Annotated in this window: 71 protein-coding genes and 1 pseudogene (1 of these 72 only partly in view); 38 read left to right on the plus strand and 34 right to left on the minus strand. The window is 63.2% G+C overall.

The window, feature by feature from the left end; all coding sequences use genetic code 11:
- A protein-coding gene (locus tag CXQ90_RS09560) for an MFS transporter (RefSeq protein WP_181038503.1) crosses the window boundary here: on the plus strand, window positions 1–56 show its end. 1456 nt of this gene lie to the left of the window's left edge; the window shows 56 of its 1512 coding nt (coding positions 1457–1512); its start codon lies beyond the left edge, outside the window; its stop codon occupies window positions 54–56.
- Window positions 57–64: 8 nt separating this feature from the next.
- Here CXQ90_RS09560 and CXQ90_RS09565 read toward each other — a convergent pair whose 3' ends face one another.
- From CXQ90_RS09565 to CXQ90_RS09585, 5 genes are all read right to left on the minus strand, one after another.
- The gene (locus tag CXQ90_RS09565) at window positions 65–1306 is read right to left on the minus strand and encodes an MFS transporter (RefSeq protein WP_104138723.1); all 1242 of its coding nucleotides are present in this window, start codon (window positions 1304–1306) and stop codon (window positions 65–67) included.
- A gap of 234 nt (window positions 1307–1540) precedes the next feature.
- On the minus strand, window positions 1541–2398 hold the full coding sequence (locus CXQ90_RS09570) for a PhzF family phenazine biosynthesis protein (protein WP_104138724.1): 858 nt from the start codon (window positions 2396–2398) through the stop codon (window positions 1541–1543).
- 198 nt (window positions 2399–2596) lie between these two features.
- Window positions 2597–3037, minus strand: a complete 441-nt coding sequence (locus CXQ90_RS09575) for a VOC family protein (RefSeq protein ID WP_104138726.1) — start codon at window positions 3035–3037, stop codon at window positions 2597–2599.
- 201 nt (window positions 3038–3238) lie between these two features.
- On the minus strand, window positions 3239–4513 hold the full coding sequence (locus tag CXQ90_RS09580) for an MFS transporter (RefSeq protein WP_104138727.1): 1275 nt from the start codon (window positions 4511–4513) through the stop codon (window positions 3239–3241).
- Entirely contained in the window at window positions 4510–4887 is a 378-nt protein-coding gene (locus tag CXQ90_RS09585) for a MarR family winged helix-turn-helix transcriptional regulator (protein WP_104138921.1), read from the minus strand. The genes CXQ90_RS09580 and CXQ90_RS09585 overlap by 4 nt, the downstream gene beginning before the upstream one ends.
- Window positions 4888–5325: 438 nt before the next feature.
- Between CXQ90_RS09585 and CXQ90_RS09590 the strand changes: the two genes are divergently transcribed.
- Window positions 5326–5706 (plus strand): VOC family protein, encoded by a 381-nt coding sequence (locus tag CXQ90_RS09590; protein ID WP_104138729.1) that lies wholly within the window; start codon window positions 5326–5328, stop codon window positions 5704–5706.
- A 232-nt stretch (window positions 5707–5938) separates the two neighbouring features.
- Here the strand turns inward: CXQ90_RS09590 and CXQ90_RS09595 are convergent, their stop codons facing one another.
- The 3 genes from CXQ90_RS09595 to CXQ90_RS09610 form a co-directional block, all read right to left on the minus strand.
- A complete protein-coding gene (locus CXQ90_RS09595; protein WP_104138923.1) occupies window positions 5939–6517 on the minus strand; it encodes a dihydrofolate reductase family protein in 579 nt (192 codons plus the stop codon).
- 1182 nt (window positions 6518–7699) lie between these two features.
- Entirely contained in the window at window positions 7700–8353 is a 654-nt protein-coding gene (locus CXQ90_RS09605) for a TetR/AcrR family transcriptional regulator (protein WP_181038504.1), read from the minus strand.
- 76 nt (window positions 8354–8429) lie between these two features.
- Entirely contained in the window at window positions 8430–9551 is a 1122-nt protein-coding gene (locus CXQ90_RS09610; protein WP_104138732.1) for an alcohol dehydrogenase catalytic domain-containing protein, read from the minus strand.
- Between the two features lie 185 nt (window positions 9552–9736).
- Here CXQ90_RS09610 and CXQ90_RS09615 point away from each other — a divergent pair, with 185 nt between their 5' ends.
- The 8 genes from CXQ90_RS09615 (at window position 9737) to CXQ90_RS09650 (ending at window position 18908) form a co-directional block, all read left to right on the plus strand.
- A complete protein-coding gene (locus CXQ90_RS09615; RefSeq protein WP_181038505.1) occupies window positions 9737–10579 on the plus strand; it encodes an alpha/beta fold hydrolase in 843 nt (280 codons plus the stop codon).
- Between the two features lie 58 nt (window positions 10580–10637).
- Window positions 10638–12152, plus strand: coding sequence for an NAD(P)/FAD-dependent oxidoreductase (locus CXQ90_RS09620; RefSeq protein ID WP_104138735.1), 1515 nt, complete (start codon window positions 10638–10640; stop codon window positions 12150–12152).
- Window positions 12153–12217: 65 nt separating this feature from the next.
- Window positions 12218–12988, plus strand: coding sequence for an SDR family NAD(P)-dependent oxidoreductase (locus CXQ90_RS09625; RefSeq protein ID WP_104138736.1), 771 nt, complete (start codon window positions 12218–12220; stop codon window positions 12986–12988).
- An 83-nt stretch (window positions 12989–13071) separates the two neighbouring features.
- Window positions 13072–13872, plus strand: a complete 801-nt coding sequence (locus CXQ90_RS09630; protein ID WP_181038506.1) for an SDR family NAD(P)-dependent oxidoreductase — start codon at window positions 13072–13074, stop codon at window positions 13870–13872.
- A 104-nt stretch (window positions 13873–13976) separates the two neighbouring features.
- Window positions 13977–14945: a tripartite tricarboxylate transporter substrate binding protein gene (locus CXQ90_RS09635; protein WP_104138739.1), complete on the plus strand. Its 969-nt coding sequence runs from the start codon at window positions 13977–13979 to the stop codon at window positions 14943–14945.
- A 55-nt stretch (window positions 14946–15000) separates the two neighbouring features.
- On the plus strand, window positions 15001–15513 hold the full coding sequence (locus tag CXQ90_RS09640) for a tripartite tricarboxylate transporter TctB family protein (protein WP_104138741.1): 513 nt from the start codon (window positions 15001–15003) through the stop codon (window positions 15511–15513).
- A gap of 13 nt (window positions 15514–15526) precedes the next feature.
- Complete coding sequence (locus tag CXQ90_RS09645) at window positions 15527–17170, plus strand: tripartite tricarboxylate transporter permease (RefSeq protein ID WP_104138742.1); 1644 nt, start codon at window positions 15527–15529, stop codon at window positions 17168–17170.
- A 142-nt stretch (window positions 17171–17312) separates the two neighbouring features.
- Window positions 17313–18908, plus strand: coding sequence for an MFS transporter (locus CXQ90_RS09650; protein WP_181038507.1), 1596 nt, complete (start codon window positions 17313–17315; stop codon window positions 18906–18908).
- Window positions 18909–19475: 567 nt separating this feature from the next.
- On the opposite strand, the gene CXQ90_RS09655 is transcribed toward CXQ90_RS09650, so the two are convergent.
- Both CXQ90_RS09655 and CXQ90_RS22870 read right to left on the minus strand, forming a co-directional pair.
- A complete protein-coding gene (locus tag CXQ90_RS09655; RefSeq protein WP_258064451.1) occupies window positions 19476–19976 on the minus strand; it encodes an isoprenylcysteine carboxylmethyltransferase family protein in 501 nt (166 codons plus the stop codon).
- Window positions 19973–20413 (minus strand): alpha/beta fold hydrolase, encoded by a 441-nt coding sequence (locus tag CXQ90_RS22870; RefSeq protein ID WP_146068871.1) that lies wholly within the window; start codon window positions 20411–20413, stop codon window positions 19973–19975. Before CXQ90_RS22870 ends, CXQ90_RS09655 begins: the two co-directional genes overlap by 4 nt.
- A 481-nt stretch (window positions 20414–20894) precedes the next feature.
- Between CXQ90_RS22870 and CXQ90_RS22635 the strand changes: the two genes are divergently transcribed.
- Entirely contained in the window at window positions 20895–21269 is a 375-nt protein-coding gene (locus CXQ90_RS22635) for a helix-turn-helix transcriptional regulator (RefSeq protein ID WP_219816652.1), read from the plus strand.
- A 117-nt stretch (window positions 21270–21386) separates the two neighbouring features.
- Here the strand turns inward: CXQ90_RS22635 and CXQ90_RS09670 are convergent, their stop codons facing one another.
- The gene (locus CXQ90_RS09670; RefSeq protein ID WP_104138747.1) at window positions 21387–21740 is read right to left on the minus strand and encodes a hypothetical protein; all 354 of its coding nucleotides are present in this window, start codon (window positions 21738–21740) and stop codon (window positions 21387–21389) included.
- Between the two features lie 517 nt (window positions 21741–22257).
- Here CXQ90_RS09670 and CXQ90_RS09675 point away from each other — a divergent pair.
- The 5 genes from CXQ90_RS09675 to CXQ90_RS22110 all read left to right on the plus strand — a co-directional run bounded on the left by CXQ90_RS09675 (window position 22258) and on the right by CXQ90_RS22110 (window position 25398).
- On the plus strand, window positions 22258–22869 hold the full coding sequence (locus CXQ90_RS09675; RefSeq protein WP_104138748.1) for a hypothetical protein: 612 nt from the start codon (window positions 22258–22260) through the stop codon (window positions 22867–22869).
- Between the two features lie 26 nt (window positions 22870–22895).
- Complete coding sequence (locus tag CXQ90_RS09680; RefSeq protein WP_104138750.1) at window positions 22896–23387, plus strand: hypothetical protein; 492 nt, start codon at window positions 22896–22898, stop codon at window positions 23385–23387.
- 24 nt (window positions 23388–23411) lie between these two features.
- Complete coding sequence (locus CXQ90_RS09685; RefSeq protein ID WP_104138751.1) at window positions 23412–23597, plus strand: hypothetical protein; 186 nt, start codon at window positions 23412–23414, stop codon at window positions 23595–23597.
- Window positions 23598–23690: 93 nt separating this feature from the next.
- Window positions 23691–24131, plus strand: coding sequence for a hypothetical protein (locus CXQ90_RS09690; RefSeq protein WP_146068872.1), 441 nt, complete (start codon window positions 23691–23693; stop codon window positions 24129–24131).
- A gap of 562 nt (window positions 24132–24693) precedes the next feature.
- On the plus strand, window positions 24694–25398 hold the full coding sequence (locus CXQ90_RS22110; RefSeq protein ID WP_146068873.1) for a hypothetical protein: 705 nt from the start codon (window positions 24694–24696) through the stop codon (window positions 25396–25398).
- A 196-nt stretch (window positions 25399–25594) separates the two neighbouring features.
- On the opposite strand, the gene CXQ90_RS09700 is transcribed toward CXQ90_RS22110, so the two are convergent.
- The 3 genes from CXQ90_RS09700 to CXQ90_RS09710 all read right to left on the minus strand — a co-directional run bounded on the left by CXQ90_RS09700 (window position 25595) and on the right by CXQ90_RS09710 (window position 27246).
- Window positions 25595–26149, minus strand: coding sequence for a FadR/GntR family transcriptional regulator (locus tag CXQ90_RS09700; RefSeq protein ID WP_258064452.1), 555 nt, complete (start codon window positions 26147–26149; stop codon window positions 25595–25597).
- Window positions 26150–26321: 172 nt separating this feature from the next.
- Window positions 26322–26459 (minus strand): hypothetical protein, encoded by a 138-nt coding sequence (locus CXQ90_RS09705; protein WP_258064453.1) that lies wholly within the window; start codon window positions 26457–26459, stop codon window positions 26322–26324.
- Between the two features lie 49 nt (window positions 26460–26508).
- On the minus strand, window positions 26509–27246 hold the full coding sequence (locus CXQ90_RS09710) for an HAD hydrolase-like protein (protein ID WP_104138756.1): 738 nt from the start codon (window positions 27244–27246) through the stop codon (window positions 26509–26511).
- Between the two features lie 76 nt (window positions 27247–27322).
- On the opposite strand from CXQ90_RS09710, the gene CXQ90_RS09715 reads away from it, so the two are divergent.
- Window positions 27323–27790: an Lrp/AsnC family transcriptional regulator gene (locus CXQ90_RS09715; protein WP_104138757.1), complete on the plus strand. Its 468-nt coding sequence runs from the start codon at window positions 27323–27325 to the stop codon at window positions 27788–27790.
- Window positions 27791–27885: 95 nt separating this feature from the next.
- On the opposite strand, the gene CXQ90_RS09720 is transcribed toward CXQ90_RS09715, so the two are convergent.
- Complete coding sequence (locus CXQ90_RS09720) at window positions 27886–29301, minus strand: aldehyde dehydrogenase family protein (RefSeq protein ID WP_104138759.1); 1416 nt, start codon at window positions 29299–29301, stop codon at window positions 27886–27888.
- Complete coding sequence (locus CXQ90_RS09725) at window positions 29294–30346, minus strand: homoserine dehydrogenase (protein WP_104138760.1); 1053 nt, start codon at window positions 30344–30346, stop codon at window positions 29294–29296. The genes CXQ90_RS09720 and CXQ90_RS09725 overlap by 8 nt, the downstream gene beginning before the upstream one ends.
- Before the next feature lie 297 nt (window positions 30347–30643).
- Here CXQ90_RS09725 and CXQ90_RS09730 point away from each other — a divergent pair, with 297 nt between their 5' ends.
- A complete protein-coding gene (locus tag CXQ90_RS09730; RefSeq protein WP_104138762.1) occupies window positions 30644–32083 on the plus strand; it encodes an amino acid permease in 1440 nt (479 codons plus the stop codon).
- A gap of 125 nt (window positions 32084–32208) precedes the next feature.
- Window positions 32209–33009, plus strand: coding sequence for an IclR family transcriptional regulator (locus tag CXQ90_RS09735; protein WP_104138763.1), 801 nt, complete (start codon window positions 32209–32211; stop codon window positions 33007–33009).
- On the opposite strand, the gene CXQ90_RS09740 is transcribed toward CXQ90_RS09735, so the two are convergent.
- From CXQ90_RS09740 to CXQ90_RS09750, 3 genes are read right to left on the minus strand one after another with little or no spacing between them, the layout of a single operon-like run.
- The gene (locus CXQ90_RS09740) at window positions 33006–33782 is read right to left on the minus strand and encodes an IclR family transcriptional regulator (RefSeq protein ID WP_104138765.1); all 777 of its coding nucleotides are present in this window, start codon (window positions 33780–33782) and stop codon (window positions 33006–33008) included. The two genes, CXQ90_RS09735 and CXQ90_RS09740, sit on opposite strands and share 4 nt — an antisense overlap.
- A gap of 32 nt (window positions 33783–33814) precedes the next feature.
- The gene (locus CXQ90_RS09745; protein ID WP_104138766.1) at window positions 33815–34567 is read right to left on the minus strand and encodes a cyclase family protein; all 753 of its coding nucleotides are present in this window, start codon (window positions 34565–34567) and stop codon (window positions 33815–33817) included.
- The gene (locus CXQ90_RS09750; RefSeq protein WP_258064456.1) at window positions 34564–35013 is read right to left on the minus strand and encodes a hypothetical protein; all 450 of its coding nucleotides are present in this window, start codon (window positions 35011–35013) and stop codon (window positions 34564–34566) included. The genes CXQ90_RS09745 and CXQ90_RS09750 overlap by 4 nt, the downstream gene beginning before the upstream one ends.
- 164 nt (window positions 35014–35177) lie before the next feature.
- On the opposite strand from CXQ90_RS09750, the gene mmuM reads away from it, so the two are divergent.
- Both mmuM and CXQ90_RS09760 read left to right on the plus strand, forming a co-directional pair.
- Entirely contained in the window at window positions 35178–36146 is a 969-nt protein-coding gene (gene mmuM, locus CXQ90_RS09755; protein WP_104138770.1) for a homocysteine S-methyltransferase, read from the plus strand.
- Between the two features lie 358 nt (window positions 36147–36504).
- The gene (locus CXQ90_RS09760) at window positions 36505–36813 is read left to right on the plus strand and encodes a GYD domain-containing protein (protein WP_258064457.1); all 309 of its coding nucleotides are present in this window, start codon (window positions 36505–36507) and stop codon (window positions 36811–36813) included.
- 88 nt (window positions 36814–36901) lie between these two features.
- On the opposite strand, the gene CXQ90_RS09765 is transcribed toward CXQ90_RS09760, so the two are convergent.
- Together CXQ90_RS09765 and CXQ90_RS09770 are read right to left on the minus strand one after the other, a co-directional pair.
- On the minus strand, window positions 36902–37399 hold the full coding sequence (locus CXQ90_RS09765; RefSeq protein WP_104138771.1) for a DinB family protein: 498 nt from the start codon (window positions 37397–37399) through the stop codon (window positions 36902–36904).
- Between the two features lie 59 nt (window positions 37400–37458).
- The gene (locus tag CXQ90_RS09770; protein WP_104138773.1) at window positions 37459–38211 is read right to left on the minus strand and encodes a FadR/GntR family transcriptional regulator; all 753 of its coding nucleotides are present in this window, start codon (window positions 38209–38211) and stop codon (window positions 37459–37461) included.
- Window positions 38212–38305: 94 nt separating this feature from the next.
- Between CXQ90_RS09770 and CXQ90_RS09775 the strand changes: the two genes are divergently transcribed.
- The 3 genes from CXQ90_RS09775 to CXQ90_RS09785 are packed head-to-tail and all read left to right on the plus strand — an operon-like array spanning window position 38306 to window position 41376.
- Window positions 38306–39184 (plus strand): carbon-nitrogen hydrolase family protein, encoded by an 879-nt coding sequence (locus tag CXQ90_RS09775; protein ID WP_104138774.1) that lies wholly within the window; start codon window positions 38306–38308, stop codon window positions 39182–39184.
- Window positions 39185–39194: 10 nt separating this feature from the next.
- The gene (locus CXQ90_RS09780; protein WP_104138776.1) at window positions 39195–40550 is read left to right on the plus strand and encodes an APC family permease; all 1356 of its coding nucleotides are present in this window, start codon (window positions 39195–39197) and stop codon (window positions 40548–40550) included.
- A gap of 37 nt (window positions 40551–40587) precedes the next feature.
- Window positions 40588–41376, plus strand: coding sequence for a carbon-nitrogen hydrolase family protein (locus CXQ90_RS09785; protein WP_104138777.1), 789 nt, complete (start codon window positions 40588–40590; stop codon window positions 41374–41376).
- 98 nt (window positions 41377–41474) lie between these two features.
- Here CXQ90_RS09785 and CXQ90_RS09790 read toward each other — a convergent pair whose 3' ends face one another.
- From CXQ90_RS09790 to CXQ90_RS09800, 3 genes are all read right to left on the minus strand, one after another.
- Window positions 41475–42500: a DUF808 domain-containing protein gene (locus CXQ90_RS09790; protein WP_104138779.1), complete on the minus strand. Its 1026-nt coding sequence runs from the start codon at window positions 42498–42500 to the stop codon at window positions 41475–41477.
- A 210-nt stretch (window positions 42501–42710) separates the two neighbouring features.
- A complete protein-coding gene (locus CXQ90_RS09795) occupies window positions 42711–44384 on the minus strand; it encodes a thiamine pyrophosphate-binding protein (protein WP_104138780.1) in 1674 nt (557 codons plus the stop codon).
- 120 nt (window positions 44385–44504) lie between these two features.
- Entirely contained in the window at window positions 44505–45008 is a 504-nt protein-coding gene (locus CXQ90_RS09800; RefSeq protein WP_104138782.1) for an Lrp/AsnC family transcriptional regulator, read from the minus strand.
- 93 nt (window positions 45009–45101) lie between these two features.
- Between CXQ90_RS09800 and hisC the strand changes: the two genes are divergently transcribed.
- The 3 genes from hisC (at window position 45102) to CXQ90_RS09820 (ending at window position 48500) form a co-directional block, all read left to right on the plus strand.
- The gene (hisC, locus tag CXQ90_RS09805; RefSeq protein ID WP_104138783.1) at window positions 45102–46211 is read left to right on the plus strand and encodes a histidinol-phosphate transaminase; all 1110 of its coding nucleotides are present in this window, start codon (window positions 45102–45104) and stop codon (window positions 46209–46211) included.
- A gap of 42 nt (window positions 46212–46253) precedes the next feature.
- Window positions 46254–47666, plus strand: coding sequence for an amino acid permease (locus CXQ90_RS09810; protein WP_104138785.1), 1413 nt, complete (start codon window positions 46254–46256; stop codon window positions 47664–47666).
- 585 nt (window positions 47667–48251) lie between these two features.
- Entirely contained in the window at window positions 48252–48500 is a 249-nt protein-coding gene (locus tag CXQ90_RS09820) for a hypothetical protein (protein WP_104138788.1), read from the plus strand.
- 293 nt (window positions 48501–48793) lie between these two features.
- Here the strand turns inward: CXQ90_RS09820 and CXQ90_RS09825 are convergent, their stop codons facing one another.
- Window positions 48794–49258: an HD domain-containing protein gene (locus CXQ90_RS09825; RefSeq protein ID WP_104138790.1), complete on the minus strand. Its 465-nt coding sequence runs from the start codon at window positions 49256–49258 to the stop codon at window positions 48794–48796.
- Between the two features lie 149 nt (window positions 49259–49407).
- Here CXQ90_RS09825 and CXQ90_RS09830 point away from each other — a divergent pair, with 149 nt between their 5' ends.
- The gene (locus CXQ90_RS09830) at window positions 49408–49875 is read left to right on the plus strand and encodes a hypothetical protein (protein ID WP_104138791.1); all 468 of its coding nucleotides are present in this window, start codon (window positions 49408–49410) and stop codon (window positions 49873–49875) included.
- An 18-nt stretch (window positions 49876–49893) separates the two neighbouring features.
- On the opposite strand, the gene CXQ90_RS09835 is transcribed toward CXQ90_RS09830, so the two are convergent.
- The 7 genes from CXQ90_RS09835 to CXQ90_RS09865 all read right to left on the minus strand — a co-directional run bounded on the left by CXQ90_RS09835 (window position 49894) and on the right by CXQ90_RS09865 (window position 64652).
- Complete coding sequence (locus CXQ90_RS09835) at window positions 49894–53094, minus strand: exodeoxyribonuclease V subunit beta (protein ID WP_104138793.1); 3201 nt, start codon at window positions 53092–53094, stop codon at window positions 49894–49896.
- Window positions 53091–55724, minus strand: coding sequence for a PD-(D/E)XK nuclease family protein (locus CXQ90_RS09840; protein WP_104138795.1), 2634 nt, complete (start codon window positions 55722–55724; stop codon window positions 53091–53093). The genes CXQ90_RS09835 and CXQ90_RS09840 overlap by 4 nt, the downstream gene beginning before the upstream one ends.
- Before the next feature lie 123 nt (window positions 55725–55847).
- Window positions 55848–58478, minus strand: coding sequence for a sigma-70 family RNA polymerase sigma factor (locus CXQ90_RS09845; RefSeq protein WP_146068874.1), 2631 nt, complete (start codon window positions 58476–58478; stop codon window positions 55848–55850).
- A gap of 112 nt (window positions 58479–58590) precedes the next feature.
- Window positions 58591–60306 (minus strand): nuclease-related domain-containing DEAD/DEAH box helicase, encoded by a 1716-nt coding sequence (locus CXQ90_RS09850; protein ID WP_258064460.1) that lies wholly within the window; start codon window positions 60304–60306, stop codon window positions 58591–58593.
- Between the two features lie 291 nt (window positions 60307–60597).
- Window positions 60598–62070, minus strand: coding sequence for a hypothetical protein (locus CXQ90_RS09855; RefSeq protein WP_146068875.1), 1473 nt, complete (start codon window positions 62068–62070; stop codon window positions 60598–60600).
- Window positions 62071–62196: 126 nt separating this feature from the next.
- Entirely contained in the window at window positions 62197–63693 is a 1497-nt protein-coding gene (locus CXQ90_RS09860; RefSeq protein ID WP_104138800.1) for an ADP-ribosylglycohydrolase family protein, read from the minus strand.
- Window positions 63690–64652 (minus strand): DUF6569 family protein, encoded by a 963-nt coding sequence (locus tag CXQ90_RS09865; RefSeq protein ID WP_104138802.1) that lies wholly within the window; start codon window positions 64650–64652, stop codon window positions 63690–63692. Before CXQ90_RS09865 ends, CXQ90_RS09860 begins: the two co-directional genes overlap by 4 nt.
- 93 nt (window positions 64653–64745) lie before the next feature.
- Between CXQ90_RS09865 and CXQ90_RS09870 the strand changes: the two genes are divergently transcribed.
- Together CXQ90_RS09870 and CXQ90_RS09875 are read left to right on the plus strand one after the other, a co-directional pair.
- A complete protein-coding gene (locus CXQ90_RS09870; RefSeq protein WP_104138803.1) occupies window positions 64746–65411 on the plus strand; it encodes an NUDIX domain-containing protein in 666 nt (221 codons plus the stop codon).
- 147 nt (window positions 65412–65558) lie between these two features.
- The gene (locus tag CXQ90_RS09875; protein WP_146068876.1) at window positions 65559–66269 is read left to right on the plus strand and encodes a hypothetical protein; all 711 of its coding nucleotides are present in this window, start codon (window positions 65559–65561) and stop codon (window positions 66267–66269) included.
- Window positions 66270–66382: 113 nt separating this feature from the next.
- Here the strand turns inward: CXQ90_RS09875 and CXQ90_RS22115 are convergent, their stop codons facing one another.
- Both CXQ90_RS22115 and CXQ90_RS22120 read right to left on the minus strand, forming a co-directional pair.
- Window positions 66383–67255: a hypothetical protein gene (locus CXQ90_RS22115; RefSeq protein ID WP_146068877.1), complete on the minus strand. Its 873-nt coding sequence runs from the start codon at window positions 67253–67255 to the stop codon at window positions 66383–66385.
- Between the two features lie 47 nt (window positions 67256–67302).
- Entirely contained in the window at window positions 67303–68295 is a 993-nt protein-coding gene (locus CXQ90_RS22120) for a hypothetical protein (protein ID WP_146068878.1), read from the minus strand.
- A 178-nt stretch (window positions 68296–68473) separates the two neighbouring features.
- Between CXQ90_RS22120 and CXQ90_RS09880 the strand changes: the two genes are divergently transcribed.
- From CXQ90_RS09880 to CXQ90_RS22355, 8 genes and pseudogenes are all read left to right on the plus strand, one after another.
- On the plus strand, window positions 68474–71533 hold the full coding sequence (locus CXQ90_RS09880; protein WP_181038514.1) for a DUF3427 domain-containing protein: 3060 nt from the start codon (window positions 68474–68476) through the stop codon (window positions 71531–71533).
- Window positions 71534–72028: 495 nt separating this feature from the next.
- Window positions 72029–72220: a helix-turn-helix domain-containing protein gene (locus CXQ90_RS09885; protein WP_104138806.1), complete on the plus strand. Its 192-nt coding sequence runs from the start codon at window positions 72029–72031 to the stop codon at window positions 72218–72220.
- Window positions 72217–72837, plus strand: coding sequence for a DUF1819 family protein (locus tag CXQ90_RS09890; protein ID WP_181038508.1), 621 nt, complete (start codon window positions 72217–72219; stop codon window positions 72835–72837). The genes CXQ90_RS09885 and CXQ90_RS09890 overlap by 4 nt, the downstream gene beginning before the upstream one ends.
- Window positions 72830–73441, plus strand: a complete 612-nt coding sequence (locus tag CXQ90_RS09895; RefSeq protein ID WP_104138809.1) for a DUF1788 domain-containing protein — start codon at window positions 72830–72832, stop codon at window positions 73439–73441. Before CXQ90_RS09890 ends, CXQ90_RS09895 begins: the two co-directional genes overlap by 8 nt.
- An 8-nt stretch (window positions 73442–73449) precedes the next feature.
- Window positions 73450–76971, plus strand: coding sequence for a BREX system P-loop protein BrxC (brxC, locus tag CXQ90_RS09900; RefSeq protein ID WP_104138811.1), 3522 nt, complete (start codon window positions 73450–73452; stop codon window positions 76969–76971).
- The gene (pglX, locus tag CXQ90_RS09905) at window positions 76971–80477 is read left to right on the plus strand and encodes a BREX-1 system adenine-specific DNA-methyltransferase PglX (RefSeq protein WP_104138812.1); all 3507 of its coding nucleotides are present in this window, start codon (window positions 76971–76973) and stop codon (window positions 80475–80477) included. Before brxC ends, pglX begins: the two co-directional genes overlap by 1 nt.
- Window positions 80470–82953, plus strand: a complete 2484-nt coding sequence (gene pglZ / locus CXQ90_RS09910) for a BREX-1 system phosphatase PglZ type A (protein WP_104138814.1) — start codon at window positions 80470–80472, stop codon at window positions 82951–82953. The genes pglX and pglZ overlap by 8 nt, the downstream gene beginning before the upstream one ends.
- A 9-nt stretch (window positions 82954–82962) precedes the next feature.
- Window positions 82963–84347 (plus strand): annotated as a pseudogene (locus CXQ90_RS22355) (BREX-1 system adenine-specific DNA-methyltransferase PglX); the annotation flags it as partial.

Raw genomic sequence — 84347 nt, forward strand, 5'->3', positions numbered from 1 at the left:
ACGAAACCGCGAGGGCGGCGCACCTGGGACATCAGGGGACGGCGGGGGGCCGCTGACGGAGGAGCTAGGCAGGCACGCCCACGTCCGCCGCTTTCGGCTCCGCCTTCACGTAGCCGGGCTCCTCCGGCCCGGGCGGGTAGGCGTGCCTGCGCCCGGTTACCACAATGACGAGTGCGACGGCGACCGGCACCGCAGCGGCGACCGGCACCAGCAGCGGACCTGCTGTGGTGAGGGCGGCCGCGCCGTAGAGCGCGCCGACGGTGATGCCCAGCTGGATGGTGAGGACGGTCAGGCCGTTGGCGGCTTCCCTGTACTCCTCGCCTGCACGGAGGATGGCGGACTGGTTGTAGATGCCGATCGCGCCGAAGCCCGCTCCCCAGACCGCCATGAGCACCAGAGCGCCCGGGACGGTGGCCCCGCCCAGCGGCAGGAGGAGGAACACGGCGGCGATGACCGCCGTCGTGATCAGCAGCGAGCGGCGCGGCCGCTTGTCCACGGTGATGCCGGCGATCCAGATGCCCACCAGCCCGGAGAATCCGAGGATGGTGAGCGACAGGGTGATGCTGTAGTCGGGCAGGCCGGCCTCGCGGAGGAACGGGGCAATGAAGGTGAGCAGCGCGAAGTGCGCCATGAGCATTAGCGGCCACGCAATGGCCACCGGCTTCACGCCGGGCTGGCCGATCGCCTTGCGCAGCGACGGCCGCGGAGCGTCTTGGCGCCGCCGCACGGCGGGCAGTAGCCACAGGGCCAGTCCCGCGAGGACGACGCCGGTGCCCGCCAGCAGGAGGAAGGAGGCCCGCCAGCCGATCAGCCCGCCCAGTGCGGTTCCCAGCGGGGCGCCGATGGCCAGGCCCAGGCTGTTGCCGCTGAAGACGATGGCCATAGCCTTGCCCACTTTGTGGGCCGGAACAATGCGCGCCACGAAGGGGGCCATGGCCGTCCAGAGCAGTCCGTGGGCGATGCCGCCCACCAACCTGGCGGCGAGGGCGGCGCCGAAGTCGGACACCAGGCCCACCAGGGCGTTGCTGACGGCGAAGGTCAGGACCAGCGCCACCAGGAGGATGTGCCGGGGGATGCGGGAGAGCAGCATGGCGGCCGGGATCACCGTGGCCACGATGACGGCGGCGTACCCGGCGGTGAGGTAGCCGGCCACGGGTTCGGACACGTTGAGCCCGGCGCTCATCTGGGGGAGCAGGCCGGAGGGCAGCAGTTCGGTGGTGATGGCGGTGAAGCCGATCATCGACAGCACCAGCAGGGCGCCAAAGGGCATGCGGTCGCGGGCGGGAGCGGGGGTCGCGGAAGACACGGGTGAAGAGTCCTATTCAGGGAGCGGGGAAGGAGCGCGGCGCCGGTTGCCGGTGTCCTCCACCCAAATTACCTGACTTATTCGATGTGAGGCAGGGTCTGTCAGGGCCACCCTCACGGGAATGCCCGGCCGCTCGCTGACGGCTTCGTCACTGCCTCCAGGCCGTGACGGCAAGGGCGCGGCCTGGAGCTACGGCAAGCGCTGTCAACGGCAGCCCGTGGTCCTCAAGTTCCGTCATGGGATCTCGACCGCTTCACCGCTCACGATAATCCCGCCGGCCGGAGGAATGTCGACAGTGAGCACGCTAGCGCGGCCCACATGGCTGCCTTGGTGCACCACCACGCGGCTTGGCGGCTCCACGAGTGACATCAAGCGGAGGTATCCGCCGAAGGCAGCGGCAGCCGAACCGGTCGCGGGATCTTCAGTGATGGTGCCCACCGGGAAGAGGTTGCGCGAGTCGTACTCGCCCGGTCCCATCTCGCAGAGCGTCGTGACGGTGCCGGCCCAGTTCCGGGCATCCATCAGCGTGCGCACGGAATCAGGATCGAAAACGAAGGAGTCAAAGGTGCTTCGTTCTGCGAAGACCAGAATGGGATGCCAGTTTCCGGCAAAGGCGACCATCGGAGGGTACGTAGGGTGCAGGTCGCCCCGGTCCACGCCGAGCAATCCGAGGAGGGTGGCTAGAACACCGTCGGGGAATTCGGCCACCCGCGGCTCAACGCTTGTGAAGCGTGCCGTCACCGCTGCGGCCTGGCCCACGGTCTCGATAGTGACAGGTCCCACCGCAGTGTCGAAGATAAAGGTCCCCGTACCGTCGCGCCCCGACAGTGCGACGGCCAAAGCAATCGTGGCATGGCCGCAAAACGGCACCTCGGCAATAGGGGAGAAGTACCGGACGCGGTTTCGGCGGACGTCTCCGTCAACCCGTGCCTCGGTGACGAAGACAGTTTCCGCGTATCCGATGTCGGCCGCGATGGCCTGCATCCGGGCGTCGTCGAGCCGGGTTGCGTCCAGGACTACTCCCGCCGGATTTCCCCCGTCGGGGGTGGTGGTGAAGGCGGCATAACGCAGTACTTCCGAGCTCGGTTCCATTCCGACATCGTCGCACAGCGTCCGGCCCCTGCCCGTAGGCGATGCCGCGGCATGGCCAGCCTGGTCCGGGGGTTGTTACCCGGTGTCCGGGGGACGACGAGGCGTCCTGGCTGGCCCTGGCCCGTGAAGCCCTGGACTTCGTCCGGTCTCCGCACCATTGACCTACGGCGGGAGTGCATCGCTCGTGGCGGGCAGCGGTCAGCCGATCCGCTCGGCCAGGGCCACGATGATCCCCTCCGGGCCGCGCACGTACGCCATCCGCCACATGTGCTCGTACTGGCCGATGCCGCCGACAAGCCCGTAGCCGTCCGCGGCCAGCTGGTCGACGGCTGCTTGGAGGTCGTCGACCTCGAAGGACACGTTGCGCAGTCCAAGTTCGGTGGACATCGCGTCGGGAGACCCGGGCTGGTGGTCGGGTCGAATGAAGCTTGACAGCTCCACGCCAGCGCCTCCGTCAGGCGCCCGCAGCATGACGATCTCGCTGCGGGAGTGGGGGATGCCGATGACGGTGTCCACGAACTCGCCCTCCATGAGCATCCGGCCCTCGACCTCGAGACCCAGCCCGACGAAGAACGCCGTTGTTCTGTCGATGTCCGCCACCGTGATGCCGACATGGTCGAAACGCCGTATATGTGTCATGAGAGCCATCCTCCGGTCAGTGTCCGCCCTTGACCACGAAGTGCGGCATGCGCCCTCCCGATCAGCCGTGTTGGGACCCATGCTAACGCGCCGTCCCCGCCGTCGTCCCCGGTGGCTCGGTCGCGGTCTGGACCGTCCCGCCGTCGTCCCCGCCGCCGTCCCGGCGTCGTCCGGGCCGTCCCGGCCGAGGCGCAGTCCGGACTAGGCGTCCGGGACCGTCGTGCCGCGGGCCCGTTTTCCGGGGAACGCGGTTCGAAGCTGGGCACGGAACGTCAGCGGGCTGCGCCGGCTCACCGCGATGACGGACAGCAGGCCTGTCAGCAGCACGATGGTGCCGCCGGCGGCCACTGACCAGCGTGCGCCGAAGTCTGTGGCGATCCACCCCATCAGCGGCGCTCCCACGGCGGTGCCGCCCTGGAGGACGGCCAGGTAGAGGGCCAGGACGCGCCCCCGGAACTGCGGCTCCACGGAGAGCTGGATGGTGGTGTTGCAGCTGTTCAGGAAGGTTATTGAGGCCAGGCCCACCGGTATCAGCACCGCGGCGTAGAGCCAGAACGACGGCGACACACTGCCTACCAGCGTGAAGAACCCGAGTGCCAGGGCACCGCCCAGCATGAACCTCAGCCGCGGGCCGGACCGGCGGGCCGCGAGCAGGGCACCGGCCAGGGTCCCGACGGCCATGATGGAGCCAAGCAGCCCGAATTCTCCCGGCCCCACCCCGAACTCCGCGGTGGCCATCAGCGCGTTGGTGATGGGGAAGTTCATGCCGAAAGCGCCAAGGATCCCCACCATGACCAGGATGAGCACCAGGTCCGGCCGGCCCCGGACATATGCCAGGCCCTCAGCCACCTGGTGCTTGCCACGGACTGCCGGCGCGGCCGGGGCTAGTTCCGAGGTGCGGATCCGGAACAGCGAGATGATGACGGCGGCGAAGCTGGCTGCGTTGAGCAGGAAGACAGGTCCGGTGCCCACCCATGCAATGAGCACACCGGCGATGGCAGGACCGGTGAGCCTGGCCGTGTTGAAGGAAGCGGAGTTCAGGGCCACCGCATTGGCCACCCTGTCCTGCCCCACCAGTTCGGAGACGAAGGCCTGGCGGGTGGGCGCGTCAATGGCGCTGGCTATTCCAAGGCACAGGGCAGCCAGGTAGGCGTGCCACAGCTGGGCGGTGCCGGTCACCACCAGGAGTCCGATGGCGAGCCCGCACAGACCCATCGCCAGCTGTGTCCACAGCAGGATCACGCGTTTGCGGTACCGGTCCGCGAGGACACCGCCGTAGGGGCCAAGCAACAGCATCGGCAGGAACTGCAGGGCCGTCGTAATGCCGACGGCTGTGCCGGAATGGTTTGTGAGGACGGTGAGCACCAGCCAGTCCTGAGCCACCCGCTGCATCCACGTGCCGATATTAGAGACGAGTGCCCCTCCGGCCCAGACGCGGTAGTTGGGGTTCTCCAGTGACCGGAACATGGCGCTCATTTGGCACTCAGCTGCTGCATGATGCGGGCGGCGCGGCTGAGGATCCGGCGGTCCTCGTCGCTGAGTCCGGCAACGCGCTGGGCCAGCCAGGCAGTCCTCTGCCCGCGGGCCTCGGCAAGGACAGCCTCGCCGGCCGGCGTGATTCCCACCTGGACCTGGCGGCCATCCGTCGGATGGGCTGTGCGGGTGACAAAGCCCTGTTCCGTGAGGGCGTTGACGATCCGGGTCATGGACGGCGCCTGCACGTGCTCGCGTTCAGCCAGTTCGCGGAGGGTCTGCGGGCCGCTGCCGTTCAGTTGGGCCAGGACCGTGTACTGGCCGGGGGTGATGACGTCACCGGTTGCCTCCACCCGGAGCCTGCGGGACGTGCGCATCACCGCTGTTCGAAGGTCGATGGCCAGGATGTCCGGCTTGATGCTGTCCCTTGTCTCGCGGTCCGTTGCCGTCACTGTGTGTTGCGCCTCCAAATATGCTTAGCAATGCTAATTACCTCTGCTAACCATTATGCTCCGGTGACGCGCAGGCGGCAAGTGCGTGCCGCCGTCGTGCACTGACCGGGGGCGGTTGCCCAGACCGGAGGGTGCTCCGCGTCGGACTATTTCCGTAGCACTAAATCGGTTCCATAATGGCCCCATAAGCTTCGGGGACCCTCGCGCCGATGATGGCTGGCGGGGCGTTGCAGAGTCCCAGGTGGCCGCCCCGGCAGTTGGCGGAGGGGGTGGCCACGCGGCCACGGGACAAGGTCGTCCCGGAACCGCTACCGGGGGAGGGCATCGCCAGCAACGAGAAAACAATGCACAAAGGAAATCATCATGCTCACGGATTTAGACATCATGGCTGTCCTGCCCGCGAAGGACATCAAGAGGGCGCGGGACTTCTACCGGGACAAGCTGGGGCTGGAGCCGTCCGAGCCCGGGGCGGAGGACAACCTGGTCTACAGTGGCGGCCACGGAACGGGCTTTATGGTTTATCAGACCGACAATGCGGGGACGGCGAAGAACACCCAGATGGGCTGGATGACGGACAACCTCGAACGCGAAATGGAGGAGCTGCGGGGCCGCGGGGTCGTCTTTGAGGAGTACGACCAGCCCGGGCTGAAGACGGAGAACGGCATTGCCACGGACGACTGGGGGAAGGCCGCCTGGTTCCTGGACAGCGAAGGGAACATCCTCAACATCTCCCAGCGCGCGTAACCGCTAACACTGGAAAACTACGACGACGGCGCTCGCCGCCGCGGTCCCTCGCCGGTGTGGTCCCTGCCGGCAGGGACGGGCGCCAGCGTCGTCGTTCCCCTAAACGAGGGACCTGAGGAACGCCGCCGCGTCCTCGGCGACCCGCTCCGGGCACTCCCACTGGACCGCGTGCGCCACGTTGGTTGAAACTTCCGCGTCAGGTTCGGCTGCTTGAGGGGGTGCATGGACGGACTCAGTGATGCAGGGTAGGCCGGTAGATGAGCTCTTGGGTGTGGCCGTCGAGCGTCCGGCTCTCGATGAGCTCGAGGTCGAAGTCGGCCCCACCCTGGAAGATCGGTGCCACTCCGGTCTGACCGGTGATCACAGGGAAGAGCGTCACCTGGACGCGGTCGACCAGACCGGCGGCCATCAGCGCTCGGTTCAGCGACAGGCTGCCGTGCGAGCGCAACGGCACCTCGGACACCTCCTTGAGCCGGGCGACAATGCCGACGGCGTCGCCGCTCACGACGGTCGCGTCAGGCCAGTCGAGTGGTCCTTCCAGTGTGCTCGACACCACCGTTGCCGGCAGGTTCCTCATCCGGGTGACCCATGGGTCACGGACCTCGGACTCCTCGGTGCTCGAGGCCAGCATCTGCGCGTGCGCCCGATACGTGTTGGCCCCGAAGACCATGCGCTGCTCCTGGTCATACAAGGCGAGGCGGTGGTCGAGCAGCTCGGGGCCTTGCTTGCCCCAGTAGCCGCCCCAGTTGCCGCTGTGGGCGCCGAAGCCGTCGAGGCTGGTAAAGACGTCGAAGGTGTAGGTAGCGGCCATGATGTTCTCCTCGAGTGCGGTTGATCGGGCGTGTGGACAAAGGCTGGTACCCACGGCGAAACTCATCGCAGTTGGCTCCTGGAGTCCGGCCGCCCCGGGTGTGGCCCATCGCCCTGACCAACGGCCAAGACGGTGGCGAGGATCAGCGTAGTCAGCAACACGGCGGGCGGACTGTTCTGCCAGGGAGTAGCCGGCCTCCGGTTTGTCCGCCGCGCCCTGCCTGCGGAGATCGGGGGCATTGATCCTGAAGGCGGTCAGCAAGGGGACCAGGCGGTCGAAGCTGCCGCGGGATTCGCCCCGCGCATGCAACAGCAGTACGGGCTTCGCGCCGGCTTCGACCTGGACGAGGTACGGCACCGTGATGCCGGTGCGGAGCCTGAGATCCCGTACTTCGGATTCCATAGCGTCAGGGTACGCCGCGTCAGGACGAGTGAGTTCCGTAGGGGACCAGTGCACAAAGCGGGAGCCGCCTACTTTGATGCGCTCAAGACTTTCAGGCAGCCGCCGCGGCGGTCCCCACCTTCCAGTTCTGTCAGTGTAGGAGGCCAGGGATCTCCGCCTCTTGGCACTGGTCCAATTAGGCGCGCATTTCCTCCGCGTTGGCATGAAATGTGCGGCAATGAGTTTTGCTCAGTTTTTGTCTAGCTTTTTCGCATTTTCGCCTTCCAAGGGCTGAACGATAGTTACCGTATTAGTGCAGTGCAGACATTGGGGGTCGGGAAACCGGCAGAACAGTTCTGCCGGGCATCCCCGAGTCATCGCTACCACGGCTGAACAGTAGAGCGCTCCGACGGTGATGCCGAGCTGGCTGGTCAGCACGGTGAGGCCGTTGCCCCTTCCCGATACTCGCGGCCGGCGCGGAGGACGGCGGACTGGTTGTAGATGCCGATCGCGCCGAGTCCGGCACCCCACACGGCCATGAGGACCATGGCGCCCAGAATGGTTCCCGCCGAGGGAGAGGAGGAGCATCGCGACGGCAGGAGGAGCATCGCGACGGCGGGAGGAGCATCGCGACGGCGATGGCCGCCGTCGTGATGATCAACGAACGGGGGGCCGTGAGTCGACGGTGATGCCCACGATCCAGATGCCCACGAGCCCGGAGACGCCGAGGACTGGTGTCCTTCATGGTGGCCGGGCTGAGCCCGATAGCCTTTACACGTCCCTGGCTGGTGCTGGACGCTTTTAGAGCCGGAAGAGTGGCTCGATCTGTACGCGCAGGCGCTCGTGGAGTCTCCCCCAAAGGTCCTCTGGCCGGAATTCGCGCGCTGGGGTGCGCAGGACCTCATGGATGTAGGTTCCATTGCAGTTCTGCGCGACTATCCGTGAGTCGACGTCGGCGGTCAGGTGTCCGGCTTTCCTTGCCTTGTCAAGGATGGATGCTGTGAGAGCGATGATCCTGTCACCTTGGGCGATGCTTTGTGCCCCAAGCTGGCTTCCGGCCTTGAAACCGTAGTGCAGGTAACTGGTGACATTCTCCGGGTCGATTGCGTAGAACTGTGCGCGCGCCCGGAAGACGGCGTAGATCCGCTCGACGTGATCCCGGGCGGTGGAAGTGCTGGCAGCCAGTTCCTTGTCGGCGTCCTCGATGGCCTGAATCGTCATGTCCATGCGTTCGCCGATGACCAGAAGGAGCAGCTCGTGCTTGTTACTGACGTAGCGGAAGAGCGTGGCTTCCCCGACCCCGGCAAGTTCAGCCACTTCCTTGGTCGTAGTTTGCTCGTAGCCTCGCTCGTTGAAGAGTTGTTCGGCTGCGGCGCGGATGTTCCGGTAGCGCTCGATTCGCGCCTTTTCCCGCAGCCCGACGGGGGCGCCAGAGGTCGTGGCCTCGGAAGTCATCGTTTTCATTCCTTTACAAACGCCCCTATCAGCGGTTGGGTACCGAGCGGCCTTTCGCAGCCGCCGGGCTGCTGTTTCAATTGAACATCACGATCTGGCGAATGGCGTTGCCGTCAGCAAGTTCATCCATCGCCTCATTGATCCCATCCAGGGTGATCACCGAGGAAGCCAGCTTTTCGACCGGCAGCCTTCCTTCCCGCCACATCTGCGCGTAAACGGGAATGTCGCGGGCGGGCACTGCAGAGCCGAGGTAGGAACCGATAATGGTCCGGGCCTCTGCCGTAATTCCCAGGGGTTCGATGGATGACACAGCCCCGGCGGCCGGCAGTCCGACAGTCACTGTGGTGCCTCCCGGCGCCGTTGAGCGTACCGCCGTTTCGAAGGCACGGGGGTTGCCCGCTGCCTCGATGACGAGGTGGGCACGGATGCCCAGTTCCTCGGCTACGCCAGGAGAGTACGTCTCTGTGGCCCCCAGCTCCTGCGCCGCTGTCAGCTTGTCCGGGTTCGCGTCGATGCCGATAATCCGGGCGGGTCCAGCCCACGCTGATGAGACTGCGACGGCGGTCAGCAGCGCCGCCATACCGACTCCTCCGAGACCGACGATCATGATGTCCTGTCCCTCCTCGGGCCTGCCCGCGTTGATGACGGCCCCGCCACCAGTCAGCACGGCGCAGCCAAGAAGCGCAGCGACCGTTGGCGGTATGTCGCTTCCGACGGGAACAACCGAGCGCCGGTTGAGCACAGCGTGAGTCGCGAACCCGGAAACTCCGAGGTGATGAAGCACAGGCTGGCCGGTGCGGGTGAGGCGGGTGGCGCCCCCGGGCAGTGTTCCGGCGCCGTTTGATTCTGCTCCGACGCTGCACGGAAGCTTGCCGCCAGTGCGGCAGCTGGCGCACTCCTCGCAGCGCGGCAGGAAAACCGTGACCACCCGCTGGCCCGGTTCAAGGTCATTGACCTCCGCGCCGACAGCGACGACCCTTCCGGCAGCCTCGTGGCCCAGCAGCATGGGTACGGGACGAAGGCGGTCACCGTTGACGACAGATAGGTCCGAGTGGCAGACGCCCGCAGCCTCCATCCTGATCAGGACTTCCTGCGGTCCCGGCTCGGCGAGGTCAAGCTCCGCAACGGCCAGAGGCCGGGACTGGGCATAGGGACGGGGGGAGCCGATGGTCTCGAGGACCGCGCCGGTAATCTTCATGGAACCATTCCTAGGATTGTGCTTCGTATCACTCTTATGCTTTTATGAGAGTGTAATCCGCACGGAGTGTACTTTCAATATCGGGCGGCTGCCCTATTCATCTTGCGCCCGAGCGGACTCCCTCATCGCTATCAACATCGGTCGTCCCGTTAGTACCAGCCATTCAATACTCGAAGGGATTGGAATTGAAGATTCATCCAGATGCAAACGAGGGTCTCGCCCACATCGGGGCCCTGTCGGTTCCTTTCCATGACACGCTTGCACCGGAGGACTCTCGGAACACGATTGTCCTGATCCACGGAACAGGCGGAAGTGCCAAGACCCACTTCCGCACGCTGTTTCCGATGCTCGCCGCCCGGTACCGTGTTCTCGCTGTTGACCTGCAGACCCCCGACGGGGAACTTACCCTCGGGGCATTGACTGAGCAGGTCGCCGGCGTCATTGACCAGCAGGCTCCTGCGCGGCCGGTCCATGTGGTCGGTTATTCGCTGGGCGCCCTGGTCGCGGCCGACCTCGCCGCTTCGCGACCGGAAAGCGTGGCCAGCCTGACTCTGGTGGCCGGCTGGGTCCGGGCCGACACCCAACAGAGGCTTCGCAATCGGATCTGGCACCGGCTTTTCGAGTCCGATCAGGACCTCCTGCGCGAATTCGTCACCTGGACAGCCTATGGCCACCCTTTCCTGGCCGGCCGCGGCGACGCAGATATCCAGGCTCTGGTTGACGCCCGCACCTTCCCGGAAGGGATCGCCGAGCAGATGCGGCTCAACGCCGTTGCCGACCTGACCGGCAGGCTCGCCGGCATCACCGCGCCGTCCCTGGTCATCGCCGGCGCCCATGACCAGATGGTTCCGGCCCGACAGACCCGGCTCCTCTTCGGAGGCCTTCCCAATGCCCGGTACGCCGTTATCGGTAGCGGACACGCCGTCCCGCATGAGCGTCCGGCCCAGCTCTTCCAGCTCATCAGCGGGTTCGTGGAGGACCCTGCCGCTACTCCTGCCGATGAGGTTCAGGAACCAATCTTTGTCTAGCCAGTCGGAACCAGCACACAACAAGACACAATTTGGAGGAATAGTGGAAAGTACCCCAATGGGACATCCCGCATCCGATTCGCCGGTCGATGTCATCATCGTCGGTACCGGCTTCGGAGGCCTTGGCATGGGCGCGAAGCTGGCCCGCGAAGGAAAACGGTCATTCATCATTCTCGAACGGGATGAGGAAGTGGGAGGCACCTGGCGCGACAATCACTATCCCGGCGCGGCCTGCGACGTTCCGTCGCATCTGTACTCGTTTTCCTTCCGCCCCAATCCGGAATGGTCCCGGATGTTCGCCCCCCAGCAGGAGATTCTGGACTACCTGCGCAGCGTCGCCCGGGACGAGAACCTCCTTGAGCGGATGGTGTTCGGCGCCGAAGTAACCGGTGCCCTATGGGACGAGGCGGCCGCGTTGTGGAAGGTCACCACCCCCAAGGGTGAGTTCGCCGCCAGAACGCTGGTGACCGCCGTCGGACACCTGTCCGAGCCCAAGCTGCCCGTCATTGACGGACTGAGCGACTTTTCCGGTCACCTGTTCCACTCGGCGCAGTGGAATGACGAGATTGATCTGACGGGCAAACGGGTCGGCATCGTGGGCTCGGGAGCCACAGCCATTCAGGTGCTGCCCGAGGTGGCGAAGGTCGCCGGCGAAGTCGTCGTGTTCCAGCGCTCCGCCCCGTACGTGACTCCTCGTCCCGACCGGGCTTACACCGAGGAGGAAAAGGGCCTTTTCCGCAAGATGCCCGAGGTGATGCAGGAACTGCGCGAAGAGATGTTCTGGTCCAACGAGGAGCGCTACGCCCAGCGCCGCGGGACCCCGACGCTGGTCTCCGCCGCAGCCCAGGTTGCCCTTGACCATCTGCACCGGCAGATTGAGGATACGGAACTGCGCCGGAAGCTGACCCCGGACTACACGTTCGGCTGCAAGCGGGTTTTGAAGTCGAGCGACTACTATCCCACGTTCACTCAGGACCATGTCCATCTGGAAACCGGCGGCATCACGCGCGTGGAAGGCAACCGGGTCCTCGGCAGGGACGGAGGCAGCCACGAACTGGACGTCATCATCGCCTGCACCGGTTTCGAAGCCACGGATCTGCCCATCGCCTACCGCATCTTCGGCCGCGACGGCCAGCCGCTAAGCGAACGCTGGGCCAACGGCATGCAGGCCTACGCCACCACGGCCGTGCACGGCTTCCCGAACCTGTGGATTATCAACGGGCCCAATACCGGGCTGGGACATAACTCCGCTGTTTACATCGCCGAGGCCCAGATTGACTACATTATGGCCGCAGTAAACTTCCGCGATGAGGCCGGGGTGCCCGCACTGGAGGTGAGCGGGGAAGCGGAGGATGCCTTCATGGACCGCGTGGACCATCTCGCCCAGGGCACGGTATGGCTCGAAGGCGGCTGCAGCAGCTGGTATGTGGACCACCGCAACGGGCGGCTGACCACCCTGTGGCCGGAGCCGGCCTATACCTTCCGGCAGGTCAATGCACCCTTCGACCCCGAACCGTATCTGACCTGGTCGCCGGATGAAGCCGGTGAACACATTTTGGCCGGAGTGCGCTAACGGCCCCCATTGGGAGGCTGCCTGAGGAGAAGGCAGCCTCCCGTCTAACCCAGAATGGAGAAAGCATGAGGAACAACGAACAGCAGCACCGAACAGCCGTCGTCACCGGCGCAGCCGGGGGGATCGGCCGCGGCATTGTGGAGTCATTCCTGGCCAGCGGAGACCGGGTCATCGCCGTGGATACATCGAGCTCCGCTCTGTCCGAACTCCAGACGGACCTGGATCCGGAGGGCGGATTCCTGCAGACAATGCACTGTGACGTCACCGACCCCCGGGACTGGAAGCGGATCGCCGAGGCGGTGGAGGCCTCCGCGGAAACATCAACGGTTCTGGTCAACAATGCCGGCATCTCACCTAAACGGGACGGACAAAAAATCCCCGGTGATGAAATCCCCCTGGACGAGTGGACGAGCGTTCTGTCAGTGAACCTCACGGGCCCGTTCCTAGGTATACAGGCGCTGGCACCGCACATGAAAATCACCGGATTCGGCAGGATCGTCAACATGTCCTCGCTGGCCGGACGCGACGGCGGCAGGCTCGGCGGTGTCCACTATGCCGCGACCAAAACGGGCCTCCTGGGCCTGACCCGGTCCTTCGCCCGGGAAATGGCACCGTTCGGCATAACCGTCAATGCCATCGCCCCCGGCCGCATTGACGCCGGCATGGCTTCAGGCGTCTCAGATGAAGTCAACCGGAACTATCTCGGCCGTATCCCGGTGGGCCGACTGGGGCACGCCAATGACGTCGCCCAGGCCGTCCAGTACCTGGCTGCTGTCGAAAACGGTTTCGTCACGGGCGTCACCGTTGACGTCAATGGCGGGTCGTACATGGGATGAAAGTCCAATCCTCGAATCCTCCCGGGGCGGGTCGGAGAGGGGAAGTCCGGCAGCAGGGGCCCGACAGGCTGCGTGGCAAGGTCGTGCTGATCACGGGCGGCGCTGGAGGTATCGGCGCGGCCACGGCCCAGCGGCTGGCCGCCGCAGGAGCACACGTGTCGCTGGTTGATCGTGACCAGCCGGCCCTCGAACAGTTCGTCTCCCGGCTGGGCGGCGGCCATCTGGTCACGGCAGCGGATGTGACGGACCACGTGTCCTTGCAGCTTGCGGCCCAAAGGACGGTGGAGCACTTCGGCCGGCTGGATATCGTCTTTGCCTGCGCCGGCGTCGGCAGCGCTTCCACCGTTTCCGCTTCCCGCACCGATGACCTGCTGCGGATCGTGGACATCAATCTCGGCGGGGTCATCAGGACCGTCAAGGCCACCCTGGAAGAGGTCACCAGAAACGGGGGCTACTACCTGCTGATGAGCTCGGCCGCCGCGCTGAAGAATGTTCCGCGCGCCAACGCGTATGCCGCGTCCAAGGCCGGCGTGGAGGCTTTCGGCGGGGCGCTGCGGCTGGAGTTGGCCCATAAGGGCGTTGACGTTGGCGTCGCGCATCCGGCATGGGTCAGCACTGGCATGATTTCCGGGGCGGGTACCCGGGCCGGAGAGAGCCGCTCCCTGCCGTGGCCCTTCAGCGTCGTTTCCAGCACCGACACGTGCGCCGACCTGCTGGTCGGGGCAATGGCTGCACGGCGCCGCAAGGTATTCGTCCCGCGCAGCCTGGCCCTGATGGACCCGCTGCGGTGGCTCTCGACCGGGCCTCTATGGGACGCCTTCATGAAACCCCGGGCAGCGCTGAGCGTTTCCCGGCTCGAAGCCGCGCCCCAAACGACCGACTAACTCGCCGGAGGCAGTTGTGCCGCCGGTCACAATCCTGTATTACTGAGAGGGCACTCCTTACGGATTAGACTCTCAACTTTCGCCCAAAACCAACAGAGGTTACCTTGAACAAGACTCGCCTGTTCTCCGCCGCCGCCGCTGTCGCCGGCCTTTCCCTGACCGTTACCGCCTGCTCGGGTGCTTCCAACGCATCCGAAGGCTACCCGGCCAAGTCCGTCACGTTCGTCATGCCTTACGCCGCAGGCGGCCCGTCAGACACCACGGCCCGCGCCTACGGCGCTTGCCTGGGAAAGCTGCTGGGCGGCACCTTCGTGGTGGAGAACCTTGACAGCGGCGCAGGCGCGGTGGCCATGCAGAAGCTGGCCGGCGCCAAGCCGGACGGATATACCGTGGGCCTCAGCACCAACGGGCCGCTGGTCCTGAACCCGATGAGCAACGATCTGGCCTACTCGCAGGACGATTTCCAAGCCCTGGGCACCATGGCAGAGATCCCCACACTATTCGCAGTGCCGAAGGACTCTCCGTACAAGAGCCTGCAGGAGCTGTTCGATGCCGCGAAGGCCAATCCTGGAAAGATCTCGATCGGCGTCCCCGGAGCCACCAGCTCGCTTGCCACTGAACTCAAACGCCTGCAGAAAGAGAGCGGCATTGAGTTTTCCATGGTTCCCACCTCCGGCAGCGCCGAACTCATCACCAACTTGCTGGGCGGCCATATCGACGCCGGATTCGTCAACGACTATGTCGATGTTGAGGCCCAGGTGAAGGACGGCGCCATCGTCCCGCTGGCTGCCGCCGGCGAAGCGCGCTCGGAGGCCTTCCCCAAGGTTCCGACGACCAAGGAGGCCGGCTACGACGTCAAGACCACCTCGGTCTACGGCCTCTTCGCCCCCAAGGGCCTGCCGCAGGACGTTTCCGACAAGCTCGAAAGCGGCATCGAAACCTGCAGCCAGGACGCGGAAGTCATCTCCCAAATTGGCGACCGTTTCGTGCCGAACAGCTTCTCAGACGCAGCGGCGACCCAGCAGGTCTTCAGCGATATGCGCACCCGCTACGAGCCCATCCTGGCGAAGTAGCACCTTACTACTCAACCGCCGGCCACCACGGCCGGCATGAAGAAGGGTGAACCCCATGGTTTCTTCTCCCGTGGAAGCGGCCGCCGAAATCCGGGAACCGGAAAGGCCCCGCACGGGTGCCGGGCGCTGGCGGCGCAGAATCGCTCCGCTTATCCTGCTCGTCCTCGGCCTTGGCGCAGCGTCCGGTTCATGGCTGCTGAAGCTGGGCACACTGCACCACCCCGCCCCAGGCCTCTGGCCTTTCATCATTTCCATGGCCATCATCCTCAGTGCCGCTGTACTGATCGTGCGGCCCGGAGATGAGCCGCTGGAGGCCTGGGGCCGCAGGAGCCTGTCGGTGGCGGCCGGCGTCGCCAGTCTCGGCGCGTTCGTCGTGCTGTTCGAACTGATCGGCTTCTTCGTCCCGGCTGTGTTGATGCTCCTGCTGTGGCTGCGCGTCTTCGGAAGGGAGTCATGGCGCTGGACACTGGTGTTCGCTGTGGCGGGCCCGGCAGTGCTGTACGTCATCTTCGACCGACTCCTCGGCGTTCCCTTCCCCGCCGACCTGGCGCTCGGCGCCTTCGTCTAGAACGGACTCTGATATGGATATCCTGAGCAACCTCGGTGAAGGCTTCTCCGTTGCCTTAGACCCGATGAACCTGCTGTTCGTCCTGATCGGGGTGGTCGTCGGAACCGCCATCGGTGTCCTGCCCGGTCTCGGGCCCACCGCGACGATCGCCCTGCTGCTACCCGTCACGTACACGATGGATCCGACCGCCTCGATCATTATGCTGGCCGGCATCTACTACGGGTCGATGTACGGGGGCACCATCACCTCCGTGCTGCTGCGCCTGCCGGGGGAAGCAGCCTCGGTTGTAACGACCTTTGACGGGTACCAGATGACCAAGCAGGGCCGGGCCGGCGCGGCGCTGGGCATCGCCGCCATTGGCTCCTTCATCGGCGGCACCGTCGCCATTATTGGCCTGACGTTCCTGGCCCCGGTGCTGGGCAAGATCGCCCTGTCGATGGGCCCTGCCGGCTTTGTTGCCCTCATGGTCCTGGGGCTGTTCCTCGTCACGTCCCTGGGCACCGGATCCACAATCAAAAGCGTGAGCATGGCCGCCGTTGGCCTGCTGCTGTCCACAGTCGGCCAGGACCCCGTCAACGGGTCGGCACGCTTTACGTTCGGTCAGGCGCCGCTACTGAGCGGCTTGGACTTCGTGGCCGTGGCGATGGGCCTGTTTGGCGTCGCCGAACTGCTGCGTTCCCTGGAGCAGACCGAAAAAGCCCAGATCATCAAGACAAAGATCAAGAACATCTGGCCCTCCCGCAGGGACCTGAAGGACTCGGCCGGAGCCATCGGCCGCGGCTCGGCTCTCGGATTCTTCATCGGCATCCTCCCCGGCGGCGGCGGTGTCATCTCCTCCCTGGCCTCCTATGCGATGGAGAAGCGCCGGGCCAAGGACCCTAGCCGGTTCGGCAAGGGCGCCATCGAAGGCGTTGCAGGACCGGAAACGGCGAACAACGCGTCCTCTACCACCGCGTTCATTCCGCTACTGGTACTCGGCATCCCCTCCAACGTCGTGCTGGCGATGATCTTCGGAGCACTGCTGATGCACGGCATCACCCCGGGCCCGCAGCTGATGACCGACCATTCCGGGCTCTTCTGGGGCGTCATCGCTTCTATGTACATCGGCAACCTGATGCTGCTGATCCTCAACATTCCGCTCGTGGGCATTTTCATCCAGATGCTGCGCGTGCGCCAGGGCATCCTGGTCGCTTTCTCCCTGCTGATCGTGCTGATCGGCGTCTATTCGATCAACAACAGTTCCTTTGACATGTGGGTTGTGCTGGCCTTCGGCGTACTGGGCTGGATCATGTCGAAGACCGGCTTCGACCCCGGCCCGCTGGTGCTGGCCTTCGTCCTCGGACCGATCCTGGAAAAGTCCTTCCGCCAGTCCATGCTGATTTCCGGCGGCAGCCTCGACATCTTCGTCACTGATCCGGCCGCCGCGATCATCTTCGGCCTGATCCTCGCCGTCATCGCCATGAAGGCCATCACCGGGTTCCGGCGCCGCACTGCCGGGGCCAAGGCTTCCACGGAAGCACCGGTGACGGAAGACGCAAGTCCGCAGGGCACTGACGGGCCCGACAGCGATGATCCTTCACCCCTTCTCACCGCCTCAGCGGTGCCGGGTGAACCGGAACCGCTGCCTGCCGGAAAGCAACACAGCCCAACCGCTTGACAGGACCTGCCCCTCCGAATCCACCGGAAGGCAACTCCCTGGACGCGGGAGCTTCCACGGCTCCCTCACTGTGCCGCTGATTCCCCACACGGCGGAATCAGCGGCACAGATGCGTTCAAACAAAAGAAGGCGGTCAAAGAGAATGCTTCGTAGCACTCAAGGCACAGCATCCAAGCCCGGAACTGCCAGCAAACTCCTAGTGCCGGCGCTGTGCCTGTGCGGTACAACGGTCACCCTTCAGCAGGCTACGGTAGTTCCCCTGCTTCCCGACATGCCGCGCCTTCTTGGGATCTCCGTCGAGGACGCATCCTGGATCCTCACTTCCACCCTGCTGGCCAGCGCAGTCGCCACCCCGGTACTCAGCCGCCTGGCAGACATGTTCGGCAAGCGCCGGATCATGCTCGTCTGCCTCGTCATGATGTCCATCGGCTCAGCATTGGCGGCGCTCGACCTCAGCTTTGCGGCCATGATCGCCGGCCGATCGCTCCAAGGATTCGCCGCAGCCCTCGTCCCAGTGGGCATCAGCGTCCTGCGGGAAGAAATCCCGGGCACGAAACTGGCACCGGCCGTCGCGATGATCAGCGCCACCCTGGGTTTCGGGAGTGCTCTGGGCCTTCCGCTGGCCGGTGTGCTGTATGAGCTTCTCGGCTGGCAGTCAATCTTTTGGAGCGCCGCCGCGGCCGGCATCGTCCTGATCGCGGTATTGCCCCTGGTCATGTCGAAGTCCCGCATTCGCACCCCGGGCAGGTTCGACTACGGAGGCGCCATCTTGCTCTCGGTTGCCCTGACCGCAGCACTTCTTGCCTTGACCAAGGGCGGCACCTGGGGCTGGACCAGTGCGCCAACGCTGATGACGGCCGCAACCGCGGTCATCACCTTGGCACTTTGGTTTCCGCTCGAACTGAAAATCAGCCAGCCGATTCTGGATCTGCGAACCTCTGCCCGCAAACCCGTGCTCATTACGAACCTGGTTGCTGTCCTCGTGGGTTACTCCATGTACTCCAACCTGCTCTCCACCATTCAGCAACTGCAAATGCCCTACGCGACTGGGTACGGCTTCGGCCTGAGCGTGATGGCCGCCGGCCTCTGTATGGTTCCTACCGGTCTGGCCATGGTGATCTTCACTCCCATATCCGCACTGAGCAGCCGCCGTTGGGGCGCCAAGACCGCACTCATCATCGGCTCCCTCGTCTCAACCGCGGGATTCATTAGCCGCCTCTTCCTGACCGAAGAACTTTGGATGGTGATGCTGGGGGCCGCCGTCATCGGCATCGGCAACGCCATTGCCTATGCCGCGATGCCGACCCTCATTATGGGATCCGTCCCCGTGACCGTCACCGCCGCTGCCAACGGCCTGAACACCGTGCTGCGCGTTATCGGAACCACCGTCGGCAGCGCAGCAGTAGCCGTGCTTCTGGCCTCAACCACCCTGACGCTCGACGGAACAAAGTACCCGTCCTTCCAGGCCTTGGAACACATCTTCTGGATCGCTGTCTCGGCTGCCCTGACCGCTGCCGTACTGGCCAGCTTCCTGCCTGTAAGTCGCCCGGAACGTCGGGGGAGGCGTAGAGCTGGTGGGCATGACGAAAGACGGGAAGACGGCACAGAAGTCGGCGGTCACAAGGATGTGTCCCGTATACGGACACGAATCGTGGCGGATCATGTACGGCATGATGATGCCGGATGGGATGCTCCAGAACCCGAAGACCGAGTTCGCGGGGTGCCGCATCAGCTATGAATCCAGGGTCTATCCCGCCACGGGTGGAGATGGGGCCGCCGGAGTGGGCATGCCAGAACGACGAGTGCCGCCACCGCTGGTGGTAGACCGGCACCAGCGGCTTACAGCCCTGCGTGGGCCTTGCTCACGACGGGGGGACCGCGCCTTGGGTTGATCGGCTCGCTTGGGTTCGTGGGCCGCATTGTCCGGGCTCTGGTTTTGGTGCAGATGCAGCGCGGCCACTTGGTAAACGGGGGCAAGCGCCTCCGCCATGATGGCAGCTCCGTGGGGGGTGGGATCCGACGGCCGGCGTCTTCAGCCGAGGCGTCCAGCAAAACGCCTGCCGGTTGTGGCGTCGCTCACGCAGTTGTGAAAGCCGTGGCTTCGTTTTTGCTTTCGGAGGTATCCACTTTGCATCCATGGCCGTGGCTAAGCGGTCTGACCTCGCGTTCCTGTCCCATTGCGCCCTCCATTTTGGGCGGCCTCACGGAAGCGGGGGCCGCTTCGTGGATTGGCTTCTGCGGGCGCAGAAGCCAATTTAATTGCACATCCGCCCAAATCGCTGTCGACGAACCGGGCTACCTGCCTTCAGAACGGCAATGCGACCACCTCATTTGCCGTACCGTGCCTCACCCGCAACCCGAGGTAGCGCGGAAGCTTTTCCGCGTCGGGGTAGGACCGTCCGACGAGCTCGGTCAGCATGGCCTCTTCACGGAGGGCGGCGCGGTGTTCTGCGAGTACTTCGGGCGGCAGCGTCGCGAGGACCCACGCGGAACCTGTCAAGGTTCCTGCGCCGAGGCGGATGAGCCACCAGCCCGCATACATGGGATGGCGGGTGATTGCGTAAGGGCCGCTGGTGACCAGTTCCTCCGGCCGCTCTAGAGCGAAGGCCTGCCGAGCAGCGTCGCCGTTCCTACCCCGCCATCCGGTGGAGGGAACGCGAGCCGGGAAGCGGCAACGGACGGTGCCTGGCGAGAAAAAAATCAAGGACCAGCCCGGTCGCCCGGTCGCCCGGCCGGCCGGCAGTGGAAGGTTGCCGTAAACCTCCTTCAACAGCCTCGCCAACGGGGTTGCAGAGGGGCCTGTCACAGTGCATCCGATGGGTTGCGGGGGTCAACAAGGGAACGGAGGAACGCCACCGCGTCCTCGGCGACGCGCTCCGGGCACTCCCACAGGACCGCGTGCGCCGCGTCTGGGTAGACCTTCAGCACGGCGCCGGGGATCCGGGCGGCGAGGGCTTCCTGCTCGCCGCGCGGCAGCAGGTTGTCCTGGGCGCCCCACAGGATCAGCGTGGGGGCATGGATGGTTCCCGATTCCGTGGGTGGCGTTGCCTCGATCAGGCCGTTCAGGATGGCTTTCCACGCGCGGGCGGGCATCCTGAGGCCGTCGCGCACGCGGTCCTCAATGAACCACGGAGGAACGTCGTGCAGCAGGGGAAACCAGGACAGGGAATCCCGGACCCAGCCCTCTTCGAGGGGGGCGGCCAGGGCTCCCACCTCGTCGGCGAAGGGGGTCCGGCCCTGCACTGGCGGCCGTGGCCGGCAACGGATGAATATGCCGCCCGCTTCGCCGAGTCCGAGTACACCGGCGCCGAACCCAACACGTTCAGGGAGCTGCTGCGGCGGCCGCGGCCCGTGGCCAGGATTTCTGATGCCCCGCACCGGGACGTGATCCGCAGCGTCCGGATCAACGACCTGTTGGTTCCCCTGGGTTTCATCATGAGCTGCGCGGAGCGTTCCGGGTGGACGAGGCGTGCTGGGGTGTGGGCAGTCTCTTCCGGGAGGGCGGGCAGGATTTCTCGGACCGTGAGGTGGAATTCTTGGACGCCGTCGCCGCCACTCTGCCAGCGGCCACCCGGGTGGCCGTGCGGGTGCAGCGCGGGCATCGCCCCGCTGCGGGTGGCCCAGTGATCGTTATCGCCGGAATCGACGGCGAACTGCGGGCGGCCACCCCCGCCGCGGTCTGTGGTTGGCCGAGGTGGAGGATGCGGCGCCGGGCGGTTTCACCATGACGCTGCACTCCGTCGTGGTGCAGGCCCACGCCTCCGTCTCAGGCACTGCCCGGGCCAGGATGCGGGACGCCGGCGGCAACTGGGTGGTGCTGCAGGCCAGCCGACTCGTTACGGGCGACGACCCCGAACAGATGGTGGTCACCGTGGAGCCGGCCACCACGCAAGACGTGGTCAGCCTCCTGCTGGCGGCCTACGGGGTCTCCGCCCGTGAGCGGGATATCTGCCTGGAACTTCTGTCCGGAAATCCGACGGCGGACATCGCCCGGAATCTGTTCATTTCCCCGCACACCGTGCACGACCACCTGAAGGCTCTGTACGCAAAATTGGGCGTCGGTAGCCGCGGTGAGCTGGTGGCGAAGCTGCTGGTTTGAAGCTGCGGGTTCTGCAGTCATCCACGGGTAGCCGCCGGGCATGCGTTGGACATAGTGACAAACACAGGAACCCCGCAGTGCTGGGCACTGCGGGGTTCCTTGCTGGCCGGTTTCCGGTTACTCGGAGTCCGGTTTCTGTTCGCGGTCCCGGAGGTTCTTCTTGATTTCGTCGAACTTCTCCTTGATGACCCGTTCCGCCTCCGAGAGGGTTTTCCCGGCGGTGCTTAGGGGATCCATCTGAAGGTAGACGTTCTGGCTGGCAGGCACGTCGTACTCATCTTTCAGATGGGTGCCGCCGCCCACTCCCTGAAGAGACAGATACACCATGGCCTCCGTCCGGGCAATGCCGGAAAGTGTTCCGAAGACAACCGTGAAGTCGTTCGATTCAAAGCTCACAGTCTGACCGATATGGCTGCGGTCTAGGTCACCGGCTGCTACCGGCTTCTCGGACTGACTTCCGCTGTAGCTCATGAACTTCTCCTAAATAGTCGAGGGACACGTACCAAGGCAGTCTATATACGGAGCCCGTGAAGCTCAGGCGGTTCACCGTAAGCAGCCAACGCATCGGAGAGCTGGGCCGATTTGTCATGGGCGTGTGCAACACGGCGAGGACGTCCCGAGCCTGAGATGAGGGCGCTCATCCTGGCGAGCTGGGCGGTCCGGCTGTGGCGGAGCCAAGGGGGTCTCCGACGGGATCTGGTGGAGTCCAGCGTTCGGGTCGTCGGGGACTGCAGGGAAAGGGACTTGGCCATGGTTACGGGTGCGCGCGCCTCACGCACAAGATGCGTGGCAGTCATGCATTGAATTCACAGTTTGACAGGCATCCTCAAGGTTGGCTCAGGACTGAAACAACATTGCCCCAAGATCAACGCAGATTCCGTATTCCAACGCGCCAGAGAAATAAGCTCTTCACGAGAGACAAATTCGGCTTAAGAAAGAGGCCCGGCTGTTTGCCGGGCCTCTATTTAATTGAGAGAGGCAGCACACAATGAAGTACACCAAGTCCCTGGTAGCCCTTGCCCTGATGGGCTCAGCTCTGTCCCTGTCCGCATGTGGCGGCAGCAACGGGGCGGCGTCCGGTACCGCACCGACAGCTGAAGCTGTGGAGAAGCAGGTCGAGGCTCCCAAGCCCACGGGTCCGGCCAAGTCATCCCGCGGCAACTACGTCATGTCTGCTGGAAGCAAGGCATTTGCCACGCAGACTGACCAGCTCACCGACAAGGAGACTGCCAAGTTCTCGGTTTCCTCGATCAAGAAGGGTGTTTGCACCGGGGAGTATGTCCAGCCGCCCACAAACGGCAACATCGTGTTCGTGAAGGTCACCGTACAGACCTTGCCGGCACTGGCCGAGTCGAGCTTCCCGACGTTCAGCATTAGCGCACATGACTTCAAGTTCATTGCCAAGAACGGCACGACGTTCAACGGCTCGCTGTCAACCGTGGGGACATACGGATGCCTGCCCGATGCGGAGACGTTCCCCAGTGCCGGCATCGGCCCCGATCAGAAAGCGTCGGGGATCATCGTCATCGACGTGCCGCAGCCGAGTGGAACGCTCCTGGTCAAGAGCAACTTCGGCACCGGCTACGAGTACACCTTCTAGCCCACACACTTTCCCGGGGGAACACGATGAACATCGAGAACAACGACGCACCAACTACCTATCAGCCCACGCCTTACCAGCAGCCCGCTTATAGCCAGGTGGGTCTGCCTTTACCGCCGCAGGCGGCGGAACCCGAGAAGCGGAAGCGCAAGCCGAAGTGGTTCCTGCCGGCCGGCCTGGCTGTCGCCGGCCTGGTCTTGGGATTCGGAGCAGGCGTTGGAGCCAAGCCTGAGCCTGAGATTGTGGTGCAGGAGAAGATTGTTGAGAAGGAAGTCGAGGTCGTCAAGGAGGTCACACCGCCTTCGTGCATTGAGGCACTGGACGTGACGCAGGAGGCGATAGAACTGTTCTCCACGTACCCGGAGATGGCGCACGATGCCGTGCAGGCGGCTGGCACCTTCGACACCGCGGGGCTGCAGGCGGTTACCAGGAAGATCGAGACCTTCAATAGTGACTTGGACAAGCTGACACCTAAGGTCGGCGCACCTGTGGCAGCGTGCCGACTCGCGGCTGAGTAAACGACCAGTTCGGCGGGAGGTCCCGTGCAAGCCGAAAAGTACAAGGGTTCGCCGGTAGCGCTGGTGATACTCGGCCTGCTTGTAGCGGCCATCGCCGGATCGATGGGGACAATGGTGCAGAAGGTCTACTCAACAGCGGTGGCCAACCGGCCAAAACCTGTCGAGACGCTGCCGGCGACCTGCATCGAGGCTCTTAGCCTGGCCGATTGAACCCGTAAGCCCACGTCCAGCCAGTACGCCATGGACAGTAGGGCGCGTTGCCCTCGAAGGGCGGCCCAACAGCCCAACTTGAGAGGAATAAACTTGCACTACCGAAAGTCGCTGGCGGCGACAGCACTGCTGCTAAGCACCGCAGCCTTTACAGGGTGCGGGGCAGGGCCTTCTTCGGCCCCTTCTGAATCACCCACGCCGACAAAGACCATGCCCCCTAATGGGCAGCACTACAGCTCGGTGGGGGCCCTGAAGGATGCGTTTGTTGAGGTCGGCGGCGAATGCTCAACGTACAACGAAGGTAACTCCGTTACTCTCGCCGCAGAGTCGGCAACGTGCGGGGAGGACACCGTCCTCTCTATCTATTCCTCGTCGTCCGACAAGGACCAGGTGGTTGCTAACTTGAAGCAATTTTCAGACATGATCGGACTGAATATCCTTGTCGGTGAAAATTGGATAGTTAACAACAAAAACGTTGCCTCCCTGCAGCCTGAGCTCGGCGGCACGCTGGTGACGCGCGAAGCAAAGAAGTAGCAAGAGGGAGGGCGGCGGCCAACTGTGACGCCGCCCGCTGCTGGTCGCGAGATGATCACGCCACCGTGGCGTGGCGTGATGCTGAGAGCACGGACGTTTCTCCCGGGACTCTACCGCTCATGAAGTATGGAGATGTCCTGAAAATGTCTTGGTCACGGGTCATTTTGAGTTAACTCGGGGCTAGAGAAAAACCTTGACTAAACCAAGGGAATTCTTGAGCCAACAATTCCAACTTGAGCTATATGCTCCTACTCAAAAGGCTCGTCTGCGCACGGAGTGCTGACCCTGCCTTGGTTGATAGGGGACAAACATGAAGCGGTACAACCCTCCGAGTAATTGGCCCACTCCGCCGAACGGATGGCAGCCACCGCGTGACTGGCAGCCCGACCCTAGCTGGGGGCCACCGCCACATGACCATCAATTCTGGGTCGATGGGCCACTGCAGCCCCCGCCCCCGGAGCAGCGCGGAAAAGCTGTCACGATTACCGCTCTCGTTCTTGCTGGAGTCGCCCTGCTACTCTGCTGGATCCCTATCGTCAACAATGCGGTATTCTTCCTTGGTTTGATCGCCGTTATTCTTGCCATCATCGCTCTGGTTATCACACTTCGGGGACGCTCAACGATGCGGGGGATGGCCATAGCCTCGCTGATTGTTGGCGTTCTTTCGCTTGTCGGGGTGCTTTCCACCCAAGCCCTCTACGCCTCTGTACTGGATGGAGTCTCGGATGCGGTCGGAGGAACCAACGAGAATGGGTATAACACCGGCGGAACATCAGCGTCGAAGTCTTCGTCCGGATCAAATACCACTGTGGCCCCGACACCTAGCGTGATCGCTGGCTCAGCAAGCCAGCCGCTGGCTCCAGGCACGGCTGCCGCTGTGGGGGATGAATACCAGGTCGCCGTTACTTCGGTGAAGTTGGACGCCAATGCCGAAGTGCTGGCTGCCAATCAGTTCAATGACGCGCCAACGGGTCAATACGTTCTCGTGCAGTTGAGCGTTACTTACGTCGGAGCCAAAGAGGGCAACCCTTGGATCGACTTATCGGAGACCTTCGTTGGCACAGATGCCAGACAGTACGACGCATCCGACTGCGGTGCTGTCGTTGACCAAGGAGTCATGGACGTTCCCACCCTGGAGAAGGGTGGCAAGGCCTCCTATCAGCTCTGCATGGACGTGCCGACGGCCGCTATTGAAGGAGGCAAAATTTTTCTCCAGCGGAGCATTTCCTTCAACGACAAGTCACGCGTTTATTGGACGATTCGGTAGACCAAACACTGGGGCAGCAAGGTCGCTATCGGTGAACGAGTCTGATGTGGTGTTGCTGCTGGACGCCTTCGGTTGGATCCGTGAGAACGTGACCGCCACTTTTGAAGGGGTGGACGACGAAATTCTGTCCGTCGGCCCCGCGGGCGCGCCGGAGGCAGCGTTAGTCAGCCAAATGTGGCTTAAGTCCCGCCCTCCGTCAGGCCCATGAACATGGTCCGGTGCAGGATGTCCACGTGCTTGCGGGCGATCTCCACGGCTTCGCCGCCGTCGCCGGCGCGCAGGGCCGCCGCGAGCGCGACGTGGTCGCGGTTTGATTTGTGCAGCAGCTGGATCGGGTAGGGGATGAAGTAGGCATAGAGCTCAGCGAGCGTTCGTGGTAAACCTCGACGGCGGTCCCCAGCCCGGACGCCGTGCCCACCAGCTGGTGGAACTGCTCGTCCGCCTGGTGGTAGTCGGACCAGTCCGTGGATTCGGCCATGTCATGGGTCAGCCGGTCGAGCTCATCCAGTTGTTCGGCAGTGGCATTGACGGCCGCGTAGTGCGTCACAGCACATTCGAACAACAGCCTCCGGTCCACCAGGCGGTTCACTGCCTGGGATTCGGCCGGTGATGCGGAGAGTTTCGCCAGCACGCTCCGCGGCGGCTCGTCGGCCACGAAGGTTCCGCCCGCACGGCCCCGGCGGCGCACCACCACGCCCTGTTCGGCCAGGCTCGCCAGCGCGCGGCGGGCCCGGAGGTCTTGATTACTCACGTCGCCAGGGTCAGCAGCTTCCCGTCCGTCACGGCCTGGCGGGAGAGCGTCTTGTAGCCCTCCTGTTCGAACAGCACGGTGATCACGTCCTCCTCGTGCCGCATCACGATGCCCGTGCCGCCGGTTCAGCGGGCCACACCGTCGGCAGGTCCAGGTGGGGAGCGGGCGGCCACTACCAAGGCTGCAGCGAATCGATCCGCCACCAGCGCGTCGGCCGTGACGTTTCGACCGCCCGGCCCGCCGGCACGGCCAGTGCCGTCAGCGGCAGTCCCGCGTCCTCAAGTTCGGTACTGCGTCCTTGTTCTGTCACGCCTTACCCTCCCGCTCGCTGGTTCCCTTTCGTGTGAGCCTAGATGTGCTCACACGCCAGGACAGGACCTCTTTGCCGAACTGTGGTCATCCGCCGGGCGGCGTTTGGCCAAGATCAGTGGCAGCAGGGCTGCAGGAGAGGAGACAACGGCGGCCGCCTGCGATGCTTCGCCCGCGTCCCCGTAGCCCCAGTGCGCGAATATTGTCGGGATTCCGTGTTGGGCGGCTCCGGCGATGTCGTAGCTCCGGTCTCCGATCATTACGGGACTGGAGATGTCTATGCCTTCGGATTGAAGGCGGAGCAGCAATTCGGCAATGACCTCTGCCTTGCTCGCTCTTCCGTCGCGGTCGGACGCCCCGCAGATGTTGATGAAGTGGCCTTCGATGCCAAATCTTCGTGCGAGTCTTACCGCTTGATCTTCCACCTTGGATGTGGCCACAGCCATCGGAATGCCGGCCGAGTGCAGATGGTCAAGCAGTTCGATGATCCCGTCGTATGGGCTGGACTGTTCAGCGCCGTGGTCGGCGTATGCCTTGCGGTAGTGTTGGAGGGCCCTTTGGGCGGTTATGTCGTCCAACTGTGAGACAGTTCTGAAGGACTCGATCATCGGCGGGCCGACAAATTGCCGCAGTTTGTCCATCGCGGGGACCGGCGCGCCTACGGCTGCCAGGGCTCGGGCAGCACTTGCCGTAACGCCGGGTGCTGAATCCAGCAGCGTTCCGTCCATGTCGAACAGGACGCAGCTAATGCCACTTAGAGGTGGACGGTCTTGCTGCAGAAGTGTCATTTTTTCGAGTGCTTTCGGTCGTGGAGTTGGTTCGGTTCTGGGTGTGCCGGGGAAAATTTTGGTGTGAAGGGTAGGCATGGATCGAGTGAGTCTTGATCAGATAGACCAGAGGATTCTTGCGGAGCTAACGAAGAACGCTCGGATGAGCCACGCGGAGCTGGCGACCAAAGTCCTGCTGTCGAGGAATGCCGTGCGCCAACGGATCGAACGGATGGAACGGCAAGGGTATATCCAGGGGTACACGATCGTTGCCGGCCCACCGGGGCAGGGGTTGGTGTCCGCCTTCCTGATGGTTTACAGGAAGGACCGGGTGCGGGGGTCGGACGTCATCACCGTACTGCGGTCGATTCCGGAAGTGGTTTTGTGTGATGTTGTGAGCGGTGACTTTGATCTGCTGGTGAGGGTCGAGGCCCGCTCGCTGGAGAGGGTTCAGGAGATCTGGGAACAGATTGCGGCCATTCCCGGCGTCACGGACACGGTGACGGCCATGACGCTGTCCAGTTACATCAGGCGGGGCCCCGGAGGTGCCCGCGCCACCGAGTGAAGCGATCAGACTCCGGACAGGTCCGCACTTCCGGCGGGCAGCACAGCGAGGAACTGGAGGGAGCGCACGGCGCCGCCGCGCCCCCTCCGGTTCAATCAGTTCCTGATGCAGATGACCTTTGGCTGGGTCATCTCCTCATACGCGAAATGGACGCCCTCCCTGCCCATGCTTCCGTACTTGGCCCCGCCGAACGGCATGCCGTCGAAGCGGTAATCAGAGGAGTCGTTGATCATGACGCCGCCTGCTTCGAGCTGTTGGGCTGCGTCCATGGCCCTGGCCAGGGAGTCGGTGAAGATGCCCGCATGAAGACTGAACTCGATGGCGTTGGCGACTTCGATGGCCTCTTCGAACGTGCTGAACTGGCGGAACATGACCACGGGCCCGAAAACCTCCTGCTTCCACAGCCGGCTGTCCGTCGGGACCGCTTCCAGGACGGTCGGGTGAAGCACATTGCCGTCCGTGACATTGCCTGAAAGAAGGACAGCGCCGGCGCCGAGGGCCTCGTCCAGCTTGGTTTGGAGCTCATGCAGCGCAGCCGGGCTGATCATGGGCCCGACGTCCGTCCGTTCATCTGAAGGATCTCCAACAACCAGCCTGTCCGCCGCCTCCAGGAAGCGCCGGCGGAACGCGCCGTAGACCGGGGCGGCTATGAGAATCCGCTGCACCCCCACGCAGTTCTGGCCGGCGGCCCAAAATGCTCCGGAGACGCAGGATTCCACCGCCTTTTCGATGTCGGCATCGTCCAGGACGATCACGGGTGCGTTTCCGCCGAGATCCATGGACAGCTTCTTCAAGCCCGCCGTGCGGGCGATGCTTTCACCCGTGGAGAACCCCCCGGTGAAGGACACCATTCGTACGTCGTCCCTGGACCTGATTATTGTTTCGGCCACTTCCCGGCCGCCGTGGACAATTGTGAGGGCCTCCGGCGGGAGCCCCGAGCTCACGAGGGCGTCCGCGAGCTGCTGGGCTGACAGCGGCGTCAGCGCAGAGGGTTTGAGAATCACGGAGTTTCCTCCGGCGATTGCCGGGCCGATCTTGTGCGCCACCAGGTTGAGGGGGTCGTTGAACGGGGTGATCGCGGCAATGATGCCCAGTGGTTCGCGCGAGTACCACCCGGTGCGGTCCTCTGAGCCTTCATAGGAGTCGAAGGGGATGACTTCGCCTGCGTTCCGGCGCGCTTCGGCAGCGGACAGGCGGAGCGTGTTGACCGCCCGCAGCACTTCCTTCCGTGCCTGGCGGATCGTCTTCCCGGCCTCGGACACAATCGTAAGCGCGAACTCCTCGCTGCGCTGCTCGATCTCCGTTGCGGCACCGTCCAGGATCTTCCCGCGTGCGGCGCGGGACAGGGCCCATGCCTTCCGGGCGCCGACGCGGGCCGTTTCAATCACGGCTTCGCCGGCGGTGGCATCGGTCAGCGAAACCGCGCCGACCACCCTGCCGTCGTAGGGGCTCGTCACGTCACGGAACTGTGGCAGCGCGGTTTCTGCCGAAGAGAGCGTGGATTCAGGCATTTGCGGATACCTCCGTCCTGGCTACGTGAATTGCGATGATGTCAGAGAGCAGCGCGTAGGCGGTCTCCACGCGCCCGGCTCCTGGTCCGGAGATGGCTACTGAGCCCAGAAGATCGGTCTCGAAGGACACGGCATTGGTCGCGCCGGCAACCCCGGCCAGCCCATGATCAAGGGGGAGCGCTACAGGGGATACGCCTGCAGTCACGGACCCGTCCGGATTCCGTCGTGCCGCGCCGACGAGCTTCCAGCGGCGCCCCGCGTGGGCTGCCTTCCGAATATCTTCCGGCGTCACGGTCGAAATCCCCTGCCGATGAACGTCCTTGAACTCTATGCCGGCATCCAGCAGTTCGTTGGCGAGGATGAGGACCTTGAGCTGAACGTCGTAGCCCTCGATGTCGGCTGCGGGGTTTGCTTCGGCGTAGCCGAGTTCCTGCGCCTCCCTGATGGCCGCGCCGAAGTCCAGGCCGGCTTCCATCCGCCCGAGCACATAATTACTGGTGCCGTTGAGAATGCCTTCAAATCCGTTTAGTTCCAGCCCTGCGAACATCTTCTTGGCCAGGCGGATGACGGGAGTGCCGCTCATGACGGCGCCCTCGAACTCGAAGTGCACGCCCTTCTGTTCGGCAAGGGAGCTCAGCTCGGCGCCGCGGAGGGCAACCGGGCCCTTGTTTGTGGTGCAGACGCTCTTGCCGGATTCGAGTGCCCAGCGCACATGTGAAACTGCCGGCTCGCCGTCTTCGGGATTAGTGAAGGTGGCCTCGCAAATGATGTCCGCTGGGCAGTTGCGGATCACGGATTCGTTGTTGGTGTCGGCGGATCCGCCGTACGCTGCAAAGGTTTCATTTTCGCCGCCCAGTTTGAGGGCAACGGAGAGGTCCACGCCTTCGGGCTGGACCAGGGATCCGAGACGCAGGTCGGTGATGGCCACGATCCGCAGGCCGAAGCCCAGTTCGGAACGAAGTCTCTCACCACGCGTCGCGATCAGTTCGGCCAGCGTCCTGTTGACGCCGCCGAAGCCGATCAGCGCAATGTCGTAGGTGGTCATGGTGCTCCTTCAGTCAGTTACATCTGTCCTCCAATGCTGACCGCATTCCATGTCTGTCAGCGCATGTGATTGTGACCGAAAAGCAGGGCGAACTGACCATCCGCCTGTCGATTCGTCATTCACGCCGGAACGTAACTTACGTTCAACATAGACATGTGAAGATGTTTTTAATGACCAAAACGGCCGTCTCGTGTTACTTTCATCACTGTCGCTACTGCGCAGCTCGAGTCGGCTTGACCCACGCCAGGCCACGTGCGCATCCTTCGCATCACACCTGCCACTCACCTGGGAGAAACCATGGAAACGTCATTACCTGTCCAGCTCGAACCGCAGCCAACCATTCCGCCGTCGACCGATTCGGGTCTCCGGCGGTCCATGGGGGGCCGGCATCTGGTCATGATCGCCATGGGCGGGGTGATCGGCTCCGGGCTTTTCCTGAGCTCGGGGTACACCATTTCCCAGGCCGGGCCGCTTGGGGCGGTCATCGCGTATCTCATTGGCGCCTTTGTTGTGTACCTGGTGATGGCCTGCCTCGGTGAACTTGCCATCGCTTATCCGGTCTCAGGGGCCTTCCATATCTACGCGGCGAGGTCGATCGGGCCGGCCACCGGGTTCACCACCGCCTGGCTCTACTGGCTCTGCTGGGCGGTGGCCATCGGATCGGAGTTCACGGCTTCCGGTCTCCTGATGCAGCGCTGGTTCCCGGGTGTTGACGTCTGGGTCTGGTGCCTTATCTTCGCCTCGGTCCTCTTCGGCTTCAACGCGGTTTCTTCGAAATTCTTCGGCGAATCTGAGTTCTGGTTTGCCATCGTCAAGGTCGGCGCCATCGTGGTTCTCATCGTTTTCGGCGGCGCGGCGCTGTTCGGCTTCCACCCGCTCAGCGAGGCGGCCAACCATCCCAGCATGTTTGAAAACTTCAACACTTCCGGCGGTCTCTTCCCCAACGGCTTCACGGGTGTCCTGGTCACTGCGCTTGCGGTGTTCTACGCCTTCTCGGGTTCAGAGCTCATCGGTGTGGCGGCGGGCGAAACCGCTGACCCGGCCACCAGTATCCCCAAAGCGATGCGCAGCACCGTCATCCGTCTGCTGATCTTCTTCGTCGGGGCAATCGCTGTCATTGCCGCCACCATCCCCTTCGAGCAGGTTGGGCTGGATGAGAGCCCGTTCGTGACGGTCTTCTCATCCATCGGCATTCCTTATGCCGCAGACTTCATGAACTTCGTCATCATCACCGCGCTCCTTTCGGCCGGTAACAGCGGCCTCTTCTCCTGCGCACGGATGCTTTACTCCCTTGCCGACGAGGGGCACGCGCCCCGGGCGCTGAAGAAGCTGACCCGGCGCGGTATTCCCATGACTGCACTCTCCGTCAGCATGCTCGGTGGCCTGGCATCCCTCATAAGCAGCGTCGTTGCACCTGAAACGGTATATCTGGCTCTCGTATCGGTGGCGGGTTTCGCCGTCGTCGGGGTCTGGATGTCCATCACCGCCTCGCATTTCTTCCACAGGAGATCCTTCGTCAAGAACGGCGGTGATGTCGCTGCGCTTCCCTACAAGGCCCCGCTGTTCCCGCTGGTGCCGATCCTGGCCTTCTCGCTCTGTGTCATCTCGCTCATCGGCATCGCCTATGACCCGAACCAGGTGGCAGCGCTCTATTTCGGATTCACTTTCGTTGGCGCCTGCTATGCCTTCTTTTACTTCAAGTACGGACGCAAGGCGCGCGCAAACCAGCCCTCCTGACGCCGTCACAAACTATCGTCCACGTAGCTTGGTGGCGGGAGGCTTTCGTCCCCCGCCACCAAGCTCGGCGTTCTGCGGGGACATGTGAGAATAGGCGTAGTTATCAGGCGGAAGGAGCACGGAGCATGGATTCTTCCTCGGAAGCGTCATCCATGGCCCAAGGCCTTCGGATAGTTCGGCTGGTCGCAGACCGGGAGAAGTGGGGAAGGCGGCTACTCGGCGTTTCCCAGATCGCATCCGAGCTGGAGATGGACCAAAGCCGTGTCTCCCGGTTGACTCAGGAATTGTGCGAGCTGGGACTGCTGGAACGGGTCGAACGCGGGCCATTCCGGACCGGTCCACGTTTTTTTAGCCTGGCTGCCGCTTTGAATACAGGCTGGGTCCGCGAATCAAGAACCGAACTTGAGGCTTTGGTGGCCTCGTTCGGCCTTAGATCCAGACTTTCCGTCCGGGAGGGCTTCCGCGTCATTCTCCTGCGGACCTCCAGCAATGACGCGGTTCCCGGCGGCTTCGTGAAACCCGGCATGGTGACACCCGTGTGGTGCACCGGGTCCGGCCGGGCCCTGCTGTGGGACGAGGAGCAGCCAGCCGTTGAGGCCCTCCTTGCGGACGTCAACTTCATTGGCGTGGGCGGTCCGGGGGCGGCCCATTCGCTGCAGGAAGTCGTCGAATTGATGGACCGGGACCGGGCGCGGGGCTTCATTGTCGCGGAGGAAGAGTTCGAGCATGGAGTCTACGAACTGGCAGTTCCGGTCCGCACTGCCGACGGTTCCGTTCTTGCAGCGCTCAGCGTCCTGGGCGGCCGGGCCGAGATCATGTCCGGCGCAGATGACATTGCGAAGGCCCTGCGGGAAGCAGCCCAACGGCTGGGCTCCTGCCAGGGCGGCGCGCGGAACAGCGCTGGCCGGAAGGGTCTTGCCAGCTAAGGCACATTCTTCGGCGGGACCTCACCCAGCATGGACTCAAGCCACCTTCCCCAGGACACGAGAGCCGTGGCGCATGCCTCCAACCTCGGCTGCAGGCGGGTCTTGGCGCCTACGACCTGCAGCGCTGCCACCACGTCGCCCTTGAAGTCCCGAATCGGAACGGCCAGGGAATACAGCCCCGGCTCGGCTTCCTCGTCGACGATGGAGTATCCCCGCGCCCGGGCCGCGCGTAGTCGTGACAGGAAGTCTTCCGCGTCAAGGGGCGTATTGGGGCCATGGCGCACGAAAGCGACACCGGAGAAAAGGGTCCGGACCTCGTCGTCGGACGCTTCCCACAGCAGTGCCTGGCCGGCATCGCTGCAGTAGGCCGGATAGGGCCGGCCCAGCCATGAACCGATCATGTTGCTACTTGCCGGAACATGCTCACCGATGGTGACGGTGCTGTCTCCGCTCAGAATTCCAAGGAAGCATCCTTCATCAGTTTCACGGGCCAAGCCTGCCAGCGCGGTGGCGCCGTCGGTCTGCAACCGTTGTTCGGACAACAGCTGCGCGTCCGTCAGGAGCGACCAGTCGACGGTGTAGGTCCGGTGGTCTTTGCGGACCAGAAACCCCTCCTGCTGGGCCGTCCGCAGGCTGCGCGCTACCTGGCTGCGGTCCTTGCCCAGGTCGGTTGCTATATCAGCGACCGTTCCGCCAGGCAGGCCTTCTGCGTTGCGGGAGCCCACCGCTAGGACAGCCATAATTCCCCGGCCCATGCTGGATGTCTTAGACATGGGTCCGATTCTAGTCACTGGAGGAACGCCTCCTAATGGATGGCGAAGACCCGGGCAGGAAAACCGCTGCCCCGCAGTGGCTTGGGCCAAGTGGCAATGAGGGCAGCGCCCGCTTCTGGAAGTCCGTCCAGGTTCGCCATCAGCTCGATCTGCCACCGGTTCTGTGCCAGGACGTAGGTCTCCAGAGTGAAATCCTGGCGGGATGTGGCCAGTCCCGGGTCTGTGTCCGTCTGCTCATGACCGACGGCGGTAACCGACCGCTCCTCAACCAGGAAGGAGAGGACTTCCTGCGACCAGCCCGGTGTGTGGCTGACACCGTGCTGGTCCCTGTTTGCCATGGCGGCAGCGTCAGGCCAACGGTCACTCCAGCCTGTCCGCAATGCCACAAAGGCCCCGGGTGGGATGGCACCATTGCGGTGTTCCCAGGCACGGACGTCCTCCATCTGGGGAGTGGCGTCCGCATTAGCGATGACGCGCTCGGTGATATCCAAGACGACCAGCGGAAGGACCATCTCCTCCACCGGAATCTGGTCCAGGGTCTTTCCTCCTGAGATGAAATGCGAGGGAGGATCAACGTGTGTTCCCCATTGTCCGATGATCGAGTAGCGGTGAGCGGTGAAACCGTCACCTTTCTCCAGATCGAAGACGGGCTCCCTGATTTCGTCGGGGAATGCCGGGAAGTGTGGCTGGCCGGGGTGGAAGGCGTGCGTCAGGTCAGTGAATGATCTGCCGGCAATCAGCGTGTGCAGGCCGTCCCAAAGGGCGGTTGTGGTGACTTGAGTCATGACGTGGCCTGGCTTTCAACCAATGCAGGAAGGGCAGTGTTGGAAACGCCGATTGGCCCTGTCAGCTCAATGACGGGTACCTCCCAAGGGTGGATATCCACGATGTGCTGCAGGAGGCGTTCCACGGCATCGTCGTCGAGCGCAGCATCGAAATACGTCGTCAAGACTAGGGTCGGCGAAATTGTCTGCTGACCAACCTGCCCCAACGTAGGATTGGCGCCTTCAGCGCAAGTGAACCCCTCAAAACCCAAACCGGATTCGAAGACATGCCGGTAGTTGCCAAAGTCCCCCAGGTCAGGGGATTCCGCGACAGCGTCGAGCAGGGCCGCAATGCCCGCTTCGTCTTTAAATGCTCCTGCGTCGCCGCTGGCGAGCCGCGAGAAGGTTTCTGGAGCTACGGGCCAATGCACACGCAGCTTGCGTACTGGTTTCATTTCAATCTTCAAGGGAAGTCTCCTGATCGGTTCGTAACGTGTTTGCATGCCATCGTGGCACGGTGTGATGATCATTACAAGCATTGAAAAATGCTTATTATGAACATAGCCATCGTGCATAGGACGTGCACCGTTCCCGACAGCCATGGACGAACGAACCGCTTGGAGCCCAAACAATGCCCAGCAACACCAAGCTCTCCCGCATGCTTGAGGCCGGAGCGAACCTGACCGTGGACGGCGCACTTGCCACCGAGCTGGAAGCGCACGGCTGCGATCTGAACGACCCCTTGTGGTCGGCCAAAGTCCTCCTGGAACAGCCGCAGCTCGTCAAGCGCGTGCACCGCGATTACTTCCGCGCCGGAGCCGCGGTCGCGATCACGGCGAGCTATCAGGCAACACCCCAGGGATTTGCGCGGCGCGGCATTGGCGAAGAAGAGGCCCTGGAGCTGGTGGCATTGAGTGTCCGCCTGGCCGACGAGGCTCGCAGCGAGCACCTGGCCGAAAACCCGGGTGGAGGCCCCCTGCTGATTGCAGGATCGGTCGGTCCGTACGGCGCATACCTGGCCGATGGGTCGGAATACCGGGGAGACTACTTCCTCAGCCGAAAAGAGTTCATGGAGTTCCACCGGCCGCGAATTGCCGCGCTGGTGGACGCCGGAGCGGACTTTCTTGCTTGTGAGACGCTGCCGTCCTTGCCGGAGGCCGAGGCCCTGATGGCACTCATGAAAGAGTTCGACGTCGATGGCTGGCTCTCCTTCACGCTGCGGGACGGAGGGCACATCAGCGACGGCACACCGCTGGCTCAGGTGGCAAAGCTCTCCAGGGCGCAGCCGTCCGTCGTGGCCATTGGCGTGAACTGTGTGCCGCTGGAGCTGGTTTCCCCAGCCCTGGGCGCCCTGGGCAAAGCCACGGACACGCCCCTGATCGCGTATCCAAATTCTGGCGAAATCTACGACGCGGTCACCAAAAAGTGGCGGCCGGCCGCGTCCGGGGACGCATCTGGGGGAGCCGGTAACAAGCAGCCCGCAAGCCTGGCCGAAGGAGCCGCCGTCTGGCGTGAACTTGGTGCCCGGCTCCTCGGCGGGTGCTGCCGGACCACCCCCGAGGACATTGCCGCCGTGGCAAGGCTTACGGGAAATCCCTGACGGCTGGCTGCCTCAGCAGGCCGGCACCCCCGCATCCGCGGGTCCGTCGCTAGGCCGGATCCAGAGGTTGCGTGGGGCTGACCAGGGGCGTCGAGCGAGACTTCGATACCGAGAATGCTGCGCGGGTGGGGTTACAAGGGAAGGACCTGTCACCGTCCCGGACCTTGTAGGGGCACTACCAGGGCCTCCGTCCGCGGGCTTTCCGCAGGCCGTTGTCAGTGCGCGGAAGTGGGCTTACGCTGTGCGCACGGCCCCATTCGGGGACCGTTCCAGGACCTGCCGGCGAGGGCGCCAGACGCGCCCGTGGGTGCCCGTGTCCCGGACATCGCGGAACAGGAAAAGACCATGACCAAAATATTTGTTTGAAGCCAATTATGTGGGCGAGGGAATCAAGGGGCTCATGCGTGAGGGCGGCACAGCCCGGCGTGCCGCGCTGACCGAGGCCCTCACTTCCGTGGGCGGCTCACTCGAAAGTTTCTACTACGCCTTCGGGGACACCGACGTCCTGGGCGTCTTCGATGTCCCCGACCCGGCCGGCGCCGCAGCCCTGTCGCTGATGATCAATTCGTCGGGCAACGTGAATGTGCGGCTGAAGCCGCTCCTGACGCCGGAAGAGATCGACGAGGCTGCCAAGAAGACGCCGTCATACCGGGCTCCGGGTCAGTAGGGGCAGGCCACTAGGCCGTGGCCGGCCCGCCTTATTTGGTGGACAGCCCGACGGCGTTGGCCCGCGCGGGCAGGTCCTGGACCCGCTGTCAGTGGCTGAGGATCTGCTCGCGGAGGATGTCTGCGTGCCCGCAGTGCTGGGCGAGCTCGCGCAGCATGTGCAGGTACACCCAGCGCAGCGGCAGCGGGCCCCGCCGATTCCCGTTGACAAAGTCGTCGAGGTGCAGCGCGGATGCCGCCCGGCGCGACGCCTCGCAGGCGTCGCGGTGGGCGGCCTGGATGCTGTCAATCGTGTCCTGGTCACTAAGGACGAATGACTCGTCCGGCGTGGCCGGGATGCCGATGTCTGCGCGGGAGCGGCAGGTGATCGCTTCGTCGAACCAGACCTTTTCCACGAAGGTCGCATGCTTGACCAGTCCCAGCAGCGTGGTCCGCGAGGGCACCAAAGTCCGGCGCGCCTGCTCCTCGGTCAGGCCGTCCAGGCAGGCATTGAGCCTGCTGCGGTGCTCATCGAGGAAGGCCTCGAACTGGATCCGCACCGGCTCGTTGATGACGTCCTCGGCGGAAGTGGCTGGAAGCGAAGGCATGCACGCAGTATGCCAAGGGGGCCGCGCGGCGGCAACGGATGGCACGGTCAGTGAGGGCCTCAAGTGTCCGTTCGCGCTGTCAGCCCCATGAACATCGTCCGGTGCAGGATGTCCACGTGCTTGCGGGCGATCTCCACGGCCTCGTCGCCGTGGCCAGCGCGCAGGGCCGCCACCAGTGCGACATGGTCGCAGTTTGATTTGTGCAGCAGCTCGATCGGGTAGGGGATGAAGTAGGCATATAGCTCTGCCAGCGTTTCGTGATAAGCCTCTACGGCGGTCCCCAGCCCCGACGCGGTGCCCACCAGCTGGTGGAACTGCTCGTCTGCCTGGTGGTAATCGGACCAGTCCGTGGATTCGGCCATGTCACGGGTCAGCTGGTCGAGCTCATCCAGCTGCTCGGCCGTGGCGTTGATGGCCGCGTAGTGCGTCACCGCGCATTCGAAGAGCAGCCTCCGGTCCACCAGCCGGTTCACGGCCTGGGATTCGGCCGGCGACGCCGAGAGTTCGGCCAGCACGTTCCGCGGCGGCTCGTCGGCCACGAACGTTCCGCCGCCGCGGCCGCGGCGGCGGACCACGACGCCCTGTTCCGCCAGGCTCGCCAGCGCGCGGCGGGCGGTGATCGGGCTGACGGACAGGCCCAAGGCCACGTCCTCCTGGTCGGGCAGGCGTTCGCCGGGTTTGAGCAGCCCCAGCGAAATCGCCATGCCGATCCGCAGCCGGACGGCATCGATGGCGCTGCGGCGGTCGATGCCGGCCAGCCTGCCGGCGCCGATCGGTGAGGTGTCGGCGGTGTCCTCCAACTGACGGGTCATATCCGCTACTTTACGGCCCAATCCCGCCTCTTCCCATAATTGGATCATTCTGATCTAATATAGTGCAGATCACATCCCCAACGTGGAGAACACCATGCAGCGCACCCTTCCCCTCATCGCGGCCCAGGCCCGGCCCCGCCTCATCGGCGAACCCGTCTCGGCGTTCGCGGAGGAGGTCACAGCCGCCCTCGCCGTCCAGCCGCACAGCACGCTGGTCGTCTTCCCGGAGCTGCACCTGTTCGGCGATTCCGACCCCGACCAGCAGCGCACCGAAATGCTCCAAGCCTCCGCTGAGCCGCTGGACGGCCCGCGGGTCAAGGAGCTCCGGCAGCTTGCCGCGGACCTGGGCATCTGGCTGGTCCCGGGCAGCGTGTGCGAGCGCGGCCCGGAGGGGCAGCTGTTCAACACTCAGTTGGTCCTGTCCCCGGAAGGGGAGCTCTCCGGCTACTACCGGAAGGTCTTCCCGTGGCGCCCGTTCGAGCCCTACGACCCCGGCGACCGGTTCACCACCGTGGACCTGGCCGGCGTCGGCAGGGTGGGCCTGAACATCTGCTACGACGCGTGGTTCCCGGAGGTCTCCCGCCAGCTTGCCTGGATGGGCGCCGAGGTGATCCTGAACGTCGTCAAAACCACGACGCCGGACCGCCGGCAGGAGCTGGTGCTGGCCAAGGCCAACGCCATCGTGAACCAGGTCTTCGTGGTCAGCGTCAACTGCGCCGGTCCCACCGGCAAGGGCCTGAGCATCATCGTCGACCCCGAGGGCAACACCCTGGCCGAGGCCCCCGACGACGCGCCGGTGCTGCTCACCGCGGAACTGGACCTTGCCGCCGTCGAGCACGTCAGGACGCACGGCACCGAAAACCTCAACCGCCCCTGGTCCCAGTTCCGCGACGGCGAAGATGCCGTCGAACTGCCCGTGTACCAGGGCCGGATCAGCCCGGACACCTGGGCTCCCCAGACCTTCAACGCTTAAGGAACCACCCGTGACAACTACACCCACCCTGACCCGCACGCTGAGGCTGCCCTCGCTGGTCCTGTTCGGCCTGGCGTACCTGACCCCGCTGATTGTGCTGGGAATCTTCGGCATCATCGCCGAAACCACCGGCGGGGCGTCGCCGGCCGCCTACCTGGTGGCCATGGTCGCCATGCTGTTCACGGCGCACAGCTACGGCCGGATGGCCATCGCGTACCCCGTGGCCGGTTCCGCCTACACCTACGTCCGCCGCTCCATCGATCCGAGGGTCGGGTTCCTGGTGGGCTGGGCCATCCTGCTGGACTACCTCTTCCTGCCCATGGTCATCTGGCTCATCGGCGGCTCCTACCTGACCGCGCAGTTCCCCGGAATCCCCATCGGAGTCTGGATCGTGGGCTTCATCCTCATCACCACCATGCTGAATATCCTGGGCATCAAGGTGGCGGATAAGGCCAACTACGTATTGATGGCCTTCCAGCTGCTGGTCATCGTGTTCTTCGTGGCGCTGTCCATCGGCAACGTGGTGTCCACCTCCGGCGCCGGCGGCCTGGCCAGCACCCAGCCGTTCTTCAACGACACCTCCAGCATCGCCACCATCTCCGCCGGTGCGGCCATCGCCGCGTACTCGTTCCTCGGGTTCGACGCCGTCACCACCCTCACCGAGGAGACCATCAACCCGCGCAAGAACATGCCGCGCGCCATCATGCTCATCGCCCTGATCGGCGGCGGCATCTTCGTGACCGTCTCCTACGTAACCCAACTGGTCCACCCCGGCGGCGTGTTCGAGGACTCGGCCTCCGCGGCCAGCTTCATCGCCTTGCAGATCGGCGGGCAGCTGTTCGGTGCCGTGTTCCTCGCCGGCCTGGTGGTGGCGCAGTTCGCCTCCGGCCTCGCCGCGCAGGCCAGCGCCTCCCGCCTGCTGTACGCCATGGGCCGGGACTCGGTCCTGCCCAAGGCGTTCTTCGGCCGGCTCAGCGCCAAGTTCCACACCCCGGTGGTCAACCTGATCGTCACCGGCATCATCGGCCTGATCGCGATCTTCCTGGACGTGGCCACCTCCACCTCGTTCATCAACTTCGGCGCCTTCACCGCCTTCACCCTGGTCAACGCCTCCGTGGTCTTCCACTACGTGCGCCAGCGCCGGGCCGGGAACCAGCTGAACCCGGTGTCCTACGTGGCGGTCCCGGTGATCGGCGCCATCATCTGCGCCTACCTGCTCTCACAGCTGGACAGCAACGCCATTACGCTGGGAGTGTCCTGGCTGGTGCTGGGCGTGGTGGTCCTGGCCCTGATCACGCGCGGCTTCAGGGCGGCGCCACCGGAAATGACGGCCACAGAAAAGGCGACGGTGGAGGCGGCCGCCTGAGTTTGGGCCGCCGGCTGACCACAGGGAAGGAAGAACCGTGAGGATAGCGCTCGGGCAGCTGGAGTCGGGCACCGACATCCGGGCCAACCTGGCCGCGGTCGACCGGTTCGCCGGCGAGGCTGCCCGCGACGGCGCCGCGCTGGTCGCCTTCCCGGAATACGCCACGTACGAGAAGAAGACGGTGGACGCGACGTTCCCCGAGGTGGCCGAGCCGCTGGACGGTCCCGTCTGCCGGGAACTCGCCGGCACCGCCCGCCGCCACCGCATCGCGCTGGTGGCGGGCGTGGTGGAAACGTCGGAGGATCCGGGCAAGGCGTATAATACCCTGGTGGCGTTCGGGCCCGACGGCGGCAGGCTCGCCGTCTACCGGAAGATCCACCTCTTCGACGCGCAGGGCTTCGGTGAGTCGACGTTCATCAAACCGGGCCCGTCCACCAACCCCGTGGTGTTCGAGTCCGGGGGAGCGCGGTTCGGCCTGATGACCTGCTACGACCTGCGGTTCCCGGAGCTGGCCAGGTCACTGGCCGACGCCGGTGCCGAGGTCCTGTTGGTTTGCTCGTCGTGGGTGCCGGGAACCCACAAGACGGAGCAGTGGCTGGCGCTGAACGCTGCGCGAGCCATTGAGAACAGCGTGTACGTGGCGGGAGTGTGCCAGGCCCCGCCGGTCTCCGTGGGCCGCAGCGTCCTGGTGGATCCAATGGGGTTCACCGAGACCGACCTGGGCCTTGAACCGGGGGTGCAGACGGTGGAGATCTCGCTTGCGACAGTGGCGCGGGTAAAGGAGCAATTCCCGATGTTCCGGCAGCGGCGGCTGCCGCAGCCCTGACTGGCTTCCACGACTGCCACCAAGAGGCGGGGCCCACAAAGCAGGAGTGCTGCGGCGGCGCCAGTAACCGCGGAGCGATGTTTCTGCCGGGCCGCTAGCTAAGAGGCGGGATCGGCGTCACGTTTCGTCGGCCGGTACCCGGCAAGTTCGGCGCGGATGTCGCCCTCCTCGTGCCCGCCCTTCTTCTTGCCGAACGGCAGCGCTTTGAGCAGCGGATGCACGATAGCCATGACGACGATGCCCCAGGCGAGTCCGATGACTGCCGAGCACAACGTGTTCACGAGCCAGGCCAGGAAGCCGCCAACCACCGCGATCCCCTCGAAGGGGTGCTCGAGGACATGGACCAGGTCATACGGACCGTGCCAGCCGAGGTCATAGGCCCCCTGCAGCATGATGTGGCCGCCAACCCACAGCATGGCGATCGTTCCGATGAAGGTTATCCCGGCCAGCACGGCGGGCATCCCCTTGACGAGCAGCTCGCCGAAGCGCTTGGAGCCTGCGGAATCTTTAGCGGCCAGGTGCATCCCGATGTCGTCCATCTTGACGATGAGAGCGACGGCACCATACACGGCCACCGTAATCACGAGGGCCACGACCACCAGGATGATCGCCCGTGACAGCAAGGAATCCTGGGCCACCTCGTTCATCGAGATGACCATGATCTCGCAGGACAGGATGAAGTCGGTGGTGATGGCGCCTTTGATGACCTTGGCCTCGGCCTCCGGGCCGCGTTCAACCGCCGGTGCATCTTCCTCTGCGGTGTGGTGGCCACGGAGCTTGTGCCAGACCTTCTCGGCACCCTCGTAGCAAAGGTACGTGCCGCCCAGCATGAGGATGAACGGGATGGCCCATGGGACGAAGGCGCTGACGAGCAGCAGGGCCGGCAGGATGATCAGCAGTTTGTTCCGGAGCGAACCCCAGAAGATCCGCTTGATCATCGGCAGTTCGCGGGACGGGTCCGCCCCCGACACGTACTGCGGGGTAACGGCGGCGTCATCGATTACCACTCCGGCGGCCTTGGCCCCCGCTTTGGCCGCTCCGGCAGCGACGTCGTCCACCGAGGCGGCCGCTATGCGGGCCAGGGCTGCGACGTCATCCAGCAGGGCGACGAGACCGCCGCTCACAGATCGCCCCCGTGCTGCTCAAGGGTGGACGGCTGAGTGTGGTTGCCTATGTCGAGGCGTGTGATTGGCATGTTTGAAGTATATCGACGGCGGACAGCGCATCGACGGGAGTGGCGTGTGCTAACTGCGGTGATGCCGGCCCGGCTGCGCGTTTGACTCCCATTCCGTCACGACCCGGAGCGTGCTTGTTCCCTGTCCGCCAGAGCTAAACTACCCCGCCACCGCAGCCTTCGCGGCCTGCGAGGCTTGCATCCATTCGCTCAGCCACGGGGCCCGGACGCTCGACGTGATCCGGCAGTCGGCCACGAAGGTTCCCCTGGCGCCGGCCTCGATCCAGTCCTTAAGTGCAGCAAGGTCCGCCAGTGAGCGGATGATCGCCGACTCGGCACCGAGCGCGCGGGCGATGCCGCTGAAGTCCACCTCGGGGATCAGCATCGGCTGTTCGGTCAGGCCCTGGGAGCCGTACTGGTGGATTTCGGCCCCGTAGGCGGCGTCGTTGTAGATCACCACGATGGCACTGCCCGCCGCTCCAATCAGCGATTCGAGGTCGGACAGTCCCATCAGGAAACCGCCGTCGCCGGAGGCCAGCACCAGGGTGCGGCCGTCCTCCACTGCGCGGGCTGTCCCGACGGCGCTGGCAAGGCCCAGCCCGATGGCCTGGTAGGCGGTCCCCACCATCACCAGGTCCTGGGGCCTCGGGATGCGCCAGTACATGGGTGCCCAGCCGACGAAGTGCCCGCCGTCCTGGACCACCGTGCGGCGCTCCGGCAGCACCGCATCCAGTGCCGTGGCAAGGGACCGCGGGTCCAGCCGGCCGTCCGGCGTCTCCGCAGAGCCTGGATGGTGCGCCGACCCCTCGGCCAGCCGCCGCCGGGCTTCCGCGCGCCAGGCTTCTGCGCGGCTGGCGTCCGGCGAGGCCGGGCCATCCAGCATACTCAGGATGTTTCCCGCAGCAGACTTCACGTCCGCGCTGACGAACGTATCCACCCGGGGGTGCGTCGGCTGCAGGGCGGTGTCGATCTGGATGACGGTGCTGTCCGGGCCGAGCAGGTGCCCGAACCGCATGGTGAAGGGGCTCAGGCTTGCCCCGGCCACGAGGACCACATCGGCCTCGCCCATGAGCCCGGCCGCGGTGTCCGTGCCGAAGCCGCCCGCGACGCCGAGGTACCCGTCGCCCTGGAGGAGGTTGAGCGCCAGGGCGGTTCCAGCGGTCAGCGCGCCCAGGCGGTCGGCCAGCTTCCGGAGCTCCGGGCCGGCTCCGGCGAGATGCGCACCGCGGCCGGCGAGGATCAACGGCCGCTTCGCCCCGGCGAGCAGGCGGGCTACCTGCCCAAGGCCGCCGTCGACGTCGTCCGTCACCTTTGATGCCGACGGCGCCGGAAGTTCCTCGTCCCCAGCCTCGAGTGCCGCGAGGTCGTAGGGAATGGCAATGACGACGGCGGTCCGCCTGGTCAGCGCGTACTCCACCGCCTGCTGCGTGATGGAACCCGCGGCGTCGCGGGTGACGGTGAAGGTCGCCGCGCCGAGGCCCGCGGCGATTGCCGCCTGGTCCACGTCCTGGGGCCGGGCGCCGCTGCTCGGAGCGTCCCCGGTGACCAGCACGACGGGGATTTGTGCCTGGACAGCCTCTGCGAGGGCGGTGAGTGCATTGGTGTAGCCGGGGCCGTAGGTGGTGGTGCCTGCTGCGAGACGTCCTGACGTCCGGTAGTAGGCGTCGGCCGCGGCGATGGCGGCGCCTTCATGGCGGACGGGGGAGAAGCGGAGGCCCAGCTTTTCCGCGGCGTCCAGGAAGTAGACGTTTCCGTTGCCCATAACGCCGAAGACATCGCTGAGATAGCTGCTGAGAACCTGCGCCACGCGGCCGGAGACGGTAAGTGAAGTCATGCAGGAATCTTGTGGGCTGGTTCACAGATAGGCAAGAGAACCGAGTTGGGTTGGGATATTTGGCAGGAGTAGGCAGTTGGAAGTGAAAATATGCGCACTGGTGGCCTGCGTCACTCGTATCTAGGTGGAAGGGCGGGACTCCTGCTCCGACAGTCGGCTCAGGAGGCCGTCGTAGCGGGGCGGCATGAGTTCAACCACGGAAATCGCCGTGCTGGTCCGCTGTATTCCCTCGATTGCAAGGATCTCGTTGGTGATGCGGTAGAGATCGGCCGTGCTGCGTGCCACCACCTTGGCCATCAGGTCCGCGTCGCCGGTGGTGGCGTGCACCTCGATGACCTCCGGGATGGCCGCGAGCCCGTCTTCCACCGCTCCCGCCAGGGTCTGGCTGATGGCCAGGGAGAGGAAGGCCATCAGGTCATAGCCAAGTGCGGCGGGGTCCAGCCTGCGGCTGAAGGAGCGGAGGGCGCCGCTGCGCTCGAGCCGTGATAGCCGGGCGTGGACCGTGTTCCGTGCGACGCCGAGCGTCCGCGAGAGTGCCAGGGCGCTGGCTTCGGGGTCCTTGTCGAGGGCCAGGATGATCCTGCCGTCGAGAGAATCCAGAGTGCGAGCGTTCGGGATGGTCATATTTTCACCACAGACAGTTGAAGTTGAGCAGAAGTCCCAATGCGTTGAGCGTATATTGCATTGTGGGCCGGGTCACAATCATGATCGTTCCTCATGACCCGTGATCAGCTCCTGACCGCACCGGACACCGCGCTTCCCACCCTTCGTGGCGCTGTGGCCGGACTTCCGCCCTACGTCCCGGGCCGGCGCAGCGCCGGCCCGGACATTGCAGCCCTCGCCAGCAACGAAAGCCACTACGAACCACTGCCCGCTGCCGCCGCCGCTGTGGCCGCAGCGGCCGGTACCTTGAACCGCTACCCTGACAGTGCCGCCGTCGAACTCCGTGAACGGATTGCCCGCCACCTCGGCGTCGCGGCCGGAGAGGTCGCCGTGGGACCCGGCAGCGTCGGCGTCCTCCAGCAGATCATCACCGGCCTTTGCGATGCCGGGGATGAAGTGATCTTCGCGTGGCGCTCCTTCGAGGCCTACCCCATCCTGGTTGAGCTGGCAGGCGCCCGGCCGATCCGCATTCCGCTGGACGGCGCTGAGGGGCACGACCTGGATGCCATGGCCGCGGCCGTCACTGCCCGCACGAAGGTGATCCTGCTCTGCACCCCCAACAATCCCACCGGCGTGCCGATCAGCCATGACCGTATCGAGGCCTTCCTGCAGGCCGTCCGCTCCGACATCCTCGTGGTGGTCGACGAGGCCTACGTGGAATACGCCGAAGCGGGCAGCGGCCCCGATTCCCTGGCGCTCTACCGCCAGTACCCCAACGTCTGCATCCTGCGCACCTTCTCCAAGGCCTACGGGCTCGCCGGCCTGCGGGTGGGATACGCCGTGGCGGCGCCGGCCATCGCCGAGGGACTGCGCCGGACCGCCCTTCCCTTCTCCGTGAGCGCGCTGGCGCAGAAGGCGGCCGTCGCGTCGCTGGACGCCGGGGAGGAGATGGAAACCCGGGTGGCCGCCGTCAAGCAGGAACGCGCCCGGATGGCCGCGCAGCTGGAAGCCCGGGGCTGGAAACTGCAGCCGAGCCAGGGCAACTTCCTGTGGATCCGTGCCGATGACCGCCTCCAGGCGAGGCTCGTGGACGCGTTTGACCGCGCGGGCATCCTGGTCCGGGCGTACCAGGGGGACGGCGTGCGGATCACCGTTGCCGGCCCCGTCTCCAACGATCGGGTGCTGCAGCTTTTGGAAGCGCACGCGGCCTCGACAATCGACTGACCTGAAATTCAATCCGTTCCACCTACAACCAGAGGACTCCCCATGGAACAACAGACAATGACGTCTGGCCGCGCACTGGGCGCCGCACTCAAACCCCGCCAGCTCACCATGATGGGGCTCGGAAGCGCCATCGGCGCGGGCCTGTTCATCGGCTCCGGCGCCGGCATCCAGGCTGCCGGCCCGGCCGTGCTGATCTCCTACCTCGTGGCCGGCACCCTCATCATCCTGGTGATGTGGGCCCTCGGCGAGATGGCCGCCGCCAACCCGGACAGCGGCGCCTTCTCCGTCTACACCGCCAAGGCCTACGGTCCGGTGGCCGGTGCCACGGTGGGCTGGCTCTGGTGGCTGCAGCTCGTGGTGGTCATCGCGGCCGAAGCGCTCGGTGCCGCTGGCCTGCTAGCCACCATCTTCCCGGCCCTGCCGGTATGGCTGATGGCTTTCGTGTTCATCGTGGTGCTCACCGCCGTGAACCTGACCAGTGTGAAGAATTTCGGAGAGTTCGAGTTCTGGTTCGCCCTGCTCAAGGTGGCGGCAATCGTCGGGTTCCTCCTGGTGGGCGCTGCACTGCTGTTCGGCTGGCTGCCGGGCGTGCAGTCGCCGGGCCTGGGCAACTTCACCGGAGCCGGCTTTGCGCCCGACGGTTTCGCCGGGATCGCCACGGCACTCTTCGTGGTGGCTTTCGCATTCGGCGGCACCGAGATCGTGTCCGTGGCGGCAGCTGAGACGGCCGAGCCGGCCCGCAGCGTGAAGAAGGCAGTCCGGACCGTGCTGTGGCGCATCCTGGTCTTCTACATCGGCGCCATCTTCGTCATCGCGGCCGTGGTTCCCGTCGGTTCGGCGGGGCTGAAGAGCCCGTTCGCCGCCGTTTTGGAGGCCGCCGGCATGCCCGGCGCAGCCACCGCGATCACCCTGGTGGCCGTTGCCGCACTGCTGTCGGCCCTCAACGCCAATCTCTACGGTGCGTCCCGGATGGCGTACTCCCTCGCCGAGCGGGGTGAAGCACCACGCCTGCTTGCCTCGGTGTCCAAGGCCCGGGTCCCGGTTGTCGCAGTCCTGGCCAGCGTCGCCTTCGGCGTTGTCACGGTTGTGCTGGAGTTGGCTTTCCCCGAGATGGTCCTGCCTGTTCTGCTCAACATCGTGGGTTCCACGTGCCTGCTGGTTTGGACGTCCGCGCTCCTCGCCCAGCTCGCGCTGCGCCTCCGCGCCGACCGCGAGGGAACGGAGCTTCCCCTGCGGATGCCCGGCTTCCCGTGGCTCACGGTGTTTGGTCTGGTCATTCTCGCGGCGATCTTCACGGTGGGCTTTATAGGCGAGGATTCCCGTCCCCAGCTCTTGAGTACTTTCGGACTGGTGGCGCTTCTGGCTGTGGCGAACTGGCTGCACCACCGGAACGAGAACGCTCGGCCGCGTGTCGAATCGCCGGACGGGGATAAGGAGCCTGTGCTCATCGACTAACACAGGGGCTTTGGACCCCTTCGCGGGTTTAGGGTACATGGGGGGCGCGTCCGGTCTGGCCGGGCGCGCCCTTCCCCATGCGATGCCGGTGCTGACTCGGTCCCGGAAGACTGGGCAGCGGTGGCCGTTTCTCATCCACATCGCGGTCGGCTATGACGCTGGAGTCCACCAGCGTCCGTCGGAGTTCTGGCAGCATCCGTTGTAGCAGCGGCAAAACGCCATGTGGGGGCCACAGCGCGGCAGAGAGGACGCCACCCTCCCGCAGGAACGCTTCGATGCTGATTCTCTTGCCGATGCCCATCACGCCTGCTGTACGCGATGGGCGGGATTCGGTCCTGCCGAAGGCGGTCTTCGGTCGGCTCAGCGACGGTTGCGCGGGCCAGGGAGCAGTTCCCGATTTTCCGTCAGCGGCGGCTGTAGTTTGCCGAAGGGGCTGCCGCGACCGCGCGGTGGGCGGAAGCTAACAGGTGGGTTTCAAGGAGGCTGCAAGGTCCGGCAGAGTTACAAAAAACGCTTAGCGAGTCATGAATTTTTGTAAGTGCCCGCGGTCTTCTGGTTGTCGGTGCCGGGGCATACAGTGCAGCCATGACGAACAATACGAAGCCCGCGAAGAAGCGGGCACAGACCAGGGAGTGCCCCGTGTGCGGACACGAAGCCTGGCCAATCATGTACGGCATGGTGATGCCTGACGCTAGGGATGAGAACCCCAAGACCGAGTTCGCGGGATGCTGCATCGACTGTGAGCAGAGGGTCTATCCCGCAACGGGCAAGGTGGAGATGGGCGTCCCTCGGTGGGCCTGCCAGAACGGTGAGTGCCGGCACCGGTGGTGGTGACGGATCGCCGTCTCAAAGCGCGCGGGAAGACGTCAGCGAAGGGAGCACAATTGGTCGCAGCCTGCCCGGTGTGTGGGCATGAAGCCTGGCCGATTGCCTACGGCATGGTGGATTCGAGAGCAAGGAAGGAGAACCCCAAGACTGAGTTTGCGGGGTGCGTCGTGGTCGTGGAGCGGAGAGCCGATCCGTCTACAGGCGAGGTAACAAGTGGAAGGCCGAAGTGGGCCTGCCAAAACGCCGCCTGCGGGTATCGGTGGTGGTGACGGAGCGGGTACGGAGAATCGCGCCGGCAGTTATGAGGGGCGAGGCTGCTCGTCGTAGACGGCGAGCAGCCTCCTGGCTTTCTCGTACTTGTCGGCCAATTCCGCCCGCTTCTCAGGATCTAACCGCCCCGTCCGCTTAGGATCGGTGTTATCTTCGATGTCGGCCAGTTTCACAGCTGAGGCAATGGGGTTGTTCCGAATCGCCTCGTAATAGCCGTCGCCCTTGTTGTCATCGGTGCGCGTGAGCAGGACGACGGCTTGGACTACCTCTTCACTGATGCCAGCGGCCGCCAGATCCTTGGCTGTGACGCCGCAGTCCTCGATGACGTCGTGCAGCCAAGCGGCGGCGACCTGCTTGGGGTCATTCAACCTCGCGGCCACCCGCCGAGGATGCTCGATGTATGGAACACCGATCTTGTCCGTCTGGAAGCGGTGTGCGATGGTCGCGATCGCCTTTGCCGCAGCAACTTCTGACTTGGCTTCGTGATTTCCCATTGGGAGCCCCTTTCCGGGCCATCGGCCCGTCTTCAACGACACTGGCAGACTATCAACGGCCACTGACAGTACGGGTTACCTCCGGGCCGCAAGAATGTCAGTGCGGGCGCCGACAATGGGTGCATCGGTCAGCAATGAAAGGAGCCGGCATGATGCATACGATCACCCGTCCCGAGACCACTCTGGAACTGATGCTGGATCTTCAGCCTGAGGAAGCGCTGGAGTGGAAAGCTCAGGTGAATCAGCAGTGCACAGATTGGCAGGACGTCGAGTCGGCCACCCATCTGGTCGCGCTTATTCAGGGCATTTCTCGTGACGGCGACTGGCTCGTCGTGCAAACGAAGGGCCTAAATGGACTGCCGATCGGGCGCTATGCCCAGGCCATGAACTCAGGCAGCGGCTACCAGGTGGAGGTTGCCCAGATATGCCGCGGTACCACACGCAACTGGCGTGTGGGTTTGGGTTCGGCGTCAGATGAGGCCGGCAACAGGCCCTTCGGAGGGGTCGCTGCTTCGCAGAACCTGACTTTGGCCGGAACCTCGGAGGTAATCGTGTCCTGGCTGAACGGCCACGGTCTTCCGCTTGGGTACGGGGCGGCACTTCACGTTTATCAATGAGCCGAGCCGCCCGCGCCGTTACTTCACCGTCAGAGATTGGTCATGGATCTCGCTGATTTCGTAAACACTGCCCAGTGCCGGGAAATGGATCAGTGTCCGCAGCACGGGCTTCCCGGTCGCGGCGAGGAGGGCGTCCCGGTATGCGGCCATCTGGCCAAGGTACTTGTCGCGGACATGGCCCTCGGGGTCGTTTCCCGGGTAGGTCTTGTGATCAACGAGCACGAATCCGTCGGGTCCTTCCAACAGCAGGTCAATCCAGCCTTCCATGACCTGGTTCTCAGGCCGCCAGCCGATCGCGGCTTCGCGGTGCCTGACCCAGCCGGGGAATTCCGCGTCCAGATACAACTCGAACCTCAGTCCTGCAGTGAGCAACAGTGACGGGTCGATCGTTCCCTCCACCTGCCAGCGTTTGACTATACGCTCGGCGAGGTTCCGCTGCTCAATCGGGTCGAGCACCGAGAACTGCGTCCCGAGGTAGGCGTGCACGGCGCTGCCGACTGCGCCCCAGTCGTCCGATCCGTGCTCCGCAAGCCGGGGACCGAGTTCTGCCACAGCATTGACCGAGGCTGCGTGTCCGGCGGAATCCAGGGAGGACGCTGCGAAGCGTGCCGGACGTGGCACGATGGTCGGTAGATCAACGGGCACATCGGAGAACTGGGGCATCCAGGCTGCAGCCGCAAGTGACGCGTCTACGGGGTCGAGTTCTTCTACTCGTGCTGGAAGGATCGTCCCTTCTGCAACCAGGATGGCACCGTCCGAGCTGTCTCCGTCGCCGGGCGACCACGACACGAGCGACGGAACACCCAGCTTGTTCAGCAGCCCCGGCGCCGTTGTCTGGCCGGTAAGAACGGTGGTTTCGACGGCGCGGGTCATGCCCACATACATGAGCCTGGTCATGTTCCGGCGGTCGCGTTCCTCAGCACGGCTCGCCACGTCGCTCGTCTTTCCCCGCGCATCGAGCGTAGACCCGTTGTAGGGGAAAGGGCTGGGCCAAAAACGGATCCAGCGGCCGGCCAGTGGCCGGGCCAGGTCGAAGGCGCCGTCCTGTTCTACTGCTGCGCCAAACGCCGCGAACCTCAGGTCCTTATCAAGCCCCTCCAAGATGACGACAGGCCATTCGAGTCCCTTGGCTTGGTGATAGGTGAAGACGTTGACAACGTCACTTCCGGCGTTGTCGGCGGACCGCTGTTCCTCTGAGCCGAAGAACGTGAGGAAGCCGCGGAGGGTTGCGGGTGATCGAAGTGCGAGGCAGCGCTCATAGTACGTCTTGATGACACCGCGGACGGCGTCCAGGTTTCGCAGCCGGGTGGCGGGGGAAGACCATCCAACAATCAAGCGGGGCAGGCCGAGTGCACCCACCACAGCCTCGAAGACCTCCGTAGGCGTGGCTGTTGCTGCCCGTTCACGGAGGGCAGCCAAGGCTCGGACAACGGGGTCCTCTTTCCACCTTCCGAGTACGGGCTCAGCATCTGCGGCCGACAGCAGCTCCTGTTGCCAGGTTGCGTTAGCGGAGTGCCCCGGGTGTAGGGCCACAACCTCGGCGAGGGCGACGGTGTCGTACCCGTCAGCTACGAACGCCAGGCCTGCGCGGGCCAGCTGCACTTCCCGGGAGTCGGACAGCATGCGCGGATTGCGGCTGGCGCGGATTCCCAACTCATGGAGTGCTGCCGAAAGTGCCACGCAGTCGGCGTTTGACCGGGCCAGCACCGCGACGTCGCTGGGGTTCAGCTCTGGCCGGCGCGCCAACATGGCCGCCACGCCGGCCGCTGTTGCCTTCAGCCGTTCGCCGTCGTTCGTCTGCGGCCGCGTCCAGGCCTCCAGCGTGCCGGGCGACCAGTCAGAGTGTGCGTCCGGGAGATCGAGGTGGACGGTCGCGGCCGGCATGCCGTGCAGTTCGAACACCGGCTCGAACACAGCGTTGCTCAGGTCAACGACGGCCTGGTGGGAACGCCACGTATGGGACAGCTGCTCCCGGCGGCTCACTTCCTTGACCACAGCCTCCATGAGCTCGGGGTCCGTGCCCCGGAACTCGTAAATGGCCTGCTTGGGGTCGCCCACCCAGACGGCCTCCTCTACAAGCCTGCTGAGCTGAAGAAAGAGCTCCAATTGAAGGGGGCTGGTGTCCTGGAACTCGTCCACCACCAGGAAGCGGATGCGGGATGGGAAGGAGCGGCGGAAGGCCTCATTCTCCCGGGCAAGCTTCAGCACCAGGGTCTCCTGGTCTACGAAGTCCATGAGCCCGTGCAGCCGTTTGAAGTCTGAGTAGGCGGTGAGGCATTCTTCAGCGCAGGCAAACATCCGCCTAATGTACTGCTCCAGGTCATCGTGGAAGGCGGGGTTGGCGAGGAGGCCTTCCTTGATGGCGCCGGTGACAGGGGCAAAGAGTGCTTTGACCGCGGTCGGCGCTGCAGACCCCACAACCCCTCGCCAGGTCTCCCAGGAGATGTCCTCCACGGGGCCCATGGAGGCAATCTTGTGGAGGATCTTGGGCACGTGTTCGGTAAAGATGGCCGACGTCGTGGTCACCTTCTTCCCGGCAGGCGTCTTGCCATCGCGGACCATGGCGTCAAGATCGGGCACGGTGCCGCGCAGGGACCGCAGCCACTCGCTGCGTTCATCTGCGCCGGGAGCGTCCAGCAGTTCGCGGAGTCCGGTCCAGGACCGTTCCGCGCAGGCTGCCAGTTCCTCCGCTCCGAGCAGGTTGGTCCGGGCGGCATCCACGATGGCCCGCACAGTCTCCTGCCATGTTGTCGCGTCCCGTGCTCCGCTGCCGTCGGTCCCCATGCGCCGCGCGATGGGCAGGAGGCTGGGGGCGTGCTCGGCCAGGACTTCATCCGTGGCCAGGCGGAAGATACTGGCGAGTTGCTCCTCGCCGATGACTTCAAGGGCAGGGGACAGTCCGGCGTCGATGGCGTGTTCCTGCAGCAGCTGGCCGCACACGCTGTTGACCGTGCCGATAAGGCTCGCGGGCAGCTGCTGGGAGGCGAGCCGCAGCGCGGCGGCGGACCCGGTGTCGTCCGTTGCGTCTGCTTGCTCAAGGAGACGGGCCGCGATCCGTTCGCGCAGCTCTCCGGCCGCCTTCTTAGTGAACGTGGTGGCCATGACGGCTCCCGCCGGCAGCCCGGCGGAGATCTGGTCGACAATCTTGCCGGTGAGTGTGAATGTCTTCCCGGTGCCGGCACTCGCCGAAACCATGGTGACGTTGTCCAGCAGGTTCATGAGTAGTCCCCTTTTAGTCCACACAGGCTGCCGAAGTCGCAGTACCTGCAGTTAGGCTTCACGTGAAGGCGGCCGCTGTCCTCGGCGTTCGCCGCGGCATCGGGTTCGTCATCGGCCAGGGCGTTGGCTGCCGGCGCCGTTGCGGTAACCCGTCCCGCAAGCACTTCCTCGACCGTGAATTCAATCGCCCGCATGGTCTGCTGCCACAGTTGCGAGGGGTCTTGGCTGGGCTGGATCGGGGAACCGAATTCCGGGTGGGCCGATGCGAACCTTCCCTGCTTGAGCATGAAATAAGCGGTGGGTGAGTCCGGCGGCAACTCGTCAGGGCTGAAGGCCCACTGATATAGGGCTAGCTGAAGGGCCTCCCCGCGCTGAATTTCCTCGCGACGGTACTTCTCGCCGTTGGTCCACTTGAGATCAACGACGACGGTCCGGCCCGCAGCGTCGATGCCGACCGCGTCCGCCCGGCCCGTGACGGGGACCGTGTAGTTGTTTCCCCCTGCGGTGAAGTGCAATTCTTTTTCGAAGCCCTTTTCCATCTCCTGCAGCACTACACCGCCGCGCTGCAGCTGTTCAAAGAAGGTCATGACGGTGGTTTCGACGGTGGCACGCACACCGGCCAGACGGCTCTTTTGGCCGGGCAGCAGCAGCTCTGAGGCAAGCTGCGGCAAGAGGCGGTCGACGGCAGTCCTTACCTCGTCCTGCTCCGGAACCGCCCGGTGTTCGGCCCGGAGCTGGACCTGTAGTACCTCAGCAACCTTGTGGGCGAAGATCCCGAGCATCTGGTTGTCGGTCGGCACACTAGCAGCGGCAGGGACGCGGAGGCGAGATTTGTGCTTGAGCACCCATGCCAGCGAGCAGCCGAGCAGCGTGGACAACTGCGTCGAGGAGAGACTGTCCGTGACGAACGCAGGGTTAGGTCCGACGTCGTGCACGGCCAGTGGTGCGACGGGGCGGTGCTGGGCGACCGGAGCGAGCTGCATCTGACGGCCTGCGAGAGACCAGAGGCCGGTGGCGTCAGTGAGTGCTCCGGGCCTGCGCCCGAGCCGGTCGAGACGGTCAGAGAGGGACTCCTCGGCTTGGCTCGGCTGTGCAGCGGCGAAAGCCTCCAGCAGCGGATTGCCTTGCTCCCGCTCGCCGTCGCGCTGTTCGATCTGAACGAGGACCAGGTCTCCGGCCCGGCTGGCGGCAGCGAGAGTCTGGCCGATCTCCAAGGCGCTGATGTCTTCCGGCGTTGGCAGGAACACACCCACCCGGGACAGGACTTCGATGTCGTGGGCATCCCAGCGTCGGACGGACGGCGTCCGGCTACTTTGGAAACCCCACCAGATCACTTGGTCAACGTCGTCAGTCAGCTCGGCCAGATGACCGAGCCGCAACCATGGTGCAGCTTCTGCCGGCTTGAGCGCACCCGACGAAGGGGTTATGACGGCTGCGATGATGCGGCGCAGATCCCGGCGCGAGACGCGCGGGAACGGTGCCACGAGTGCCAGGATCCGCTGCAACAGGGAAGCGGTGGCCTTGGCGGAGTCGTCTTTGGAGGCACGGGCGCGCAAGCGGCCCACGAGCCATCCTGCCCTTTCAGCAAGCTCAGTGCCGCTCACGCCGTTGTCCTCGATGAGAAGACCAGTGCAAAAGAGTCGGTCCAGCGCAGCCGCGAGGTCGGGACCGAGATGCTCGTCGGCGGCGATGGCAGAGATAGCAGCAGTCCACGCTTCGCCTCCGGTCCCCGGCTCTGCCCTCAGAGCCCCAAGAAGGTGGCGGGCGGCAGCCCCTCGCACCGGTGAGCCCGGAAGGGTCAGAAGCTCGGCGAGGAGCTGAACGTCGGCCGGAGCCCAGATGACTTCGAAAAAGAGCGGAATGAGCTGGTCCTGGGGACGCCAGACGGATGGAGCGCCTGCGCCGACAGCCGGCAGGCCGTAGCCCGCGAGATAGGCGTCCAGGACGGCAGTGTTGTCGGAGGATACGACGGCGGTTCGTTGATTATCTCCGGCCGCGAGCCACCGCGCGCTGTGTTCCGCGGCCTCCCACTCTGTTTCAGCGGTGAAAATCGTCAGCCGTGGCTGGCGGCCTGCGGGCACGGCTTCACTGACTTGGACTCCACGGTCCCGCAGCTTGCCGATGATGCACCGCCAGACGTGTGGGAATGTGCTCTCAGCGTGCTGAAGTACAAGCTCGTCGATGCCGAGCGGCAGGGGCGAGTCTAGCGCCGTTACCAGCTCGGCGACGTCATCGGACAAGGAGGGCGCGAGCTGCCCATACGCGCTTTCCGCTGCCGCCAGCGTCCGCAGCAACGGAGAGGGTTCCGGCATGCCTGGCTGCCACTCGGGGAGCGAGCCCTCCCAGCCGTTAGCGACGGCGTCGTCACGCGCGGCGAGCAGCTCCTGCGCCGTGGACCACGGGTCAACCTCGAACGAGTCGTGGAACCACGCATCCGGGGAGTCAACGGACCGAAGCCGCTCCAGGTACTGGCTGACACGCTCGGCGTGCCCGGTGTCAGGGCGGGTGATTCCCAAACGTGTCTGCAGCAGGGCCGTGAAGTTTTTTCGGCCCACGCGGATTTGGTTCAGACCTGGCTGGGTGTATGCCCACGGGGCCCGGTCGAGGTGCCACCCGAACTCAATCTTCATTTTTATCCCCGATGCATTGGCTGGTGGTCGTTTCTATCACGCTAGCTGCAGGGTCCGACAAATGTGTCTCACCGCAGACGCTGACCCTGGCATCCGTGCGCAGCAGCCTCTTTGCGGAGGACCTCACGCGGCCGGTGATGGTGCGTCTCCAACTTCGGATGCGCCTTCACTCGAGCCGGCAACGCCCGGACCAGAGGCTGCCCCGTTGCAGTCATACAGGTATTCCTTCAGGACCTGTGACCGCGAGGGATGGCGCAACTTCCCAATCGTCTTGGATTCGATCTGGCGGATGCGTTCCCGCGTAACTCCATACACCTTCCCGATTGCATCCAAGGTTTTTTCCTCGCCGTCTGTGAGTCCGAAGCGCAGTGCAATCACGCCCGCCTCACGCTCACTCAGAGTGTCGAGAACTGCGTGGATTTGCGCCTTCAGCTCTTCGCCTGCGATGCGGTCTACGACGTCCGGTTCCGAGGAATCGGCCATCTGTTCCGCCAACGGCTCCGCCCCTCCATGGCCATCTGGGACGGGGAGATCCAGGGAGTAGATCGTCTTGTCAAGGCCAAGCAGGTACTCGACCTTGTCCGCGGTGTGGCCTGTGAGGCGGCCCAGCTCCTCGCAGCTGTGGGCTACTCCTGTGGTCGCCCCTTCGCGCTGAATCGCCTGGACCTTGTGGATTTGCTCCACCATATGAACAGGGAGCCGGATCAGCCGTCCCTGATCGGCCAAAGCCCGGGTTACGGCTTGGCGGATCCACCACGTCGCATACGTCGAGAACCTGAAGCCCTTGGTGTAGTCGAACTTGCAGACTGCTCGGTGAAGACCGATATTCCCCTCCTGGATCAGGTCCAACAACTCCAGGCCGTGGCCAATGTAGCGCTTGGTGATATACACGACGAGTCGAAGATTCGCCTCCAGCAGGGCTTCGGCGGCGCGTTCACCGAGCTGAGCAACCGCAAGGAGCTCGCGCGCTTCCCTGCGGCCGCGGGGAGCGCCGTCCCCCAAGAGGTGCCTGGCGAAAAGCCCGGCCTCGATCTCCTGCGCAAGCTCCACTTCCTGCCCAGCAGTCAGGAGGTCAGCCCGTCCGGCTCGCCGCAGGTAGTCGGATACGGCATCGTCACTGAAACCCTCGAGTCCGGCAAGTTCCTCGGGCCAGTCCTGGTCTTCGAGGTCGAATGAGGTGGGCTCGGCTTCGTCCACCTCGCCCTCGAGGAGTTCCAAGGTGGCCTCTTCCGGTTCTTGGACACCAAGGAAATGCTCCTTTGGCTCCCCCTCCGTGCCACCTGGGGTTAATTCCCCGGCCGGGGTGCCGCTCCCGCCCACCGCCGGGACCATTTCGGAACCGGGGGCAGGCGGCTGCTCCGGCTCCGGCCGACGGAGAAACTCCTGCAGCCGGCCGAGGTCCGCCTTCATGTCAAAGAAGTCCACCTCGCGGGCATGAGGCAAAACGCGGCGCAGGAACTCCTCGCCCTGTACCTCGGGATCCTCGACTGTTCCCTTGGAGTAGAGAACCACCAGGCGCCCCACGCGTCCATCAGCTTTCTTGCGGATGACACGCCCCAGGCGCTGTACCATCTGGCGCTGGCTTCTGTTTGCCGCGACGATGATGCCGAGGTCGGCTTCCGGAACGTCAATGCCTTCGTCGAGGAGCCGCGGCGCCGCGAGGATCTGGGAGGCGCCGCTGCGGAAGTCCTCCATGCCCTGCTTCCGGTCATCTTTGGCCATCCCGCTGAACAGCGCCGACGCTGTGGTGCCCATCGAGGTGAACAGTTCCTCAGCTCGCCGTGCGGACTCCTGCGTCTGGGTGAAGACAAGGGTGCCGTGCGACTGATCTACGGACTCCTTCAGCGCGGCCAGGGCAAGATACTTGGTCCTGGCCTCAGCCAGGAGCGTGAGCCGGGAGGCCATGGCCCGCATGTACCTCCGGGCCATGGTAGCTTCCCGGCTAGGGGACTCGGAGGCCGCCAGCGTAGCGACGGCCGAGATGAACTGGTGGAAAGGCCGCCGGGGGATCCCCGCATACGACTCCAGATGGCGTGCCGTTTCGGTCATCGTGTCGGAGAACTCGTCATAGGACACCTGTTCGGTAGGAGTCAGTTCAACCCCTACCAGCGCGATGTCGAACGGCGCGATCACTTCGTCCTGCAGCGCCCTGTCGTACCAGAGGTTGTAGACGACCCCGCCGAAGTACGGCGTCAGGAGGTTCTCGTGCTCGCCGTCGGACCGTTCATAGGTGGCAGTCAGTCCGAGGCGCCAGGCGTAACCCTCCTGGAGCGCGCCGATGAACAGCGGAGCTGCATACCGGTGGCACTCGTCTGCGATGACCAGCCCGGCTTTGTGGCTGCGCAGCGTCTCCCGGTTGGATGCCGAGTGCACAATCGCCACGAGGATGTCGACGTGGTCAAGGGAGTCCGAGCGGCCGTTGCCGAGGGCCCCGCGCCGCACCTTGGGCAGGTCGCGCTGCAGGTAGGACAGCCATTGCCCCTGAAGCTCCGCGGTCGGCACCAAAATTAGAACCTTTATGCCCTGCCTAACGGCTTCGAACGCGGCGGCGATGCCGACGCGCGTCTTACCGGCACCGGTGACTGCCTCGATCACGCCGCGGCGGGCATTGGAATGCCACGCTTTCAGCGCCTCCTGCTGCCAGGTGTATAGGAAGGCGTAGTCGTACTCGGTCGGAACGGACGCGGCAGCAACAGGTTCCGGCATCGGCAGCATCGCCACCGAAACGGACGGGTCCTCGGCAAGTTCTGGCATTTCATCCCCCATTGGACGGTTTGGAACTTAGTGAGTGAAGACTAAGGGGCAGGTCCGACAAAAACTGAACCGCCCGCCGTCGTGCCCGCCCAAACCGCTGCCAGCGGCGCCATCAGGCCGGAGGAGGCTCCCACGCCTGCGCCTTCGACAGCGCCATCTTCAACTCCCGGCCGCCGGCTTCCTCCAGCAAGGCGCCGTCGCCGACCACCACCAGCAGGCTCCTGGCCCGGGACAGCCCGACATACAGCTGCTCCGCCGCGCGTTCCAGGTCCTTGAATCCGTTGACGCACAGCACCACGACCGAACGCTCCAGGCCCTTGAAGCCCAGCACGTGGCCGTAGAACACGCCGCTGTTGGCGTGGAAGTCGAGCCAGTACTCGGCGATGGTGCCGGCGTCGACATGCTCCAGGTGCGCGGGGTGCCGTGAGTTGGTGGTGAGGAGAGCGATCTGGTTGTTGGCCCAGCCTTCGTCCATGAGCGCCTCGATGCAGTCATCGGCGGCAGAGAGTGCGTCCTCCGTGAGGCACTGAACCCTCCGCACGGGAAGCCCGGTGCCGCCCCGCGGAGTGAAGTGTTCGCCGGCAAAGGACCTAAACGTCTCGGCGATCTTGCGGGTGTTCCGAAGGTTCTCGTCGATGTGGATCGGCACCAGATCTGCCGTCGGATGCCCGCCCGGTGCAGCCGCTCCGCCCCACCTGCGGTAGACGTCCTGGCGGTCGTCCATGAACGCGTACACCTCACCGCCGTCGGGATCTGCGGTGCAGGCGAGCAGCGCCTCCCACCACAGCGGTGCGAAGTCTTGCGCTTCATCGACGACGACGGCGTCCAGCCGGTCGTGCGCGTCCATGCCCGCCGCCAGCTCCTTTAGGAGACGGGGCATCTCCTCCTCAAAGTAGTGCGGCTCGAAACCGTCCGGGACGCCCAGACCCCGAACGTACTCGTGGAATTCGCCCGTAAAGACGGGCTGGGCCTGCCGCCAGCCGGACACCTGCTGCTGCAGGTACTGGCCGAGGCCCTTGTTGTAGCAAAAGAGGCCCACCCGTTTGCCCTGTTTGCAGAGGAGTCTCGCCTTCTCCAAGGCAAGCCAGGTCTTCCCGCTGCCGGCCCCTCCGGTGAACTTCACGCGGGTGAGCGACCTGGTGGCCTGCAAGAGGACCGCCTGACGCTCGGTGAGGTGGTCCTGTGCGTCCTCGGCTTCCTGCGGATCCACCGAATCGTCGGAGCGGGCAATGAGGTCCCCGCTGAGGTGGGGGAGAATGCGTGCCAGGAATGCCGGCGCCAGGGTGGTGGCGCCGTAGCCTTCGTGTTCGATGGCGTGCCGGATCAGGTCGGCCGGCGATTTCATATCTGTCTGGTCGAGGATCAGCGAGCGGGGGCACCCGGCCATCTCCCAGTCCCGCGGCACGTCCGTATAGGGAAAGCTGACGAGGTATGCGAAGCGGCTGCTGAGCTTGGAGCCGACCCGGCTTTCGAGCCAGGTCTTGAACGCATGCTGCGAACCCTGGGATTGCGCCACCGGGCTCTTGATCGTGTGTCTGCCGGCCCTGTCGGACTGGTACCACTGCCCGCTTTCGACGCCGACCTTGCCGCCTTTGACTTCGATGGCGGCCATGCCGACGCCGGGCCACAGCACCAGCAGGTCGATCTCATGCTCGGCCCGGCCGTCCCGTACCTGGACGGAATGGGCCAGCACACAGTCTTCCGGCAGGCTGCCCCGCAGCGCTTCCCAAACTACCTTTTCCGCCAATTGGCCATCGCCGAACTCCGGTTTTTCCGGAATACACCTCACTGTGCCCCCATGCCCTATGACGGCTACTGTGCCGCACATTTTCAGAACATCTTAGGTGGTCGACCAGTTTTTCACGGCACCCGCTCCGCGTGGGAATCTATCACCCAGAACGTGGCACGGTTGATGAGTAGCTAAGATGCCCATCGCAGCGGTTCCGGGTGTCTTGGACCGAGAGAAATGAGACGGCTATCAGATCATCGGCTAGGCAGGGAGACCATTCAGTCGTCGCCGGGAATAGGCTTCCAGCAGGTCTGCTGCATTTTGGACGTTTTCCTCGGCGAGAATCGTCGGAAGGTTCATGGCCGTCCTAATCGTTGAAGGATGGATGGCTCAGCTGGCATTGCGGAGCGTCTGCACAGTGCCGCCCAGAACATCTGCGGCTGTGACACCGCCATCCGGGTTGGTTCCGGAGGGGAAACTCCCGGTGTGCCATCGAAGCTCGTCAGCGTCATGACAAGACCTGCCGGTTCTTAGACCCTCGAGGGTGACGTGGCCAGCGTCATCCAGCGGGACGGCTTCTTTGTACCAGTTGGGGACCTCCACATCAGGTTTCGACCATCCGTTTTGTAGCAGATGCTCAGGGTAAATCGGCCAGTCGTCCGCTTGTAGGAATTCCTCGGAGACAATCTCGCACCACGCCCCGTCGGGCCCGGGTGTGATCTGGGCATACGGCTGAGGCCCTCCATCCGCGCCTGCCCCGTATTGGATGCTGAGGAACGAGTTCCACGGCATCGTTCGGAGCACCTCACTGATGAGTTCTGCAGCTCGTGCCCAGGCATAGTCTGCAGCAGCCTCGGTTCTCAAATGACTGACGATCCCGCGGAGCTCATCTTCTTCCAGCGGAACGCAGGCGCCGATCACAGACTCCCAGGCGCCAAAGTGCCGTCCGATGGCCACCGCCGAGGGGCGATCCCGACCCATGGCCACTTCGGCGATCATCCAGCTGTCATAACTGTCAACGTCTTTCGGGGATCCGAACAGACCCCCTGTAGCGCGGTACGCCTGAGAAGCGTCTTCGTAGTCGGCCGCAGCAAATCCACCGTTCACAGCCGGAAACTTCATGCCGACAGATTCAAGCGCCAAGTGCCATGATCTCCCCGTCGTTCCCTCGCGGATCCGTTCGGCCGGGGGCGGGGATAGGGGGATCCCCTCGCCGCTCGTTTTACGAATGATAGCTTCCCGCGCCTCTTGATACTCAGAGAATGAAATGCCTTCGTCGTCGCCGGCGTCAACGGCCTCAGCCGTTGTTTCGATGAGAGCGATGATCTGACCGACCTGTTGCCGCGGGAGCGCCTCGGACAGGATCATTCGAAAACCATGAATTTCGGGCAACGGAACCTTACCCAGGGCCAGCTCGTAATTCGGTGCGATCCCTCGGTGATACCCCGTCACGTAGCGCAACCACATCATATCGGTGACCATAAATGGTCTTCGACGAAGGACGGGGTCTATGAGAAGGTCAGGGCTCTTCAACAGCTCTGCAGCAATGTCGATGTCGATCATGGCGCTGAGAGCGGCCAGAATTCTTGGAATATCAGAGCTTTCAATTCCAGCTTCTAAAAGCTGGACAACCCGGTAGGCATCCTTACGCAGAACGTCAGCAGTTGCAGAGCACCGCCTGCGAAGAGCTTCGGACCGCTGCTGCTCGCTCTGATCAGCTACCCGGGTACTGAGCAGACGCAGCATGTCGTAAGCTCGCATACCGGCATCCGCCGCAATGCGCTGCAGCGGGTCACCTGCCTGGTAGGCCTTCACCGCCCGACTGGCAATCTGGTGCCGATCACGCTGACGTCCCTGCGACACGGACTGTTGTTCCCCCAAGTGCAACTCTCCCACTTTCTGAGCGCCAAATAGGCATCCTCTCTGATGCCAAGACATTCTTATCAGCACCCGCGGACTTTGTTCGGCAACTGCGCCGCGCGGTCGTCCTTATGACTCGACGGCGGGCGCCCTGTCGCCTCCTAGCACCCCCATAAACAGCGGATTCGGCCGTGCCCCGGGCAGCATCCGCCGCACATCCTCCAACGCTTCCAACGGAGACACGTCGGCAACACGAGCGCCATACAGAGCAGCAACAGTCGGCGTCCGGGACTCCGCCCGCACGCAGTGCAGCAGCACCGTTTTGCCTTCCGCGCGGTAGCGTTCGACGGCGGCCGCTGCCTCCCTGAGCACGAAGTCTGGATGGGCGTTGTCCCCGGCATCGAAGGAATCGATCACCCAGAACGTGGCATGGTCCGCGGCGGCGACACCGGGAACATCCAGCGTGCCCAGCCGGCACAGCGACACCACCGCATCGATCCCCAACTCGGCTACACGGGCGACGGAACTTACCCCGCCCAGCCAGACGCCGTCGTCGTGCGGGTGCCGGACCAGCGCATCGGTGCGTCCCCACATGCTGTAGTCGTGGCGCTCGGCCCGCGGCCAGGCATCAAGACGGCGGCCCTCGCCGCGGGCGAGTTCCATGCCCAGCATCATCAGGTCATGAGAGCGCAACCCGGGCCAGCCGTGCAGGTGCCGGCGCCACTCGAACGGCACTGCGGAGTAGCCGTAGGCGGCGCCGAGCAGGCCGCCGGCGATGGCGGCCACCGTGTCCGTGTCGCGGCCGCCCCGGACCGCTTCCTCCAGGGCCGCCCGCAGATGCGCGGGGCCAACTGCGGAAGCCGACGTGTGGTGGATCGCGCTCCACGCTCCCTGGAACGCCTCCACAACCCAGCCGTTGCGGGCGAAGTCCCGCGGCCGGGACCGCTCTGCCACCTCTATCCGCTCCAGCCAGACAGACGCACGCCCGGCCGGTAGAAAGGCAAGCCCCGCCCGGACATCCAGCTCGCCGTTGAGCGCCGCCTGCCGGATGGCGACGCACCACAGGCCGCAGGCGTCCTGCGCATCGGGGTCCACGTGGGTCAGAGCGCTGACCGCTGCGGCCTGGGCCATGAGCTCCTCGAGGCTGCGGTCCAGGTAGGCCAGGGCCAGGGGAGCGGTGCGCATGAGCGAGCCGTTGCCGGCGCTCCTTCCGGTGCGGGCGTGGAATTCGGCAGCCGCGGCGCGCAAGTCCGCGGCGTCCACGTCGCTCCGGCCAGCCGCTGCGGCAGCCTGGCGCGCCGCCGCGATGACGGCGCTGGTCTGCGCACCCACGTCCTTGGCGTCGGCCGCCCAAGCGGTCCAGGCCCGGACGGTCCCGTCGGGCGCGGACGGGGAGCCGGGTGCCGAGAGGGAGTCGAGGAAGGCCTCGGCGATTGCGACGGCCATAGACGTGTCGTCGGTCCACTCTGCGGGGGAGAAGCCGAACGGGCCGCCGCCCTTCATGCTCACCGGGGTTCCGTCGGGCAGCGGGGCGCCGAATTCGTAGCCGGCGCCGAGGGCGTCCCCGGCGGCCAGGGTGACCAGGACGCCGGCGGCGCGGTCGTTCTGCAATGGGTTCAGTTTCATGCGATCTCCATCAGGGGGTGCTTGGTGTTCCAGCCGGTCAGGTGGGCCAGCTCGGGTTCGCGGCGAGGGAGTGCGACGGCGATGCCCGCCGCTGCGACGTGTCCCGCGTTTCGGGTGACGTTGCGGCTGCGCAGCGCGCCGTGATTCCTAACCTCCACCGCCGGCAGGCCGCCGTCGAACGGTCCGAACTCCAGGGCTTGGATAGCGGCGGCGAAGTCCCGTGCCCGCTGGCCGGGCATCGGCCCGGAGGCCATCACGTGCGGGGGAAGGAGCTCCAGATCGAGCAGCGCGGATTCGACCAGCTGGCGGTAGTGCCGGCGGAACAGCGTGTGGGTGCCGAAGACTTCCAGGAGCAGCGGCTGGTGCCCGAGCCCGATCACCACGCCGCGCTGGCCCTCGACCGGGGCCGGGGCGTCGGAGGCCTCGAAGCGGTTCGCCTCCCGTGGTTCGGCGGTGAACCGGTCCATGTGCTCCAGCAGGGAGCTGGTCACCGACCGGCCCCGGGCGGCATCGAACCGGCTGACCCGGTTCCAGATGCGGCCCTGGCGGTCGGCACCCCGCGGATCGGCGGGACCGGTGGCGAGCTCTGCCCAGACGTTCAGCGGGGCGCGGCGGGCCTGCCGTCGGTGGCTGGGCGTGCCTTCCCAGCGGCCGGCCTCCACGCAGTAGGTGTCGATGTCGCGCGTTTCGCCCGGGCCGAGGAGAACGTCCCTGGCGCAGGTCCGGTGCTGCTGGCCGCCCTCGAGCAGTTCGCCTTCGAGCAGGAGGGCCGGGCGCGGGCCGTTGTTGGTGACGGTGAGGCGGGCGACCTGCGGGCCGCCGGCCAGCTCGGTGACGGCGACGTCGGCGTGGGTGCCGGTGCTGATGCCGAGCCCGCCGGCGCCGGCCGTCCAGACGGGAAAGATGCTGAGCGGGCCGAGCGTGGTGCCGGCTCCGACGTGCAGCTGTTGAATCTTCATGATGACCTCCAGAATCTTTAGCTCAGATCTGAGCTAATTGACTTCAGTATGCACGGCTTGAATCTTTAGCGCAATACTGAGATAAATGATCCTGTGAAGACCCCAACAGATGTCCCGCGTGCTTCCCTGCTGAACTACCCGCGGCCGTCGGTGGCGGTGGACACCGCGGTGCTGACCGTCGCAAACGGCAGCCTTTGCGTGCTCCTGGTGCGGCGCGGCGAGAAGGACAGGCATGGCGAGTGGGCGCTGCCCGGCAGCTTCCTGCGTGAGCGGGAGCGGCTGGCCGATGCGGTGCTGCGGTCCCTGCGGGAGAAAGCCGGGATCTCCGGGCGGGTGCCCCGGCAGTTGCATGTCTTTGACGATCCGGCCCGGGACGACCGGGGCTGGGTGCTTTCCGTTGCGCACGTGGACGTGGTGCCCCTGGCGGCATTGGAGGAAGCGTTGAAGTCCGACGGCGTTCGGCTGGCTTCCATTGCTGAGGAACCGGAAGTGATCGCCGGGATGCCGTACGGGCACTCGGAGATGGTGGCAAAAGCGGTCGAGTGGCTGCGGGCCGCCTATGCGGAATCGCCGGATCCCGGTGCGCTGCTGGACGAGCCGTTCACGCTGAAGGAGCTGCGGGATTTGCATGAGGTGGTTGCCGGTCGGACGCTGATGCGCGACACGTTCCGGCGGTTCATGGAGCCGCAGCTGGTGGGGACGGGGCAGATGTCCGACGGGACGCGGGGGAGGCCGTCGCGGTTGTGGGGGCGGGCCTGAAAGGCCGCGCAACGAAAGTGGAATAATACTGCCGGGAGCTACTCAGCCGACACCGCGCGCAGATCAGTCTGTGGCCCTATAGCTGCGGCTTGGATCCGTATACAATTTCCACGGTTTATACACTCTGGCAGCAGACGGAAGGAAAACGTGTTCTCATCTATTTACGAGAATAGCTTGGCGGCGCATTCATGGTGGCTTGCCGCGGAAGTGGCGAGAAGGCATAAGTCACTGAGGCTGATTAGCTGCGTAGAAACCTTAGGTCTCGATGAAACCTTAGGTATTTTTGATGCAAACGGCCGCCGACTGCTTGCTTTTATCTCCGAAGTACCGAACAGGGCGGTTGTAGATGGTAGTTCACAACCCGGCTGGGCGATGGGATGGCCTGAGCTTCTGGCGATGACGCCTAGGGAGGCTGTGACGGCTATTGAGAGGAATCTGAATATCTACCTTCCTAATCACGCGCTTGAAACTACGGAAGAAACACTTGTCTATAGATTGATGGCGAAATTGATAGGACTCAATATCTGGTCCAGTGACACATGGCGCGCTTTTTCGTGTTGTTATTTCGATGCACAGGACAAGTACATGATTCCATCCGACGCCTTAGACGATTTTCCATCTGCACTCGACAAGTTTGAATCGTTGCATGGTCGGGTGGCCTCGCCGCCGGCGGCAGAAGGCTACTGGTCCGTGTATAAGAATAAACAGCAGATTTGCGTGCTGGATGACGATGCTCTTCTGCACTTCGCGGATAATAGGCCTCCGATGCCTTTGATGCAGCGTTTTAATGAAGTTGGTCGAAATGTTGATGTGCTCGCCGCGAGCGTCATGAAGGTGCTGCCTAATTCCGGCGTCTGATGAGGTCAGGAGCGAGGCGCGCTCCTGAGCAACCGCTTGCGGTACTAGCGCCACTCGGGTTAGCGCGCACGCCTCTTCGTAGAGGGCATTGACGGGTTGCTAGCCCGGGGATTTCATGGATGGGCCGCTGACCGAGGGTGTTTAAACAGGGAAAGGGTGCTCTGAGGCGAGTTCAAGCGATCGATGTAAAACTGCTCTAAAACTGCTGCCGGGTCGAATGGTCCAAGCGAGTCAAAGGCCGAGATTTGGAAGTCCTGCAGGCTGACTCCCTCTCGAAGTCTCCCCAGAAGCGCCTTCCATGTGGAAGCCCTCGGGCTTACACTCACACCGGCGCCGAGGAACGGCACCAGCTGTCCGTCACGGGCATGCTGGCTGAGCACCTTAGCCTTTTGATGCCGATGCTGGCCGAGAGACCGCCATGAAGAATCGTTGATAACTTCCCGTCGGAGTTTCTGAGCCAACGAATAGGCCGACCGGCCTTGAAGCGTGCGCACGATATCCACCTCGTACCGGATGGCCAATTCTGAAATCGTATCGAGGATTGCACGCAGAGCTGCCCCGCGGTGATTGTCAGCACCGCCTCCCTGTGTGCCGAAAAATGGAAATGCCAGAAGTCGGTCGGGACGCTGGTTGAAGGGTGCATTCAGGACACCGAGAGCTGCTACGACGAAGGCCTCTAACCGTTCAGCAAAAACGTCCGGTGACCACTGATTGTCAGCGGACACCGCAGTCAGGACCGGCCTGGGTGATTTCTGATCCCAATCATGGATTGCCGCGGCATGGGATTGTCCGGACCGGAAAAGATCATCACACGACGATTCGGCGAGCTGTTGAAGTTTGGGGTGCGCCTTTGCCCAACAAGGGCGGATCCTGACACATGAATCCGTCGGAAGCAGCCAGGCATCACATTGCAGGCGCAGGATGTCCGCATGGCTACGAAGACGTGAGGCTGCATCATGGAATTGTCTATCAGACACAGCCATCATGAGGCACCGTTCGTCGCCCTTCCTTTAGGAACCAGCGCCCGGAGACCTCAACCTTCTATTTCGACAATAGTGCCGCGCACTGTCATCCAAACACTTTGACCGGGACTGCCGAGCGTTCGCATGATCTTCTTTCCGAGTCCGATGGTCCCGGAACGAGAACCGTTTACACGCCACCGCGCCTCCGAGCTTGTTCCGCCATAGTTCACAGTCAAGAAGCCATCTGTAGGGGGCAACGCAAATTTGGAGCGGGCGGGAATTCGTAAGTTGCTTCTAGTCCTGTCGGCATCCGTTATCGCCTGGGACTCGATGCGAATGCCATCAGAATGGCTCGCCTTGGAAGCCTCGTGACTTCGAGCAGAGGGCGGCAATGGCTCTTGCGCTGCGGGGGCAGCGGATTGCAGACGCATACTTGGGCTCGCTGAATCGTTTGCCGACCGCTCTATCTTGTAGCCGGCCAAGCCGTGGCGCTTTCGGAGACCGTGACGTACATTCACGTTGGCAAACGGCGCAATCCGCTCTGCATCGAAGAGCTGTCGTCGGACGGCCACGGGAACCGATTCCGCATATGCGTTCAGCAAGGCCGATTCCGCTGCTGCCGGATCCGACGCCGGAGCGTAATGGACATACAAATCGGCGAGCCCGCTCAGCGTCTTGAGCCACCAGCCACCGGCATGCGGTGACCGTTGGCCGATGCGGGTGACGTAGTACTGTCGTACGCGTTTCTGCGCCGAGGTCCCGGCCAGCCCTATATAGAGTACCGGGGAATCCTGAATCCAAAAGGCCCCGATTCGTTGGGCTAAAGCTTCATCTGTCGCGGGAGTGCCATCGATCATGACCTCAGGACAAAGCTGTCGGAGATCCTTGAAGGAAGCAGGGTCGGGCTTGTAAAGCGGAAGCAGTCCGACGGAATCCTCCAAATCAGCTGTCGACGACACGACGTAAACGCCGGGCTGATCCAGGTGAATCTGCTCGCCCCACTGGACGGCGCCTGCCCACTCCAAGCCGCATTTTTCGAGGAGTTCAGCCACGGAAATAGTCATGGCCATACTCTAGCCAGTGCTCGTGATTGCCAGGAATTCGCGCTATTCGTCATTTGTCACCACCACGGAATACCCTGGCGCAGTGGACAAATTGAATGGGGATCCGGCATCGCCGTCGCTGTCGGAGGGACTTTATGAGGCACTGCGCACTGACGAGCTGAGCCAGAAACTAGCAACGATGGCTGATCTGAACGCGGTATTCACGCAGGTATCGGCTGATGATGCTCCAGAAATTCTTAGCCGCCACATCGCGGAAATTGTCAGAGCGGCCCTGGCTCAAGCCAAGAAAGAAGACCGTGTCGCCCTGGCCAACCGGCTTCTTCGCGAGCTGCAGCACAGCGATGTGATCACGCCGGGCCCGACCCAACTCCACTCTCTCCACCGCCCGGACACTCTCAAGCGCCGGCATCTCCGCCGACCCACGACGAAGCTGTCAGACTCCGCCCTCCTGACTAACAGCAAGGACGATCCCAACCTCGCCGCCGAACTCCGCGCCGAGATCGAGTCGGCAGACACTGTTGACCTCCTCTGCGCCTTCATCCGATGGACCGGGCTGCGGCTCCTCGAACCTGCCCTCGAACAACTCTATGAGCGCGGCGTCAAGCTTCGTGTAATCACCACCACGTATATGGGCGCCACGGAACGCCGGGCCATCGACCACCTGGTTCAGCGCTATGGCGCCGAGGTCAAGATCAGCTACGAAACCCATTCCACACGCTTGCATGCCAAAGCGTGGCTGTTCCGCCGCAATTCGGGATTCCATACAGCCTACGTCGGCAGCTCCAACCTCAGCAGCGCCGCGCTCCTTGACGGCCTGGAGTGGAACGTCCGCCTCAGCTCCGTGGCCACACCGGATCTGCTCAAGAAGTTCGAGATCACTTTCGACAGCTACTGGGAGCAGCGGGCTTTCCAGAGTTACGATCCGGACAGGGACGCAGACAAGCTTGATGCCGCCCTCGCGCGGAACGGCGGTAAACTCACGTCCGCCCCAGACGCCGCAACGGGCCTGGAGATACAGCCGTTCCTCCACCAGGTCGAGATGCTCGAGGATCTTGAGGCCGAGCGGGACAAAGGGCATCACCGCAACCTGCTCGTCGCCGCCACCGGCACCGGCAAGACCGTCATCGCCGCCCTGGACTACAAGCGACTCTGCGAGGCAGCCGGCAAAGACCTCACGCTGCTATTCGTCGCGCACCGCCAGGAGATCCTCAAACAATCATTGCGCAGCTACCGGGACGTGCTGCAGAAGGGCTCCTTCGGTGAGCTGTTCGTGGGGGAGCACAAGCCCAAGCAATGGAAGCACGTCTTCGCCAGTGTCCAGTCGCTCGCCGCCCTGGGCGTTGGCAAAATCAAGCCGGATGACTTCGATGTTGTGGTCATCGACGAGTTCCACCACGCGGAGGCGGCGACGTACCGCAGAATTATCCACCACCTTGGGCCCCAAGAACTTCTGGGACTGACGGCTACACCGGAACGGGGCGATGGCATCGACGTCGCCAAGCAGTTCTTCGACGGCCGACGGGCCAGTGAACTCCGGCTCTGGGACGCACTCGATGCAGATCTTCTCGTGCCATTTCACTACTTCGGGGTCTCAGATGACGTCGACCTCAGCCGCCTGGAGTGGAAACGCGGAACCTACGACCTTGGCCAGCTTGATGCTCTTTACACAGGCAACGAGGCACGCGCCGGCAAGGTGATCCGCGAGCTCCGTGACAAGGTCACCGACACGGCAGACATGCGCGCCATAGGCTTCTGCGTCTCCGTGCAGCACGCCGTCTACATGGCCGAGGTCTTCAGCCGTGCTGGCATCGCCTCAGTAGCGGTTTCGGGACAAACGGACGACAGGGACCGTGCCCTTGCGCTGCGGCAGCTGCGGGACCGTGAGATCAACTGCATCTTCGCCGTCGACCTGTTCAACGAGGGTTTGGACCTCCCCGAGGTGGACACCATCCTGCTTCTGCGGCCCACCCAAAGTGCCACCGTGTTCCTCCAGCAGCTGGGCCGCGGGCTGCGGCGTGCCGAGGAGAAATCCGTCCTCACGGTGCTGGACTTCATCGGTCAGCAACGTCGCGAATTCCGCTTCGACCTGAGGTACCGTGCCCTGACTGGCTACGGCCGCAAGGAGCTCGAGAAGGCGGTCGAGGACGAGTTCCCGTTCCTGCCGTCCGGCTCGCAGATCGTGTTGGATAGGGTGGCGCAGCGGGTGGTGCTGGACAACATCAAGGCACAGTTGCAGTTCAGTCGTAGGGAGTTGGTCCGAGAAATCGCCTCCTACGGCGAAACCGAGCTGGAAGCTTACCTGGAGAAATCGGGCAGCGACCTGAAGTCCATCTACCGATCCACCCAGGATTCCTGGACCGGCTATCTCCGACAGGCCGGGCTGATCGAGGGCTTCTCGCCCCTCGAGACGGTCCTCCGCGGAAAGATCTACGAGTTGTCGGATGACGCCGAAAAGAAGCTGCTGGCTCGCATGGTCCGGCTTATCCACGTCGACGACTCCGAGCGCGCCGACGTATATTCCAAGCTCGTCAGCCCGGATGCGCCTCGCTATGCCGAGCTTGGGCCACGTGAGCAGACCTTTGCCAGGATGCTGTTCTACACGCTGTGGGATGACGGCGGCGGATTTCAGACGTACGACGCCGGCCTGGACTACCTCCGCGGGTACCAGTTCGTGTGCAGCGAGATCCGCCAGCTCGTAAAGCTCGGAGTGTCCCGGTCAAGGCATGCAGCGAAGGGACTGGGTGCCGGCCTGCAGCACATCCCGCTGCTGACGCATGCCACCTACCGCCGTGAGGAGATCTTGGCTGGTCTGCAGTATGGTTCCCTCGAACTGGGCAAGAACGTTCAGCACCGCGAGGGCGTGGCCTGGTGTCCGGCAACGTCAACGGACGCCTTTTTCGTGACCCTCAATAAGGACGATAAGAACCACTCCGCCACCACGATGTACAAGGACTACGCGATCAGCCCCGAACTGTTTCACTGGGAATCGCAGAACGCTACATCGCCGGCAAGCCCAACAGGCAGGCGCTATCTGGACCGGATGTCACACCGCTCGCACATCCTGCTCTTCACCCGGGATACGGCCGAGGACGAGACAGGGTTGACGGTTCCCTACACTTGCCTCGGGCAGGTGGATTACGTGCTGCATTCGGGGGAGAAGCCGATTGCCATCACTTGGAGGCTACATCGGCCGATGCCTGGGGATGTGTTCGCTGCTGCGGCAGCCGTGGCCCAGTAAGTCCGCCAGACGTTCGGACCAACGTCTCTCGGAAGCGCTGGCTGTGCGTGTACTAAAGCTGGTCATCAAGTGGGGGCGCACTAGGCATCTGGCAGTGAACGGTTCTCAGTTTTCCAGCCGATGCCCTCTTACTAGGTGAACTGTGACGGGAGGGGAGCCCTGTACATAAAGCCTGAGGCGGGCATGAGCAGGTTGCCCTCGTCACGAGTAGTCGCTTGAGGTGTCACTGGGCGAAGGGAGTTTCCAGCCTTACTCGTTGGGCTTCCTGCGCCAGTGCTGCCGGAAGCGGACGAGTCTGGACTACAACGAGCTCCAAGTCAGCACTCGTTAGTGAGGTGTACAGCCTTCCATCCGAGGTTTTCCAATCCCAAGCCGTGGGCCGAGCGTGTGGGCTGGCGGTGGGGCCCCTCGTTAGTCTGCTCCCGGGACGACCAGCCAACCCGACTTCGTCCTATAAGATCGGGCCTATGCCGCAAACAACCGAGTCGCGTTCCGATGGCTGAGCCCTGGTCGTCAGTTGATGATGTCGCCGAACACCTCGGCGTCAGCAAAGACACAGTTTACGCCTGGCTCGCGAAACGGGACATGCCGGCCCACCGCGTCGGCCGGCTCTGGAAATTCAAGCTCAGTGATGTTGATACTTGGGTCGTTGCCGGCGGGGCGGCCGAAGGCGGACTGTCGGATTGAGAGAGACGGAACGCTATAAGCTCTCGTTTACAACGGGGGGGCTCTTAGCCAACGAGTGCCGAGTGATCGCTGCCGAGTATCTGCGTTTGCGTGACTGGAAAAAGGCGAGAGCTGCCGTGAGAGCAGACAACCTTATCCAAAAGCGCACGGCTTCCGCGGTCTTGCGAATCAGCCGAGAAGCGATGGACCGTGCCAGCATGCTGAGCGACTCGGAACTGGAAATCGTAGTCAGCGGCAACGCGGCCGAGCGCCATCAGCTCGTTTGGCTTGCCATCTGCCTCCAATACAGATTTGTGGCCGAGTTCGCTGAAGAAGTCGTCAGGGAACGGTACCTGACTATGAACAGTCAGCTTGGACCTGAAGACCTTGACATCTTCTTCGTCAAAAAGTCGTTCTGGCATGGTGAACTCGAGGAACTGAAACCCTCTACGAAGAACAAACTTCGCCAGAATCTGTTCAGGATGCTCAGAGAAGCGCAGATAGTGTCAGAGGCAGGCCTTATCCTTCCTCAAGTGATAGGAGGAAGGGTCGTGACAGCACTACGCCAACGCGGCCAGGGATCGTTTTTGGTCTACCCAATCAGGGACTTCGAGATTGAAGGTTTGATGCATGCTTAAGAAGGTCTCAGATTTGCCGCTCGCAAAGCGCGAGGAACACCTGCTCAAGGCGCTCACTAGCCGACGTTTCCTTGACAACAAAGTGCCTGGGAATGAAGTCCCGTTCTTCATCTGTCCTTTCGCTCCAGCTGAGGCTCTTGCCATGGAAGAGGTTCAAAAGCGCCTCCAGAACCGCCTCAAGGTCGAGGGCATCGAAGTTCTGGAAATCAATCTCTACGACCTCACAGTGGAGATTCTTCAAGAACGAGACTTGTGGGACAGTGTCCTGGAAATTGAGCCGCAGCACAGCAAGGACGAGTTTCGGGAGCTCTTCCAGCAGGTCTTCGATCCCGCGCATGAGCTCGCTCCACGTGTAAGGGAAAAGCTCACGTCGCCGCATGACATCTTCTTTCTCACAGGGATCGGTGAAGTTTTCCCTTACATACGGTCCCACACGGTGCTGAATAATTTGCTGAGCATTTCAAAAGACAAACCGATGCTGATGTTTTTCCCGGGCGAGTACCGCCAATCAGCGTCTCAAGGGTCCGCGCTGGTGCTCTTCGGGCAGCTCACAGACGACCAGTACTACCGGGCGTTCAACATTTTCGACTACCACGTTAACTAGGGGGAACCATGAAGCTTCATGACATCTTTGCCAAGGATATTTCGCGAACGATCGAGGGCGTCGTCAAAGCCGACGACGAGTCCCAGATTGGCACCGAGGTAAGTGAATACGTTCTTACCAACGAGGCCAGTCAGCGCATGGAATCCCTCCTGGATGCCTATAACAACTATGCGGGTGCAAACGGCGCATGGGTTTCTGGGTTTTTCGGGTCCGGAAAATCACACATGCTTAAGATGCTGGCTCATTTACTCGGCGACGTCGATGGGCAGAAGGTATCGAGGGACGAAGTAGTCAATAGCTTCATTCAGAAGACTGCCGGCAACGCGATTCTTCGTGGTGCAATCGAGAAGTCGCGGCAGATCCCGGCCAGGAGCATCCTCTTCAACATCGACCAGAAGGCGACGTTGCAGAGCAAGGACCAGCCCGACGCTCTGCTCAGCGTTTTCGTCAAAGTTTTCAACGAATCCTGCGGGTTCTACGGGCAATTGGGCCATGTTGCCAGGTTCGAAAGGGACCTCGTTAGAGAGGGGCTCTTTGAGGCGTTCAAAGTCACCTACCAGGACATTTCCTCCAAAGCATGGAACGAGGGGCGTACCCTCGGCATCCTCCAGGAAGGCAATATCGCCAAGGCCTACGCCCGTGTGACTGGCCAGGACGAAGCAGCTCCCACACAGATCCTTTCAAAGTACCGGGCCGATTACAGCGTTTCTATCGAAGACTTCGCAAACGACGTCAAGGAATGGCTGGACAGCCAAGATGGGGACTACCGCCTTAACTTCTTCGTTGACGAGGTCGGACAGTTCATCGCTGACAATACAAAGCTCATGCTCAATCTCCAGACTGTCGCAGAGACCCTCGCTACCAGGTGCAATGGCCGCGCCTGGGTACTGGTTACTTCCCAAGAGGACGTCGACGCTGTTATCGGCGACAGGACCAGCAAGCAGGGCAACGACTTCTCCAAGATTCAGGCGCGATTCAAGAACCGTGTCAAGCTCACCAGCGCGGATGTAGAAGAAGTCATTCAAAAGCGCCTGCTGGAGAAAACCGCTACCGGATCGATCCACCTGGGCGGCATTTACGCGGCAGAAGCCAATAACTTTAAGACGCTCTTTGATTTCGCTGATGGTTCGCGTAAATACCGCATCTTCAAGGACGAAGAACATTTCACGTCCAGCTACCCGTTCATCACGTACCAGTACACGCTGTTTCAAGACGCGCTCAAAGGGCTCTCGGCTCACAACGCCTTCGAGGGAAACAACCTGGCCGTCGGTGCCAGGTCGATGCTCGGTGTCTTCCAGGATGTCATCCAGCAGCTGAAGGACACTCCGGTAGGCGAACTCGCGACCTTTGATCGCATGTTTGAGGGAATTCGGCACTCCCTGAAATCACAGCTGCAAGGGGCCATCATCACCGCTGAGGATCACCTTAGCCAGCAGAACCAGTTCGCGGTCCAGGTACTCAAGGCCCTCTTCCTGGTGAAGTACGTGCCGGACTTCAAGGCCACGCCCCGGAATCTCACCATCCTCATGTACAGCAGGTTCGGGTTGAACATGGTTGACTTTGCCAACAAGGTGAAGGATGCGTTGAACCTGCTGGAGCAGCAAACGTATATCCAGCTCAACGGTTCGACTTATGAGTACCTGACGAGCGACGAGAAGGACATCGAGCAGGAAATTAAGTCAACTCCAATCGACTCGAACAAGTTCGGGTCGGAGTTTGCAGGGTTCCTGACTGGCGACATCCTGAAGTCAGCCAAGGTACGCTACGTCGCGAACGGGCAGGACTTCCCGTTCGGCGTTCGTCTCGACGACGGCCCGTATGGCCAGCAGAAGGAGCTGACTCTACATTTCATCAGCCCGGAATATGAGTACGCTGATTCGCTTGAGACCCTGAAGGCCCATAGCGCTGGCAAGGACGAGCTCCGCGTAGTCATCGCCGACGACGGCAGGCTTATGGCTGATTTGCGGCTGTACCTGAGGACTGAGAAGTACCTCAAACTGAAAAGTTCCAGCCAGCAGTCCGACGCCGTGCGGCACATTCTGGAAGTCAAAGGACGGCAGCTAGCGGAGCGGCGCAAGGAAGTGGTCGGGCGTCTACGGAGCCTGATTGCGAAGGCAACGCTGGTAGCTAACGCTTCGGAGATTGCAGTGGCGTCAGAAGACCCGGCAGCGAGAATTGACCTGGCATTCCAGGAGCTCATCGCTCGGTCCTATCCGATGCTCTCAATGCTTGGAAGCGCCAAATTCACCGATGACCAGATCCAGAAGAACCTTCGCGTCCTTGATGGTGCGCTCGAAAGCGATGCCGCACAAATGGTCTCGGCAGGTGAGCAGGAAATCCAGAACTGGATCACTTTGCAGAATTCCCAGGCAGCCAAGGTCACTGTGAAGTCGGTCGATGAGCACTTCATGCAAAAGCCCTACGGGTGGTCAACCATTGCCATTCAGGTGCAGCTCGCAAAGTTGATAGGACTCGGCAAAGTTGCCGTGAGCCGTGACGGCGTGAAGCTGGCACGTACAGAGGCCGGGTCAGATCTGAAAAACACTGCCCGTTTCCCCGTCCTCGTTTTGACCGTTCCGGTTGCTTACCGGTCGGCAGACGTCCGCGCGTTGGCTGACTTCTATAAAGACTTCTTCCTTGAACCCCAGCCGACCGCTGACGCCTTGGAACTGGCCGCAGCCACCAAAACCCGTTTGCAATCGCTGCAAGACAAGCTCAAGTCCGACCAGTCGATGTTCCAGTATCCGTTCATGGACTCCCTTTCGGCGGCTGTAGAGGCTCTGGCCAAGGTGTGCGGTCAAGCCGACGATTGGTACCTCACCTCATTCCGGGCCCACATGGATGAGCTGCAAGACTTTAAGTCGGATCTGATCGACCCCATCGAAAGCTTCCTTAACGGACAGCAGAAGAAAATATACGACGACGCTGCAGCCTTGCTAAGGGGCGAGCAATCGAACTTGGCGCAAGTTGAGTCAGAGCTGCCCGGGCTCATTGAGAACCTCCTGGATGATCCCGCGATCTTCCGCGGAGGGAAAATGCCCGCGCTAAACACCCACGTCCAGCAGCTGCGCTCGGCACTGGAAGCGGCCGTCAGCGCAGCGCGTTTGGCTACCCAGGAGGCTGTCGAAAAGGCAGCCTCGGCTGTCACCGCCAGCGATCACTTTGAAAAGGCAACAGCGGAGGCTCAGGCTACCGTCCGCCGTCGTGTCCAGAACTTCAAAGACGGGATTGCGACGGAGAAACAAATTGTCACTATCAAGGGCAAAGTGAGCGCATTCCACGATGACGTCAAGCCCGGGTTATTCCAGATCTTGGCCCAGAAACGGGTGCAGCATCCCCCTGTAGGTTCGCCGGGTGAAAGCGGCGATCCCCAGCCGGAAGAGACCGTGACGATCGTATCTTTCGGATCGCTGGAACTGGACACCGACATCCAGCTCATTGAAACAGCGGCTGACATCGAGGATTTCGTAGATGCCATTCGCCGTGCCCTGACAGCAGAAATCACTAATGGAACCAAGGTGACCCCCTAATGGATTTGTCGTTGTTGCGTGGGTTTGCTGCGGGTGTTCGGGTTGAGTTGGGGGGTGTTGTTGGGGCTCGGTTGGCTGGGGTGTTGTTGCCTGGTTCGGTGGAGCGGGTGGAGTTTCCTGAGGCGGTGCGGCGTCTTGAGGGTGTGGTAGCGCGGTCTGGTCGTGATGTTGTGGTGGAGCAGGTGGCGTATACGTGGTTTAACCGTTTGGTGGCGTTGCGGTTTATGGACGTGAATGGTTATACGGGTGTGGGTGTGGTGTCTCCTGCCGGTGGTGTTGTGGCGGGGCAGCCGGAGGTGTTGGCGGATGCGAAGGCCGGGCATGTTGATGCCGGTGTGGTGGGGGAGAAGGTCCGGGACCGGGTGATCGGTTTGTTGTCGGGTTCTGTGGTGTCCCGTGATGGTCAGGGGGAGGCGTTCAAGCTTCTGTTGGCTGCGTATTGCAATCATTGGGCAGGTCCGATGCCGTTTATGTTTGAGCGCTCGGGGGATTTCACGGAGTTGCTGGTTCCGGATGATCTGCTCTCGGACCGGTCGATTGTTGCCCGGATTGTGCGGACGCTGACGCCGGAGGTGTGTTCGGATGTTGAGGTGATCGGGTGGCTGTACCAGTTCTATATTGCCGCGCGGAAGGACGAGGTGTTCGCGGGGTTTAAGAAGAATAAGAAGGCGACGGCGCTGGAGATCCCGGCGGCGACGCAGTTGTTTACGCCGCATTGGATTGTGAAGTATCTGGTGGAGAACTCGCTGGGCCGGTTGTGGCTTTTGAACAATCCGGGCTCGGATCTGGCGTCTCGGATGGAGTATTACATTGCTCCGGTGGAGCCGGAGACTGACTTCCTGCGGATCAGTGGTCCGGAGGAGTTGAAGGTTCTGGATCCGGCGTGCGGTTCCGGGCATATGCTGACCTATGCGTTTGATCTGTTGTTCCTGATGTATGAGGAGGCAGGGTACGCCCGGTCGGAGATTCCTGGGCTGATTCTGAAGCACAATTTGTTTGGGGCGGAGATTGATCCGCGTGCGGGTGCGTTGGCGGCGTTCGCGCTGGCGATGAAGGCCCGCGGCAAGCAGAAGTCGTTCCTGAACCCGGGCAAGGGCACGGCGCCGAATATCTGCGTGCTGGAGCCTGTCAGGTTCACCGCGGATGAGCTGGAGACCCTGCTAACCCGGGGCGGGGACAAGCACGCCGAGATCGCTTTTTGGCAGGCGTTTGAGGATGCGGACACGTTCGGGTCGTTGATCCGCCCGAACCAGGACCTCATTGAACCGTTGAAGGCGCATGTGGAGTCGTTGGGGGAGGCGCAGACCCTATTCGGCGGGGACGTCCTGGACCGGGCGCGGACTGTGCTCCGGCAGTCGGAGTATCTTTCCACCCGGTATCACGTGGCGGTCGCGAACCCGCCGTATATGGGCTCCGGCAACATGGGCCCCAAACTCGCACAATTCGCCAAACGGGAGTACCCGGACTCCAAGTCCGACCTCTTCGCCATGTTCATCGAGAGATGCATAAGCGCGAGTGTAAATCAAGGGCTAACGGCTATGATCACCATGCACGCCTGGATGTTCCTTTCCTCTTACGCTAATCTGCGCACGGATTTGCTGCAAAAGCGCTCTCTCGTTTCGATGGTCCACCTTGGTCCGAGGGCGTTCAACAGTATCCAGGGAGAAGTTGTCGCTGCAACGTCGTTCGTTGTATCCAATGAAGCGTCACGAATGCTTCCAGCACTTTTCATAAGGGCCGTCGCTGGGGGATCGGAAGACGAAAAGCAGGATGTCCTGAGACAGTCGCTTGACGGAGTCAGCCCTTCGACTGCGTTCTTAATTTCGCCAAAGAGTTTCTTGACCATCCCTGGATCGCCGTTTGTCTATTGGATTCCAGAAAATGAGGTTGGCCTATTCACCAAGTTCCCCGCCCTCGGTGGATCATCTGTAGTCCGTAAGGGTTTAGTCACCCTGGACGATGCGCGATTCACTCGCCGATGGTTTGAGGTCTCGCGTTCGTCGATCGCGCTGGGCTGCATCGATGCTGCAGAGGCGATGGCTAGCGAGCGTCGCTGGGTGCCGCTGAATAAGGGGGGCGGGTTCCGAAAATGGTACGGGTACAACGACACTGTGATCGATTGGAAAGACAATGGTCAAGCGTTAAAGGACTCCATCGTTCAAAAATACGGAGGTGGTAGCTATACGAAGGAGATACGTAGCGAAGAGTACTACTTTCGGCCATGTATTACGTGGGGAGCGGTTTCCACCGGCCTCCCCAGCTTCAGATATTCGCCTCCGGGGTCAATATTTAGCTCAGGCGGTTCCTGCCTCTTTCCACAGAGTGACGTTCTTGAAACGTTGTCCGTTCTTAATAGCAGTCTGATCTCGGATCTGCTCCAAACTATGACACCCACGATGAATTACGTCTCGGGTGACGTTGCGAGGTTGCCTCGTGCGGCTCAAGCGGGGGATACGGAGTTGGCGCGCGAATTGGTCAACATGGCGAAGGAAGATTGGGATGCCAAAGAACGGTCATGGGAGTTTCAACGTCCGGACCTGCTGAGGACGGAAGGGAAGCGCGCATCTCTAGCAGACACAGTGGAGAGTGTTCAAGAACAGAATGCTGAACTTTCCGCTCGCATGCTGGCCCTAGAGTTAGCGAATGATCGTGCTAATGCACTCACTTATGGGGTCCCTCCCCGGGGCGGCGATCGGCACATTGGCGGCGTGACAATAGACCGGAATGTCCACTTTTCGTTCAGCGGAGTTCACGATCCGCTCCAGGCCGACGTTGTCGAGCAAGTGAAACAACTGACTTCGTACGCGGTAGGTTGCATGTTCGGCCGTTACAGCCTGGACGTCCCGGGTTTGGTGCTGGCTGATCAGGGCGACACCTTGTCGGAGTATTTGGCGAAGGTGCCGTCGCCGTCGTTTGTGCCGGATGAGGACAACGTGCTTCCGGTTCTGTCCGACTCCTGGTTTGAGGATGACGTCGTGGAGCGGTTCCGCGAGTTCTTGAAGGTGTCTTTCGGGGAGGAGACCTTCGAGGAGAACCTGCGGTTCGTCGAGGATGCTCTCGGTAAGGACATCCGAAAGTACTTCGTGCAGGACTTCTACAAGGACCACGTCCAGCGGTACAAGAAGCGTCCAATCTATTGGATGTTCTCTTCGCCGAAGGGCTCGTTCAGCGCGCTGATCTATATGCATCGGTATCGCCCGGACATGGTGAGCGTGGTGCTTAACGATTACCTCCATGAGTTCCAGGCGAAACTGCGGGCCCGCCGAGCGAACCTGGATCAGGTGGCGGTGTCGACGCTTTCGACGGTGAAGGAGCAGACGGCTGCCCGGAAGGAAGCAGAACAGATCGACAAGATGCTGCTGGAGCTGGAGGAGTGGGAGCAGAGCGTGTTGTACCCGCTGGCGACCGAGCAGATCGCCATCGACCTCGATGACGGGGTGAAGGTCAACTACCCCAAATTCGGGACGGCACTGAAGAAGATCGTGGGGATGGAAGCCAATGAGTGAGATTCATCAGCATCTCAGCGAGGCCTTGAGGAAATCGCGCATTGTCGTGTGGAACGACCCAGACGGTGAGTTCCAAACGGACTTCGACTCGTTTGTTGAGAATGGCGTTGAAAAACGAGAGATCAAGAACGACGAGTTTGCGCGGAAGTTCGAGGCTCTTCGTGGAAATCCCGTACCGCGGTATGTGCTGTACCGGACGGGTGCCGTGAAAGAAGGGATCGACAACTGGCTGTTCGACGTCGAACTCTTCTACGCAAAGTTCAGCGCCAACAAAGTTGACCTCGCCGCGGATGTGAGTGGCCTGCCTGGGGAGCTTAAGTACCTCGTGTCAGAGCACTCCGCCTTCTTCGCCGACGATAAGAAACGGCAGGCGCTGAAAACCTTGCTCGGAGATAAGGATTCCGCTGTCGACGTTAGGGCCAAGATGCTGGCCGTCTGCTGCAGCGCTTCGGACCATCGGTTGGACGAGATTGTCGGGATGCTGCTGGAGGACTCTGCAAAGAACAAAGATGGGCGAATGGAGGCAATCGCGGAATGCGATCTGACCGGCTTCCTCTTCGACGGGCTGCGGACCATCTACGGTTACGAGTCGGTTGAACCAAGCCTGGAGGACTTTGCGCTCTGGCTCTTTAAATCTACGCTGCCTGGCTTCGAGCCTGAGAACGGGCAGCAGGCCCGTAATGCGCGACTGTTCTTCAGTGCCTGGAGCCACGATATACGGCACGCCCAAACGTTTGCCGCGCTGTCGAGCAACGCCTCAGATGTTCTCCAGGTCGAAAAGACCATCGAGAGCACCCCTTACACTGAGTTGCTCGAAAATCTGGCTTTCGAAGTCGCGGACCAGAAGATCCTCTCGGAGACCGCCCGTTTGGCCGCTGACAAGGGCCTAAACAGTAAGGAAGTTGCTAACGTCCTGCGCTACCGCCGGCGTTCACTCTGGTGGCAGGAATACCAGGACGTCTACGTCGCTATTGAGACCGGCGTCGCCCTCCTTGAGCAAGTTGACGCCCTCCAGGTGCAAATCAACTCCTTCGACGACGGGCTGACAAAGTACTCGCAGACCTGGTGGCAGATCGACAGCCTCTACAGGCGATTCATCTACCGAGTGCGTAAGACCGAATTCAGCAAGCCCCTTGAGAAGCTTCGCGACGTCGTCGAAGGCCACTACTCAAATAAGTTCCTGATTCCACTGAACGACTCGTGGCAGGTGCGAGTGGACGCGCTGGAACAATGGCAATCTGCTGTTGTGCCATCGCAGCGAGACTTCTTCACAAAGTATGTCCAGCCGCAGCTGACTAAAAAGAACAAGGTTTGCGTCATCATTTCCGACGCGATGCGCTACGAAGTCGCGGAGGAGCTCGGCTCCCGTATCCGCCAAGAAAACGGCTACGATGCCGTCTTGGAAGCTCAACTCGGCGTGCTTCCGAGCTACACCCAGCTGGGTATGGCGTCCTTGCTGCCGCACACGAAGCTTGAACAGCAAGCTGGTAAGAACGCTTTAGTGCTGCTGGATGGCACACCATCCGGCGGCACGGAAAATCGCTCCCAAATCCTGTCGGCCGTGGCCGGCAAAGCCATCAAGGCAACCACGTTCGTCGACCTTACTCGGGACCAGCAAAGAGAGCTTTTCAGGGACAACCAGGTCGTCTACATCTACCACGACACGATTGACCACACCGGCGACAAACTCGCTACCGAAACCTCTGCGTTCCATGCAGCAGAGCAGGCATTGGTTGACCTGGTTTCCCTGGTCAAGAAGACGGCCGGAGCTAACGTCAGCAATATGCTGATTACCGCGGACCATGGGTTCATTTATCAGGACAAGCCCGTTGAGGCCAGCGACTTCCTGTCCGAGACCCCGCAGGGCGACGAATTTTTCTTCGAAAACCGCCGGTTCGTGCTTGGCCGAAACCTCAAGCCTTTGCATGGTCTCCGGACCTTCACTTCCGCCCAGTTGGGTCTCGAAGGTGACATTGAAATCCAAATCCCGAAGTCCATCAAGAGACTGAAACGCCAAGGAGCCGGCGCCCGTTTTGTCCATGGCGGCGCGTCTCTGCAGGAAGTTGTTGTTCCCGTCCTGCGAGTCAACAAGAAGAAGGCTGGCGACGTCTCACTCGTCGACGTCGAAATTATGCAGGAGAAGGACTCTATTACAACCAACCAGGTAGTGGTTGGTTTGTTCCAGAAAGATGCCGTCAGCGACAAAGTCCAGGCGCGCCAGCTGAAGGTGGGCCTCTACTTCGGCGACCGGCTCATCTCCAATGAGGTGACCCATGATTTCGACCTGATCAGCCTCGACAAGAGGGAGCGGATAGTTTCCCTGCAGCTCGTCTTGAGCAAGGACGCCGACGACCTCATGAAGGAAAACGTCGAGTTAAGACTGCTGGCTAAGGCCCCCAAAACTACACACTGGGGCGTGTATGCGTCCAAAACACTCAAGCTCAGCCGCTCGTTTACCAGCGACTTTGACTTCTAGGGGATAAGCATGGATTTGTCGTTGTTGCGTGGGTTTGCTGCGGGTGTTCGGGTTGAGTTGGGGGGTGTTGTTGGGGCTCGGTTGGCTGGGGTGTTGTTGCCTGGTTCGGTGGAGCGGGTGGAGTTTCCTGAGGCGGTGCGGCGTCTTGAGGGTGTGGTAGCGCGGTCTGGTCGTGATGTTGTGGTGGAGCAGGTGGCGTATACGTGGTTTAACCGTTTGGTGGCGTTGCGGTTTATGGACGTGAATGGTTATACGGGTGTGGGTGTGGTGTCTCCTGCCGGTGGTGTTGTGGCGGGGCAGCCGGAGGTGTTGGCGGATGCGAAGGCCGGGCATGTTGATGCCGGTGTGGTGGGGGAGAAGGTCCGGGACCGGGTGATCGGTTTGTTGTCGGGTTCTGTGGTGTCCCGTGATGGTCAGGGGGAGGCGTTCAAGCTTCTGTTGGCTGCGTATTGCAATCATTGGGCAGGTCCGATGCCGTTTATGTTTGAGCGCTCGGGGGATTTCACGGAGTTGCTGGTTCCGGATGATCTGCTCTCGGACCGGTCGATTGTTGCCCGGATTGTGCGGACGCTGACGCCGGAGGTGTGTTCGGATGTTGAGGTGATCGGGTGGCTGTACCAGTTCTATATTGCCGCGCGGAAGGACGAGGTGTTCGCGGGGTTTAAGAAGAATAAGAAGGCGACGGCGCTGGAGATCCCGGCGGCGACGCAGTTGTTTACGCCGCATTGGATTGTGAAGTATCTGGTGGAGAACTCGCTGGGCCGGTTGTGGCTTTTGAACAATCCGGGCTCGGATCTGGCGTCTCGGATGGAGTATTACATTGCTCCGGTGGAGCCGGAGACTGACTTCCTGCGGATCAGTGGTCCGGAGGAGTTGAAGGTTCTGGATCCGGCGTGCGGTTCCGGGCATATGCTGACCTATGCGTTTGATCTGTTGTTCCTGATGTATGAGGAGGCAGGGTACGCCCGGTCGGAGATTCCTGGGCTGATTCTGAAGCACAATTTGTTTGGGGCGGAGATTGATCCGCGTGCGGGTGCGTTGGCGGCGTTCGCGCTGGCGATGAAGGCCCGCGGCAAGCAGAAGTCGTTCCTGAACCCGGGCAAGGGCACGGCGCCGAATATCTGCGTGCTGGAGCCTGTCAGGTTCACCGCGGATGAGCTGGAGACCCTGCTAACCCGGGGCGGGGACAAGCACGCCGAGATCGCTTTTTGGCAGGCGTTTGAGGATGCGGACACGTTCGGGTCGTTGATCCGCCCGAACCAGGACCTCATTGAACCGTTGAAGGCGCATGTGGAGTCGTTGGGGGAGGCGCAGACCCTATTCGGCGGGGACGTCCTGGACCGGGCGCGGACTGTGCTCCGGCAGTCGGAGTATCTTTCCACCCGGTATCACGT

Source organism: Arthrobacter sp. ZGTC131, assembly GCF_002929275.1.
Taxonomy (GTDB): Bacteria; Actinomycetota; Actinomycetes; order Actinomycetales; family Micrococcaceae; genus Arthrobacter.

Excerpts from the sequence above, each read along its gene's own strand:
- CXQ90_RS09740 (WP_104138765.1), bottom strand. The coding sequence starts at position 33,782 with ATGTCTAAGACATCCAGCATGGGCCGGGGAATTATGGCTGTCCTAGCG.
- CXQ90_RS09585 (WP_104138921.1), bottom strand. The coding sequence starts at position 4,887 with ATGCGCACGTCCCGCAGGCTCCGGGTGGAGGCAACCGGTGACGTCATC.
- CXQ90_RS09590 (WP_104138729.1), top strand. The coding sequence starts at position 5,326 with ATGCTCACGGATTTAGACATCATGGCTGTCCTGCCCGCGAAGGACATC.
- pglX (WP_104138812.1), top strand. The coding sequence starts at position 76,971 with ATGGATTTGTCGTTGTTGCGTGGGTTTGCTGCGGGTGTTCGGGTTGAG.
- CXQ90_RS22115 (WP_146068877.1), bottom strand. The coding sequence starts at position 67,255 with ATGATGGCTGTGTCTGATAGACAATTCCATGATGCAGCCTCACGTCTT.
- CXQ90_RS22120 (WP_146068878.1), bottom strand. The coding sequence starts at position 68,295 with ATGACTATTTCCGTGGCTGAACTCCTCGAAAAATGCGGCTTGGAGTGG.
- CXQ90_RS09720 (WP_104138759.1), bottom strand. The coding sequence starts at position 29,301 with ATGCCTGAATCCACGCTCTCTTCGGCAGAAACCGCGCTGCCACAGTTC.
- mmuM (WP_104138770.1), top strand. The coding sequence starts at position 35,178 with ATGCCCAGCAACACCAAGCTCTCCCGCATGCTTGAGGCCGGAGCGAAC.
- CXQ90_RS09800 (WP_104138782.1), bottom strand. The coding sequence starts at position 45,008 with ATGACCATCCCGAACGCTCGCACTCTGGATTCTCTCGACGGCAGGATC.
- CXQ90_RS09840 (WP_104138795.1), bottom strand. The coding sequence starts at position 55,724 with ATGAAGATTGAGTTCGGGTGGCACCTCGACCGGGCCCCGTGGGCATAC.
- brxC (WP_104138811.1), top strand. The coding sequence starts at position 73,450 with ATGAAGCTTCATGACATCTTTGCCAAGGATATTTCGCGAACGATCGAG.
- hisC (WP_104138783.1), top strand. The coding sequence starts at position 45,102 with ATGACCCGTGATCAGCTCCTGACCGCACCGGACACCGCGCTTCCCACC.
- CXQ90_RS09680 (WP_104138750.1), top strand. The coding sequence starts at position 22,896 with ATGAACATCGAGAACAACGACGCACCAACTACCTATCAGCCCACGCCT.
- CXQ90_RS09735 (WP_104138763.1), top strand. The coding sequence starts at position 32,209 with ATGGATTCTTCCTCGGAAGCGTCATCCATGGCCCAAGGCCTTCGGATA.
- CXQ90_RS09595 (WP_104138923.1), bottom strand. The coding sequence starts at position 6,517 with ATGGCCGCTACCTACACCTTCGACGTCTTTACCAGCCTCGACGGCTTC.
- CXQ90_RS09650 (WP_181038507.1), top strand. The coding sequence starts at position 17,313 with ATGCTTCGTAGCACTCAAGGCACAGCATCCAAGCCCGGAACTGCCAGC.
- CXQ90_RS09715 (WP_104138757.1), top strand. The coding sequence starts at position 27,323 with ATGGATCGAGTGAGTCTTGATCAGATAGACCAGAGGATTCTTGCGGAG.
- CXQ90_RS09745 (WP_104138766.1), bottom strand. The coding sequence starts at position 34,567 with ATGACTCAAGTCACCACAACCGCCCTTTGGGACGGCCTGCACACGCTG.
- CXQ90_RS09880 (WP_181038514.1), top strand. The coding sequence starts at position 68,474 with ATGGCTGATCTGAACGCGGTATTCACGCAGGTATCGGCTGATGATGCT.
- CXQ90_RS22635 (WP_219816652.1), top strand. The coding sequence starts at position 20,895 with ATGACGCTGCACTCCGTCGTGGTGCAGGCCCACGCCTCCGTCTCAGGC.
- CXQ90_RS09610 (WP_104138732.1), bottom strand. The coding sequence starts at position 9,551 with ATGAAGATTACCGGCGCGGTCCTCGAGACCATCGGCTCCCCCCGTCCC.
- CXQ90_RS09770 (WP_104138773.1), bottom strand. The coding sequence starts at position 38,211 with ATGACCCGTCAGTTGGAGGACACCGCCGACACCTCACCGATCGGCGCC.
- pglZ (WP_104138814.1), top strand. The coding sequence starts at position 80,470 with ATGAGTGAGATTCATCAGCATCTCAGCGAGGCCTTGAGGAAATCGCGC.
- CXQ90_RS09835 (WP_104138793.1), bottom strand. The coding sequence starts at position 53,094 with ATGAACCTGCTGGACAACGTCACCATGGTTTCGGCGAGTGCCGGCACC.
- CXQ90_RS09625 (WP_104138736.1), top strand. The coding sequence starts at position 12,218 with ATGAGGAACAACGAACAGCAGCACCGAACAGCCGTCGTCACCGGCGCA.
- CXQ90_RS09675 (WP_104138748.1), top strand. The coding sequence starts at position 22,258 with ATGAAGTACACCAAGTCCCTGGTAGCCCTTGCCCTGATGGGCTCAGCT.
- CXQ90_RS09710 (WP_104138756.1), bottom strand. The coding sequence starts at position 27,246 with ATGACACTTCTGCAGCAAGACCGTCCACCTCTAAGTGGCATTAGCTGC.
- CXQ90_RS09830 (WP_104138791.1), top strand. The coding sequence starts at position 49,408 with ATGATGCATACGATCACCCGTCCCGAGACCACTCTGGAACTGATGCTG.
- CXQ90_RS09820 (WP_104138788.1), top strand. The coding sequence starts at position 48,252 with ATGACGAACAATACGAAGCCCGCGAAGAAGCGGGCACAGACCAGGGAG.
- CXQ90_RS09850 (WP_258064460.1), bottom strand. The coding sequence starts at position 60,306 with ATGTGCGGCACAGTAGCCGTCATAGGGCATGGGGGCACAGTGAGGTGT.
- CXQ90_RS09860 (WP_104138800.1), bottom strand. The coding sequence starts at position 63,693 with ATGAAACTGAACCCATTGCAGAACGACCGCGCCGCCGGCGTCCTGGTC.
- CXQ90_RS09640 (WP_104138741.1), top strand. The coding sequence starts at position 15,001 with ATGGTTTCTTCTCCCGTGGAAGCGGCCGCCGAAATCCGGGAACCGGAA.
- CXQ90_RS09580 (WP_104138727.1), bottom strand. The coding sequence starts at position 4,513 with ATGAGCGCCATGTTCCGGTCACTGGAGAACCCCAACTACCGCGTCTGG.
- CXQ90_RS09725 (WP_104138760.1), bottom strand. The coding sequence starts at position 30,346 with ATGACCACCTACGACATTGCGCTGATCGGCTTCGGCGGCGTCAACAGG.
- CXQ90_RS09765 (WP_104138771.1), bottom strand. The coding sequence starts at position 37,399 with ATGCCTTCGCTTCCAGCCACTTCCGCCGAGGACGTCATCAACGAGCCG.
- CXQ90_RS09895 (WP_104138809.1), top strand. The coding sequence starts at position 72,830 with ATGCTTAAGAAGGTCTCAGATTTGCCGCTCGCAAAGCGCGAGGAACAC.
- CXQ90_RS09730 (WP_104138762.1), top strand. The coding sequence starts at position 30,644 with ATGGAAACGTCATTACCTGTCCAGCTCGAACCGCAGCCAACCATTCCG.
- CXQ90_RS09795 (WP_104138780.1), bottom strand. The coding sequence starts at position 44,384 with ATGACTTCACTTACCGTCTCCGGCCGCGTGGCGCAGGTTCTCAGCAGC.
- CXQ90_RS09845 (WP_146068874.1), bottom strand. The coding sequence starts at position 58,478 with ATGCCAGAACTTGCCGAGGACCCGTCCGTTTCGGTGGCGATGCTGCCG.
- CXQ90_RS09775 (WP_104138774.1), top strand. The coding sequence starts at position 38,306 with ATGCAGCGCACCCTTCCCCTCATCGCGGCCCAGGCCCGGCCCCGCCTC.
- CXQ90_RS09645 (WP_104138742.1), top strand. The coding sequence starts at position 15,527 with ATGGATATCCTGAGCAACCTCGGTGAAGGCTTCTCCGTTGCCTTAGAC.
- CXQ90_RS09885 (WP_104138806.1), top strand. The coding sequence starts at position 72,029 with ATGGCTGAGCCCTGGTCGTCAGTTGATGATGTCGCCGAACACCTCGGC.
- CXQ90_RS09620 (WP_104138735.1), top strand. The coding sequence starts at position 10,638 with ATGGGACATCCCGCATCCGATTCGCCGGTCGATGTCATCATCGTCGGT.
- CXQ90_RS09810 (WP_104138785.1), top strand. The coding sequence starts at position 46,254 with ATGGAACAACAGACAATGACGTCTGGCCGCGCACTGGGCGCCGCACTC.
- CXQ90_RS09825 (WP_104138790.1), bottom strand. The coding sequence starts at position 49,258 with ATGGGAAATCACGAAGCCAAGTCAGAAGTTGCTGCGGCAAAGGCGATC.
- CXQ90_RS09570 (WP_104138724.1), bottom strand. The coding sequence starts at position 2,398 with ATGGAACCGAGCTCGGAAGTACTGCGTTATGCCGCCTTCACCACCACC.
- CXQ90_RS09605 (WP_181038504.1), bottom strand. The coding sequence starts at position 8,353 with ATGACTTCCGAGGCCACGACCTCTGGCGCCCCCGTCGGGCTGCGGGAA.
- CXQ90_RS09865 (WP_104138802.1), bottom strand. The coding sequence starts at position 64,652 with ATGAAGATTCAACAGCTGCACGTCGGAGCCGGCACCACGCTCGGCCCG.
- CXQ90_RS09670 (WP_104138747.1), bottom strand. The coding sequence starts at position 21,740 with ATGAGCTACAGCGGAAGTCAGTCCGAGAAGCCGGTAGCAGCCGGTGAC.
- CXQ90_RS09575 (WP_104138726.1), bottom strand. The coding sequence starts at position 3,037 with ATGACACATATACGGCGTTTCGACCATGTCGGCATCACGGTGGCGGAC.